We start from the raw sequence: 112,748 nt of genomic DNA on the forward strand, positions 1-112,748 counted from the left end.
GCACGGTGGGTTCACCCACGGTGTTGTGGGTTCCTGACCCGTGTGAAGGGTACGGAACCCACAACACGATGGGTGAACCCACCGTGTTGTGGAAAGCCGGGTAGCGCCGACGACCACGCCACCACCCTCGCGCCGTACCACCACCCTCACTCCGTACCACCACCCTCGCGCCGCTACCCCACGCCGAACCACCACCCCACGCCGAACCAACACCCTCGCGCCACCACCACCCACCGCCACGACGCCGCACCGTCACCGCGTGCCGAACACCGCCGACCACATCACCGCTGACTGCATTACCGCTGACTGCATCACCGCCGGCTGATCCGCGGCACGGCATTCGAGCGGATAACCCCGCGCATTGGGGGTTCTCCATCGGTACACGAGCAGAGAACCCCCAACTGGCGCGGATAACCCTCGTGTGATGGTGGCGGACGCGCGGCTTCCGCGGGCTGTGAGAGCGGGCTGCCGGCGCCTTCGCCGGCCGTCTGCGCGGGTCAGGCGTACGCAGATCTGTTGCACCTGACAATCTGGGCGGTTGTATACGAAAGGATGTCAGGGCGGCGTAAAAAGGTTCGTAGAAACTCGCCAAATCACTTGCGCAACTACCTTGTATACATGAGACAGTCGACAGCACCCCGCCTACGAGGAGCACGTGATGACCCGTCGACTGTTACTGAAGCGTTTCATTTCGAGCGGCGCCCGGCGTCGCCGAGGTGTTCTCGGGGCCGGTGTGGCGCTACTGGCGCTGGGCCTCGTCGGGACCGCCTGCTCGCCGGTCGAACCGGCCGGCGACACCGGGGACGACACCTCGGGGAGCGGTGAGTCGAGTGCGGGCGCCGGCCAGGATGTGTTCGGTGAGCCCGCCGACGCGGCCCAGGTGAAGCAGGGCGGCACGCTCACGGTGGCGCTGTCGGCCGACCCGGACAAGCTCGATCCGTCGCTGTCGCGCAGCCTGTACTCCCGGTACGTCTTCCACACGATGTGCGAGAAGCTGTACGACCTCGGCCCGGACGCGAAGGTGGTGCCGCAGCTGGCGACCGCGCTGCCGACGATCGCGCCGGACGGCCTGAGCCTGACGATCCCGCTGAAGGAGGGCGTGAAGTTCGCCGACGGCGGCACGTTCGACGCGAACGCGGTGAAGACCTCGCTGAACCGGCACCTCACGCTCGCGGGCTCGGCGCGCAAGAGCGAGCTCGGCCCGATCACCGCGATCGACACCCCGGACGCGAAGACGGTCGTGATCAAGCTGTCGAAGCCGTTCGCCCCGTTGACGGCGGCACTCGCGGACCGCGCCGGCATGGTGCTGAGCCCGGCGGCGGTCGCGAAGCTCGGCGCGAACTTCTCCAACGCGCCGGTCTGCGTCGGACCCTTCAAGTTCGCCAGCCGGGTCGCGCAGAACTCGATCAAGGTCGTGAAGGACCCGCAGTACTACGATGCCGCGAAGGTGCACCTGGACGCGATCGAGTACCGGATCATCACCGACTCGAGCATCCGTTCGGCGAACCTGAAGTCCGGTGACGCCCAGGTTGCCGACTCGCTGTCGACGCAGGACGCGCCGACGCTGCAGCAGGACGACACGATCAGCGTGCTGCAGTCGCAGTCGCTCGGGTACCAGGGCCTGACGATCAACATCGGCAACGCCAACGGCATCGGCAACCCGCAGAAGCAGCTCGACACCCCGATCGCGAAGGACCCGAAGGTCCGGCAGGCGCTGGCGCTGTCGATCGACCGCGAGACCTTGGTCAAGACGCTGTTCAACGGACTCAACACGGTCGCGTGCGGACCGGTGTCGCCGAAGAGCGAGTTCACCTCCGACGCGGCCCAGGCGTGCCCGCCGCACGATCCCGCGAAGGCCAAGCAGTTGCTCGCCGACGCCGGCGTGACGACGCCGTACAAGGTCGAGATGATCACCTCGAACAACCCCGACAGCTTGCGGCTCGCGCAGGCGTTGCAGGGCATGGTCAAGGAAGGCGGGTTCGACCTGGTCATCAAGCCGGTCGAGTACGCCGCGCTGCTGGACCAGCAGGACCGCGGTGACTTCGAGCTGCTCCAGCTCGGCTGGTCGGGCCGCGTCGACCCGGACGCGAACATCTTCAACTTCATCGGCAGCACCGGCAGCCAGAACGTCTCCGGCTACAGCAACCCCGACGTGGACAAGCTGCTCACCGACGCGCGGCAGGCGACCGACCAGGCGCAGCGCGTCAAGCTGTACGGCGATGTCGTGACGAAGCTGCAGGAAGACGACCCGATCATCTACATGTACCGGCAGCGCAACCTGACCGGCGTCTCGAAGAAGCTGCTCGGGATCCAGGTGTTCCCGGACGGCGTGATCCGGGCGGCGTTCGCAGGGTTCGCCAAGTGAGGCGGTACCTCCTCAATCGGCTCTGGCAGTCGGCGGTGACGCTCGTACTCGCGACGATCGTGGTGTTCGTCGGAGTACGGGCGCTGCCCGGCGATCCCGCGCTGGCGCTGGCCGGTGAGGACCGCGATCCCGAGTCGCTGCGGGCGATCCGGGAGCAGTACGGGCTGGACCAGTCGTTGCTCGTGCAGTTCTGGCAGTTCGTCAGCCACGCGGCGCGTGGTGATCTCGGTGAGTCGATCCGCACCGGCGCGTCGGTGCGGACGATGATCGTCAGCGCGTTGCCGGTGACGATCGAGTTGTCGGTGCTGGCGATCCTGATCGCGAGTGTGATCGGGGTCGGCGCCGGCGTGGTGGCCGCCGTACGGCGTGGGCGCCCGGCGGAATGGGCCGCGAACGCGCTGGCCCTGCTCGGGCTGTCGGTGCCGCACTTCTGGCTCGGCCTGATGGCGATCCTGTACCTGTCGGTGGCGCTGGGCCTGTTCCCGGCGTCCGGGTTCGTGCCGTTCTTCGACGACCCGATCGGGAACCTGCACCACCTGATCCTGCCGGCGGTGATTCTCGGTACCGGGCTCGCGGCGGTGATCATGCGCCAGACCAGGTCCTCGATGCTCGACGCGCTGTCCGCCGATTACATCCGGACGGCCGAGGCGAAAGGCCTGTCGACCAAGGCGGTCGTCGGGAAGCATGCCCTGCGCAACAGTCTGATCGTGGTCGTCACGATCGTCGGTTTGCAACTGGGCGCGCTGATCTCCGGTGCGGTCGTCACCGAGCGGATCTTCGCGCTGCCCGGGTTCGGCAAGCTCACAGTCGACGCGGTCTTCCAGCGCGACTACCCCGTCATTCAAGCGGTCGTGCTGGTCACCGCGACGGCGTACATCGTCATCAACCTGCTGGTCGACCTCTTGTACTCCGTGATCGATCCACGCATCCGCGTGCGAGGTGAGGCGTGATGGCAGTAGCCGAGGCAGTGACAGCGGCAGCACCGGTCCGCAGCAACCGCAGCCGGGTGGTACGGCGCATCCTCCGCAACCCGCTCGCACTGACCGGGCTGACCGTTCTGGCGCTCGCGGTGTTCCTCGCGGTGTTCGCCAACTGGCTCGCCCCACACGAGCCGACCCAGAACCATCTCAACCGCGCGTTCGCCGCGCCGGGCACCGCCGGATACCTGCTCGGTACCGACGACCTCGGACGGGACGTGCTGTCCCGGATCATGTTCGGGCTGCGCGCGTCGCTGCACGTCGGTGTGCTCGCGGTGGCGTTCTCGCTCGCGGTCGGCGTACCGCTCGGGCTGATCGCCGGGTACTTCCGGACCATCGACGCACTGATCTCCCGGCTGACCGACTTGGTCCTGGCGTTCCCGTTCCTGATCCTCGCGGTCGGACTGGCCGCGATCCGCGGCGCGAGCCTCGGCAACGCGGCGATCGCGATCGGCATCGCGCAGATCCCCGGCATGATCCGGATCGTCCGCTCGGAGACGTTGCGGCTGAAGTCGCTCGATTTCGTCGCCGCGGCGATCGTCGAGGGCGCCGGCGACGCCTGGGTGCTGGGCCGGCACATCCTGCCGAACGCGGGCTCGGCGATCATCGTCCAGGCCACGGTCGGTATCCCGGCCGCGATCCTCGGCGAGGCTGTGCTGTCGTTCCTGGGGCTGGGGATCCAACCGCCCGCACCGAGCCTCGGCACGATGCTCGCGGACGCACAGCAGTTCGCGTCCCGGGCGCCGTGGGCCGCGGTGATGCCCGGTGTCGCGATCATGCTGCTCACGCTGGCGTTCAACATCGTCGGTGACAGCCTGCGCGACGCCCTCGACCCGAAGGCGAGCCGCCGATGAAACCGGTGCTGGCAGTCAAGGACCTGACCGTCACGTTCCGGACCGAGGACGGCCCGCTGTCGGCGGTCGATCGGGTCGGGTTCGAGGTCGACGACGGCGAAGTGCTCGCGGTGGTCGGCGAATCGGGCTGCGGGAAGAGTGTCACCGCGATGAGCATCGCGGGTCTGCTCCCCCGCACGGCGACGGTGGCGGGCTCGGTCGAGCTCGCCGGTACCGAGCTGATCGGTGCCGACAAGCGGACGCTGCGCTCGATTCGCGGCCGCGAGGTCGCGTACATCTTCCAGGAGCCGATGACCTCGCTGAACCCGGTGTTCACCGTCGGGCACCAGATCAGCGAGGTACTGCGGACGCACATCGGACTCAACCGCCAGGCGGCGCGCGCCCGCGCGGTCGAACTGCTCAAACTCGTCGGCATCCCGTCCGCCGAGCGACGCGTGGACGACTACCCGCACCAACTGTCCGGCGGGATGCGGCAGCGGGTGATGATCGCCATGGCGGTCGCCTGCGACCCGAAGGTGCTGATCGCGGACGAGCCGACGACGGCGCTCGACGTCACGATCCAGGCGGGCATCCTCGACGTACTGCGGGAGCTGCGCGAACGGCTCGGCACCAGCATCGTGCTGATCACGCACGACCTGGGCGTGGTCGCCGATCTCGCCGACCGGGTCGCGGTGATGTACGCCGGACGCGTGGTCGAGACCGCCGAGGTCCACGACCTGTTCGAGCGCCCGCAGCACCCGTACACGGTCGGTCTGCTCGGTGCCTCCCCGGCCGCCGGCAGACACGCGGAATCCCAACGCCTGAACGAGATTCCCGGTTTGGTCCCGGTGCTCACCGAGCAGCCGGACGCCTGTACGTTCGCCGACCGCTGCCCGCGCGCGATCGACACCTGTACGTCGTCCCAGCCGCAACTGACCGACGCCGCCCACCGAGTCGCGTGCTGGAATCCCGTCCCGGCGAAACACAGCGTGGAGGCCCGATGACCGACGCTCAGGAAACAGCGCTGGAGGTCGAGGACCTCGTCATGCACTTCGGTCCGGTCCGGGCCGTCGACGGCGTCACGCTGACGATCCGGCAGGGCTCGGTGGTGGCGCTCGTCGGCGAGAGCGGCTCGGGCAAGTCGACCGTCGGCCGGTGCATCGTCCGGCTGCTCGAGCCGACCGGCGGTTCGGTCCGGCTGGCCGGCGCCGACATCACACACCTCAGCCGCCGCCAACTGCGACCGCATCGGCGCGACGTCTCGATCGTGTTCCAGGACCCGGCCGGTTCGCTCGATCCGCGGCTGTCCGTCGGCGACATCGTCGGCGAGCCGCTGCGGCTGATGCGGCGCAAGGACATCGCCACCAAGGTGGCCGAGTCGCTGCGCCGGGTCGGGTTGCGGCCCGAGGTGGCGCAGCGCGCGCCGCACGAACTGTCCGGCGGTCAGCGGCAGCGGGTCAGCATCGCCCGCGCGCTGATCTCCGAACCACGGCTGCTGGTCGCGGACGAGCCGACCAGTGCGCTCGACGTCTCGGTGCAGGCCGCCGTACTGAACCTGCTCGCCGATCTGCAGCGGGATCTCGGGTTCGCGTGTCTGTTCATCACCCACGACCTGTCCGCGGTCGAGTACCTCGCGGACGAGGTCGCGGTGATGTACCTCGGCCAGCTGGTGGAGCAGGGACCGCGGTCCCGGATCTTCGGCATGCCGGCCCACCCGTACACGCAGGCGCTGCTGTCCGCGGCGCCGGTTCCCGACCCGGCCGAGCAGCGTGCCCGTCGTCCGGTGCTGCTCGGCGACGACCTGCCGTCGGCGATCGACCCGCCGCCGGGCTGCCGGTTCCACACCCGCTGCCCAGTCGCGGTGGAGCGCTGCCGGACAGTCGTCCCCGAGCCTCGGACGATCGGCGCGGGCGGGCATCAGGTCGCCTGCCATCTCGTCAACGACGACGGCACCGGTCCCGACGTACGACCCACAGAAGGAGTCACCCGATGACACCGCATAGTCCGTTCCGCGGCGCACGGCAGGAGGGCCGATGACCTTCACCACCCGGCCGACGCTGCGCGGCACGTTCGGGATGGTCTCGTCCACGCACTGGCTGGCGTCGCAGTCCGCGATGCGCATTCTCGAGCTGGGCGGCAACGCGTTCGACGCGGGCGCCACGGCCGGGTTCGTCCTGCACGTGGTCGAGCCGCACCTCAACGGTCCGGGCGGTGAGGTGCCGGCCGTTATCGCCACCGCCGCCGACCCGACGCCGCGGGTGTTGTCCGGCCAAGGCGTCGCCCCGGCCGGTGCGACCATCGAGCACTACCGTTCGCTCGGGCTCACGCTCGTCCCCGGCTCCGGTCCGCTCGCGGCGACCGTCCCCGGCGCGGTCGACGCGTGGCTTCTGCTGCTGCGCGACCACGGCACGCTGCCGTTGAGCGTCGTACTCGAGCCCGCGATCGAGTACGCGCGCAACGGGCATCCACTCGTACCGCGGATCGCCGACACGATCGCCACCGTCCAGCAACTGTTCGAGGAGCACTGGCCGACGTCGGCCGCGCTCTGGCTCAAGGACGGAAAGCCCGCGTCCGGCCGGTTCCGCAACGAGGCGTACGCCGCGACGCTCGAGCGGCTCGTCACCGAAGGCGAGGCCGCCGGCGCGGACCGCGTGGCGCAGATCGAGCGGGCGCGCACGACCTGGCGGGAAGGATTCGTCGCCGAGGCGATCGACAAGTTCTCGCGGATCCCGCACCGCGACTCCAGCGGGGCGGACCACCCCGGTCTGATCACCGGCGACGACCTGGCCGCGTTCGAGGCGAGCTGGGAGGACCCGGCGACGTACGACTGGAACGGGTTCACGGTCGCCAAGACCGGCCCGTGGGGCCAGGGCCCCGGACTGCTGCAGTCCCTCGCCGTGCTCGCGGAGCTCGGCGACCTCGACCTCGACAGCGCCGAGGGCGTGCACGCGACGATCGAGGTCATGAAGCTGTCGTACGCCGACCGCGAGGCCTGGTACGGCGACGGCGCCGACGTACCGCTCGACACGCTGCTCTCCCCCGGGTACGCCGCCGAACGCGCGAAACTGATCGGGTCGGACGCCTCGCTGGAGCTCCGCCCGGGCAGCCCCGACGGCCGCACGCCGAAGCTGCCGTCGATCGCCATCGACAACCAGACCGGCAACGAAGCCGGCGATGCGACCACCGGCGAGCCCACGGTGTCGCCAGTGGGTGAGACCCGGGGCGACACCTGCCACGTGGACGTCGTCGACCGGTGGGGCAATATGATCTCGGCGACCCCGAGCGGCGGCTGGCTGCAATCGTCGCCGACGATCCCCGAGCTCGGATTCTGCCTCGGCAGCCGTGCGCAGATGTTCTGGCTCGAGGAAGGACTACCGTCGTCGCTCGCTCCGGGCAAGCGCCCCCGGACCACGCTGACGCCGACTCTGGTTCTCCGTGACGGTGAGCCGGTGCTGGCCTGTGGCTCGCCTGGCGGCGACCAGCAGGACCAGTGGCAACTGCTGTTCCTGCTCCGCCACCTCGGCGCCGGAGCCGACCTGCAGGAAGCGATCGACGCGCCGGCCTGGCACACGACCGGCTTCCCGTCGTCGTTCTACCCGCGAGCCACCGAGCCCGGTGGTCTGGTGATCGAGAGCCGGGTCAGCCAGTCCGTGCGGGACGACCTGGTACGACGTGGGCACGTCGTCACAGTGTCCGACGCGTGGAGCCTCGGCCGGCTGTGCGCCGTACGGAAGGAAGCCGACGGCGTGCTGGCGGCCGCGGCCAACCCACGCGGCATGCAGGGCTACGCGGTCGGGCGCTGACCGCACGCAGCTCTAGCCAGACAGGGCGGCGGCTGCCGCGGCCTCGACATGCAGGCGGGCGGCCGTCGTCGCGGCGGCCGCATCGCCGGCCTCGATCGCCTCGAGCAACCGGACGTGCTCCTCGGACGAGTGCGGCGCCCGCCCGGCGGCGCCGGCGCGGAACACCCAGTGCACGTGGTGGTACATCGCGGCCGAGATCGAGTGCAGCCAGCGGTTCCCGCTGAGCTCGATCACGGCGCGGTGGAAGTCGCTGTTGAGCTCGGCGAGCTGGTCGAAGTCCTCGGCCCTGGCGGCCGTGTTCGCCTGCTCGATCAGGTCGCGCAGACGGGCGATGCCCTCCGGGGTGGCCCGTTCGGCCGCGAGGCCGGCGGCCAGCGTCTCCAGTTGCTGCCGGACCGAGAACAGGTCCCGGACCGCGGTCTCGTCCAGGGTCGCGACGACCGCGCCGCGGCGCGGCAGGATCTCCACGAATCCCTCGGCCTCGACCACGCGCAGCGCCTCGCGCACCGGGTTGCGGGACACACCGAAATCCTCGGCCAGCCGCGTCTCGGTGAGCCGCTCCCCCTCCTGGTACTCGCCGTCCACGATCCGCCGCCGGAGCTCCGCGAGAACTTGCTCGCGCAGTGCTACATGATCGGCACCGATCGTACGGATTGGCAGGTCGTCCTGATCCGGCTGCGCCACCCCTTGGCTCCTCTCCCCGCTTCGGCCTGCGCGCCACGGTAGCCGATCATTCCGCGGCGCGGCACGTGATCCCGCGAGAGGTTTATGTTGATGGCTTGAGCATCGGACTGATTCCCCTCACCGACCCCGACCATCGCCCGTACAGCCACCGAATCGCCTGGCTGGCCGTGGAGGCCGACGGTACGCCGGTGGGATCGGCGTTCCTGCGCCTCAACACCCGCGCCGGCCACACGCACCTGGGCGAGACCGAGATCAACGTCCACCCGGCCGAGCGCGGGCGCGGCATCGGCACGCTGCTGCTCGGCGCCGCGATCTCCGGCGCGCGCCGCAACCACGTACGGACGCTGCTCGCGGACGTCGACGTCGACTCCGCGGGCGACCACTTCCTCCAGCGGCATGGATTCGGCATCGGCCTCACGCTGGTCTACGCACGGCTCGATCTCGCCACGCCGACGCCTGACGTACCGGACGTGCCCGGGTACCGGCTGGTGGCCTGGGACGGCCTGCCGCCCGACGACCTGCTACAGACCTTCACCGACTCCCGGGCCGGCATGTACGACGCACCGTCCGGCACGATCCGGACCGGCCCGGACCTCTGGGACACCGACCGCGTCCGGTACGCGGCGAACCTGATCGCCCAACGCGGCGACCACCTCTGCGTGGTCGCGGCACTGGACGCCACCGGCCGGATCGCCGGCTTCTCCGAACTCGTCGTACCGGCCGACGGAAAGGGCGACGGCCAGCACTACGGCACCGCCGTCCTCCCCGCGCACCGCGGCCGCGGCCTCGCGCTGTGGATGAAGGCGGCGCAGATCCGCCGGACCCGGCTGCGCTTCCCCGATCTCGACGGCCTCCGGACCGACACGGTCGACACCAATGTCGCCATGCGCCGCACGAACGACCGCCTCGGCTACCGCCCGCAGTACAGCCAGCACCGCCGCACGCTGGACTTGTAGCAGACCCGCTAACCGGAGCCAGCCCCGCAGCGTTCAGGCCGGCTACTGGCCGAGGATCTTCTGGACGGCGGCGGTGGTGATCGGGTGGTAGCCGGGGCGGGCCTTGGCGAAGACCTCGGAGGCGAAGGCCCGGTCCGTGCCGGCCAGCGCCTGGTAGACCGGAAGGATGAGCTTCATCCGGCCGACCTCGGTCAGGAATCCGGCCAGCTCGGCGTACGCCGCCTCGTAGCTGCTCGCGGCAACGATCTGGTACCAGCGGCGCGCGATCTCGCCGTTCGCCGTACCGGTCAGACCGAACGCGCGGTCGAGCTGCTGCAGCAGCAGCGGACTCAGGACGTCCGGAGCCGCGTCGAGGAAGCGCAGCCACTCCTGCGTCGTCCACTGTGCCGCACCCCGCGGCAGCTCGCCCGTCGTCAGCCACAGGTCGCGGGCCTCGTCCACGACCTGGAACCGCGCCGACACCGCGCGCCGCGCGAAGGACGGGATCCCGGGCTCGTACAACCAGGCCGCGAGCTCGTCGTCGGTGACCACGCCCGGGTGCGGCGCGACCAGGTGCTCGTGCAGGTGCTCGACGAAGTTGTCGGTGTTGATGCTGCGGAACGCGAACCGGTCGAAGTACCCACGCAGGAACGGATCGAACACCTCACGACAGAACCGCTCCTCCAGCCACGACAGGAACCACGAACCCTTCAGCGGTCCCAGCGAGGTCTTGCCGTGGTACTCGGAGCGATGGTGCAGACCGGGCAGCTCGACCGCCAGCTCGGCCGGCGTCAGCGGATCGAGCTTCACCACGGTCGCGTGCTGCTTGATCGCGGTCTCCATCAGCGCGAACTCGGTCCCGTAGACCGCCTCGACGATCCGGTTCTCGACGTACGACGTGAAGCCTTCGTTGAGCCAGATGTCGTCCCAGCTGTCCTGCGTGACCAGGTTGCCGGACCAGCTGTGCGCGAGCTCGTGCGCGATCACGCTGACCAGCGACTTGTCGCCGATCACCACAGTCGGCGTCGCGAACGTCATCCGCGGGTTCTCCATGCCGCCGTACGGGAACGACGGCGGCAGCACCAGCAGGTCGTAGCGCCCCCAGCGGTACGGCCCGAAGAGCTCCTCGGTGACCCGCATCATCTCCTCAGTGTCGGAGAACTCCGCGGCGGCGCGACGCACGGTCGCGGGCTCGGCCCACACCCCGGAGCGCTCCCCCAGCGGCTCGAACACCAGGTCGCCGGCCGCGATCGCCAGCAGGTACGACGGGATCGGCTCGGGCATCACCACGTCGTACGACCCGGTACGGCGTGACGTCGTACCGTTGTCGGCGCTCATCAGCACCATCAAGTCGGGCGGCGCGGTGACATGTGCCGCGTAGCTGAACCGGACGCCGGGCGTGTCCTGCACCGGCACCCAGCTCCGGGCGTGGATCGCCTGCGACTGGCTGAACATGAACGGCATCACCCCGCCCGCCGTCATCGCCGGCTCGAGCCACTGCAGACCGGTCGCGGTCGGCGCGGTCCGATAGCTCACCTTGACCCGCGGATGCGCCGCGGTCCGGATCGTCAGCGCGGAGCCGAGCTCGGGATCGGCCACCGCGAGGCTGTACTCGAGCGGTTCCCAGCCCTCGCTCGTCTGCCCTTCGACCGCCAGGACGGTCAGGTCGCGGGTGTCCAGCACCAGCCGGTCGCCCGCGCCGGACCAGGCGAGGGTGTGCGTGGCACTGCCGGACAGCACCTTCGCGTCGAAGTCGAGCGCGAGGTCGAGCTCGAGATGGGTGGTCCGAACCAGGTCGGGCTCGGCATAGGAGTGGCGATCGTGCGTCAAGGGAAACTCCGCAGGTGAGGCGTCCGGGGAACCCTACCCAGGTCGGAGCCGGTTCGGACGGCCAATCTGGGCCAGCCGCACCACCGTGCCAAACCCGCCCCTCGCACCGCTTCGGGCAGACTGTGGTCATGGTGTCCGAGCGGAGTCCCGAGCAGGCGCTGCAGCGACGGCCGTTCGGATCCTGGCTGCTCGGACCGGTCGACCAGAGCCCGCGCCGGTTGCGGCTGCGGATGCAGATCCTGATGACCACGTTCTCGATCGCGACCAATCTGATCGGCGCACTCGTGGTCTTCGTCCTGGCCGTGTTCGTGCTGCCCGGTCCGCCCCTGGTCGATCAGCTCGAGCTCGTCGACGCGATCGTCATCCCGGCGTACCTGGTGCTGGCGATCCTGATCGGCTGTGTCCTGTGCTTGCGCCAGACCCGCCGCGTCACCGGCTGGATCGACCTGGAGCGCCCGGCCACCCCACGCGAACAGATCGCCACCTTGCAGCTACCGCTGCGGATCACGATGATCCAGGTGCTGCTGTGGTTCGGGGCGGCTGTGCTCTTCACGATCATGACGCTGGTCCTGCAGCCGGAAAACGCGTTGCGGATCGCGCTGACCGTTGTCGACGGCATGATCATTACCTGCTCGGTCTCGTATTTGCTCACCGAGTTCGCCCTGCGACCGGTCGCGGCCCGGGCACTCGCCGACTCCTCGCCGCCCCCACGGCTGCTCGCCGCCGGGCTGAAGGCCCGCACGGTGTTCTTCTGGGCGGTCGGTTCGGGCGTCCCGGTGGCGGGTCTCATGGTGGCCGCGGTCCTGGCGCTGGTCGAGCGCGATGTCACAGCGACGCGGCTCTCGGTGGTCATCCTTGCCCTCGGCATCGTGGCGCTCGGCAACGGTTGCCTGCTCACCTGGTTGTCGGCGAGGTCGGTGGTGGCGCCGGTGCGCTCGGTCCGCGACGCGCTGCGCCTGATCGGCGAGGGACACCTCGACGTGACGATTCCGGTGTTCGACGGCACCGAGCTGGGATCGTTGCAGGCCGGGTTCAACCAGATGACCGAAGGGTTGCGCGAGCGCGAACGCATCCGCGACGTCTTCGGCCGGTACGTCGGACCGGACGTCGTCCAGGAGGCGCTGGCCGGCGACCGCCTCGGCGGCGAGGAGCGGTACGTCGCGGTGCTGTTCGTCGACCTGGTCGGGTCGACCGAGCTCGCCGCGCAGCGCCCGCCGACCGAGGTCGTCGAGCTGCTCAACCGCTTCTTCGCGATCGTGGTCTCCGAGGTCGACCGTCAGGGCGGGTTCGTGAACAAGTTCGCCGGCGACGCGGTGCTGGCCGTCTTCGGTGCGCCGTCCGAGCTGGCCGACCCGGCCGGCAGTGCGCTCGCCGCGGGCCGTGAAGTCGCCCGGCGCCTGGCCGACGAATTGCCGGAGGCAACGGCCGGTCTCGGCGTCACCGCGGGGATCGTGGTCGCGGGGACGGTAGGCGATGTCCGGCGGCACGAGTACACGGTGATCGGCGACCCGGTGAACGAGGCCGCGCGGCTGAGCGAACTGGCCAAGACCGCGCCCGGTCGGCTGATCGCGTCGATGAGTGCTGTCGAGAAGGCGGCGCCGGCCGAAGCTGACCACTGGCGGCAGAGCGACCTGGTCACTGTGCGAGGACGGTCGGTGCCGACTCGTCTCGCGGTGCCCGATCGCTGATCAGTTGGTGCAGCAGCGCGCCGCCGTACAGCATCGCCTTGGTCTGGCGGTCGTGGGCAGCGCGGCGCTCCTCGATCGCGGCCCGGAGCGCCTCCGTGCTGCCGGTACGACGCAGGCCGTCCAGGACCGGTTTGATCTGCTCGAAGTAGTAGCGGCCCTGGCGGAGCATGTGGATGATCCTGGCGTCCCTGATCTGCTCGGGACCGTACCTGCGGTACTTCGTACCTGGTTCCCGGGTCGGTGACAGCAGTCCGGCCGCCTCCCAGACCCTGAGCGCCGACGTCCGGATGCCGAGGCGGTGCGCGAGTTCACCGACCAGCAAGGAGGGGCCGGTCGACGGTTCGACGTACTCCGCAGCCAGGGCACCGAGCGCTTGGCTCGCGGCGTCGGTCGCGAGCCGTTGCTCGTGCAGCGCGGCGTGGGCCTGGTCCACGAGCCGGTACGCGCGTGCCTCGTCGCCGGCGTTGACCGCTCGCATGATCTCCGTCGCGGTCTCGCCGCCGAAGCCCGGCGCCAGCGCGCGGTACGTCAACAGCGCCTGCAGATGCTCCGGACCGTACTGCCGGTACCCGGTGTCCGTCCGCGGTGCGGGCGGCAGGATGCCTGCCGCCTCGTAGTTGCGCACCAGTTGCGTGGACACCCCCGCGCGGCGCGCGAGGTCGACCGGCCGCAATCCCATCGCGCTACCGGCCGCCGGAGACGTCGACGCTCGTTCCGGTCATGTACGACGCACGGTCCGAGGCGAGGAACGCGATCACCTCGGCAACCTCCTGCGCCGTCCCGGGGCGACCCAGCGGTGGCGTCGTACCCAGGCGGTCCAGGCGGCCCGGCGCATGGATGTCGGTCTCGATCAGGCCCGGACGGACCCCGACGACCCGGACACCTTCCGTCGCCACCTCGTTGGCCAGGCCGACGGTCAGCGCGTCGACGGCGGCCTTGCTCGCCGCGTAGTCGACGTACTCACCGGCCGATCCGAGCACCGCGGCGCGGGAAGAGATGTTCACCAGAACGCCACCGTTCCCGCCGTACGCCGTCGACATCCGGCGTACCGCTGCGCCTGCGACCAGGAACGCGCTGACCGCGTTGATGCGGAACACCCGCTCGAGGCGTTCCGCGTCGTACTCCGCGACCCGCCCGGCCGGCGAGACGACCCCGGCATTGTTGATCACGGCACCGATCGGTCCGAGCTCCGCGGTCACGGTGTCGAACAGCCGCTCGAGCTGATCGGCCTGCGTGACATCGGCCTGGACGGCGACCGTCCGGCGCCCCTGCTCCGCGCACGCCTTCACCACTCGCGCGGCCTCGTCGGCCTGAGTCCGGTAGTTGACGCCGACGTCCCAGCCGTCCGCCGCAAGTGCGATCGATGCCGCCGCGCCAATGCCACGACTCCCACCGGTGACCAGCACAACCCCACGCTGTCCATCAGTCATGGGGATACTTTGGCACGCACATCCGCGGCGTCGGTCAGGCGGGCCGCAGGGTGAGCTGGAGCTGCGTCTCGGTGTCGCTGAAGCCGACGTTCCGGTAGATGCGGATCGCGAGATAGTCCGGGTCGGCGACCATCACCAGCGTCTTCGCCCTGGTCAGTCCGTACATCGACGCGTGGTGGACGAGTGTGCCGGCCAGGCCCTGCCCGCGATCGTCCGGAAAGGTCTGCACGCTTTGGAACCGGGCCAGCCCGTTGCCGTCGAACATCAGCCCGAGCGAACTCTGCAACCGATCACCGTCGAAGGCCCCGAACCAGCTCCCGTGGCCGACCTCGACCAGTGCGCGCTGACGGAGCAGATTCCGCCGGGTGAAGTCCTCGTACGCGGCGTCGACCTCCAGCTCAGCGCAGGCCAGGCTCAGGCGATACACCTGCTCCCAGTCCTCGTCGCTGCTGAGGAAGCGGTACGTCGCCTGCTCGTTCGGGTGCGGCGGCGGTACGACGTGATCGGCCGTCATCACCACGTCGCGCCCGATGTCGAAACCGGCCGCCGCGACCTCCTCGACCGCGCCGATCTCGCCGTCGGTGCTGTCGATCCCGAGCGCGACGTGTTGCGCGTCCGGGAACTCGCGGCGGAAGTCCTCGATCCGGCGCTGCGCGTCGCCGGGGCCGAAGTTGGTGCGGTAGAGCAGGAAGTTGCCCCACCAGAAGCCCGGGTTGGCCGGAGTGCGCACGACGACGTACTCGCCGGTGTCCTGCACGGAGCTGCCGCTGAGCTCGAGCAGGAGCAGATCGGTCTGGAAGCCAAGGCTCTTCATGCCGACATCTTCACGTGCGCGTCAATCCCGTTTCGGCCGTTCTTGACATGCAGCCATTTGGCTGCCTAACGTGGGCCGCAGAAAGGCAGCCGAACGGCTGCACGAGGTGATCGGGAGCGGGATGGACGACCAGGTGTTCCGGGCGCTGGCGGACCCGAGCCGACGCCGGCTGCTCGACCTGCTGAACGCCCGCAACGGCCAGACACTGCGCGAGCTCTGCGCGGAGCTGGACATCGCGCGGCAGTCGGTGAGCAAGCACCTGGCCGTGCTCGAGAACGCCAATCTCGTCACCACCGTGTGGCGCGGCCGCGAGAAACTGCACTACCTCAACGCGGAGCCGATCAACGCCATCGCCGATCGCTGGATCCATCAGTACGACCGTCGGCGGGTACAGCTGTTCGCCGACCTCAAGACGGCACTGGAGCACGACATGACCGACATGAACGACATGCACGACTTTGTCTACACGACGTACATCAGGTCGACCCCCGAGCGGGTGTGGCAGGCGCTGACCGACCCGGCGTTCACCGAGCAGTACTGGGGGCTTCGCCACGAGACCGACTGGCAGCCCGGCTCACCGATGGTGTGGCACGACAGCGGCGTCGCGATCGACGGCCCGGGGCAGGTCGTGCTCGAGCACACGCCGTACACGCGGCTGTCCTACAGCTGGCACCACATCACACCCGAATTCGCCAAAGCACACGACATCGACGCCGAGACCTGCGAGAAGCTGCGTCAGGAACCGTTGAGCACGGCAACCTTCGAGCTAGAGCCGGTCGACGGCCAGGTGAAGCTCACCGTCATCCACAGCGGCTTCGGTCCCGGCAGCACGCTGCGCACGATGATCCAGGAGGGCTGGCCGGCGCTGCTGGCCGACCTGAAGTCTCTGCTGGAAACCTCGGTCACCGCTGATCGGTGAGGTTCACGGCCGTTTGTGCAGCACCAGCGGCAGGACTGCCGCGGCGCCGGCTTCGCGGAGCCTGGCGGCGGCCACGGTGACCGGCCACTGGGAGGACGTGGAGTCGACGAGCAGCAGCACCGTGCGGCCGGCGACGGCTTGTGCGGTGGCGTCATCGATCTGGAGACCGTCGCGCCACACCTTCGCTTCCTCGGCGGACGACAGGTCGTCGGTGTAGCCGGTGCGGTCCACCGTCAGCTCGGCGCGGTCCAACCGGCCCACACCGGCGACGTGCTCGGCGACCGCATTGGTGAGGTCCCGGTAGCCGCCGGCCGCGAGCGGTACGACGACCTCGGGGCGCGCCGACCACGAACCACGCCAGCGTGACAACGCCGCCACTGCTCCAGCCTGCAACGCCTCGACCGCATCAGGCGCGGGCGTGCCGCTGTACGCACCCTGCAGCACCTCGCGCCACTCGGGCGCGTCGGCGTACACGACGATGCGGCCCGGCTCGGCGGACAGGCCGGCCGGGATCTTCCCGCGGGCGCCGAACGCACCGCCCGGCCACATCTTCCGCGGCTCCAGGACGTGCACCTCGCCGCGCAGCGATCGGGTGATCGTCGCGACCGTCTCCGGGTCCGGGGTCGCGAGCAGCGGGTCGGGCAACTGGCCCAGGCAGACCGAGCAGCGTCCGCACGGCTCGGCCGACGGGTCGTCGAGCGATTCCTGCAGCAGCTGCATCAGGCAACGTTCACCGCGGGTGTAGGCACGCATGATGTCGGCCTCGCGCCGCCGGACCGACACGATGCCGTCGTAGTGCTCGGCGTCGAACGTCCACTCCGCGGCGGTCCGGATCCAGCCGCGCTCGACCCGCTCGACCGCTCCGTCGACCGCCAACTGCTTGAGCATCAGTTCGACACGGGTACGCCGTAATCCGGTCTCGGCCTCCAGTGCGGGCACCGTCGCGGGCTGGTCCGGGCCGTACGTCTCCAGGGCGCGGAGCAGTCGCTGGACGTTCTCCGGTACGGGAATGGTTGCGGTCGCGAAGTAGTCCCACACCCCCGAGTCGGCATCGGACGGCAGCAGGGCCACCACGGCGTGGTCGATACCGCGCCCGGCACGACCGACCTGCTGGTAGTACGACACCGGGGACGGCGGCGAACCCACGTGCACCACGAACCCGAGGTCGGGCTTGTCGTAGCCCATGCCGAGCGCGGACGTCGCGATCAGCGCCTTCAGCTGGTTGTCGCGGAGCGCGTCCTCGAGGCTCTCGCGCTCGCCTGCTTGGAGCTGGCCCGTGTACGCAGCGACCGGTACGTCGCGTCCGTGGACCTCCTGGATCACCGCGGCCAGCCGCTGCGCATCGGCCACTGTCAGCGCGTACACGATGCCTGAGCCGGGGAGCTTCGGCAGTACGTCGACGACCCACGCGAACCGCTCGAGCGGGGACAGCTTGTCCACGACCGCGAGCTGCAGACTCGATCGGGCCAGCGGACCACGCAGTACCAGCGTCGACTCGCCCAGCTGATGCGCCACGTCCTCGGTGACGCGGGCGTTCGCGGTGGCGGTCGTCGCCAGGACGGGCGTGTTCGGGTTCAGCTGCTGCAGTACGTCGGACACGCGCCGGTAATCCGGCCGGAAGTCGTGACCCCAGTCGGACACCGCATGCGCCTCGTCGATCACCAGCAGGCCGATCTCGCCGGCCAGACTGTCCAGCACGCGACGGCCGAAGCCCGGGTTCGCCAGGCGCTCCGGAGACACCAGCAGCACGTCGATCGCTCCCGAGCGCAGCTGGTGCTCGATCGTCGACCAGTCGTCGACGTTGTTCGAGTTCAGCGTCGCGGCCCGCAACCCGGCGCGACTCGCCGCCGCCACCTGGTCACGCATCAACGACAGCAACGGCGAAACCACCAGCGTCGGGCCGAACCCCTCCGCCCGCCGGATCGCGGTGGCGGCCCAGTACACCGCGGACTTCCCCCACCCGGTCGCCTGCACCACCAGCACCCGCGCCGCCGGCTCACACAGCGCCGCGACCGCTGTCTCCTGATCAGCCCGCAACCGCGCGGCCTCCCCCGCGATCGCCCGGATCAACTCCCCCGCAACCTTCGCGCGGTCGTCGGTCAACGTCATCGCAGCGCCCATCTCACCCATGCCCCCGACCCTAGACGCCCCCACCCCCAACCCGCCCACGCCAACCCCCGCCCCTGTGGAAAACCGGCCCACCCCCCGGCGGCAACGGCGACTTTGTGCACCAGATCCGTACTTTTCGAGGCGCGACGTACGGATCTGGTGCACAAAGTGAGGCAGCGCGAGGCGGTGCGGCGGGAAGGCGGCTCGGCCTGGCCGCGGGGTCAGGCGCAGCGGTTGGGGTGGCAGGGGGCGTCGTCGGCGGGGGTGAGCAGGCGGCGGGGGCCGGGGCCGGCGGCGGCCAGGGTGTCCTGGGGGTTGGCGAGGGCGCAGCGGTCGAGGGACAGGCACCCGCAGCCGACGCAGTCCTTGAAGTCGTCGCGGAGCTGCTCCAGGTGGAGGATGCGGCGGTCGAGTTCGGCCTGCCAGCATTCGGAGATGCGCTCCCAATCCGCGCGCGTCGGGGTGCGGTTCTCGGGCAGGAGATTGAGGATCGCGGCGACCTCGGCGAGCGGTACGCCGACGCGCTGGGCGATCCGGATCAGCGCCACCCGGCGCAACGTGTCGCGCTTGTAGCGGCGCTGGTTGCCCGCGGTCCGGCGGCTGATGATCAGCCCCTGCCGTTCGTAGAAGTGCAGAGCCGAGATCGCGACGCCGCTGCGCCGCGACAGTTGCCCGACCGTCAGCTCACCCGGCTCGATGTCCATGCTCGTGTCCCTCCGGCGCCCGTCCCCGCGGCACCCGTCCCGCCGACCTCAACCTAGATCGAGATTAGCGGACCGGGTCAGGCGGCGACGACACGGCGCCGGATGCTCGCGGACATCAGGGCAGCACCCGCGCACAGCCCGCCGGCGAGGTACCACGCGAGGTTGTAGCTGCCCTGCGCGTCCCGGATCGCACCGGCGCCGACCGCGGCCAGCGCGGCCCCGACCTGGTGCGACGCGAACACCCAACCGAACACGATCGGCCCGTCCACACCGAACCACTCGCGGCACAGCGCCACGGTCGGCGGCACGGTCGCGACCCAGTCCAGCCCGTAGAAGATGATGAACACCCAGGTGCTCGGCGCGGCGGTCGGCCCGAGCAGCGACGGCAGGACGAGCAGCGACAGGCCACGCAGCGAGTAGTAGGTGATCAGCAGGTACCGCGGGTCCCAGCGATCGGTCAGGTAACCGGAGAAGATCGTCCCGCCGACGTCGAAGATCCCTACTACCGCCAGCAACGACGCAGCGGTCGTCACCGGCATGCCGTGGTCGTGCGCCGCGGTCACGAAGTGCGTACCGACCAGACCGTTCGTCGAAGCACCGCAGATCGCGAACCCACCGGCCAGCATCCAGAATGCCGGGCGCCGAGCGGCCATCGACAGCGCGTTAAGAGCCCGCAGCGCACTACTACCGGACGTTTCCACTCGTTGCCCCGCAGTGCTACCCTCCGGCGCACCGTACGCACGCAGCCCCACGTCACTCGGGTAGTCACGCAGGAACAGCAGCACCAGCGGTACGACGGCCAGCGCAGCGCCGGCTGCTACGAGGGCAGGAACCCGCCAGCCGTACCTCGACGCCAGCGACGCGATCAGCGGCAGAAAGACGAGCTGACCGGTCGCACCGGCGGCTGTGAGGATCCCAGTGACCAGGCCGCGACGCCGTACGAACCAGCGTCCGGTGATCGTCGCCACGAACGTCATCGACATCGAACCGGTGCCGACGCCGACGAGGAGGCCCCAGCAGAGCAGCAACTGCCACGACGCCGTCATGAAGACCGTCAGCCCGCTGCCGAGTGCGATCAGGACCAGCGCACCGCTGACCACCTTCCGCAGCCCGAGCCGGTCCATCAGCGCGGCCGCGAACGGCGAGATGCCGCCGAACAGCAGCAGGTTGATCGACACCGCCGCCGAGATCGTCGCGTGCGACCACCCGAACTCCTCGTGCAGCGGATCCAGCAGGACCCCCGGCACCGAGCGGAACCCGGCCGCCCCGATCAGCGTCACGAACCCGACCACCGCGACGGCCCAGGCCAGATGCACCCGAGCCGTCTTCTTGACCTCCAGCGTCTGTGTCACCGGACCAGGATGGCCGTTCGACCGGTGTCGAACTAGTGGCCAGATAGACAACATGTGTGAAGATACGGCCATGACGAATGCCGCAGGCAGGCCGCATGTCGTCGCCGTGCTCGCGCTGGAACCGGTGGTCGGGTTCGACCTGACCATTCCGCCGACCGTGCTCGGCGCAGCCACCACCGCCGACGGCGCCCAGCTGTACGACGTTCGCATCTGCGGCCTGGGCGGCCCCGTCCGGGCGAGCGCCGGGTTCATGCTGATCCCGGACCACGGACCCGAGGCGCTGGCCGAGGCGGACACCGTCATCATCCCGGGCACCTACATCCCGCAGCCGCGGTACGACGGCACGCTGCCCGACGACCTCGCCGCTGCGCTCGCCACGATCCGGCTCGGAACGCGGATCGCCTCCATCTGCACCGGCGCGTTCGTCCTCGGCGCGGCCGGCTACCTCGACGGACGGCCCGCGACGACCCACTGGCGCCGGGCGGAGCTGTTCCGCAAGGTGTACCCGCAGGTGCTGCTCGACGAGGACCGGCTGTTCATCGACGACGGCGACGTGCTCAGCTCGGCCGGCCTGGCCGCGGGCGTGGATCTGTGCCTGCACCTGATCCGCCGCGACTTCGGCAGCGAGGTCGCCAACCGGGCGGCGCGGCACTGCGTCGTACCGCCGTGGCGTGACGGCGGCCAGTCGCAGTACATCGAACGTGCCATCCCCGAGGAAGGCACCGACGGCACCTCACCGACCCGGGCGTGGGTGCTCGAGCACCTGAGTGAAGCGGTCAGCCTGGCGACGATGGCCGAGCACGCGCGGATGAGCGTGCGAACGTTCAGCCGGCGTTTCAAGGCCGAGACAGGCCAGTCCCCCGGCACCTGGTTGCTGCAGCAGCGGACACGGCACGCCTGCCACCTGCTCGAGACCACAGACCTCCCCGTCGACCGCGTCGCCGAGGAGGCCGGGCTGGGCTCGGCAGCATCACTGCGCCACCACCTGCGCTCCGAACTCGGCGTGTCCCCGCTCGCCTACCGCAAGACCTTCCGGGCGGGCTAGAGGCCGGCTAAACCTGCACCAGCTCGTGCGGCTGCTTGTTCATCGGCTCGGCGCCTTCTGCGGTGACGACGACGATGTCCTCGATTCGCGCACCCCAGCGGCCCGGCTGGTAGATGCCTGGCTCGACGCTGAACGCCATACCGGGCTCCAGCGGCAGGTCGTTGCCGGCCACGATGTACGGCTCCTCGTGCACGTCGAGGCCGATCCCGTGCCCGGTGCGGTGGATGAAATAGTCACCGAACCCGGCTGCCGCGATGACGTCGCGCGCGGCAGCATCGATCGATTCCGCGGTCGCACCGGGACGGACCGCGTCAACCGCGGCCTGCTGCGCTTCCTGCAGTACCGCGTAGGTCGCTGCGACGTCGGCGTCCCGCGGCGTACCCACGGAGTACGTGCGGGTGGAGTCCGAGTTGTAGCCCTCGGCAACCGGTCCGCCGATGTCGACCACCACCACGTCACCCGCCTCGATCACCCGGTCGGACAGGGCGTGGTGCGGGCTCGCGCCGTTCGGGCCGCTGGCCACGATCACGAAGTCGGCCTCAGTGTGGCCTTCCGCGACGATGGCCGCCGCGATGTCCGCGCCGACCTCCGCCTCGGTCCGGCCGGCCCGCAGCCACTCGCCGACCCGTGCGTGCACCCGGTCGATCGCCGCGCCGGCCTTCCGCAGCGCGTCGATCTCGGCCGCGTCCTTCCGCATCCGCAGCTCACGGACGATCGGCCCGGCCAGCACCTGCTCGGCCTTCGGCAACGCGTCCCGGATTCCGAGCACGTGCAGCGCGGGCGTGAAGTCGCTGACCGCGACCCGCTCCACGCCACCCAGCCGCTCCGCAGCCAACCGGTACGGGTCGACGCCGTCCACCCACGTGACGATGTCGACGCCCAGCTCGGCGACCCCGTCGAACCCGGGCGCCTCGAGCTTCGGCACGACGAGCGCGGGCGCACCGTCCGCCGGCACGATCAGCGCGGTCAGCCGCTCGAACGAGCCACCCGGGCGCCCGATCAGATAGCGCAGGTCCGAGCCCGGCGCGATCACCAGCCCGGTCCCCGCCGCGGCCGCACGAGCACGGTCCAGACGAGCACGGAGTACGTCGGATTCAGGGACGGAGAGCAAGGGTGCGCGTCGGGCCATGGTGTGACTCTAGAACGGCCCGCCGGGAGCTGTCCGAAGGGCCTGTTAGAAAGGCCCCATGACCCTGCACCACGTGTCCTTCGGCGACGGCGTCCCTGTGCTGGCGTTGCACGGCTGGACCCCCGACCACCGCCTGATGACCGGCTGCCTGGAGCCGGTGTTCGGGCAACTCCCCGGCTACCGCCGCCTGTACCCCGATCTGCCCGGCATGGGCAAGAGCCCGGCCGGCGACATCGACAGCTCGGACGGCATCATGGCGGCCCTGCGCGCGTTCGTCGACGAGCGGATCGGCGACGAGCCGTTCCTGCTGATCGGCGAGTCGTACGGCGGTTACCTCGTGCGCGGCCTGGTCGCCGAGCGGCCCGGCCAGATCCTGGGCATGGCGCTGATCTGCCCGGTCGGCACGCTGCGCCACGCGGACCGCAAGGTGCCCGAGCATGTCGTCCTCCGGACCGAGCCCGGCGTCCTCGAATCGCTCACCGAAGGCGAGGACTTCACCGACCTGGCTGTGGTGCAGTCAGCTGCCGCACTGGCGGCGTACCGCTCGGACGTCGCGCCGGGGCTCGCTCTCGCCGACACCGCGACGCTCGAGCGCATCCAGCAGAACTGGGCGCTCAGCATCGCCCCGGAGAGCGGTCCGCCGTACGACGGACCGTCCCTCATCCTGTGCGGCCGGCAGGACTCCGTGACCGGGTACGAGGATCAGTACACACTGCTCCCGCACTACCCGCGCGCCACGTACGCCGTGCTCGACGTGGCCGGCCACAACCTTCAAATCGAACAACCTGCCCTGTTCGCCGCACTGATCACCGACTGGCTCCAGCGTGTCTCGGCTGCCGGGGCCGGCTAGGAGTCGGCCAGGAGTCAGCTGGTCTGACCCGTCGGCATGATCGTCACCTGCTGGAAGTTGACCCGGGCCGGCTGCGTGGCGACGAAGCCGATCGTCTCCGCGATGTCGTCCGGGGTCAGCCACTCCATCTGCTGACGCGCACCGTCGAGCCACTGCTGGGCACCCTCGTCGGTGACGTGGTTCTGCAGTTCGGTATCGGTGATCCCCGGCTCGATCGTGGTCACCCGGACCTTCTTCGGGCCGAACTCGGCGCGCAACTGACGGGACAGGTGGGTGACGTACGCCTTCGTACCGGCGTACACCGCGAAGCCCGGGTAGATGTTCTGCGCGGCGATCGACGAGGTGTTGATCAGGTCGGCGACACCCTTCTCGGCCGCGGCCGCAACCAGCTGAGAGGTGAATGCGCCGATCACGTTCATCAGGCCGGTGATGTTGAGGTCGATCTGGTGCTGCCACTGCTCGGTGGCGCGCTCCTCGATCGGCGCCGGCAGCATGACGCCGGCGTTGTTGAAGAGCAGGTCGGCGCCGCCGAACTCCGACGCGACCCGATCGGCCGCCGCCTGGACCGCCGCGGCATCGGTGACGTCGACGGCCAGGGCCAGCGCCCGGCCGCCATCCTTCTCGATCCGGGTGACCAGCTCGGCCAGCCGCTCGGCGCGGCGGGCGAGGACGACGACGGTCGCGCCCAGGGCGGCCACCTGCTCGGCGGTGCTCTCGCCGATACCGCTCGACGCGCCGGTGATGACAGCCACGCGACCCGCCAGCGGCTTGGCAACGGCTTGCGTTGCGGTCTGCACAGTCATGGTGAGAAACCTTTCTGAGTGTTGGGCCGGGGACTCCGGCCGCACATCCAGAACACCAGCTGGGGAAGGCGTTTTGAGCGCCTGCGCTGACCCTCTTGAGGCTGGCCTCGGCAAGGCTGGTACTGGCAGGGCCACCTAACGACGCGCATCCGGGGGGCGCCTTCGATCACACTGGTTCGATGGAACGCAGTGCCGAGATCGCCGACTTCCTCCGCTCACGCCGCGCGGCCCTCGAGCCGGGGCAGGCGGGGCTCCCCGAGGGCGGCCGTAAGCGCCGGGTGCCGGGGCTGCGTCGCGACGAGGTGGCGCGCCTGGCAGGTGTCAGCACCGAGTACTACACCCGGCTCGAGCAGGGCCGAGCGGGCAACCCGTCCTCCGAGGTGCTCGAAGCGCTCGCCACGGCACTGCAGCTGGACGCGGCCGAGCGCGAACACCTGGCCGATCTCCTGACCCGGCGGGCACCGATCCGGCGGACGCCGCCGAGCGCACAGCGCGTGCGGTCGGGTCTGTACCTGATGTTGCAGACGCTCGACCACGTGCCGGCGTTCATTGTCGGCCGCCGTCTCGACATCCTCGCGACGAACCGCCTGGCCCGTCAGGTGCTGACGGACTTCGAGGCGATGCCCGCGACCCGCCGCAATCTGGCGCGGTATTACCTGCTCGATCCCGAGGCGCGGGAGCGCCTCGGGAACTGGGAGCAGATCGCGGCCGAGACTGTCGCGATGCTCCGGCTCGAAGCGGGCCGCTACCCCAACGACCGGCAACTGGCCGACCTCGTCGGAGAGCTGACGCTGCAGTGTCCCCAGTTCACCGAGTGGTGGAACGACCATCGGGTCCTGCGGCGGACGCACGGCCAGAAGGTGTACCACCACCCGGTCGCCGGCGAGTTGGACTTCGCCTACGAGTCGTTCCAGGTGCCCGGCGACGCCGAGCAGACGCTGTGCGTGTACCAGGTCGAGCCGGGCTCGGCGACCGCCGAGAGGCTCCGGCTGCTCGCGAGCTGGAGCGCCCCGCAATCTGCGACCGAGTGAGTCACCCCCTGCCACTGCTGGCTACCTGCGGGTAATGTCGGCCGCATGGTGACTGGGAAGCGTCCGATCGGGTGGCCGATGCTCGTCGCGCTGACGAACGGGCGGACCAGGATCTCCGACGACCGGCTGACCGCGGCCGTCCGCGGCAAGATCGTCCTGGTGACCGGATCGTCGTACGGCATCGGCGAGGCGACCGCGCGCCGCCTGGCGAAGGCGGGCGCGACCGTGCTGCTCGTCGCGCGGACGGCCGATCAGCTGCAACTCGTCGCCGACGACATCCGTGCCGGCGGCGGGTCGGCGTCGGTGTACCCGGCGAACCTCGCCGACCCGGCCGCCGTCGAGGATCTGGTCCGGACCGTACTGGCCGACCACGGGCACGTCGACGTCCTGGTCAGCAACGCCGGCAAGTCGATCCGCCGGTCGATCGCGGACACGTACCAGCGGTTCCACGACATCGAGCGGACCAACGCGGTGAACTACCTCGGCCCGGCCAAGCTCGTCCTCGAACTACTGCCGTCCATGCGCGAGCGCCGCTGCGGTCATATCGTCAACGTCTCGACCGCGGGGGTGCGGACGCCGCCGATGGCGCGCTGGTCGGCGTACCTGGCGTCGAAGAGCGCGTTCGACGTCTGGCTGCGGTGCGTGGCGCAGGAGGTCCGCGGTGACGGCGTGACGACGTCGACGGTCTACATGGGACTGGTGCACACGCGGATGAGCGAGCCGACTCCCCTGCTCAACAAGCTGCCGGGGCTCACCCCCGAGCAGGCGGCCGACCAGGTGTGTACGGCGGTGGCCGAGCGGCCGCACAACATCACGCCACCGTTCGTCCGGCCGGCCGATGCTCTCGGCAACCTGTTGCGGGTGCCGACGGACCGGCTGCTCGAACAGTACTTCCGGCGGACCGGAGGCGGGAAGAAGCGATGAGGACGCTACGCCCGATCGGGCCGATGCGGCCGCCCGAATGGCTTGTCCGCAGCGCTGCCGAGGCCGGTGGGCTGGCCGTCGGACTGATCAAGTCCGGGGTCTGGCGATCGGCCGGCCCGACGCAGCTCGTCCAGATCGAGCGCGCGCTGCGCACCTGGGGCCAGTCGATGGCGGCGCTCGGGGTGATCGCGGCCATTCGGTACCCGGACCGCCTGGCGGTGATCTGCGGCGACGACCGGATTACGTACGCCGGACTCGACCAGCGCTGTCAGCGGATCGCGGCCGGGATGCATGTCCAGCACGGGATCGTTGCCGGTGGCAAGGTCGCGGTGCTGTGCCGCAACCACCGTGGCTTCGTGGAAGCAACTCTCGCGGCGTCCCGGCTCGGGGCGGACGTGCTGTTCGTCAACACCGAGTTCGCTCCGCCACAACTCAAAGCTGTGCTCGAGCGTCACCAGCCGGACCTTCTGATCCACGACGCCGAATTCACACCGCCCGCCGACGTACCGGCGGTTGTGTCCGATCACCTGGACGACCTCGCCGCGAGCCCGGCACCGGCAGCCCCCGCTCCGGCTGCGCCCGGGCACATCACGATCCTCACCTCCGGTACGACGGGCACGCCGAAGGCCGCGCCCAGGACACCGACCGCGCTCGGTCTCGCGGGGTTGACCGGCAGCGCGCTGAGCCGGTTCGGACTGCGATCGGGTGAGCCGATGATCGTCTGCCCGCCGCTGTTCCACGGACTCGGCCTGCTCACCTCGATGCTGGCGCTGTTCCTCGGATCGCCGCTCGTCCTCCGGCCGCGGTTCGACCCGGCCACGCTGCTCGCCGACGTCGAAGCCACCAGGGCCGGGTCCGTCGTCGCCGTACCGGTGATGCTGCGCCGACTGCTCGAGCTCGGGCCGCAAGCCACCGCGGACTACGACCTGCGCTCGCTGCGCGCAGTCATCTCGGGGGCGTCGCAGCTCGGGGCGCCGCTGGCCGAGCGGTTCATCGAGCGGTTCGGGCCGATCCTGTGCGACGCGTACGGGTCGAGCGAGGTCGGCATCGCCACGATCGCGACCTCGGCCGACCTGCTCGCCGCGCCCGGAACCGTCGGGCGGCCGTGCCTCGGCAGCTCGATCCGGATCCTCGACAAGCACGACCAGCCGGTCCCGGTCGGCACCACCGGGCGGATCTTCGCCGGCGGCGGACTCGTGTTCGGCGGGTACTCCGACGGATCGTCCAAGATCGTGGTCGACGGCCGGATGAGCACCGGTGATCTCGGCCACCTGGACCGGTCCGGGCGGCTGTTCGTCGACGGCCGCGAGGACGACATGATCGTGTCCGGCGGCGAGAACGTGTACCCGGTCGAGGTCGAGCAGTGCCTGGCGGCCCACCCCGCCGTCGCGGAAGCCGTCGTCACCGGGGTGCCCGACGAGGAGTTCGGGCAACGGCTGATCGGGTACGTCGTCCTGCGCGCACCCGCCACCGAGGACGAGCTGCTGACCCACGTGAAGGCGAACCTGGCGCGCTACAAGGTGCCGCGGCAGATCGTGATCCTCGACGAGTTCCCGCGGAACGCAACCGGAAAGGTCCTGCGCAACAACCTCGCCCCGCCGTGAACAGCTGGGCGTGATTCAGGCCGTCGTGAACAGCTCCCGGAATCTGGTCATCCGCGCCAGGGCCTCGCTCTCGTCGCCGAACGAGACGGCGAGCGTTTCCGCACCGGCGTCGGCAAGCTCTCGCGCCCGAGCGAGCACCGGTCCGGGGTCACCGCTCGACCAGTCGAGCCGCGTCCCGACCTTGACCTTTCGGTCGCCGAAGGACCTGAGGCGCGTGACAGCCGCTGCGAATCCCGCGCCGTCCAGCCCGAGCCCCTGCCACTCGTCGCCGTACCGCGCCGCCCGGCGCAGCGCCGGCCCCGTCGTCCCGCCGATCATGATCGGCAGCGGCGCCCGCAGCCGCGGCTCGAACACACCGCCGCGATCCCGGCCCTCGAAGAGATCACGGATGATCCCGAGCGACTCGTCCGTCCGGCGACCACGCTGCTCGAAGTCGGCATCCACCGCCGCGAACTCTTCTTTCGCCCAGCCCGCGCCGACACCCAGCACGATGCGCTCGCCGGACAGCCGGTGCAGCGTCGCGGCTTGTTTCGCGACGGCGTACGGGTTGCGCAGCGGCAGCACGAGCACCGACGTACCGAACCGGATCCGGTGCGTGCGGGCGGCGAGGTACCCGATCGTGACGAGTGGTTCGTACACGCCGCCGTACGTCGAGCCGAACTCGCCCGGTGGCAGCAGATGGTCGGGCAACCACGCCGTACCGTAGCCCAGCTCTTCGGCCGCGGACGCCAGTTCGACCAGTCGCTCGGGCGCCATCGACGCCGACTCGTCCGGAAGCACCACCTGCAGCTCGACCATGCGGTCGACCTTAACGAATCAGAGTGTGCGGGGCGGGTGGCCGGTGTAGGTGGGCAGGATGCCCTTGGGCAGCGGCCCTTTGATCCGGGTGCTCTCGAGCTGTTCCTCGCGGGCGTGGGCGAGCAGGCCGACCGAGCGCGACAGCACGAACAGGCCGCGGGCGAGCTCCGGCGCGAAACCGAGCTCGGCGTAGATGGTGGCCGTGGCGCCGTCGACGTTCATCGGGACCGGAGCCAGGGCGGCCTCCAGCGCGAGCACGACCTCGAGGTGCAGTCCGCTGATGGTGCCGTCGGCAACTGCTTGCTGGGCCGCTGTGATCAACGGGTCGCGGCGCGGATCACGCGGGTGGAAGCGGTGCCCGAACCCGGGGACGTAGGCCTTGCGTTCCTGGTACGACGCCACGAGCTCGCGGGCCGCCGTCGTTGGATCCGCACCGGAGTCGACCGTACGGCGCAACTCGTACAGTACCTCGAGGCACTGCTGCCCGGCGCCGCCATGGACGTCGCCGAGGAGGTTCACGCCGGTGGCGATCGCGTTGTTGAGGGGCAGGCCGCAGGACGCGGCCATCCGCGCGGCGGCGATCGAGGGGGCCTGAGGGCCGTGGTCGACGGCAGCAACCAGGGTCTGCTCAAGGAGTCGTGCCTCCCCCGCGGTGGGCAACTCGCCGCGAACCATCAGCCAGATCAGCTGCGGAAAACTGACCGCGTCGATCAGCTGCTCGACCGGGTAGCCGTGGAAGCGGATCACCCCCGGTGCGATGTCCGAGATCGCCGTCGCCCACCAGTCGGCAGGCTCGGTCCGCGCGCCGCTCATGTGACTCCTTCCGCTCGGAGGGTCGCGATCTCCTCCGGGGAGTACCCGAGCTCGGCGAGGATCTCCTCGGTGTGCTCCCCCAGCCGCGGCGGCCGCGTCGACGGTCCGACAGCCGCGCCGTCCACGTGCACACTGCTGCCGAGCACGCGAAGCTCGCGGTTGCGCCCATCAGGCATGTCCACGGTGTGCAGCAGGTCTCGCTCGGCAAGCTGCGGCAGCGCGAGCGTCTGCTCGACGGTCAGCACGGGCGCCACGGGTACGCCGGAGTCGGCCAGTAGCTCGTCCCAGTAGGAGGCGGGCCGCTGCATCAGCGTCTTCTCGAGTTCGTCTCGCAGCTCGTTGCGATGCGCCTTGCGAGCCTCGCGGGACCCGAACCGCTCGTCGTCGATCAGTTCCGGGCGGCCGATCAGCGCGCAGAGCTCGACGTACTGTTCCTGCTTGTTGGCCGCGATGTTCAGCGCGCCGTCCGCGGTCCGGAACGTGCCGGACGGGGCGGACGTCGCGTTCTCGTTGCCCATCGCAACAGGCTTGCGGCCGGCCACCAGATGATCGGACACAACCCAGCCCATTGCGGCCACGGCCGTCTCCAGCATCGAGACATCCAGGTAGCTGCCGAGCCCGGTCCGTTCCTTCTTCACCAGCGCCGCCGAGATCGCGAACGCGGCCGCGTATCCGCCGAGCGTGTCCGCGATCGGGAAGCCGGTCCGCAGCGGCGCGGTCTCCGGGGTGCCCGTGACGCTCATGATCCCGGACAGTCCCTGGATGATCTGGTCGTACGCCGGCCGCCCGCGCATCGGACCGGTCTGGCCGAATCCCGAGACCGCGCAGTAGACCAGTTCGGGGTTGAGTGACCGCAGTACGTCGGCGCCGAAACCCAGCCGCTCCAGGACACCTGGGCGAAAGTTCTCCAGCAGTACGTCGGCGAGGCGGACCAGCCGCTCGAACACCTCACGGCCGCGCGGGCTCTTCAGGTTGAGGGTGACCGAGCGTTTGCCCGCGTTCTGGGCGAGGAACGAGATGCCGAGCCCGTCCGCGGACAGTTCCGGATCGCCGCCGAGGTGCCGGGCCAGGTCGCCGCTGCCGGGGACCTCGACCTTGATCACCTCAGCACCCATCAACGCCAGCTGGTACCCGGCGAACGGTCCCGCGAGCACGTTCGTCAGGTCGAGCACCCGCACACCGGCGAGCAGGTCCGCCACAGGCTCAGGACGCACTGAACCCGCTCCACCCGGTGCGCGCGATCGTCTCCGCGCATCGCCGTACGGCGGCCACGTACGACGGCAGCCGCTCGTCGCTGAACCGCGTGGTCGGCCCGCCGATCGCGATCGCGGCCACGATCCGCCCGTCGGGACGCCGTACCGGGGCCGCGACACCCGACGCGCCCAGCTCGCGCTCACCGTGGCTGATCGCGAACCCGCGCGCGGCCGCATCCGTCACGGCCGCGCGCAGCCGCTTCGCGAAGCCGGGCTGCTGCGGCGCTTCCAGCGCGAGCTCCTCGATCAGCGACGGGTCGGCCTCGAGCACCGGCGGGTCCGTGAGCAGTACCTTCGACGCCGCGCCGGCCCACAGCGGCATCGACGAACCGACGACCACCATGTGCCGGACGTTCAGCGTGCCCGGCGACTGAGCGAGGCAGACGCGGGTGCGGCCGACCCGGATGTACAGGTTCGCGGTCTCGCCGGTGTCGGCGGACAGCTTGCCCATCGCCGCGCGGACGGCCGGCGGGATCTCCATCGTCTCGCTGCTCAGCCGCGACCAGCGCAGGAAACCGGGGCCGATCGCGTACTTCCCCGGGCCGATCGCCGCGACCAGACCGCGCTGCTCGAGGGTGGTCACGAGGCGGAGCACGGTCGTCTTGGGCAGCCCGCTTGCCGCGGTCAGCGCAGCCAGTGTCCAGGTTGGGTGCTCGTCGTCGAACCGCTCCAGCAGGTCCAGCGCCCGGTGCACACTCCGTACTCCGTCACCATCGCTCATAGGCCCGACGATATCCCGTACGTGCCGCACCACGGAATCTCTGTACCTCCTGGTGGAATGCTGCTACGGTCGCCGACTGTGACCCCTCGCCCCCAGGAGGTAACTGCCCATGGCGCGACCCCGACGCGGACTACTCGCCGCGGGTCTGGCGGCCGGCTTGCTCGTCAGTGGTTGTTCGACGCTGGACAGGACGCTCGACGGCGGCAGTGTCGCCGGTGACTTCCCCAGCCGGAACGTCGAGATCATGGTGCCCGCCGCGCCTGGTGGCGGCTGGGACCTGACCGCGCGACAGTTCCAGCACGTGATCCAGGACAAGGACCTGCTCGGCGACCGGGCGGTCTCGGTGGTGAACGTGACCGGCGCCGGCGGCGCGGTCGGCATCTCGAAGCTGGTGACGAAGAGCCGCAAGGACCCGCACACGCTGATGATCACCGGCCTGGTGATGGTCGGCGCGCTGACGCTGAACCAGTCCCAGATCACTGTCTCCGACACCACCCCGATCGCGACCCTCACCGCCGAGCAGGAAGTTCTGGTGGTGAAGGCCGATTCGCCGCTGAAATCGCTCAAGGATCTGGTGGAGCTGTATCGCGCGGACCCGTCGAAGGTGAGCTGGGGCGGCGGCACGATCGGCGGTACCGACCACATCACCGCGGGCACCCTGGTCAAGGCGGCCGGCGCGGATCCCTCGAAGGTGAAGTACATCAGTTACTCCGGTGGCGGTGAGGCGACCGCGGCGATCCTGTCCGGTGACGTCACCGTCGGGATCTCCGGGCTGAGCGAGTTCGAGGAGCAGATCACCGCCGGCAAGATGCGCGTGCTGGCCACGTCGGGCACCGAGCCGGTCGCACTCGACGGCCGGCAACTCCCGACGATGAAGTCCGAGGGGTACGACGCCGAGGTCCAGAACTGGCGCGCGATCGTCGCACCGCCCGGCATCCCGGACGCCGACCGGCAGCGGCTGATCGACTTCGTCACGAAGGTCAACGAGTCGCCGGAGTGGGATGCGATCCGGAAGAAGAACGGCTGGACCGACTTCTTCAAGACCGGCGACGACGCGACGAAGTTCATCGCCGAGGAGACCACCCGCGTGCAGGCGCTGGAGAAGGAGCTGGGGATCATATGAGCGCCGCCGAGAACACCGTCGACGATGCCCTGCAGACCTCCGAGGCCGAGGTCGAGGCGTCCCGCCTGGTGCGGATCACTGCCGCCCTGGTGCTGATCGTGCTGAGTGCGACGTTCCTCGTCGGCGTCTTCGACATCCGCAGCCCGAAAGGCCTCGACCCGGCCGGCCCGCGCTTCTTCCCCCTGCTCGTGACTACTGCCTGGCTGATCCTGTCGATCGCGTACCTGATCGAAGGTCTGCGCGCACCCAGGACCGCCGCCGAGACTGCACGGGCCGACGGCCGGACCTGGTTCGAGCCGGTGGCCGTGAGCGCGTTGCTCGTGCTCTACGCGTTGCTCGTCGTACCGCTCGGCTACCTGATCGCCACGGCGCTGCTGTTCTTCGCGGCCGCCCGTGTGCTCGGCAGCCGTCAGGTGGTCCGGGACATCGTGGTCGCGGCAGTCCTGACCGTGGTCGTGTACGTCGCGTTCACGCAGTTCCTGGACATCTCGCTGCCGGGAGGGGTGCTCGGGCTGTGATCGCTCAATTGGTCGGGCTGAGTGTGTTTGGCGACCTGCTGCACGGCTTCGGCACCGTGCTCGATCCGATGAACCTGCTGTGGGCCGTGCTCGGCGTCACCCTCGGCATGCTCGTCGGCATCCTGCCCGGGATCGGGCCGGCACTGACGATCGCGTTGCTGCTGCCGATCACGTTCAACTTCTCGGACCCGATCGGCGCGTTCATCATGTTCGCCGGGATCTATTACGGCGCGATGTACGGCGGCTCGACGACGTCGATCCTGATCAACACGCCCGGTGAGTCCGCCTCGGTCGCGACCGCGCTCGAGGGTCACAAGATGGCGCTCCGGGGACGCGCCCGGGCGGCGCTGGCCACCGCCGCGATCGGTTCGTTCGTCGCCGGGACGATCTCCACGGTGCTGCTGACGTTCGTCGCGAAGCCGATCGGCAGCCTGGCGAGTCACTTCCAGGCGACCGACTACTTCGCGATCACGTTGCTCGCGATGGTCGCCGTGACCGCCCTCGTCGGCCGGTCCCTGGTCCGCGGGCTGCTGTCGCTCGTGATCGGGCTGTTCATCGGGCTGATCGGTCTGGACAGTCTGTCGGGTGCGCCGCGGTACACGTTCGGCACGCTGTGGTTGCTCGACGGCGTCGATGTCGTGATCGTGATCGTCGGGTTGTTCGCGATCGGCGAGACGTTGCACGTGGCATCGAAGTTGCGCTCCACCCCGGAGCGTCCCGCCGTACTCGAGAAGGGCAGGCTGCGGACCGGGTACCTCGGCAAGGCGGACTGGGCGCGGTCCTGGGCGCCGTGGTTGCGTGGGACGGCGCTCGGATTCCCGTTCGGCGCGATTCCGTCCGGCGGTGCCGAGGTGCCGACGTTCCTGTCCTACTCGATCGAGCGGCGGCGGGCGCGCAAGCAGGGCCGCGACGAGTTCGGCGAGGGCGCGATCGAGGGGGTCGCGGGGCCGGAGGCGGCGAACAACGCGTCGTTCTCGGGCGTCCTGGTGCCGCTGCTGACACTCGGCCTGCCGACGTCCGCGACCGCCGCGGTGATGCTTGCGGCGTTCCAGATCTTCAACGTGCAGCCGGGGCCGCAGCTGTTCGAGGACCAGGGCACGCTGGTGTGGACACTGATCGCGTCGCTGTACATCGGCAATCTGATCCTGCTGATCATGAACCTGCCGCTGATCCAGATCTGGGTCCAGGTGCTCAAGGTGCCGCGGCCGCTGCTGTACGCCGGGATCCTGGTGTTCGCGTGCCTCGGCGTGTATTCACTGTCCGGCTCCGGCTACGAGGTGCTGATGGCGCTGCTGATCGGCGTCGTCGGGTTCTTCATGCGAACCCTCGACTTCCCGATCGCGCCGGTCGTACTCGGGGTGATTCTCGGGCCGACGATGGAGGAGCAGTTCCGGCGCGCGCTGGTGATCTCCAACGGCGACGCGGGCGTGTTCTTCACCCGTCCGCTGAGCCTGGTGATCATCCTGCTGACGGTGGCCGCGCTGTTCGTCCCGTACCTGCCGCGGATGGTCGCGCGGATCCGGGGTACCGAACCGGCGCGGGACCGACTCACCTTCGGTGCGGACGACTGATTGCTGATCCACGCCGTGGGAGAGTATGGCCCGTGAAGATTCTCGTCGGATACGTACCAACGCCCGAGGGCGAAGCCGCCCTCGCCGCGGCGGCCACCGAGGCGAAGCTGCGCGATGCCTCGATCCTGCTGCTGAACACCAGTCGCGGCGACGCCTACATCGACGCCCGCTACGCCAACGCCGACGAGTTGGCGGCCGCGGAAGCCGGACTCCGCGAGCAGGGTGTCGAGGTGACCATCCAGCAGGCGGTCTCCCAGGGCGACGTGGCCGGCGAACTGCTGAAGGCGGCCGGGGCCGACGACGTCGGGCTGATCGTCCTCGGCCTGCGCCGCCGCAGCCCGGTCGGCAAACTCATCCTCGGCAGCACCGCCCAGCGGGTACTGCTCGAGTCCCCGGTCCCGGTGCTCGCGGTCAAGGTCGCCTCCCCGCACGACTGACCGGACGTCCAGGTATGCAGAAGTCCCGATGTTGCCGCCGGAAACCGCTTGCGAGCGGGGTTCTGCATTGCTGGACGTTCGGTAATCCGGGTGAACCGCTGGGGTGGGGCACCTAAACTGGTCTGGTTATGCCTGATGCCCGGACCGAGTCCCCGAGTCCTTCCCCATCCCCGGCTTCCTCCGCGGCCTCGTCTTCGGCCTCGGCGCAGGACCCGGCTTCGCGTCCGCGACGGCGTCGCGGCGGAAAAGGCCGCCGGCCGACCGACGCAGGGCGCCCCGCCTCCCTCGGTCACCGCGGCCCGCAGCCCGACGACCAGGCGGTCGGCGGGCTCTCGCTGACGGAGGTCGCGGCGCGGCTGGACGAGCTGATGGCGTCCGATCGCGAGCACCTCGGGCGTCGGCTGGAGCGGGTCCGGCGGACGTCGGACCCGCGCAAACGGGACGCTGAGCTCCAGAGTCTGCTCGGCACGATCGAGCAGGCCGAGCGTCGCGTCGAACAGCGCCGGCTCGCGATGCCCGAGATCACGTACCCGCCGGAGCTCCCGGTCAGTCAGCTCAAGGACGACATCGCGGCCGCGATCCGGGACCACCAGGTCGTGGTCGTCGCAGGCGAGACCGGCTCCGGCAAGACCACCCAGCTGCCGAAGATCTGCCTCGAGCTCGGTCGCGGCGTGCACGGCATGATCGGGCACACCCAGCCCCGCCGGCTCGCGGCGCGCACGGTCGCCGAGCGGATCGCGGAGGAGCTCGGCACCGAACTCGGCGACACGATCGGCTTCGCGGTCCGGTTCACCGACAAGGTCAGCGAGCGCTCGCTGGTGAAGCTGATGACCGACGGCATCCTGCTCAACGAGCTGCAGCGCGACCGCGACCTGACCCGGTACGACACGCTCATCATCGACGAGGCGCACGAGCGCAGTCTCAACATCGACTTCATCCTCGGGTACCTGAAGCGCCTGCTCCCCCGCCGCCCGGACCTGAAGGTGATCATCACCTCGGCGACCATCGACCCGGAGCGATTCGCCGAGCACTTCCAGGCCGCGGACGGGACGCCGGCGCCGATCGTCGAGGTGTCCGGCCGGACCTACCCGGTCGAGGTGCGGTACCGGCCGATCAACGACCCCGACGACCCGCGCACGATCGACCGCGACCAGACGCAGGCGATTCTGGACGCCGTCGAGGAGCTCGAGTACGAGGCCGACGGCGACGTCCTGGTCTTCCTGTCCGGCGAGCGCGAGATCCGCGACACCGCCGACGCGCTGAACGACAAGTACGCCGCGCAACGCGGCCGGCCCGGCGCCGTCGAGATCCTCCCGCTGTATGCCCGGCTGTCGAACGCCGAGCAGCATCGCGTCTTCCAACCGCACTCGACGCGCCGCATCGTGCTCGCCACGAACGTCGCCGAGACCTCGCTCACGGTCCCCGGCATCAAGTACGTGATCGACCCCGGTACGGCGCGGATCTCGCGGTACAGCCACCGCACCAAGGTCCAGCACCTGCCGATCGAGCCGGTCTCGCAGGCCAGCGCCAACCAGCGCAAAGGCCGCAGCGGCCGGACCAGCGACGGGATCTGCATCCGGCTGTACTCCGAGGAGGACTTCCGCAACCGGCCGGAGTTCACCGACCCGGAGATCCTCCGTACCAACCTCGCGTCGGTCATTCTGCAGATGACCGCGATCGGGCTCGGCGACATCGCCGCGTTCCCGTTCATCGACGAGCCGGACCGGCGCAGCATCACCGACGGCCTGCAACTGCTCACCGAACTCGGCGCGATCGAGACGCCGAAGGGCGGCCGGCTGACCCCGATCGGCCGCCAGCTCGCGCAGATCCCGCTCGACCCACGACTCGCCCGGATGATCGTCGAGGCCGACAAGCACGCCTGCGTCCGCGAGGTGATGGTGATCGCGGCGGCGCTGTCGATCCAGGACCCGCGCGAGCGGCCCGCCGACGCCGAGGCACAGGCCCAGCAGGCGCACGCCCGGTTCCGCGACCCGAACAGCGACTTCCTCGGGTACCTCAACCTCTGGAACTACCTGAAGAAGCAGCAGAAGGAGCTGTCCGGCAACCAGTTCCGCCGGATGTGCCGCAACGAATACCTGAACTATCTGCGTGTCCGCGAGTGGCAGGACATCTTCGCGCAGCTGCGCCAGGTCGCGTCCCAGATCGGCGTCAAGCTGAACAGCGGCGAGCCGGCCGACCCGCAGAGCGTCCACATCGCGCTGATGTCCGGTCTGCTCAGCCACCTCGGCATGAAGGACCCGGCGAACCCGCATCAGTACCTCGGCGCGCGCGGCACGAAGTTCGCGATCTTCCCGGGCTCCGGGTTGTTCAAGAAGCCGCCGCAGTTCGTGATGGCCGCCGAGCTCGTCGAGACGTCGAAGCTGTGGGCCCGCGTCAACGCGAAGATCGAGCCCGAGTGGGCCGAGGATCTCGCGCCGCACCTGATCAAGCGGTCGTACTCCGAGCCGCACTGGGAACGCAAGGCCGGCGCCGTGATGGCCTACGAGAAGGTCACGCTGTACGGCGTGCCGATCGTCGCACGGCGCAAGGTGAACTACGGCAAGGTCGACCCCGAGGTGTCGCGCGAGCTGTTCATCCGGCACGCCCTGGTCGAGGGCGACTGGGACACCCACCACAAGTTCTTCCACGAGAACCGCAAGCTGATCGAAGAGGTCGAGGAGCTCGAGGAACGCACCCGGCGCCGCGACCTGCTGGTCGACGACGAGACGCTGTTCACGTTCTACGACGAGCGCATCGGCGCGGAGGTGGTCACCGGCCGGCACTTCGACACCTGGTGGAAGAAGGCGCGGCAGCGCGACCCCGACCTGCTCGACTTCGAGCGCTCGCTGATCGTTCGCGAGGGCGCGGAGGTCAAGGAGGAGGAGTTCCCGCTGCAGTGGACGCAGAACGGGATGACCTTCGACCTCAGCTACGCGTTCGAGCCAGGGACGGACGCGGACGGCGTGACCGTGCACATCCCGCTCCTGGTACTCAACCAGGTCACCGCTGACGGGTTCGAGTGGAGCGTGCCAGGGTTTCGCGAAGAGCTGGTGACGACGCTGATCAAGTCACTGCCGAAGGCGATCCGGCGCAACATCGTGCCGGCTCCGGACCACGCGCGGCAGATCCTCCCCCAACTCGACCCGGCGTCCGGTCCGCTGACCGACGCGATGGCCCGCGCCTTGCGGGAGCTGCGCGGTGTCGAGATCGCACCCGAGGACTGGGACTGGAGCCGGGTGCCCGAGCACCTGCGGATGACCTTCCGGGTCGTCGACGACAAGCGCAAGACGGTGGCCGAGGGCAAGGATCTCGCGCTGCTGAAGGAGAAGCTGAAGCCGAAAACCAAGGCCGCGATCTCACAGGTCGCGTCCAAGGCGGTCAACGGATTGGAGAAGTCCGGGCTCACCGACTGGACCTTCGGCGATCTCCCCCGCTCCTTCTCCGAGCACCGCAACGGATTGACGGTGGCGGGCTATCCGGCGCTTGTCGACGAGGGAAAGAGTGTCGCGATCCGGCTGCAGGAGACCGAGCGCGATCAGGCCGCCGCGATGTGGGCGGGCACTCGGCGTCTGCTGCTGCTGACCATGCCGTCGGTGATCGACGTCGTACAGCGCCAGCTGACCAACCAGCAGAAGATGACGTTGCTGGCGGGTCCGCATCGCAACGTCGGCGAACTGCTCGACGACGCGATCTCGGCGGCGGTCGACCAGTTGATGGCTGCCGCGGGCGGCCCGGCGTGGAACCTGACCGCGTTCTCGATCCTGCGCGACGCCGTACGGTCGGAGCTCGCGGACACCGTGCTGACGATCCTGCAGCAGGTGGAGCAGGTGCTCGCGCATGCGCGGACCGTGGACAAGCAGATCTCCCGGGCGTCGTCGCCGGCGCTGCTCGCGTCGCTGTCCGACATCCGCGGCCAGCTCGAGGGGCTCGTCCATCCCGGTTTCATCACCGAGACCGGAGCCAAGCGGCTGCCGGACCTGGTCCGGTACCTGCGTGGGATGGAGCAGCGCCTCGACAAGCTCACCACGAACGCGGCCCGGGACCGTTCGGGGATGGCGATCGTCGAGGTGCTCACCGAGGAGTTCCGCAAGAAACTCCGCGCGGTCCCGACCGGCAAGTATCCGAGCGAGGCTCTGCTGGAGGTGCGCTGGATGCTGGAGGAGCTGCGCATCAGCCTCTTCGCGCAGACGCTCGGCACGCCGTACCCGGTGTCGGAGAAACGCATCCGCAAGGCGCTCGCCGACAGTTAGGAGTTCAGCAAGCGGCGGGCGTGTTCGTGGACGGCCGTGCGGAGTTCTGGCGGCTCCAGGATCTCGAAAGGCCAGTAGATACGGCAGACCTGCGCGACCAGCGGTCCGAGTTCGTTCGCGGCGAACCGGACCTCGCAGGTCGTGTCGTCGATCGCCTCGACCACACCCTGGCTCGGTGGGATTTGCCCGGCGACCTCGTCGGCCGGTGCCTGGACCCGGAGCCGGGCGACCAGGTCCCACGGCGCGACTCCGGTGCCCTCGGCAACGAGTGTGACGGGGTCGGGCGGGTCGACGAAGCGGTAGCGGTTGCCGGTGAGGACCGGCTGGGTGATGCGGTCGACACGGAACGTGCGCCAGGCCTGACGTTCCCGGTCCCGGGCGACCAAGTACCACCGGCGGCCGGTGTGGACGATCTGTAGCGGTTCGACGCTTCGCTCCGATTCGGCGCCGTCGTGGGTGCGATAGCGGAACCGGATCCCTTCGGAGTGCCGGCAGCCCGCGGCCAAAGTCACCAGGACGCCGCTGTCGACCGGCGGTAGCTCGCCCTGGGGTAGCTGCGTGGTGTGGGCGGCGATCGCGTCGACCTGTTCGCGCAACCGCACCGGCAGCACCTGATGCAGTTTGGCGAGCGCCGAGATCGCAGCCTCCTCGACGCCGGAGACCGTCGTGGTCGTCGCGACCCGGAGGCCGACCGCGATCGCCACGGCCTCCGCATCCTCGAGCAGCAGCGGCGGTAGGCGGCCGCCCAGTCCGAGGCGGTAGCCGCCACCGATCCCGGCCTCGGCGTCGATCGGGTACCCGAGGTCGCGCAGCCGCGTGACGTCCCGCCGTACCGTCCGCGGCGTGACCTCGAGCCTCGCGGCCAGCTCGGCGCCGTACCACTGGGCGCGCGAGTGGAGCAAGGACAACAGCCGCAGCATCCTTGATGCAGTGTCCATCGGGATCTATTGTCCAGGATTCTGCGGACCGATCCTGTCCGCAGGTCGTCCTACCGTGCGGTGTATGACCACGACACAGCATCTCCTCGACCTGTCCGACTTCGCCTGGGCGCGGCTGCGCGACCGCCTCGCCGGTCTGACGGACGACGAGTACTTCTGGGAACCGTTCGACGGCTGCTGGTCGGTCCGCCCGAACGGCAACGGCTTCGTGAGCGATCGGTCCGCGCTCCCGCCGGAGCCGGCGCCCTTCACCACGGTGGCGTGGCGGGTCACGCATCTGATCGACATCCTGCAGGCGGAGCGCACAGCCACCTGGTTCGGCCAGGAGCCGGCGCCCGACGACGGTGAGCCGACGGAACCGGGCTCGGTGCAGGCCGCCCTGGCGGCGCTCGATCACGCGTACGCCGTCCGGCGCCGCCGGCTCGCTGCATTGAGTCAGGAGGACCTGGACCGACCGATGGGTGAGATCGCGGGGCCGTATGCCGAGCACGACGGCACGTCGTTCGCCCTGCACATCCTCGACGAACTGATCCACCACGGCGCCGAGGTCGGCACCGTCCGCGACTTCTACCGCGGTGTGCACGCCGAAGACCCATTCGCGGCTGCCCTTGCAGGTGAGCTCACGTCGGCCGACCGCCCCGCACTGCTCGCCGAGGCGGCCGCCGCGCAGCGCTGGGAGGTCATCCCGCAACTCGCGGACCTCGGCTTCGCCGTCGACGAACCTACGGCGGACAACGTCACCGCAGCCCACCTCGCGGCCGGAGCAGGCTCGCTCCCCACTCTCCGGTTCCTGGTGGAGAACGGCGCGGACCTGTCGCTGACCGACTCCCGGTTCAACGCCGACGTACTCGGATGGGCGCAATGGTTCAAGCAGACAGATGTGGCGGAATACCTCACGACGATTGTGCCGGAGTACCTCGCGACGATCCGATCAGCACCCGAGTCCCGTTAGGAGCGGTGACCAAGCTCAAGGAGCGAGAGCTGGCGCCGTCTTGATCGATGTGCCGGCGACGGCGTTGCCGTGATGGCTCCGGAGATGGCATGCCTCCTGTCTTCAGAACGGTGGCGGGTCGTGAGCCGCCTGCCGGGGACCGGCGGTGGGATTTGCGTCGGGCTGCTGGGTGATGGGGCCGCGGGCGGGTGGGACGGTGGTGTAGCGGTGCCCGGTGGGCGTGGTCAGTGTGATCGACCCGTCGGGGTGGCTGACGGTTTTCCATCTCCAGGCTTTGGTGTCCTTGATGACGTGGTGATATTCGCAGTACGGCGCCATTCCGGTCAGGGTTGTGCGGCCTGATTGCGTGAACGGGATGAGGTGGTCGCGGTCGCACTCGCGCGAGGTGCGGTTGCAGCCGGGCCAGGCGCAGACGGGGTGGCGGGCGAGGAGGGTTTCGGTGACCAGCACGCCTGGGTCGTGGCGGGTGGTGGAGGCCTCGAGCACCGATCCGTTGGCGGGGTCGGTGAGGAGCCGGCGCCAGGTGCCGTCGGCGGCGATGCGACGGGCCATGCCGGCGGGGATGGGGCCGTAGCCGGTGAGTTCGGCAGGGTCGTTGTCGAGGCCGAGCAGCGTCGAGGCGGGGACGACGACCTCGATGTGCGGGCGGCGGCGGTGCTGGTCGGGCAGCCGCCGGCCGAGCCAGTCCAGCCCGTTGCGCAGGATGTGCTCGAACAGATCCGCGGCCACATCCGCGCGCCGCTGCTCGGCAGTGCGAACGTCCTTCTCCGACGCAGCACCCACAGCAACACCCGCAGCAGCACCCGCTCCGGCGGCGGCGCCGGTGCTGCCGGCGGAGGCGTCGTCATGGTTGGCGCCCGGATCGCGATCGGTGTCGGGTCTGGCATCCGGGGACCCTGGGCCGGCGTCCGCGAGAGCCGGCACTCCACGATCCACCGGTGCACCGCGCGGCGCGATGGCGTCGTCATCGCTGACGGCGTCGGTGAGAGCGTCGGTGAGAGCGTCATTGAGAGCGTCGGTGGCGGCGTCAGGGGTAGCGGCGTCAGCGGTGGCGGCGTCACGGGTAGCGGCGTCAGCTGTGGCGGCGTCACGGGTAGCGGCGTCACGGGTAGCGGTGGCGGCGTCAGGGGTGGCCGCGTCGATGGCGGTGGATGCGGTCGATGCGGTCGCGGCGTCGGCGTCGGCGTCGGCGTCAGGGCTAGCGGCGTTGGGGGTGGCGGCGTTGGGGGTGGCGGCGTCGGGGTGGCGGCGTCGGGGGTGGCGGTGGCGGCAGTGGCGGTGGCGGCAGTGGCGGTGGCGGCAGTGGCGGTGGCGGCAGTGGCGGTGGCGGCAGTGGCGGTGGCGGCAGTGGCGGCAGTGGTGCCACGTTTGGCGAGGGCGGCCATGGCTTGGATGGTCACCCACATCCGCTGAATCTTGTCGGCGGTGTGCACGATCCACAGTCCGGCCATGCCGTTGGCCAGCGGGACGATCTTGCAGGTCCGCTCGGCCACCGCGGCGCGGTGCTCGTCGGCCGCTTGCGAAGCGGTGTGTTTGGCGACCTGGCGGCGCAGCGACTCCATCAAGTTCCGGTGGGTTTGCTTCGCGGCACGTTTCAGCACATGCGCCTCCACCGCCCGCGCCGCCTCATCGGGCAGAGCGCTGGTCGCCTCGGAGATCGCCAGCGCCTTACCCCACGTCAGCGCCCCACACCGCAACCCCGAATGAGTGGCCGACAGCGACGAGGTCAGACGCAACGCGGTCGCCACCCGCCGCCCCACCGTGTTCGGCGACAACCCCAGCGCCAGCGCGATCTCGCCATACCAGGACCGCTCCGCGTCGACCGGACGGCCCCTGGAATCGAGCTGGGTCGGGCGCGGCGACTCGCGATGCTCGGCGCGGCGCTGCCGGACGAACGACGCCGTCGCGCTGGCCTTGATCGCCTCGCCCCAGCCGATCAGCCGGTCCGCGGCCCGCATCAACTCGATCAGCGCCATCGGCGACATCACCTCTGGGCGGGTCATCTCCAACGCCGACGCCAGCGCGCCGCCGGGCGGTAGCGACACCCAGGCCGGCGCCTCCCGGCGCAACATCTCCCGCTCCGCCGCATCCTGTTCGACACCGTCCCATTCCTGCCACTCGAACTCGTCCACCCGCGAGTAGCGATTCAGGCCCAGCAACGCGTCGAGCTCCGCGTCCAGTTGGTCCTGCTCAGTAATGAAACGCGCATCTTCAGGGAGCTCAGAACCAGTCAGTTGGTACAGGTCGTCCGGGATGTAGTCATCGTCCAGCGGCTCGCAGCTGCAATGGAGGCACGCGCCACCGCCAGGGGCCGCATCGGTGCGTGAGGCGGTATCGGCGGCGACCCGCTGGCCGCTGCCTGTCCCGGTTCCGACGCTCATCTGCATGTGCCAATATTAGAACGTATGTTCGCTTCAATTCAAGTCTCGGAGGGCGCCGGAAGGGTGCCGGTGTCGTCATGTCGCACGACATGAGTGACAGTTCTGCATCCAGACATCGGTGACTGTTCGGGCGATGTTGGTTGACGGCGGACGAATCGACCGTTCCGATGAGGTTCGCGAGTCCCCGCAAGATCCACGCCGATCAGGCCGACATCGACACGCCGCTCGTCCGCGAACTGGTGGCCGTTCAGTTCCCGCAGTGGGCCGCGCTGCCGCTGGAGCCCGTCGACTCCGGTGGATTGGTGAACGCGATCTACCGCCTGGGTTCCGACCTGTCCGTACGGCTGCTGCTCCGGCGTTCGATCACCGACATCGTGCAACGGGAGCAGGCGAAACCGATCGCCTCGACAGAGGGGATGGCCACCTCGCGGCATTCGCGCCGTTCCTGCCTGTACGCACCCCTGCCCCGACGCGCTCGCCGACCCACGCGGGCTGGCGACGGACCTCGCGGCGTTCGTCGACGCGTTCCGGCGGATCGACCTGCCGGACCGGCCGCCGGCGTATCCGGGCGAGCGCCGCACGCGCGCCCCGATGGCCGCGATGGACTCCTCGACGCGCAAGGCGATCGGCCAACTGGATGGCCTGATCGACACTCGCGCAGCGCTGGCGTCGTGGGAGGAGTCGTTCGCGGCGCCCTACGACGGGCGCGAGGTGTTGGTGCACTCGGACCTGACGCCGAGCAACCTGCTCGTGTCGGCGGAGGGCGGGCTGACAGCGGTGCGCGACTTCGAGACATGCGGTGTCGGCGATCCGGCGTACGACCCGTTCCCCGTGTGGTACCTATTGCCCGCGAATGTCCGCGACGAGTTTCGTGCGGCGCTGGACGTGGACGACGCGACGTGGCTTCGCGGGCGCGTGCTGTCACAGGCCCTGATCGTGTTGGCGCATCACAAGGACACCAACCCGACGCTGGCGAACGATGCACGGCACGCGATCGGCGAGGTGCTCGCAACTCCTGGATGAGGTCTCTGAGCTGGCGATCGACCGTCAGCTCCCATGCCTCGCAGCCCTAACGACGTTCCACCAGCTTGGTCAGCCGCGGGAACCTGACCAAGCTCGTCGAGGACATCGGACCGGCGCCCGGCGTGACTTACCGCGGCAACGGCTGAGCTCCCGCTCTTCCTTCGAGCAGCCGGCCTGTTGTCAGGGGACGAAGGCTCGTTGGGAGCGGTGGCGGAAATCGGTGGGGGTCAGGGCGTGCGCGGTGGTGAAGCAGCGGGTGAAGTAGGACTGGCTGGTGAAGCCGCAGCGGGTGGCGATCGCGGCGATCGTCAGGTTGGTTGCTGCCAGCAAGGATGCGGCGTGTTCCAGGCGGAGGTCTGCGACGAAGCCGGTCGGTGTGACGCCGTACGCTGCCCGCATCGAGCGCGACAGGTGGCCGGCGCTGACACCAGCCAGTTCGAGCAGGCGCGGTACGCCGCCGCGGAGGTTGTCCTCGGCGCGCATCGACGTACACGCCTCGGCCAGCCAGTCGGGTACACCGGAGCCGCTGCGGTCGGCAGGAGCGAGCAGGTCCAGCAGGTCGATCCAGAACCGAAGCAGGTCGTACGTCGTCGGATCACTCTGGAAGCGGTCCAACGCGTGCTCGAAGACAGGTACGGCGGCAGGCTGATGGAAGGTGACCGGACCGCGGGACGGCCAGGACGCGGTCCGGGTGAGGTTCAGGAATCCTTGCCACAGCGAGCTCGGGAACGCGACGTTGACGAACTCCAGACCGTCCGGCGCCGAGCCGCGCACCGCGTGCCGGTCGCTCGGCCGGACCAAGACCACGTCGCCGGCGCGCAGTGGCGCGGTGCCCGTGGTCAGCAGGTGCTCGCCGCTCCCGGCCAGCACTCCCATGAACTCGTGGAAGTCCGCGTGCGTGTGCAGCTCGGTGTCGCTGGCCCGGGCGGGGATGCGCACCCGCGCGGCGTGGTACGGCCGACCGAACGCATGCGCCTCGAACCTCAGCACCTGATCCACATCACGACAGTACAAATTCTCGTCGTACCGCTGCTAGGCCTCGGGTACGCCGAACCCGCACGCTGAAGGCATGTTCGAAACAGACGGCTACGTCATCTTCCGCGACGTCATCGACCACGACCTGATCAAGGAAGTGAACGATCATGTCGAATGGCTGCAGGCCCGGCATCCCGAGGTGCGGCCCGAGCAACTCGGGCACATCTACCTGCGCGACGACCCGTTCTGGGTGCGGCTGATCAGCGACGACCGGCTCGTCGACATCGCCGAGCAGTTCATCGGGCCGGACATCGCACTGTTCGCGTCGCACTACATCTCGAAGCCGCCGTACTCCGGGCAGCCGGTGCTCTGGCACCAGGACGCCGCGTTCTGGCCGCTCGACCCGATGGAGGTGGTGACGCTCTGGCTCGCCGTCGACCACTCGACCCCGGAGAACGGCTGCGTGCGGGTAATCCCCGGCAGTCACCGCTCCGACGTGGCCGGGATGCGCGACAACACCGAGGTGCAGAGCGTGCTGGGCAAGGAGATCGCGGTCGAGGTCGACGAGTCGCAGGCCGTCGACATGGTGCTCGCGCCGGGCGATGTCGAGGTCCACCACCCGAACATCGTGCACGGCAGCAACGCGAACACATCGCCGTACCGGCGCTGCGGGCTGACGATTCGCTACATCCCGACATCGACGCGGATCACCGACCCGGAGACGCCGTACCCGAGCGCCTTCCATCTGCGCGGGAAGCCCGGAGTGAACAGCTACCAGCCGCGGCCGCGGTACGTCGAGGGCCGGCACTTCGCATACCGCGGAGCCCGCTGAGCCGGACAGACGAAAGGGCCCGCCCTCGGGGAGAGGACGGGCCCTTGCACGTGATTACTCGAGGCAGATCCGGAACGGGTGTCCCGCCGGGTCGGCGTAGATCCGCCAGCCGCGCTCGTTGTGCGCGGGCGGCGGGTCCAGGGGGTCGAGCGGTTCGGCCCCGAGGGCGACCACGGTGGCGTGACCGCTGGAGAGGTCCTCGACGATCAGGTCGAGGTGGAGATCCTGCGCGTCGGTGCCGGGCCAGGTGGCCGGCACGTACTCCTCCGAGCGCCGGAAGGCCAGCGTCGAGACGCCGAGCGAGGAGCCGGGGCCGGTCAGGCTCCGCCAGTCCTCGTCACCGTTCTCGTCGATGTCCAGCCCCAGCAGCGCCGAGTAGAACTGGGCGAGCTCGAACGGATCCGGGCACTCCAGAACCACCGAGCCGAGCCGCCCGGCAGTACTGCCCGGCTGCTCTGCCACCTGCGTCATCTGTCCTCCACATTCTGTACGTCAACCGGCCCCTGGTCGCGGGGCAGGTGCGGGCAGGGCCCTCTGGTCGGAAGGCCCGGCCGCCTACGATGACAGGTCGCGGGGACACTTCGCACCTTTCGACACGCGTTCTCGCCGACTGAGCCGGTTGCTGACAGTGAAGGATCGAGTTCGCTACCACTATCAGCCGGTGACACTGGTAGCGCGGCGCCGCTCCCCCAGCTTGCGGACCTTGGCTCGCGTCCCGCAGTCAGCCATCGCGCACCAGCGGCGCGAACCGTTCCGGCTGCGGTCCAGGAACAGCCATCCGCAGCCACCGTCCGCGACCGGGCAGGCGCGCAACTGGCGGAGCTCCACAGTCCGGATCAGCTCGACCGCCGCGACCACCAGCCGATCGGGAATCAGTTGGGCCGGCGACGTCCCGACGACCAGATCGGCAATACCGTGCTCGCCGGCCCGCGACGGGACGAGCATCGACCTCGCAGCCGCCGCCGACCAGCGCAACATCAGCCGTTCGAAGGCTCCCCCAGGCTTGTCGTGCGCGTCAGTGGCCGCCGAGTGGGCGGCCCGTGGGGCGAGCACGTCGTACGTCGCCTCGCGAATGTCCAGCGTCGCGTTGAGCGCCTTGGTCGCCAACTCCGGAGCCGTCCGCCAGGCCTCCTCGACCGCCTGTTCCTCGCGCGCGTCCAGAAGCCCGCAACGGCGGCTCCAGGCGAGCAGATCGGCCGGTACGGCGAGGTGGTCGAAGTCCACCGGACCGCCCGGAATCCGCGGGCTGACCGTGTTCACCAGATCGAGGGCGGGGTGTCCGCCCACGATGCGATATTCCGCGCGAGAACTGTCGGTCATGGATGAGATGCTACCACTGTCCGATATTTTACCGGGATCAGGTGACCATGACCCTCTCGTCACGCCGCGCGGCCGCCGCGCTGGTGTTCCTCGGCATCTCGACGTTCTCGTTCGTCACCGTCGAGGTGCTTCCGATCGGTCTGCTGACCGTCATCGCGGACGACCTCGGGCGGTCCCGCTCGCAGGTCGGCCTGCTCGTCACCGGGTACGCCACGGTCGTCGTACTCGCGTCCATCCCGCTCGCCCGGCTCACCCATCGGCTGCCGCGTCGCCTCGTGCTGGGCAGCACCCTCGGCGTCCTCACCGTCGCCACCGCGCTCTCCGCCGCCGCTCCGACGTACGAGCTGCTGTTCGCGGCCCGGCTGGCGATCGCCCTCGCGCAAGCGTTGTTCTGGGCGATCGCGCCGCCGATCGCGACCAGCCTGTTCCCGCCGGAGCTCCGCGGCCGGGTGGTCGCGCGGCTTGCGATCGGCACCGCACTGGCCCCGATCCTCGGTATCCCGGTCGGCACCTGGCTGGGCGAGCGCGCCGGCTGGCGGGTTCCGTTCATCCTGATGACGCTGCTCGGCGCGGCCGCCTGTGCCGGCATCGTCGCGTTGCTGCCACGCACCGAAGTGCAGGACGGCCCGTCGCGCCGCGGCAGCACACCCGACCTGCGGCGGTACGTCGTACTGATCGTGGCTTCGGCGATCGGGGTCACCGGGTTCCTGACGTACAACACGTACGTCACGCCGTTCCTCCTCGACATCACCGGATTTCCGTCCAGCGCGCTCGGACCGATCCTGCTGGCCAGCGGCGCGGGCGGTCTGGTCGGGACGTTGATCGTCGGGCGGGTCCTCGACAGGTATCCGTGGGGCACCGTGGTCCTGCCGCTCGTCCTGATCACGGTCGGCTTGCTCGCCCTGTACGGCCTGGGCAGCGTGCAGGTGCTGGCCGTCGCGCTGATCGCGGTGATCGGGTTGGCCTTCAGTGGACTGGCCGTGGCCGCGCAGAGCCGGACGCTGCAGGTGGCTCCGGGCAGCACCGACATCGCTTCGGCCGGGATGAGTTCGGCGTTCAACGTCGGGATCGCCGCCGGCGCTTTCGTGGGCGGGGCGCTGATCGACATCACGACCGTCCGGAGTGTGGCGCTGGTCGGCGGGCTGCTGACCGCGATCGCCGCGCTGGTGATGCTGAGCGAGCCGTTGCTCGTCCGTCGGCGGCAGGTCGTGCCAGAGTGCCGCCATGAGCTTCGTGAAGAGCCGGTCTGACGCGCCTCCCGGGTTCTTCGAGGTCGAGGCCGCCGGTCTGCGCTGGCTGCGTGTGTCCGGCGGCGCGCCGGTGGCCGAACCGCTCGACGTCTCTCCCACCCAGCTCACGACAAGGCGGTTGGAGTCCGCTCCACCGACTGCGTCCGCCGCGGAGGACTTCGGTCGGCGCCTGGCCGTCACGCACGACGCCGGCGCCCGCTACTTCGGCGTACCTCCGGACGGGTGGGAGGGCGACGGGTACATCGGGACGCTTCCGCTTCCGCATGCTTCGGAGCCTCCGCGGTCCTGGGGTGAGTTCTACGCGAACCTTCGGCTACGGCCGTACCTGCGAGCTGCTCGCGAGCGCGGTCTTCGGCTGAATGAGTTCGAGGGTGTGTGTCGCCGGTTGGAGGCCGGTACGTACGACGATCCGTCCGACGGACCGTCCCGGATCCACGGTGACCTGTGGTCCGGCAACGTGCTGTGGACGCCGCGCGGAGTACACCTGATCGACCCGGCGGCGCACGGCGGGCATCGCGAGACCGACCTGGCGATGCTCGCGCTCTTCGGATTGCCACAGCTCGATCGGGTGCTCCGCGCGTACGACGAGGCGCATCCACTCGCGGACGGCTGGCGGGACCGGATCGGGTTGCATCAGCTTCATCCGCTGCTGGTGCACGTGGTGCTGTTCGGCGGCGGATACGTGGGTCAAGCGGTGGAGCTGGGGCTGCGGTACTGAGGATGGCGCTGCGCGGTGGTACTGAGGATGGTGCTGCGCGGTGGTACCCGACGGCGGTGCTGCGCGGTGGTATTGAAGCCTCTTGACGTAAAGGCGTGGCCCGCGAACACTCTCGAGCATGATTCCGCACCCCGCGACGCAGCAGCCGCTTCCCGACGAGACCTTCACGCTGACCCCAGACGCCTCCATCGGCAGCACCGATTCCGCCGTTCGGACGATCGCCGAGCGGTTGGCCGCGCAACTCCGCCGCTCCACCGGCTTCGGCCTTCCGGTACGGACCGGCGCCGGCACCATCACGCTGTCCACCGACGGTGCCGACTCGCTCGGCACCGAGGGGTACGAACTGCGCGCCGATTCGTCCGGCGTGACGATCACCGGTGCGACCGCAGAGGGTGTGTTCCGGGGCGTCACCACGCTGCGCCAACTGCTTCCCGCTCAGATCGAGGCGGCTGGGGTGCAGGACGGCCCGTGGGAGATCGCGGGCACGACGATTTCGGACGCCCCGCGGTACGGGTACCGCGGCGTCATGCTCGACGTCACCCGGCACTTCTTCACCGTCGACCAAGTGAAGCGCTTCATCGAGCTCGTGTCGCGGTACAAGATCAACCGGCTGCACCTGCACCTGACCGATGACCAGGGCTGGCGGATCCAGGTCGACTCCTGGCCGCGGCTCACCGAGTACGGCGGCAGTCTGCAGGTCGGCGGCGGCGCGGGCGGTGCCTACACGAAGGCCGACTTCGCCGAGATCGTCCGGTACGCCGGGGAGCACTACATCACTGTCGTACCCGAGATCGACACCCCGGGACACACCAACGCGGCGCTGGCGTCGTACCCGGAACTCACCGCGGACGGCGTCGCGCCCGAGCTGTACACCGGCACGAAGGTCGGGTTCAGCTCGCTGGCGAGCGGCAAGGAGCGGACGTACGAGTTCCTGGCCGACGTGTTCCGTGAGGTCGCCGAGCAGACGTCGGGCGACCTCGTCCACCTCGGCGGCGACGAGGCCCATGTGACGCCGCACGAGGACTACCTGACCTTCGTGCCGAAGGCCGCGCAACTCGTCGTCGACCAGGGCAAGCGCGTGATGGGCTGGCACGAGATCGCCGACGCGCCACTGCCGGCCGGGACGATCGTGCAGTACTGGGGCACGGAGGACGAGAAGGCGCAGGCGCTGGCCGTCAAGGCGGTCGAGCAGGGCGCGACGCTCGTACTCTCGCCCGCCAACCGCGCCTACCTGGACATGAAGTACGACGAGGACACGCCGCTCGGGCTGCAGTGGGCGGGACTGGTCAGCGTGGAGCAGTCCTACGACTGGAACCCGGCGACGCTGATCCCCGGCGTCCCCGCGACCGCCATCGACGGCGTCGAGGCGCCGCTGTGGACGGAAACGCTCGACGACCTGGCGAAGGTCGAGTACATGGTCTTCCCCCGCCTGCCCGGCATCGCCGAACTCGGCTGGTCCCCCGAATCCGCCCTCGATTGGAAGCGATACCGCGACCGCCTGGCCGGCCAGGGCCCTCGATGGGAGGCGCTCGGCGTCAACTATCACCGCTCCGCCGAGATCGACTGGGCCTGACCCCGCTTCGTCGGGGGTGATGCTGCGGCGGGTTGGCTTCGCCGCCCGTCGCGGCCGTCAGGAGGGTGGCGTGAGGACGCGGTCAAGCAGCCAGGCGGTGGTCTCGTCCAGATCCTGCTCGGCGATCGTGTGCAGAGCGACGGTGTGCTGCGTGGGGTTCGGTGCACGGACGTCGCGCACCTCGAGCCGGTACACGTACCGGTCGGGCTGTGGTTGCCCGGAGCCCAGATGTTTGGGGCCCAAGGCATGGACCGCCGCCTCCAGCCGGTCCGCGTCCGGTTGCCCGGTGGTGTCCAGTTCACCCTCCTGGACCAGTCCGGCGAACCCGCCGCTCCGCCGCACCTTGACGATCACTCGCGCCTCCTCGACGTTGCACTCCACGCAACCACACGGACCGCACCCAAAGTGTCCACAGCCGCGCGACACGCCGAGAAATTCGATCAGATTCCTGCGCCCATCACCCGGCGTACCGGCCGATTGTCCTTCGTTGCCAACACCGGAGACCGTTCACCACCTGCGAAACAGCAGGTCGGCGCGGGAATCACGGTCGCCCACCCACCCTCCGGAACCCGAATCCAGCCGGGCACGCAGCGTAACGCCCGGCGACAATCAGCGACACGTGTTTGCCGTCACCCCTACCATCCGCCCGCGAAACGGCTACAGTTATGGCGTTGCAAGTTTGGACTCCCTGAGACTTTTGCTGTGCTGCATGGCCGGTCTGTCGTCTGGGGCCTTTCGGCGACGCGCGGCTCATGAGGTGTGGGTCGCGGATTTTAAATAGCCATCGAGGAGATAGACAATGGCTGTCGGTACTGTCAAGTGGTTCAACGCTGACAAGGGCTTCGGCTTCATCACCCCGGATGACGGTGGCGCGGATGTGTTCGCGCACTACTCGGCCATCCAGATGTCGGGCTTCCGCTCGCTGGACGAGAACCAGCGCGTCGAGTTCGAGATCACCCAGGGCCAGAAGGGCCTGCAGGCGGAGAACATCCGCGCGATCTGATCCCTGGATCGCCCTTCTAGAACCAACGAAGGGGCCGGCACACCAAACGGTGTGCCGGCCCCTTCGCCATTCCCGGCCCACCCGGCACGCCCGTTCCCGCGCGCGGCATTCCCCAGCGCGGACGCTCCGTCGGCGCGGGGGTTCCGCCCGGCGCTGGGGTTCCGCCCGGCGCTGGGGTTCCGCCCGGCACTGGGGTTCCGCCCGGCGTGAACGTACGGCGGGACGAGGGCAGCGGACCGCTCGCGGCCGCCAACGCGTCTTTGTGCACGAGATCCGTACGAAACCACCCCTCGCGTACGGATCTGGTGCACAAAGTGCCGGCGCTCGTACTCGTGTACGTACGGCGCGGAGCTCGTACGGCGCGGCGCTCGTACGACGCGGTGGTCGTACGGCGCGATGGTCGTACGGCGCGATGGTCGTACGGCGCGCACGGGCACTCCCGGCCGCCAACCCGTCTTTGTGCACGAGATCCGTACGAAACCACCCCTCGCATACGGATCTGGTGCACAAAGTGCCGGCGCTCGTACTCGCGTACGTACGGCGCGGTGGTCGCACGACGCGATGGTCGTACAGCGCGGCGGTCGTACGACGCGGTGGACGTACGGCGCGCACGGGCACTCCCGGCCGCCAACGCGACTTTGTGCACGAGATCCGTACGAAACCACCCCTCGCATACGGATCTGGTGCACAAAGTGCCGGCGCTCGTACTCGTTTACGTACGGCGCGGTGGTCGCACGACGCGGTGGTCGTACGACGTGGTGGTCGTACGGCGCGATGGTCGTACGGCGCGATGGTCGTACGGCGCGATGGACGTACGGCGCGATGGACGTACGGCGCGCACGGGCACTCCGGCCGCCAGCGCGACTTTGTGCACGAGATCCGTACGAAACCACCCCTCGCGTACGGATCTGGTGCACAAAGTGCCGACTGTCGCACTCGTTACGTACGGCGCGGCGCTCGTACGACGCGATGGTCGTACAGCGCGGTGGTCGTACGGCGCGGTGGTCGTACGGCGCGAACGTCGTAAGACGCGGGGCTGGTACGCGGCGGACGTGCGGGGCTCGGGGGGCGGCTGGAGCGATCGAGGGGATGGTGAGGCGGCATCCGCATCCCCGAGCTGCCAGTTGTCGGGTGGGGGCTCCACCTTGCGGGGGCTGGGACAGGAAATACCAGGTGCATGCCCACCACAACCTGTTCGCACCCCCGACAGCCGGTCCCGACCACCACACCCCACGACAACCAGTCCCGACCACCACACCCCACGACAACCAGTCCCGACGCCCAGGTCGGTTGGGCCTTGCCGCCACCGGTACGCATCCAGCGCCTGACCCGTTCCGATCGCCATGCCCTGTTGACACAACGCGGTTCTTGGCGGGGTCGTACTGCGTGGCCGGCGCTGGAGGCGGACGGCAAGTATCTGGTGAGCTTGCGGGCTGACCGTTGCGTCGCGGGGATTTAGCGGAGGGTCGGGAGGAGGGTGGCCACTTGTTCCAGGACTCTTTCGGTGCCGGCGTAGGGGCCGTCGGGGCGGGGCCAGTGGGTGATGACGTCGGTGAAGCCGAGGGCGGCGGCTCGGGTTACTGCTTCTTCGAAGGCGGCTGGGCTGGAGAGGGCGTAGACGGTGGAGTCGAGCGAGAGGTAACGGTCGAAGGGGCGGTCGTCGGAACGCCGGGCGAGGTGGTCGTCGAGGCGGCGGGTCAGGTCGGCTACCGACTTGAACCAGCTGTCCAGGTCGTCGCCTGCTCCCCCGGTGGTCACCCAGCCATCGCCATGCTCAGCGGCGAAGCGGACGGATCGCGGACCGTTGCCGGCGAGGATCAGCGGTACGCGCGGTTGCTGCACGCAGCCCGGTAGCGTGCGGGCGTTGCGCGTCTCGTAGTACTCCCCCTTGAACGTGACGCCATCCGTGGTGAGCAGCGTGTCCAGCAGTCCGACGAACTCCTCGTACCGGTCCTGGCGCTGCCGCGGGGTGAGTTCCGGTCCGCCCTGGATCGTCGCGTCGAGGCTGCCGCCGGCGCCGATGCCGCAGCGGAAGCGGCCGTCGGAGACGTCGTCGATCGCGAGGATTTCGCGGGTCAGTGCGAGCGGGTGGCGGAAGTTCGGCGAAGTGACGAAGGTGCCGAGTTTGATCGTGGAGGTGGCAAGCGCGGCCGCTGTCAGGGTCGGCGTCGTTCCGTACCACGGTGAGTCTTGCAGGCCGGCCCAGGTGAGGTGGTCGTACGTCCACGCGTGGTCGAAGCCGAACTCCTCCGCGCGGCGCCAACGCGGTGCGGCGTCACGCCAGCGGTACTCCGGCAAGATCGCGATCCCAAAACGCATGTTCGCACCCTAACGATGTACCGCCCCACCGAGGCCCCGCCCCCAGCGGCACTGCGAGCTGTGCGCTGCGCACGAGACAGGAGGGTTGCGCACACCTGATGTGGCGCAGGGTAACGATGTGCCATCGGCGGTGTGTCCGAGACCACGATTGTTGCGTTTTGCCACGATCTTCGACACGGTCGGAGGACACTTTCCCCCATGTGACAGAACGGAGGCGCGCCGAAGCGAGGCGTGACGTACCTGTGGCCATCGATTTCGACAGCCCAACAGACACCAACCACGCAGCACCAGAGCACGCAGCACATCCCGCAATCGCAAGTCCACCCCCGCCCGGCAGCCGAAGTCGCGGCTCCGGGCTCGACCGCATCACCTTCGGGGTCAGTGCGGTCGTCGCCCTGGCCTTCGTCGCCTGGGGCATCGTCGACACCGCCGGTCTCGGCACAGCGTCGACCTCGGCCCTCGGATGGGTCGAACAGAACACCGGCTGGCTGTTCGTCCTGCTGGCCTCCGCCTTCGTCGTCTACGTGATCTGGCTGGCCGCCGGACGCTACGGGCGGATCCCGCTCGGCCGGGACGACGAGGAACCCGAGTTCAAGACCGTGTCGTGGGTCGCGATGATGTTCAGCGCCGGAATGGGCATCGGACTGATGTTCTTCGGCGTGAGCGAGCCGCTCTCGCACTTCACCAGTCCCCCGCCCGGCACTGTCGAGGGCGGGTCGCCGCAGGCCCTCGAGACCGCGATGGCAACCACGCTGTTCCACTGGACGCTGCACCCGTGGGCGATCTACGCCGTCGTCGGCATCGCGATCGCGTACGGGACGTTCCGGCGCGGGCGGTCGCAGCTCATCAGCGCGGCGTTCGCTCCGTTGCTCGGTCGCCGTACCGAGGGACCGATCGGCAAGGTCATCGACAGCTTGGCGATCTTCGCGACGCTGTTCGGGTCGGCCGCGTCGCTCGGACTCGGCGCGCTGCAGATCGGGTCCGGCGTCCAGATCCTCGGCTGGATGGACAACACCGGCAACGGCGTCCTGGTCGGCATCATCGCGGTGCTGACCGCGGCGTTCGTCGCGTCGGCGGTGTCCGGCGTTGCCAAGGGCATCCAATGGCTGTCGAACATCAACATGGTGCTGGCCGTCGTCCTCGCGGTGTTCGTGTTCGTCGTCGGCCCGACGGTGCTGATCCTCAACCTGGTCCCGACCGCGGTCGGCGACTACTTCCGCGATCTGGCCGAGATGGCCGCGCGGACCGAGGCGAGCGGCGGCGACGCGATGGCGAAGTGGCTGTCCGGCTGGACGGTCTTCTACTGGGCCTGGTGGATCTCGTGGACGCCGTTCGTCGGGATGTTCATCGCGCGGATCAGCCGTGGCCGCACGATCCGGCAGTTCGTGACCGGTGTCCTCCTGGTGCCGTCGCTGGTCAGCCTGCTGTGGTTCTGCATCTTCGGCGGTACGGCGATCGACATCCAGCGCGGCGGTACCGACATTGCGGGCGCGTCGACGACCGAGGGTCAGCTGTTCGGCATGCTCGACCAGATCCCGCTCAGCGCGATCACCACGGTGATCGTCGTCGTCCTGGTCGCGATCTTCTTCGTGTCCGGTGCGGACGCCGCGTCGATCGTGATGGGCACGCTGTCCGAACACGGTGCGATCGAACCGAAGAAGCCGCTGGTGATCTTCTGGGGTGTGCTGACCGGTGCGGTCGCGGCGGTGACGCTGGTGGCCGGCAAGGGCGGTGATGCCTTGCAAGGCCTGCAGAACGTCACGATCGTCGCGGCACTGCCGTTCGCGGTCGTCATGATCGGCCTGGCCGTCGCGCTGGCGAAGGATCTGCGGACGGACCCGTTGATGCTGCGTCGCGAGATCGGCTCGGAGGCGGTCGAGGCGGCGGTCATCGAAGGCGTCTCCCAGCACGGCGACGACTTCGCCCTCGTCGTCTGCAACGGCACCGGCAACGGAGACGGCAACGGCAACGGAAGCGGCAACGGCGGCACCGCCGGAACTGCCGTACCCGAGTCACCGCAACCGCAGGACGCCGTACCGCAACCGAAACCGCAACCGAAACCGCGACCCAAGCCGCGGCCGCAGGACTAGGCCCGCTAGCGGGACGGCGTAGGGAACGTGGCCAAGGAACTGGTACCGATGCTCCCCAGCCACACCCTCCCGTCCCGCTCGCGCACACCGGTCGGCATGTGGAAGTCGGGGTGCTTGCCACGCAGGTCGTGGACCAGGCGCCCCGACTCGTCGTACGCCTGGATCTCGATGACGTCGGCCGCCTTCGGCTTCAGCGCCTCCGGCAGCGCCCACACCACCTTGCGCAGCGCCGGATGCCGGGGCAGCAGAACATCGAGTACGGCGTTGCGCGGCGACCCGACCGCCACCCAGATCAGCCCGTCGGACCCGCGGGCGATGTTGTCCGGAAGCCCCGGGATCGTGGCGATCTGCACCGGCTCGGCGCCGTCGACGGTCAGGTCGAGCTTGTACAGCCCGTACGTCCCGGTCTCGGCCCAGAACAACGTACCGCGGTCCGCACTGAGCGCGACGCCGTTCGGGAAGGCGCGCCCGGTCGCCAGTCGCGTCACCGCACCGTCCGGGGTACGGCGGTACACGCTGCCGGTCGTGCTGTGTTCGAGGAGGTCGGCCATCCACTCGTCGATCCCGAACCGGGTCGACGAGTCGGTGAAGTAGATCGTGCCGTCCTCGGTGACGTCCGCGTTGTTGCAGAACCGCATCGGGCGGCCGTCGATCTCGGTCAGCAGCGTCGAGATCCGGTGGTCCCGGTCCAGCGTCAGCAGACCTCGGTTCGCGTCGCAGATCAGCACCTTGCCGTCCGGCAGCCACTCGAGGCCGAGCGGCCGGCCGCCGGTGTCCGCGAGCGTGCTGATCGTCCGGCCGTCGGCGCTCACGCGCAGGATGCGGCCGTCGTACAGCCCGGTGAGGACGCTGCCGTCGGAGTCGATCAACGTGTCCTCAGGGCCCTTGCCCGGCATCATGACGACATCGACCGCGATCGCCGTCGGCGTGCGGGCCGGCGGCGTCGGCGGCGGAGTCCAGCGAACCGGTGCGATCGACGACTTCATGCCGCCGACCCTAGCGCGCCGCAGCCATCCTGCTACACCCGGTGCCGGCACCGGGAAGCGCAACAGCCCGGGCCGACAGAAATCGGTCCGGGCTGTCCGGGCTGTCGCTAGAAGATGACCTCGCCGCGGGCGCGACGGGCGCGCAGGCGCTCGAGGGCCTCGTCGAGGATCTCCTGGGCCTCCTGCTCGGAGCGGCGCTCCTTCACATAGGCCAGGTGCGTCTTGTAGGGCTCGATCTTCGGAGGCGGGGGCGGGTTGTTCACATCGGTGCTGGTCGGGAGACCGCACCGGGGACAGTCCCACTCCTCCGGGATGGACGCGTCGACGGCGAACCAGGTCGCGGTCTCGTGCCCGTTCGCGCAGAAGAACACGATGCGCTGCCGGGGCGCGGTGTCACCGCGCTCCGCCTCGCCCATCGGTCCGGCGCCCACCCGGCTGCCACGAATCGCACTGCCACCACCAGCCACGGGAACCTACTCCCCTCAGCCGAGCTTGTAGAGCAGGCCGAGCGCGACGATGGCGGCGAACCAGATCAGCCCGACACCGATGGTGATCCGGTCCAGGTTGCGCTCGGCGACCGACGAGCCGCCCAGGCTGGACGACACACCGCCACCGAACAGATCCGACAGACCGCCACCGCGGCCCTTGTGCAGCAGCACGAGCAGCGTCAGGAACAGGCTGCAGACGATCACGATGATCGAGAATGCGAGAATCACGAGGAGTAGCCTAACTGAAGGTCCAGGTAACGGCAGATACCGGCGAACTCGTCCACCTGAAGGCTCGCGCCTCCGACCAGGCAGCCGTCGACATCCGGTTGGGCCATGATGCCACCTGCGCTGGCCATCTTCACCGATCCACCGTAAAGAATCCGTACCGAGTCGGCGACCGAGGGTGAAACGGTCTCCTCGATCCGGGCCCGGATCGCCGCGATGACCTCCTGCGCGTCCTCCGGCGTGGCCACCTCGCCGGTGCCGATCGCCCAGACCGGCTCGTACGCGATGACGACCTTGCGGACGTCGTCCTGCTTCAGGCCGGCCAGTCCGGCGTCGACCTGCCCGAGGCAGTGTTCGACATGACCGTTCGCCTTGCGGATCTCCAGCCCCTCGCCGACGCACATGATCGGGGTCAGCCCGGCCTCGAGCGCCTTCGCGGTCTTGGCGTTGACGAGCTCGTCGGTCTCGTGGTGGTACTGCCGGCGCTCGGAGTGCCCGGTCAGCACGTAGGTGCAGCCGAGCTTGGTGAGCATCGACGCCGAGATCTCGCCGGTGTACGCGCCGGCGTCATGCTTGGACACGTCCTGGGCGCCGTACTTGATCTTCATCCGGTCACCGTCGACGAGCGTCTGCACGCTGCGGATGTCGGTGAACGGCGGCAGCACCGCCACCTCGACCCGGTCGAAGTCGTGCTTCTTGTCCTGCAGCGTCCACGACAGCTTCTGCAGCAGGTGCACGGCCTCGACGTGGTTGAGGTTCATTTTCCAGTTGCCCGCCATCAGCGGCGTACGGGCAGCATCTGCCATGAGTGTCAGTCCTCTTCCAGTACCGCGAGACCCGGGAGCTCCTTGCCCTCCAGGTATTCCAGCGACGCGCCGCCACCGGTGGAGATGTGGCCGAACGCGTCGTCGGCGAAGCCTAGCTGCCGGACGGCGGCCGCGGAGTCACCGCCGCCGACGACGCTCAGGCCGTCCACCTCGGTCAACGCCTGCGCGACGGCCTTGGTTCCGCCGGCGAAGGCCGCCATCTCGAAGACACCCATCGGGCCGTTCCAGAAGACTGTCTTCGCGTCGGCGATCGCGGTCGCGAACGCCTTGCCGGACTCCGGGCCGATGTCCAGCCCGAGCTGGTCGGCGGGGATCGCGTCGGCCGCGACCACGGTGGCCGGGGAGTCGGCCTTGAACTCGGGCGCGACCACGATGTCGGTCGGCAGCACGATCTTCTCGCCGGTGTCCTTCAGGTAGCCGCGGACGATGTCCAGCTGGTCCTCCTCGAGGAGGCTCTTGCCGACCTCGTGGCCCTGCGCCTTGAGGAACGTGAAGACCATCCCGCCGCCGATCAGCAACTTGTCGGCCTTGGCGATCAGGTTGTCGATCACCGCGAGCTTGTCCGACACCTTGGCGCCGCCGAGGACGACGACGTACGGGCGGGCCGGGTCCTCGGTGAGCTTCTTGAGTACGTCGACCTCGGCGAGCACCAGACCGCCGGCCGCGTGCGGCAGCTTGCGCGCCACGTCGTACACACTGGCCTGCTTGCGGTGCACGACACCGAAACCGTCGCTGACGAACACGTCCGCGAGTGCAGCCAGCTCGTCGGCCAGCGCAGCACGCTCGGACTCGTCCTTGCTCTCCTCGCGCGGGTCGTACCGCACGTTCTCGAGCAGCAGGACCTCACCCTCGTCCAGATCCTGTACGGCGGACTGCGCCGCGTCACCGGTGACGTCGGTGGCGAAGTGCACGGTGATGCCCTCGGGCCGGAGCAGCTCGCCGAGCCGCTTGGCCACCGGGGCCAGCGTGAACTCCGGCTTCGGCTCGCCCTTCGGACGGCCGAGGTGCGCGGTCACGATCACCTTCGCGCCGGCCTTCGCGAGCTTGATCAGCGTCGGCAGCGAGGCCCGGATGCGGCCGTCGTCGCCGATCACCTCGTCCTTGATCGGCACGTTCAGGTCGGAGCGGACCAGCACCCGCTGACCGGCCAGGTCGCCGAGGTCTTCAATGGTCTTCACAGTTCAGCTTCCTCGGGTGAACGAGCTTGCGCCCGAAAGAACACCAGGGCTCTCCGGGCGCAAGCAGGTGGACTGCAGCGGACCTCGGTCAGAGCGAGGCGCCGATGTGCTTGACCAGGTCGACGAGGCGGTTCGAGTAGCCCCACTCGTTGTCGTACCAGCCGTACACCTTGACCTGGTTGCCGATGACCTTGGTGATCGGCGCGTCGTAGATGCAGGACGCCGGGTCGGTGACGATGTCCGAGGACACGATCGGGTCCTCGCTGTAGCGCAGGATGCCCTTGAACGGCCCCTCGGCGGCGGCGCGGTAGGCCTCGTTCACCTCGTCGACGCTGACCTCACGGGAGACGTCGACGGTCAGGTCGGTGATCGAGCCGGTCGGCACCGGGACGCGCAGCGAGTAACCGTCCAGCTTGCCGTTCAGCTCCGGCAGCACCAGGCCGATCGCCTTCGCGGCACCGGTCGAGGTCGGCACCACGTTCAGCGCGGCGGCGCGGGCGCGGCGCAGGTCCTTGTGCGGGCCGTCCTGCAGGTTCTGGTCCTGGGTGTACGCGTGGATCGTGGTCATCAGACCCTTTTCGATCGTGAACGCGTCGTGCAGCACCTTCGCCAGCGGGGCCAGGCAGTTCGTGGTGCAGGACGCGTTCGAGATCACGGTGTGCTTGTCCGCGTCGTACAGCTCGTGGTTGATGCCCATCACCACGGTCAGGTCCTCGTTCTTCGCCGGGGCGGAGATGATGACCTTCTTGGCGCCGTTGTCGGCGTGCGTCTTGGCCTTGGTGGCGTCGGTGAAGAAGCCCGTGGACTCGATCACGACGTCGGCGCCGACGTCGGACCACTTGAGGTTGGCCGGGTCGCGCTCGGCGAACGCCTTGAAGGTGTGACCGGCGACGGTGATGTCGTCCTCGGTCGCCGAGACCTCACCCGGGTACGGGCCCAGGATCGAGTCGTACTTCAGCAGGTGCGCAAGAGTCTGGTTGTCGGTCAGGTCGTTGACGGCGACGACCTCGATGTCGGCACCGGACGCCTGCACGGCGCGGAAGAAGTTACGGCCGATGCGGCCGAAGCCGTTGATACCTACGCGTACGGTCACGGGACTACGTCTCCTCTGAACTGGCTTTGCGTTGCCGCTACAGGTCGAACACTAACCCAAGAGCCCACTCGACCAACTGGTAGCGTCCAGATGAGACCACCGGTAATTTTTCACGCCTCCAGACCAGACCACTTGCTGGTACGCAGAACGATGCCCTTCCGAAACCTCCCTCCGGAAAACCCCGCCCGCTGATCAGCCGCCAGCCACCAGTAACCAGGCCACCTTCCACACCGCCGGTCGCCCACACACACACACACACACACACCACCCGGTCACCTTCCACACCAGCAGGTCACCTTCCACAGACGCGGTCGACCTCCCCCAGGCAATGCCCTGTGCAAGGTCACCCCCGCCTGCGCTAGATCACCGGCGCGTGTGCGAAGTCACCGTTGTCCGTGCAAGGTCACCTTCCACACCAGCAGGTCACCTTCCACCAGGCACGGTCGACCTCCCACAGGCAATGCCCTGTGCAAGGTCACCGGCGCCTGTGCACGGCCACCGTTGTCCGTGCGAAGTCACCGTTGTCCGTGCGAAGTCACCGTTGTCCGTGCAAGGTCACCCCCGCGCCACCAGGTCACCTTCCACGCCACCTGGTGACGTTCCACAGACGTGGTCGACCTGCACCAAGCCAAGGTGACCTTCCACAAGCAATGCCCTGTGTAAGGTCAGCCCCGCCTCGGCAAGGTCATCACCGCCTCGGCAAGGTCATCACCGCCTGGGCAAGGGCACCGCCGCGGATGCGATCCCGGTCAGGCCGGGTCGAGCATTTCCGGGGTCAGGTTGGCTTCGGTGTTCGGGATGCCGAGGTCGGCGGCGCGCTTGTCGGCCATCGCGAGCAGGCGGCGGATCCGGCCGGCCACGGCGTCCTTGGTGAGGGCCGGTTCGTGCAGCTGGCCGAGCTCCTCGAGGCTGGCCTGCTTGTGCTCCAGCCGCAGCTTGCCGGCCACCTGCAGGTGGTCCGGTACGTCGTCGCCGAGGATCTCGAGCGCCCGCTCGACGCGCGCCCCGGCGGCTACCGCGGCCCGGGCGGAGCGGCGCAGGTTCGCGTCGTCGAAGTTCGCCAGCCGGTTCGCCGTCGCGCGCACCTCGCGGCGCATCCGGCGCTCCTCCCACGCCAGCACCGACTCGTGCGCACCGAGCCGGGTCAGCAGCGCGCCGATCGCGTCGCCGTCGCGGATCACCACGCGGTCGACGTTGCGCACCTCGCGGGCCTTCGAGCCGATGCCGAGCCGCCGGGCCGCACCGACCAGCGCGAGCGCCGCCTCCGGCCCTGGGCAGGTCACCTCGAGCGAGGACGACCGGCCGGGCTCGGTCAGCGAGCCGTGGGCCAGGAACGCACCGCGCCAGGCCGCCACCGCATCGCAGGACGCCCCGGACACGACCGCCGGCGGCAGCCCGCGGACCGGACGGCCGCGGTTGTCCACCAGGCCGGTCTGGCGCGCGAGCGCGTCACCGTCACGGACGACGCGAACGACGTACTTCGTCTGCTTGCGGATCCCGGACGGGGAGATCACCACCACGTCCGACGGGTGCCCGAAGATCTCGGCGATGTCCTTGCGCAGCCGCCGTGCCGCCGCTCCGCTGTCCAGTTCGGCCTCGACGACGATCCGCCCGGACACCAGATGCAGTCCCCCGGCGAACCGCAGGATCGACGAGACCTCGGCCTTGCGGCAACACGGTTTCGTCACCTGAATACTGGTCAGCTCGGACTTCACCTGTGCTGTCATCGCCATAGAAAGCATCCTCCCACCCGTGTCAAAGACCCTTGGATCACCAACGGGTGGGCAATCCCCCGGTTACGGCAGTGACGGGCGCTGCAACCTTCCGCGGTACGGGCTGCGTTACCCCGGCGACATCCTGAGAGGAGGGGCATGAAGGCTCCCGACGAAGCCGAGTTCACCGAGTTCGCGGCGAACTCGATCCGCCGGCTGCGCAGAACGGCGTACCTGATGTGCGGCGACTGGCACCGGGCGGAGGACGCGGCCCAGGACGCGCTGGTGAAGGTGTACCGCCGCTGGCACCGGATCGACCGCACCCAAGGGCTGAACGGGTACGCGCAGAAGTGCCTGGTCACCGCGGTGTTCGATCAGGCCAGGCGGCCGTGACGCCGCGAACGGCTGGTCGACGCCGACGACCCACCCGCGTATCCCGCCGATGCGATCGGCACCGTCGACGACCGGATGCTGGTCGTCGACGGTGCTCGCAGCGCTGCCACCGAGCCAACGGGCCTGCGTGGTCCTGCGGCACTACGCCGACCTCAGCCTCGAACAGACCGCCGACATCCTCGGTATCGGGGTCGGCGGTGTGAAGAGCCAGACCTCGCGCGGCCTGACCCGGTTGCGCGAACTCCTCGACCAGAACGAAAGGAGCGCCTCGTGACCCTCGACCGGGACATCGAACGGCTGCTGGCAACCGCGGCCGACGACACCGATCAGCCACTCACCACCGACGTCGACGAGGTGCTCGTCCGCGCTCGGCGCTCGGCCCGCAGGAGCCGCATCGCGACGCTCTCGACCGCCGTCCTCACCACCGGCGTGATCATCGCGGGTGTCACCACCTGGTCCGCCAACCGCAGCGAGAGCATCGCTCCGGCCGGCGACCCGGGCATCACGGTCGACCCGACCACCGGCCGCGTCGTCGACAACGAGACCGGGCACGTCGCCGCGGCACCCCCCGCGGTCAGCCCGCTGTCGGACGCCGAAGTGCTGCGTCGCTGCCGGCCGTACGACGTCGAGTACGTCGAGGCCATGAAGGAACGCGGGGCCAACGCGTTCGACACCGCGGGCGCGATCGACGGCCGGTGGAAGGTGGTCGTGAAGAGCGGCGACCAGCAACGGCTGCAGGCACTGTTCCTGGCACCCGATCGATCGTCTCCACCTGCACAATGGAAGGTGCGGACAAGCCCAAGACGAACGGCCGCTACAGCACGACGCAGGGCTTCGCCAAGGATCCCAGCGGAGCAGCCGAGAAGCAGCCACAGTCGGTCGCGAGCAACGTCCAGCTCCCGGTGTCCGGCGTCGCTCGAATCCTGGTGGACTTGGCCGGCGAGCAATCGCCGCGACAGGCCCTGGTCGGCACCGGCGGCTTCTTCAGCCTCGGATATCCCAACTGGGCGGAGTACCGGCTGCCGACGCCGGACGCCAAGGGCCGGACCCGTCCGCCCGAGCCGACCGTGCAACGCGTCCGCGGGTACGACGCGGACGGCCGGCGGATCTACGAATGGAAGTACCAGCCACCCGAGCTGCCGAAGCAGAAGAGCGTGCCCGCGGACCGGAAGATCGACGTCCCGGAACCGATCACCCCTGAGGTCGTGCTGACGAAGGACCCGGCGACCGGCCGGGCGTTGCTGCCGAAGCCACCGGTCAGCCCGTTGAGCGACGACGCGATCCGGACGCGGTGCAAGAAGCCCGACGAGGCGTACTTCAAGAACGGCGGACCACAGGTCGGTCAGGACTCCCGGACCTACGACGCCGGCAAGATCTCCGCCGACTGGAAGGTGGTCCTGAAGACCGGAACCGGGATCGACTTGACCGCGCTGCTGGTCTCCCCCGGCGACAACGTCGTGATGTGGTGCCACATGTACACCAAGGCCGACTCGTACGACTACGCCCGGGCCGCGGTGCCGGCGAACGGGAAGTTCGGGATCGGCATGGAGTGGGGCCAGGTGCCGGACGGTGTCGCGCAAGTCATCGTCGACCTGCCGACCGGTCCGGTGCCGGCGCTGGTCTCCAACGGCTACTTCATCTGGGGACTCACCGGCGGCAACTCCGACATCAAGAACGTCCGGATCCGCGGCTTCAACGCCCAGGGCAAGCAGGTGTACGACGCCAAGCACGACGTCGACGCCAGCTGACCCCGGGCGCTACCCGAAGATCTCGCGGTAGACCTTCGCGAGTTTGTCGGGAGCGTGGTGCAGGTCGCGGTCGTCGTCGGCGACGTCGGCGATCACCAGCTCGGCCCCGAGAGCGCGCGCCGTACGGCGAAGCGACTCGGGGTCGGGCACATGACCGACATCCGCGAGCACGACGTCGATGCGCAGGTCCGGCGCGTGACCGGCCAGCACCTCCAGATGCGTCTCGGGTGAGAACCCGTCGGTCTCCCCCTTCTGCTCGCCGAGGTTCAGCGTCAGCAGCCGGCGCGCGCTGGTCTGCTCGAGCGCGCGGCACAGCTCGGGCACGAGCAGGTTCGGGATCACGGAGGTGAACCAGGAGCCCGGCCCGACCACGACCCAGTCCGCTTCCTCGACAGCCACCAGAGCCTCAGGACACGCGGGCGGGTCGGCCGGGTCGAGCGCGACATCGACCACATGCCCTTCGGTGGAAGCCACTTCGGCCTGACCACGGATCTCGGTGATGACCTCCGGGTGCGTCGGGTCCAGCCCGAGCACGCGGGCCTTGATGTCGAGCGGTACGGCGGACATCGGCAGCACGCGGCCCTGCGCACCGAGCAGCCGGGCCACCCAGTCGAGTCCGTCGACGGCCTCACCGAGCAACTCCCACAGCGCGACGATCAGCAGGTTCCCGACGGCGTGGTCGTGCAGCTCACCGTTGCTCCGGAAGCGATGCTGCAGGACGTCGGCCCAGGTACGGCCCCACTCGTCGTCGCGGCACAACGCGGCCAGCGCCATCCGCAGGTCACCCGGCGGCAGCACCCCGAGCTCCTGGCGCAGCCGCCCCGAGGAACCGCCGTTGTCCGCGACCGTGACGACCGCGGTCAGCTGATCGGTGACATGACGCAGCGCGGACAGAGACGCGGCCAGGCCGTGTCCTCCGCCCAACGCGACGACTCTCGAGGATCTCGTCACTCACGCCCCAAGTCACGGTGCACGACCAACGTCGGTGACCCCTTCTCGCGCAGCCTTCGGGCGATCTCCTCGGCCATCGCGACGCTGCGGTGCTTACCCCCGGTGCAGCCGATCGCGACGGTGACGAAGCGCTTGCCCTCGTTCAGGTAGCCGGTCCGCAGGGTGTCCAGCACGTCCACGTAGTTCTGCAGGAACTGCTGGGCCAGCGGATGACCGAGGACGAAGTCTGACACAGGCTGGTCCTGCCCGGTCATCGGACGCAGGTCGGGCTGCCAGTACGGGTTCGGGATGAAGCGCATGTCAGCGACCACGTCGGCGTCCACCGGGATGCCGTACTTGAACCCGAACGACACCACAGTGGCGCGGAGTTCGGCGTTCTCCTCGTCGCCGAACGCGTTCACGATCTTCGCGGCCAACTGGTGGATGTTCAGGTTCGAGGTGTCGATCACCAGGTCGGCGCCGGCCCGGATGTCGCCGAGCAGTTCGCGTTCGCGCTGGATGCCGTCGAGCAGCCGGCCCTCGCCCTGCAGCGGATGCGGCCGGCGGACGCTCTCCTGCCGGCGCACGATCACGTCGTCGGACGCCTCCAGGAACAAGGTCAGCGGCCGGTACCCCTTCAGCCGCAGATCGTGGATCGCGGAGCTGAGTTCCTCGAAGAACAGCCCGGTCCGGACGTCGACCACGACCGCCAGCCGCGGTGCCGCACCGGTGCCGACGACCTGCTCGACGATGGTGGTCAGGAACATCGGCGGCAGGTTGTCCACGACGAACCAGCCGAGGTCCTCCAGGACGTCGGCGACCGAGCTTCGTCCCGCGCCGGACATCCCGGACACGATGATCAGGTTGCCGTCGGTGTCGTCCATCAGTTCTCAGTTCTCCCCTGCATCCCCGTCGGGCGCCCCGGCAAGCTCCGGGACGTCGTCGCCCAGTATCTCGCCTGTCGCCATGTTCACCGACGGCGCCCGGCCGGCGTCGGCCTTCGTGGCGGCGGCGTGCACCGCGAGTACGACGGATTCGGCCAGCCGGGGCCCGAAACCGGGCAGGTCCGCGACCTCGTCGACCGTCGCCGCGCGCAGTTTCTTCAACGATCCGAAGTGCCGCAGCAACGTCTTGCGGCGCACCTCGCCCAGTCCCGGGACCTCGTCGAGGGTGCTCTCGACCATCGACTTCGACCGGCGGTTGCGGTGGTGCGTGATCGCGAACCGGTGTGCCTCGTCGCGCAGCCGCTGCAGCAGGTACAGCCCCTCGGAGGTCCGGGAGAAGATCACCGGATCCTCCTCGTCGGGCAGCCAGACCTCCTCCAGACGCTTGGCCAGACCGCACACCGGGATGTCGCCGAGCCCGAGCTCGTCCATCGCCTGGCGGGCCGCGGCCACCTGCGGCGGACCGCCGTCGACGACGACCAGGCCGGGCGCGTACGAGAACTTCTTCGCCCGCCCGGTCTCGGGGTCGATCAGGGTCCCGTTCGGGTCGGTCTCGGCACTGGCCATCGTGGCGCGCTCGTCCAGCAACCGCTTGAACCGCCGGGTCAGCACCTCGGCGATCGAGGCGACGTCGTTCTGCCCGTCGACGCCCTTGATCACGAACCGCCGGTACTCGCTCTTGCGCGGCAGGCCGTCCTCGAAGACAACCATCGAGGCGACCACCTCGGTGCCCTGCAGGTTCGAGACGTCGTAGCACTCCAGCCGCAGCGGGGCCTCGGGCAGGTCGAGCGCTGCCTGGATCTCCTCCAGTGCCTGGTTGCGCGTGGTCAGGTCGCTGGCGCGCTTGGTCTTGTGCATGGTGAGCGTCTGCAGGGCGTTCCGCTCGACAGTCTCCATCAGCGCCTTCTTGTCACCGCGCTGCGGAACCCGGATCGAGACCCGCGCGCCGCGCAACTCCTCGAGCCACGCGGTCAGTGCCTCGGCGTCTTCGGGCATCGTCGGCACCAGGATCTCGCGCGGGATGGCGTCGCCGGAGTCCCCGGCGTACGTCTGCTGGATGAACTGCGAGACCAGGTCGGCCGTGGTCGCCGTACCGTCGGCCTTGTCGGCGATCCAGCCGCGCTCACCGCGGATCCGGCCGCCGCGGACGTAGAAGATCTGGACCGCGACCTCGAGCGGATCCTCGCTCAGCGCGATCACGTCGGTGTCGGTACCGTCGCCGAGGACGACCGCGTTCTTCGCCAGGGCCTTCTCGAGCGCAGCCAGGTCGTCGCGGATCTTCGCGGCCCGCTCGTACTCCAGCTCGGCGGCCGCGGCCTGCATCTCCTTCTGCAGCCGGCGCACGTACGTCGCGGTCTGGCCGGACAGGAACGCGGTGAAGTCGTCGACGATCTGCCGATGCTCTTCCTGGCTGACCTGTCCCGTGCACGGTGCGGCGCACTTGCCGATGTATCCGAGCAGGCAGGGCCGCCCGATCTGACGGTGCCGGTTGAACACGCCCTTGCTGCAGGAGCGCATCGGGAACACCCGCAGCAGCAGGTCGACGGTCTCGCGGATCGCCCAGGCGTGACTGTACGGACCGAAGTACCGCACGCCCTTCTTCTTCTGACCGCGGCCGACCATCACCCGCGGATACTCCTCGTTGAGGGTGATCGCGAGCCATGGGTACGACTTGTCGTCGCGGTACTTGACGTTGAAGCGCGGGTCGTACTCCTTGATCCAGGAGTACTCCAGCTGCAGCGACTCGACCTCGCTGCCGACCACCGTCCACTCGACCTTCGAGGCCGTCGTCACCATCGCCTGCGTGCGCGGATGCAGGTTCACCAGATCCTGGAAGTACGACGACAACCGGGCGCGCAGGTTCTTCGCCTTGCCGACGTAGATCACCCGCCCGCTGGAGTCACTGAAGCGGTAGACACCGGGCGAGTCGGGGATCGATCCAGGAGCGGGACGGTAGGAGGACGGGTCAGCCACGCAACCACCCTAGTTCGGTCTGCCGACAAATCCGGAATCGCGACAAAGTTTCTACTACAGGTTCAATGACACACTTGAAGGTATGAATTACGACGACTTCGATCGGACCTTGCGCGGCTACGACGGCGTCCGGGTGCTGGAAGGCCAGGGCGACCTCTTCTATCTGTACGACCCGGCCGCCGACCTGCCGCCCGAACGGCAACAGCCGTTTGCCACCATCGTCACCGGTGACCACTACGAGAAGGTGTCCCGGCTCGACGAGACCGGATCCTGGCGACTCAACGTCGCCCTCACCAAGGCGACGTACACCGGCCTGTTCGGCGCGGTGCCGACCGAGCGCGACACCGACTGGGTGCTCGACTCCGGTCACGACTACGCGGCCCGGAACACCTTGATGCCGCATCCGTTCTACGCCAGTCAGCACTGGGTCGCGATCGTCGACCCGACCGGTCTGGACCGGCTGCTGCCGCTGATCGACGAGGCGTACCGGTTCGCGGAGCGCAAGTTCTCCAACCACCAGGCTCGCCAAACCAGCTGAAGATTGCGGTCCTGTTGCGGCTTGCCCCATAAGCCGAAGTTGACCCCAGGCTGGGATGGGCGGACTCCCTACCGTGTGAGCCAGGTGTGACCCAGGGTAGATGAGCAGGTCCTTTGCGTGAGGCAACAAGGCCTTGCGCTGACTCGAGGGAGTACCGCCCATGTCCCCATTCCTTCGCAGGCCACGCGCCGTTCTCGGCGCCGTGGCCGCGTCGGCGCTCGCCGTCACCGGCGTCGCCGTCACCGCGGCCGGCAGTGAGGCGTCGCAGCACGCGCCGGTGAGCATTCGCGGCGCCGGCAGCGCGAACGCGATCCCCGGCAGTTACATCGTCGTCCTGGCCGGCCAGAACTCGCGCGCCCAGACCCGGGCCGCCAACCAGAGCCTGGCCACGACGTACGACGTCAAGGTCGGCAAGCAGTTCGACTCGTCGATCAAAGGCTTCTCGGCCGCAATGACCGAGCAGCAGGCGCAGAAGCTGGCCGGCGACGAGCGCGTCGCGTTCGTCCAGCAGAACCAGAAGATCACCGTCAGCCAGGACGACCCGCCGTGGGGTCTGGACCGCACCGACCAGCGCGAACTGCCGCTGGACAAGAAGTACGAGCCCTCGACGACGGCCGACAACGTCAACGTCTACGTGATCGACACCGGGATCTACGCCGCCCACAGTGACTTCGGCGACCGCGCGTCGGTCGGCACCGACACCGTCGGCGACGGCCAGAACGGCGTCGACTGCGCGGGGCACGGCAGTCACGTGGCCGGCACCATCGCGGGATCGACGTACGGCCTGGCCAAGCGCGCGAAGGTGATCGGCGTCCGGGTGCTCGACTGCCAGGGCTCCGGGACGACCGAGTCCGTTGTGGCCGGCATCGATTGGGTGACGAAGAACGCCCAGAAGCCCGCGGTCGCCAACATGAGCCTCGGCGGCGGCGCCGACGACGCCCTCGACGCGGCGGTCAAGGCCTCGGTCGACTCCGGCGTCACCTATGCCGTTGCCGCTGGCAACGAAAGCGCCGACGCCTGCCAGAGCTCGCCGGCCCGGGAGCCCGCGGCGATCACGGTCGGTGCCACCGACGACGCCGACCGGCGCGCGCAGTTCTCGAACTTCGGCACCTGCGTCGACCTGTTCGCGCCGGGCGTGGACATCACCTCGGTCGGCATCACCGACCCGGACTCCACCGCCACGATGAGCGGTACGTCGATGGCGTCACCGCATGTCGCGGGCGCCGCAGCGCTGTACCTGGCCGACCACCCGGACGCGATGCCGGCCGACGTGGCCGCGGCGCTGGTCGACGGATCGACGGCCGACAAGGTCGGCGACCCGGGCGAGGGCTCGCCGAACAAGCTGCTGTACGTCGGGGCGGCCGACCAGTCCTGACGCGCCAAAGGCCCGGCCACCGGAATCCTCACCCCGGTGGCCGGGTCTTCCCCCGTCGTCGGTCAGGCCTCGACGATGTTGCCGCCTTCGACCTTGACGTTCACCGCCGGCAACGGCGACTGCGCCGGCCCGCTGACCGGGCTGCCGTCGGTGATGCTGAAGTGGCTGTTGTGGAACGGGCAGACGATCTGACCGCCCTCCACCGAGCCGATCGGGTTGCCCTGGTGCGTGCACACCGCCGAGAAACCCTTGTACTGCCCCGCGGTCGGCTGCGTCACGACCACCTTGGCGTCGGTGAACACCTTGCCGCCGCCCACCGGTACGTCGGAGGCCGGCCCGAGAACCGATCCACCCGCGGGCGCGCTGGAGGCCGGCGCGCTGGACGACGGTGCGCTCGAGGACGGCGCAGTTGAGGACGGTGCACTCGACGTACCCGGCGCGGAGCTGCTTCCGGACGTGCCACCGCCGGCCTCGTCGCTGCCGCCACAGGCCGCGAGGAGCGGCGCCCCGGCACCGGCGAGCGCGACCATCGCCGCGCAGCGCAGCACCGCCCGCCGATCGCGCAAGCCGCCGTCGGCGGCGCGCTCCGCAGCTCCCCCGGTAACCCCGTCGGCAGCACTGCCGGCGGCGCCGTAGGCAGCCGCAGCCATCGTGTCATCGCTCATGAATCTGGACCTCCAGAGCCCGCTCGTCGAGTAGTTGAACGCTACACATGGGTTCAAACGACCGGATCACCCGAACGGTTCAACCGAACCGGACCCAAGTTCTGACTTGCGGTGCGACCGGTTCGGCTCGACGTGCGGCTGGAGTGCGGGTTGAAGCGGGTTGAAGCGGCTTGAAGTGCGGCTTGAAGGTCGGGTGCGGAGTGACCAAGGACGCAGGGGGCACCCGGGACGCGCCGACCAGTGGCCCGGCACACTCTAGGGGTGGGAGAGTCCTGGAGATGACCGGTACGACGAACGACTCGACGGTGCTGAAGGCGATCGCGGATCTCGCGCCGTTGTGGCTGCCCGGGTGCGTCGTCGACACCGCGGACCGCACGGTCGAGGTCGGGTGGGGTCGTGGCGCGCTGCAGATGTCGGCGGTCGTCGGACTCGGCGAGATCATCGACCGGTGCCGGCACCTTCCCCAGCACCTGTGGGCGGAGCGGATCGAGGCCTGGCTGCACGCCGTCGTCGCGGAAGGTGAACTCGCGACCGAGGAGCACCGCTTCGGCGACGTCGCCGTACGGCAACGGGCGATGCTCCGGCAGCGCGGCTGGTCGGCGCGGACGGCCGGGCCGGTGTCCGACGCGATGATTCCGTTCGGCGATCACTTCGAGATCGTGGTGGTGATCGGCACCGGTACGGATTACCGGCGGCTGACCACGGTTCGCCGCTCGATGCTCGGGCTCGCGGACCCGGATGCGCCGTCGCCGGTCCGGTTGACGCTGGAGCACATCGCAGATCTGCGGCCGGTCGAGTACGACGGCTTCTCGGTGCTCTCCCGCAAGGACGACCCACTGGTGTCGATGGCGATCGTCGACCGCGAGAACCTGCTGCCTGAAGCTGCGGTCGGGTTGGGCGTACTGATCGGCGTACCGAGGTTGAGCACTGTCGCCTACTGCGCCGCCGACGCGGGTCAGCAGGTCGCGAATCGGCTGGCGCAGTACGTCGCCGACGCCTATCGCGACGCGCCGGATCAGTGCAGTCCCGACCTGTACTGGCTCCAGGGCGACCGCATGGTCCAGGTCCCGGTCACGCTCGCCCAACCCCCGACCGTGATGCTCCCGGCGGCGCTCCTTCCCACCCCGCGCCGAACCTGGCTACGCCACCTCTGGCACCAACTGTTCCGCCGCTGACCTGGCAAGCCGGCCGCCCGCCTGCGGGCGGCCGGTCTGTTGCGGGCGGCCGGTCGGTTTGGTTGGTCAGCCGGCGACGCGCTTGCGGGCCGTTGTCTTCTTGGCCGGTGCCTTCGTGCCTGCCGCCTTCTTCGTGGTCGTGGTCTTCGTGGTCGTGGTCTTCGTGCCTGTCGCCGCGGCGGTCTTCTTCGCCGTGGCCTTCTTCGCGGGCGCTGACTTGACCGTCTTGGCCGCCGCCTTCTTGGCACTCGGCTTGGCGGCGCGGCCTTCGAGGATCTCGGCGAGGAACTGTCCCGTGTACGACGCGGGGTTGGCCGCGACCTGCTCCGGCGTACCCTCCGCGACCAGCGTGCCGCCGCGACGTCCACCGTCCGGACCGAGGTCGATGATCCAGTCGGCGGTCTTGATGACATCGAGGTTGTGCTCGATCACCAGCACCGAGTTGCCCTTGTCCACCAGGCCGCTGAGCACGCCGAGCAGCTTGCGGATGTCCTCGAAGTGCAGACCCGTGGTCGGCTCGTCCAGCACGTACACCGTCCGGCCCGTCGACCGACGCTGCAGCTCGGACGCCAGCTTCACGCGCTGCGCCTCACCACCGGACAGCGTCGGCGCCGGCTGACCGAGTCGCACGTACCCGAGGCCGACCTCGACCAGCGTCTTCAGGTGCCGCGAGATCGCCGGAATCGCCGCGAAGAACTCGGCGGCCTCCTCGATCGGCATGTCCAGCACGTCCGCCACGGTCTTGCCCTTGTAGTGCACCTCGAGCGTCTCGCGGTTGTACCGCGCGCCGTGGCACACCTCGCACGGGACGTAGACGTCCGGGAGGAAGTTCATCTCGATCTTCAGCGTGCCGTCACCGGAGCACGCCTCGCACCGACCACCCTTGACGTTGAACGAGAACCGGCCCTGCTGGTATCCACGAACCTTCGCCTCGGGCGTCTCCGCGAACAGCTTGCGGATGTGGTCCCAGACGCCGGTGTACGTCGCCGGGTTGGACCGCGGCGTCCGGCCGATCGGCGACTGGTCGACGTGGATGACCTTGTCGACCAACTCCATCCCGGAGATCTTCGTGTGCCGCCCCGGCACCGCGCGGGCGCCGTAGATCTGCCGGGCGAGCGACGTGTAGAGAATGTCGTTCACCAACGTCGACTTGCCCGAGCCGGACACCCCGGTGACCGCGACGAACACCCCCAGCGGGATGGTCACGTCGAGGTCCTTCAGGTTGTTCTGCCGGGCGCCGTACACAGTCAGCTCGCGACCCTCGGTGAGTGGCCGCCGCACCTCCGGGATCGGGATCTCCCGCCGGCCCGACACATACGCGCCGGTGATCGAGTCCGGGTGGCTCTTCAGGTCCTCGACGGTGCCGGACACGACCACCTGGCCGCCGTGCTCACCGGCGCCCGGGCCGATGTCGACGACCCAGTCCGCGTGGTCGATGGTGTCCTCGTCGTGCTCGACGACGATCAGCGTGTTGCCGAGCTCCTTGAGCCGGACCAGCGTGTCGATCAGCCGCCGGTTGTCGCGCTGGTGCAGGCCGATGGACGGCTCGTCGAGCACATAGAGCACGCCGACCAGGCCGGAACCGATCTGCGTCGCGAGCCGGATCCGCTGCGCTTCACCACCGGACAGCGAACCGGCCGGACGACTGAGCGCGAGGTAGTCCAGACCGACGTCGAGCAGGAACCGCAGCCGCTCGCCGATCTCCTTGATCACCCGCTCGGCGATCTGCTTCTCCCGCGGCGTCAGCTCCATCCCGAGCAGGAAGTCGTGCACCTCGTCGATCGACATCGCGCTGATCTCGGCGATGTTCTTCCCGCCCAGGGTGACCGCGAGCGAGATCGGCTTCAGCCGTGCGCCGTTACAGGCCAGACACGGCACCTCGCGCATGTACTCCTCGAAGCGCTCCCGCCCGGTGTCGCTGGACGCCTCCGCGTGCCGGCGCTCGACGTACGGGATCACGCCCTCGAAGGTCGTGTAGTACGACCGCTCGCGACCGTACCTGTTCTTGTACGAGACGTGGACCTGCTTGTCGTGCCCGGTGAGCAGCGCCTTCTTCGCCTTCGCCGGAAGCTCGCCGAACGGGGTGCTGGTCTTGAACTTCAGGTCCTTCGCCAGCGCCTCGAGCAGCCGCTCGAAGTACTGCGAGACGTTCTGCCCCGCCCACGGCTGGATCGCGCCCTCGTCGAGCGACTTCGACGGATCCGGGACGAGCAGCTCCGGGTCGACCTCCATCCGGGTGCCCAGACCGGTGCACACCGGGCAGGCGCCGTACGGCGAGTTGAAGGAGAACGACCGCGGCTCGAGCTCGTCGATGGCGAGGGGGTGATCGTTCGGGCAGGCGAGCTTCTCGGAGAACCGGCGCTCGCGGTGCGGGTCGTCCTCCGGGAGGTCGACGAAGTCCAGCACCACCAGACCGCTGGCCAGGCCGAGCGCGGTCTCGATCGAGTCGGTCAGCCGCTGCTTGGCCGACCCCTTGACCGCGAGCCGGTCGACGACCACGTCGATGCTGTGCTTCTTCTGCTTGTCGAGCTTCGGCGGGTCGGTCAGCTGGATCGTCTCGCCGTCGACGCGCGCCCGCGAGAACCCTTGGCCGGTCAGCTGCCGGAAAAGGTCGACGTACTCCCCCTTGCGGCCGCGGACGACCGGCGCGAGCACCTGGAACCGGGTGCCCTCCTCGAGCTCGAGCACCCGGTCGACGATCTGCTGCGGCGTCTGTCGCGCAATCGGCTCACCGCACTCGGGACAGTGCGGCCGACCGGCCCGGGCGAACAGCAACCGGAGGTAGTCGTACACCTCGGTGATCGTGCCGACCGTGGAGCGCGGGTTCCGCGAGGTGGACTTCTGGTCGATCGAGACGGCCGGCGACAGACCCTCGATGAAGTCGACGTCCGGTTTGTCCATCTGGCCGAGGAACTGCCGCGCATACGCCGACAGCGACTCGACGTACCGCCGCTGGCCCTCGGCGAAGATCGTGTCGAAGGCCAGGCTGGACTTCCCCGACCCGGACAGGCCGGTGAAGACGATCATGGCGTCCCGCGGCAGGTCGACCGAGACGTCCTTCAAGTTGTGCTCACGCGCTCCGCGCACGATCAGACGGTCAGACACTAGCTCACTCTCAGCCGTTCTCGAGGGGTCCGGGGTGGTTCTCCGGCATGCTCGGCCATGCTAACGAGGCCCACCGACAAAAACTTCCGCCGCCGGATCGCCGTCGCGGCGCCGGGGTCGTTTCGAAAGTATATTCGATCCCGAGACGCGCGCCGACCAGGTCCTGACCAGGACCTGCCGAAGGTGCGAGGATCTGCGGTGTCACCGAGATCAGGGAGAGGCGAAATGCCGGAGTACCACGGGAACGTGAAGGTCGGCGGGCCGGCGCAGACCCACGAATTGGCCCATCTGATGATCACCAAGGTCGCGGTCGGGCCGATGGACAACAACGCCTATCTGCTGCGCTGCCGGCAGACCGACGAGCAAGTGCTGATCGACGCCGCGAACGAGGCGGACACGCTGCTCCGGCTGATCGGTGACGGCGGTCTCGCGCGGGTCATCACCACCCACCGCCACCAGGACCACTGGGAGGCGCTCGCCGAGGTCGTCGCCCGCACCGGCGCCACCACCGTCGCCGGACGGTACGACGCCGAGGGCATCCCGGTCCCGACCGACCAACTGGTCGACGACGGCGACCACATCGCAGTCGGGCAGTGCAGCCTGCGCGTCATCCACCTCGTCGGCCACACCCCCGGCTCGATCGCCCTGCTGTACGACGACCCCGACGGCGCACCGCACCTCTTCACCGGCGACTCGTTGTTCCCCGGCGGCGTCGGCAACACGCAGGGCGACGCGGAACGGTTCACCTCGCTGCTGAACGACGTCGAGACCAAACTCTTCAGCACCCTCCCCGGCGAAACCTGGGTCTACCCCGGCCACGGCGCCGACACCACCCTCGGCGCCGAACGCCCCCACCTCCCCGAATGGCGCGAACGCGGCTGGTAACACACCAGGTCCGTGGGCCATCCACGGGGGCGTGAACAGGTTCCGGTGGGCCGGCACCTGTTATTTCCTGTCAACGCCCCCCACATGGTGTCGCACCACCCGACAACCCGCGGATCGCGCCGGGGACTCCGGGGTCAGCCGCGACGCTCCGGTGAGCCAGCTGTGGGGGGTGTGAACAGGTTCCGGCGGGCCGGCACCTGTTATTTCCTGTCAACGCCCCCCACATGGTGTCGCACCACCCGACAACCCGCGGATCGCGCCGAGGACTACAGGGTCAGCCGCAACGCTCCGGTGAGCCAGCCGTGGGGGGTGTGAACAGATTCCGGCGGGCCGGCACCTGCTATTTCCTGTCAACGCCCCCCACATCGTGTCGCACCACCCGACAACCCCCGGATCGCGCCGAGGACTACAGGGTCAGCCGCGAGACTCCGGTGAGCCAGCTGCGAGGCTCCGGTGAGCCAGCTCTGGGGGGTGTGAACAGGTCGTGGTGGGTGGGGGCCTGATATTTCCTGTCGACACCCCCTGGAGGGGGTCGCTCCTCCCGAGAGCCGGCGACTCGCGACGCCGCACTCGAGCGCGGAGAGTTCGCGTCGACACGTCGCGTCAATTCGTCCACCCGGGCTCTCCTAGGGTGACGTCATGAGTGGGTTCGCCGAATACCGTCCCGGGACCGTACGGCGGCGCGCGCGGGTCGACGTACGGCCGGCCGAGATCGCGGACCTCGATGCGTGCGCCGAGCTGACCGTGGCGCGGACGGGCGGCTCCGCCGCGGAACGCCGGCAACGGCTGGAAGCAGACCTCGGCGACCCCGAGCGGTACGCCGTGGTCCCTGCGATCCACGGAACCGTCGTCGGATACGGCGGGGTGATCCGGCATGTGGTCTCCGCGACGGATCCGCCGAGCATGGCGCCGGCGGGCTACTACCTGGTCGGACTGATCGTCGCGCACGCCTGGCGCCGGCACGGCATCGGCGAACTTCTCACCCGCGACCGGATGGAGTGGGTCGCCGACCGCGCCGACCGCGCCGACCGCGCCGACGAGGTCTACTACTTCGCCAATCTCGCCAACCGACCTACCCTCGACCTCCACCACAGCCTGAGGTTCGTCGAGGTCACCCGCGACTTCACGTTCCCGGGCGATCCGCTCAAGCCCGGTACCGGCGTACTGCTTCGAGCTGACCTGCAGGGTTAGCATCGCGCTATGGCGACCTGGCGGGACGTCTGTGAGTTGGCCGGGCGGCTGCCCGACGCCCGGCTCGGGGAGGCGCACGAAGGGTCACCCGCGTGGTACGCCGGGCGTCATCAGTTCGCCCGCCTGCGGTGGGACAACGCCGGGCGCGAGCTGCTCCAGGTCTGGACCGGTGACATGACGACGCAGGCCGCGCTGGCCGAGCGCCGCGAGGTCTTCCCGGTGGTGCATACGTTCCAGTACCGCGTGACCTGCTGGGGCTACCTCGACCGGCTCGACCTCCGCGAGACGGCCGAGCTGCTGCTCGACTCGTACAGCATCCGCGGCGGACCGAAGCGCGGCCAGGCGGTCGACCCGGAAGCCTTCCTCCCGCCACTCCCCTAGACCGACCGAGGACAGCTAGCGATCGGTCAGCTCGGCCGGATAGGCGATCACGTCGACGAGCGCGTTGTTCCGGATCGCGGTGATCTCGGTCCGGCGCGCGATCGCATCCTCGAACAGCTGACGCTGCAACGACTGCGCGTCCCGCAGCGGTACGCCGTCGACCGCCAGAACGAGATCGCCCTGCCGCAACCCCGCTGCCGCCGCCGGACTGGCCGGGATCACTTCGACGACCCGCAGGGCGGTTCGCTGGTCGAACCGCTGCGCGAGCGCCGGCTGCAGTGACGCGGGTGTCGTCACGAGACCGAGGTACGCGCGCCGCACGCGGCCGTCGTGCAGCAGTGCGTAGATGATCCGCCGCGTGGTCGGATTCACCGGCACCGCAAGCCCCAGGCCGATGCCCGCGACGGCGGTGTTGATGCCGATCACCCGACCGTTGCCGTCGGCCAACGCACCGCCGGAGTTGCCCGGGTTCAACGCGGCGTCGGTCTGGATGACGTCCTCGATGATCCGCTGCGCCGAACCGCTGCGCACCGGCAACGACCGGCCCAACGCACTCACCACGCCGGCGGTCACACTGCCCGCGAGTCCGAGCGGATTGCCGACCGCAACCACCAGGTTCCCCACCTTGAGATGGTCGGCATCGCCGTACTCCGGCGGATCCGGGATCTCCCGATCGGCCCGCAGTACGGCGAGATCGGACAGCCGATCCACTCCGACCACGCGGGCCTGCGCCGTCGTTCCGTCCGCGAAGTCCGCCGATGCCTCGGATCCGTCACCGACCACGTGGGCGTTCGTGAGCAGGTGCCCGGCACCGGTCAGCACCACCGCCGACCCGGACGAGTCGCCGCGGCGGCTCTGGATCCGCAGGCTCGCGACCCGTGGGATGAGGTGCGCGGCCACCCCTGACACCACCCGCGAGTAGGCGTCCAGGACGTCGTCCCCGGCCATCTCGTCAGCCATCGCCCTCACCTCCTGAATTACAAAATTACACCCGGAAGCAACGGCGTGAACCGGACCACAATCCTGACCGATCGGTTGAAAACTGGCCGACCGGTCAGTCAGGATGCTGACATGGCAGTCTCCACCCCCGCCCGGGAACGGACCAGGCGCGAAATCGTGCGCCAGGCGATGGCCCTGTTCCAGGCCAACGGTTACAACGCGACGTCGCTGCAGGACATCGCGACTGCGGCGGGCTGCTCCAAGGCGACCGTGCTGTACCACTTCAGCGGCAAACCCGCCGTGCTCGCGGCCGTCCTCCAACCGGCTGCCGAAGACTTGGCCGCGCTGGTGGCCGATGCCGCGCAGCTGCCCCGCGCGGAGGCGCAGCAGCTCGCGATCGACCGATTCATCGACCTGTCCGTCGAATACCGCGGTGTTGTCGACGTCCTCCAGGACGTCCTGCCGGAGATCGAGGAGATGCCCGAGGTCGCGCCGCTGGTCGCCAACGGCATGCGCCTGATCGACTACCTGGCCGGGTCCGACGACCCGCTGGAGCAGGACGTGGCACGGTTCGCCGTCAACGGCCTGCTCGGCGAATGCCGGCACTCTGCCGACAGCAGTGACGAGGACCTGCGCAGACTCTGCGAGGTCGCCCTGGGGAGACTCCTCCGCCGCGCCTGACCCCACACCCTGTACCACCTGCCGTACCACCTGCCGTACCACCTGCCGTACCACCTGCCGACCAGCTGCCGACCAGCTGCCGACCAGCTGCCGAGGCGGCGCCGGCGGGGCGATCGAACACGCCCGACTCGACACCGAAAGCGATCCCGATGGCCAATCTCCTGTACCGGCTCGGCCGGTTCTCGTACCAGCGGCGCCGCCTCGTCGCCGCCGTCTGGGCGCTGCTGCTCGTTCTGCTGGGCGTCGGTGCGCTGACGCTCGGCGGCAAGACCGCGAACACGTTCTCGATTCCCGGAACCGAGTCTCAGCGTGCACTCGACGCCCTCGCGCAGGAGCTGCCGGCCGCGAGCGGCGCGTCGTCCACGGTGGTCGTGAAGGCGCCCGACGGCAAGACGCTCGCCGAGCCTGCCGTGAAGGCGGCGGTCGGCGCGGCCGTCGAGAAGGTCACCAAGGTGCCCGAGGTGATCGCAGCGATCGACCCGTTCACCAGCAAGGCGATCAGCCCCGACGGCACGACCGGGCTGATCAGCGTCCAGTTCGACAAGCCTGCCGACGAGCTGACCGACGAGGCCACCACCGCGTACGACGAGCTCAGCCGCATCAGCTCCGCGGACCTGCAGGTGGTGCCGGGTGGCCAGATCAAGGCCGGGATCCCGGAGATCGGCGCGACCGAGGTGATCGGTGTCGCGGTCGCAGCCGTCGTCCTGGTGGTCACGTTCGGCTCGCTGGTCGCGGCCGGCATGACGCTGGTCACCGCGCTGCTCGGCGTCCTCGCCGGCATGGCCGGCTTGTTCATCGTGACCGCGTTCACCGACGTCTCCTCGACGGCGCCGATCCTGGCGCTGATGCTCGGACTCGCGGTGGGTATCGACTACGCGTTGTTCATCAGCTCGCGGCACCGGTCGCAGCTCGCGGAAGGCATGGATCCCGAGGAGTCGGTGGCTCGCGCCACCGCTACGGCAGGATCGGCGGTACTGTTCGCCGGCGCCACCGTGGTGATCGCGCTGGCCGGGCTCTCGGTCGTCGGCGTACCGTTCCTGACCGCCATGGGCCTCGCCGCGGCCGCGACCGTCCTGACGGCGGTGCTGGTGGCGCTGACCTTGCTGCCCGCGATGCTCGGATTCGTGGGCAACCGGGTGCTGCCGCGCAAACTGCGGAAGGCGCCGGCCGCCGCACCGCAGGCCGAGGGCTTCGGCTTCCGTTGGGGCCGGCTGGTGACCCGGCTGCGCATCCCGATCGTTGCCGTCGGCATCATCGGGCTCGGGCTGCTCGCGATCCCGGCGAAGGACATGCAGCTCGCGCTGCCCGACGGCGCGACCGCGCCGGAGAACAGCAACCAGCGAATCGCCTACGACCTGACCGCCGAGGCGTTCGGACCCGGCGCCAACGGACCGCTGGTGGTCGTGGTCTCGAGCAACGACCCGGCGACCTCGAACACGCTTGTCCAGCAGGTGCTCGGCACCACGCAGACCCTCCCCGGCGTGGTGGCCGCACAACCCGCCGCGGCCAGCCAGGACGGTACAACGCGACTCCTGCAGGTGATCCCACAGAGCGGACCGGCAACCGAGCAGACCGCAGACCTGGTCAAGAACCTGCGCACCACGATTCAGCCGCTCGCGACCGGCGATGCGACGATCTCCGTCACCGGCAACACGGCCGTCGGGATCGACGTGTCGAACAAGCTCTCCGACGCGCTGCCGACGTACCTGTTCGTCGTGATCGGGTTGTCGTTCCTGCTGTTGCTGCTCGCGTTCCGCTCGATCCTGGTACCGCTGAAGGCGACCCTCGGCTTCGTGCTGACGATCGGCGCGACGTTCGGCATCACCGTCGCGGTGTTCCAGCAGGGGCACCTCGCGAGCCTGGTCGGCATCGACTCCCCCGGTCCGCTGGTCAGCTTCCTGCCGATCATCATGATGGGCATCCTGTTCGGCCTCGCGATGGACTACGAGGTGTTCATCGTGTCCCGGGTGCGCGAGGAGTTCGTGCACGGACGGCACGCCGACGACGCCACCGTCCAGGGCCTCGGCCACGGCGCCCGTGTCGTCACCGCCGCCGCGCTGATCATGGCGTCGGTCTTCGCCGGCTTCATCCTGGTCGAGGACCCGATCATCAAGGCCATCGGCTTCGGCCTCACCATCGGCGTACTCATCGACGCCTTCGTCGTCCGGATGACCCTGGTCCCCGCCATCCTCAGCCTGCTGGGCGACCGGGCCTGGTGGTTCCCGAAGTGGCTAGACCGCCTCACCCCGCGGGTAGACATCGAAGGCGAAAGCCTGCGGGTCGAAACCCCGGAATCCAAGGAACTCGCGGGCGTACGCTGACACACCTTGCGGGGCGCCGGCACCACCCGGCGCCCCATCCTGCATCAAGCTCGACGCATCGCCCACGCGGTACGGCGCGTAGCTCGCAGCCGAAATGCTGGTCCGACCCGCGAGCACGGCACTCGGTACGACGTAGATGCTGCCGTCACCAAGGACGATGAAGAACAGGTCGATCGAGTCCGGGTCGTACGGCAGCTTTCCCGCGGTCTTGTCGAGCGTGTACGGACGCCGACCGATACCGACATGCCAGTACCCGCGCTTGGACGGGGTTGCACAGGACTTCACTTGCACGCGCTGGATCCCGCCGGACGTCGTCACCAGCAGGTCGTACGCCTGAGGCTCGATGGGTAGCGCAACCGAGCATCCGCGCAAGGTGAACCAAGCCATCGCCAACGCAGTTGCCGAATACCGCAGCATCTCGGGCCGGACCGGCTCGTTGAACACATCGACAGGCGCCTCCTTGGCCTGCGGCGACTTCAGATGCGCGCAATCCAAGCCCAGCCGGACTGCGTGCCCCTTGATCCGGACTCGCTCGGCTCCGTTGTCGACGACACCGAGGTCGGCGATCACGTCCGCCCAGCAGCTCGCGCCGGCGACGGCCTCGCGGAGCTGCTGATCGGTCCAGCGGCGCTGCCCCGTGAAATGGGACGTGTCCAGCCCGAGTCGCGTGGCGTGGCGTCTGATCGCGCCCGTCGAGGAGTTCTTCAAACCCAGTGCACGGGCGACCGCGCGCCACGAGGGGCTGCTCGCGACCGCCTCGGCCAGTTGAGCGTCCGTCCAAGTACGTCGACTCCCGGTGGTGTCCATGGGGAGAAAGGTAAAGAGGGGCACCGACAGAATCGGTGCCCCTCTTCGGCGGTCGGGCTGCCGAGATTTGAACTCGGGATCTCCGGCCCCCCAGGCCGGCGCCCTAACCAAACTAGGCCACAGCCCGCCATTCGCTCCGTGAAGCGAACCGGGGTAAACCATACCCCATCCGGAGAGGTGCTTTCACCCGGGTCCGGTCAGCGTTTCTTGTTCTTCTGGCGGGCTCGGATCTGGACGTGGACGGGGCTGCCGACGAAGCCGAAGTCTTCGCGCAGCCGACGTTCGATGAAGCGCTGGTACGACGGCTCGATCGGGCCGGAGGTGAAGATCGCGAAGGTCGGCGGCATCGTGGTGGCCTGGGTGCCGAAGAGGATCTTCGGCTGCTTGCCGGAGCGGACCGGGTGCGGGTGCGCGGCGACCAGGCGGCCGAGGAACGCGTTCAGCTGACCGGTCGGGACGCGGGTCTGCCAGCCTTCCAGCGCGGCCTCGATGGCCGGGACGAGCTTCTCCATGTGCCGGCCGGTGAACGCGGAGATGTTCACCCGCGGCGCCCAGCGGAACTGCACCAGGTCGCGGTCGATCTCGCGCTCCAGGTAGTAGCGACGCTCCTCGTCGACCAGGTCCCACTTGTTGTACGCGATCACCAGCGCCTTACCGGCTTCCTCGACCGCGTTCATGATCCGCAGGTCCTGCTCGGAGATCGGCTCGGAGGCGTCGATGACGACCACGACGACCTCGGCGCGCTCGATCGCGGCGTTGGTCCGCAGCGACGCGTAGTACTCGTGGCCCTGGGCGTTCTTGACCTTGCGGCGGATACCGGCGGTGTCGATGAACCGCCACTCCTGGCCGCCGAGGGTGATCAGCTCGTCGACCGGGTCCACCGTCGTACCGGCGACGTCGCTGACGACGACCCGGTCCTCTTTGGCGACCTTGTTCAGCAGCGACGACTTGCCCACGTTCGGCTTGCCGACGATCGCCACCCGGCGCGGGCCGCCGACCTCGCCGTCGCGCTCGGCCGGAGCCTCCGGGAGCGCCTCGAGCACGGCGTCCAGCAGGTCGCCGGTCCCCCGCCCGTGCATCGCGGACACCGGGTACGGCTCGCCGATGCCGAGGCTCCACAGGTTCATCGCCTCGGACTCGATCCGCTGGTCGTCGACCTTGTTCGCGGCCAGCACGACCGGCTTGCCGGACTTCCGCAGCACCCGGACGACGGCCTCGTCGGCGTCGGTGATGCCGACCACGGCGTCGACAACGAACAGCACCGCGTCGGCGGCGTTGATCGCAACCTCCGCCTGCGCGGCGACCAGCGCGGCCATCCCGACCGCGTCCGGGTCCCAGCCGCCGGTGTCGACCACGGTGAACTCACGGCCCGCCCAGTTGGCGTCGTACGACACGCGGTCGCGGGTGACGCCCGGGGTGTCCTCGACCACCGCCTCCCGGCGGCCGATGATCCGGTTGACCAGCGTGGACTTGCCCACGTTCGGCCGGCCGACGATCGCGAGCACCGGGAGTGGCCCGGTGTCCGACCGGTCGTGGGTCGGTACTTCGGTGGGCAGGTCAGTCATCAGGGTCCTTCGGTTCTCGCCAGCCCGGAAGCGGGTGGCCGGTTTCGTCGACGGCCGCCTTCACATGGGCACGCAGCACGTCACCGATGTACTCGGTGACCGCCTGGACGTCGGAGTGTCTCCTGGGAAAGGGTACGCGCTCGACCGAAAAAGGTTCGCCGTACACGACGTCGATACGGCTCCCGGCCGGCGGGAATCCCTCCACGTCGCCGCCCGGCAGCCGGGTCCCCATCAGCGCAACCGGCAGGATCGGCGCGCCGGTGACCATCGCCAGGTACGCCACCCCGACCCGGATCCGGCGGAAATCCCCCGGACCGCGGGTGCCCTCGGGGTAGATGTTCAGCACCCGCCCGTCGCGCAGCACCTGGATCGACTTGCGGACCGCGAGCATGTCGTACGACGAGCGGTCGACGGGGATCTGCCCGATCCGCTGCAGGAACTTGCCCTGCAGTCCCCCGAACACCTCGATCTTGCCGAGCTGGTGCAGCATCCGCGGCGCGATCGCCCCGAGCAGTGGGGCGTCCAGCAGGCTCAGATGGTTCGGTGCCATCAGTAGCGGGCCGGTCATCGGGAACCGGTCCTCGTGATGGATGGTCAACTTGTACTTGCGCAGGAAGTACGGCCGCGCCACCTTCCGCAGCGGCAGCGCCAGCCGGTACGGCAGCGGTGGCAAATCGTCGGTACGGGGCAGACCTTGGTGCCCGGTGAGTTCTACAGTCATCGCTCCTGGCCCTGAGGGACGCTTTCCAGCGCGAGTCGGCAGATCACGTCGACGACCTCCTCCAGGGTCAGGTACGTCGAGTCGATGGTCACGGCGCCGTCCGAGGCGACCTGGAACTCCGACACCGTGGAGTCGTCGGCGTCCCGGCGGACGATCTGGTCGCGGAGCTCATCCGCGGTCACGGACCCGGCGGCGAGCTCGGCCCCGCGGCGTGCCATCCGCGCCTCCTGGTCGGCGGTCAGCAGCACCTTCAGCTCGGCGTCGGGCGCGACCACGGTGGCGATGTCCCGCCCCTCGACGACGATCCCTCCGCTCGGGCGTCCGTCGTACTGCGCGGCGCTGTGCACACCGTCCGTGTGGGCGCCGCCCGCACCGGCGACGTCCGGCGGGGAGATGTCGTTCTGCGCGGCGTCGATGATCGCGCGCTGCCGGCGGATCAGCTCCCTGCGGACCTCGAGGTTGGTGGCGATCTTCGACACCACCTCGCTGATCTTCGGATCACGGATCGCGGCGGTGACGTCGGTCCCGTCGGCGATCACGTATTGGTGGCCGGGGTCGGTGCTGATGTCCAGCTCGAGCTCCCGCGCGCGCCGCGCGACCGCCTCGGTGTCGTCCAGGTCCAGGCCGTGGTCGAGCGCCGACCAGGTCACCGCGCGGTACGTCGCGCCGGTGTCCAGGTACCGCAGGCCGAGCCGGGTGGCCACTCCGCGGGCAGTGCTCGACTTACCGGAGCCGCTCGGCCCGTCCACAGCGATGATCATGCCCTGAAGATTACCTTCGGCCGGGTCGTCCTCGCCCGGTGGTTCTGACCCGCACGCTCAGCCGCACCGGCCTACCGGTGCACCACCCAGCCGCGTTCGGTCAGGACGGCGACCAGTTGGTCCACCGAACCCGGCTTGACGGCCAGCTCGACCTCACCGACCGGGCGGCCCGGGCTGTGGTCGATCCGCAGGTCCTCGACGTTGGCGCCGGACTCGGCCGCGTCGGCGAACAGCCGGGCCAGCTGACCCGGCCGGTCGGGGATCGTGACCAGGACGGTGACCAGGTCGATGTGCGGCGTGCCGTGCTTGCCCGGGACGCGCACCGCACCGGACACCCCCTGGCCGAGGATCGCGGTCAGCTCGTCGCCCGCCTCTTCCTTGCCTAGGGCAACCAGCAGCCGGTCGAGTTCGCCGCGGATCTGTTCCAGCAGGCCGGTCAGCGCGGCCGAGTTCGCGGACACGATCTGCGTCCACAGTCGCGGGTCGCCGGCCGCGATCCGGGTGACGTCGCGGACGCCCTGCCCGGAGAGTTCGAGATGCGAGTCGGGCGCGTCCGCGAGCGTGCCGGCGGCCAGCGCCGACATCAGATGCGGAAGGTGTGAAACCCGGGCCACGCCCAGGTCGTGGTCCTCCACCGACAGCTGGACCGTGCGCGCGCCGCACGCCTCGGCGAGCCGCCGGACCAGGTCGACCGCTTCCGGACGACTGGTCGGGTGCGGCGTGATCGCCCAGGTGGCGCCGTCGAAGAGGTCGGCACGGGCGGCCAGCGGACCGTTGCGTTCGGAGCCTGCCATCGGGTGACTGCCGACGTACCGGCTCACGTCCTCGATCAGCCCACGGGCATCCGTCAGCGGCTTCGACTTCACGCTCGCCGCGTCGGTCACGATCGCCTGGGTGTCTCGCAGTTGCTCCGCGACGACAGCGCCGACGTGGTCGGGCGGTACGGCGACCACGACGAGCTGCGGCTCGATGTCGACGTGCCGCGAACCGGCCCCGATCCGCTCGGCCATCAACGCGTTCTCGGCGTTGCCGTCGACGAGCTCCACGACCACGCCGAGCCGCGCCAGCGCGAGCCCGATCGAGGTCCCGATCAGCCCGGTGCCGACGATCCGCACCGGACCACGCAACTCGGTCACCGCGCGGGCCTCACTGGGCGCCGGTCAGATCAGGACGGAGCGCGACCGCGCCGTGCAGGTAGACGTGCTGGATCTTGTCCCGCGCCCGATCCGTCTCGGTGTGCACCATCAGCCGGACGCAGCGCGGCAACGCATGCGGCACCGGGATCTCCTGCATGCAGATCAGCGGTACGTCGGTCAGACCGATCTGGCGGCCCGCGACGGCCGGAAACTCCGAGCGCAGGTCAGGCGTGACGGTGAACAGGATGCTGATCAGGTCGTCGTTCTCGAGATCGTTCGCCTCGAGGACGGCCTTCACCAGCTCCGCGGTGCGCTCGAGCAGATGCTCGCGCTCGTCCACGTCCAGCTGGGTCGCCCCCCGGATCGCCCGTACCGCCACGTTCTCCTCCTTGTTGGCCTCAGCCCAACCCTAGGCCAATGTAGTCAAAGAGTGGACAACCGTCTCAGCAGCGTCCACCGTCTGCTCCAGCAGCAGCGCGATCGTCATCGGCCCGACACCGCCCGGCACCGGCGTGATCAGCCGGGCCACCTCGGCCGCCTCGGCGAAGTGCACGTCGCCGACGTTGCCCTCGTTGTAGCCGGCGTCGACGACCACCGCACCCGGCTTCAGCCAGTCGCCGCGGACGAAGTTCGGTTTGCCGACCGCCGCGATCACGACGTCCGCGGTCCGCACCAGCTCCGACAGGTCCCGGGTCCGCGAGTGCGCGTAGGTGACCGTCGCATTCGATGCCAGCAGCAACATCCCGGCCGGCTTGCCGAGGATCGGGCTACGGCCGATCACCACCGCGTGCGCTCCTTCGAGCGGTACGTCGTACGCCGCCAGCAGCCGCATGATGCCGCCCGGCGTCGCGGACCGGAAGCCGGGATCGCCGAAGGCCATCGCCGCGAACGAGCGCATGGTCACACCGTCGACGTCCTTGGTCGGGTCGATCGCCTCGAACGCGGCCCGCTCGTCGATCTGCGCGGGCACCGGATGCTGCAGCAGGATCCCGTGCACGGCCGGATCCGTGGACAGCTCGGTGAGCTCCGCGACCAGTTCCGCGGTCGTGGTCTCGGCCGGGAGGACCACGCTGCGTGACGCGATCCCGGCCTTCTTCGAGCGGTTCTGCTTCATCCGTACGTACGTCGCCGAGGCCGGGTCGGCACCGACCAGCACGGTCGCCAGACACGGCTGGACGCCGTACTGCTCGTGCAGCAGGCGTGCTCGGTCAGCGGTGGCAGCGACCATCTCGGCAGCGAGATCGGTCCCGATCATCAGTTCAGCGGTCATCCGCGCAGTCCTCCGGGCGTCGACGAGGTGCCCAGGCGCGCGGCGTAGCCGATCGGCAGACCGTTCCCCGGTGGTCGTCCACCTCAGCGCCAGTCGCGGTCCGCAGCCAGGATACCGGGGCCGTCCGGCGCGATCGTCGTCGATGCACCCAGCGGCAGCTCCGCGAGCTGTGTCGCCTCGGCCGCGTCGACCAGACCGCGCTCCCGCAGGCGCGCGATCGCCCGGCGACGCTCGTCGAGCAGCTTCGCCCGCTGCCGGGGCTCCAGCTCCGCCGTCAGTCGGATCACCCGCTGCGGGTCCGGCGGTCCGAGGCGCCGGAAATCGTTGGGCACCGGGACCCGCCGCCCGCGCGAGAACAAGAGCACGGCCGCAAGGACGAACGCGGCGAGCACGGCGGCTGCCCACACCGGAAGCGCGGGTACGTCGAACGCGCCGACCCCTCGCTCACTCACCAACTGCCCGACGGCGAGCGCCCCGAACGCGACCGTCGCCGCCAGATAGCCGAGCTCCAACCCGTCGCGGTGGCGATCCGTCCGGAGCCAGCGGCCGGCGATCATCAGTACGCCGATCAGCACCACGACGAAGCACCACGACGTCAGCGGTACGCCGAGGTCGTTGTCGAGCGGATCCGCCGTACCGATCGGCGTGGTGCGGCCGCCGTGGGTGGTGAAGATCGGGCCGCCGACGGTCGAGACGCCGCCGATCAATGCGAAGACGAACACCATGGACAGCGCCCACCGCAGCCGGCTGGGCCGGCCGGCAACGCGCTCGAATCCGAGGGCGCGCACCAGCTCGTCGTGGTTCTTCACGACGTACAGGTCGAGATCACGCAACCGCAGGCCGTACGCGGGAACGGTCTTCGACCAGGTCCGGACGTTGATCGTCTGGTTGCCTTTGGCCATGATCAGAGCAGGGATTCAGCGCGGGGGTTCAGAGCAGGCCGGCGTGGTCGAGCGCCAGGTACGCCGCGTCGCTGCCGGTCATTGCACCGGGGGTACGCAGCTCGCGACGGAACGCATCCACGGTCAGCTCGACGGCGACGCAGTCCTCGGTGTCGTCGAGGCTCTGCTTGCCGTCAGGGCGGCAGCCGCGGGCGATCGCGACGTACTTGCGGTACGTCGAGGAGGCGCCGGACCACTGCCAGCCGACGAGGTCGAGCGATTCGCAGGTGTAGCCGGTCTCCTCCTCGAGCTCCCGGGCTCCCGCCAGCGCCGGGTCCTCGCCGGGCTCGACGTAGCCGCCGGGCAGGTTGGTGACCACCCGGTCCGGCCCGGCGCGGAACATCCGCACGGTGACGATGCGGCCCTCGGGGGTGAGCGGCAGCACGGTCACCCCGGCCGTGATCCCGGCATCGGACTTCGGGCCCAGCACGTCCCAGTCGACGATCCGGCCGTCCGGCATTCGGTAGCGGCGCAGGTTCACCGTCAGAAACCGGTGAAATCCCTGTTCCTCACCCACCAGCTCCCACGGCTCCGGATCCCCGACCCGCAACTCCCCGGCCGATGGCTGCCCTGTCAGGGACTCGCCCGGAAGCGACTCAGCCGCCGCCCGGTCGGCGGCGGCTGAGTGTTCGGCTCGGTCGGTCACAGCGGACGGTCGTCCTCAGGGTCCTCCGGCGGCGCCACCGGGGCGTCGTCCGCCGGCGGCGCGGTCGGCGCCGCGTCGGTCGCGGCCTCGGCAGCACCCGCGTCGCCCGTGGCCTCCGGCTCGTCCTTCGACTCCGTGGCCGGCTCGGCCGGGCGGGACTCACTCAGGATCCGCTCCAGCGTCTGCTCGGAGATCCGCTTGAACTTGCGCACCTGAGTACGGGTCCGGTCCAGGACGGCGACCTCGAGCTGGTCCGGGGTGAGCTCGCGGACCTCGGAGCCGTCGTGGGCGAGCGCGTCGACCGCGAGCCGGAGCGCACCGGCCAGCGAGATGCCTTCGCGGTAGTGCTCGCCGACGTAGTCCGCGACCTGGTCGGCCGGGCCGCCCATCACGGCGTACCCACGGACGTCGGCGATCGAGCCGTCGTACGTGAGCCGGTAGATCTGGTCGTCCTCGGCGGTGGCGCCGATCTCGGCGACCAGGATCTCGACCTCGAGCGGCTTCTCGCCGCCGGAGGAGAAGATCGCGCCGAGGGTCTGGGCGTACGCGTTGGCCAGCGCCCGGCCGGTGACGTCGCGGCGGTCGTAGGAGTACCCGCGCATGTCGGCGAGCCGGACGCCGGCGATCCGCAGGTTCTCGAACTCGTTGTACCGCCCGACGGCGGCGAACGCCATCCGGTCGTAGATCTCGGCCACCTTGTGCAGGGCCGGCGACCGGTTCTCCGCGACGAACAGGATGCCGTCGGCATATTGCAACGCGATCGCGCTGCGGCCCTTGGCGATGCCTTTCCGGGCGAAGTCCGCCCGGTCCCGCATCAGCTGCTCGGGTGAGACGTAGAAGGGAACGCTCATCGAAGGTGTCGTCCTCGTCAGTCGATCGGGATCAAGGTCAGGTGAGGGACGAGCCCGGCCCGTCCGGGCGCTGGTGCCGCTGGGCCCAGGCCTGGTCGACGAGCGTCGCGACCTCGTCCTCAGGCAGCCGGCGGTAACCGTCCGCGGTCACCACACCGATCACCGGGAAGATCCGCCGCAGCATGTCCGGGCCACCGGTTGCCGAGTCGTCGTCGGCGGCGTCGATCAGGGACTGGATCGCCACCGTCGCGCACTCGGTCTCGGTGAGGTCCTCGCGGTACAGCTTCTTCAGCGCGCCGCGGGCGAACAGCGAGCCCGAGCCGACACTGTGGAAGTGGGTCTCCTCGTACCGCCCGCCGGTCGGGTCGTAGGAGAAGATCCGGCCGCCCTTGATGTCCTCGTCGTAGCCCGCGAACAGCGGTACCACGGCCAGGCCCTGCATCGCCATCGGCAGGTTGCCGCGGATCAGCGCGCTCAGCCGGTTCGCCTTGCCGTCGAGGCTCAGGGTGGCGCCCTCGAGCTTCTCGTAGTGCTCCAGCTCGACCTGGAACAACCGGACCATCTCGATCCCGAAGCCGGCCGAGCCGGCGAAGGCGACCGCCGAGTACTCGTCGGCGGGGAACACCTTCTCGATGTCACGCTGGGCGATGATGTTGCCCATCGTGGCCCGCCGGTCGCCGGCCATCACCACGCCACCGGGGAAGGTGGCGGCGACGATCGTCGTCCCGTGCGGGACTTCACTGGACAGGTCGGCCTGGCCCAGGGAGCGTCGTCCGGGCAGCAGGTCGGGCGCGTGCCCGGCCAGGAAGTCCATGAACGACGAGCCCCCTGGGGTCAGGAAGGCTTCCGGCAACCGGCCGGAGGCATCAGATGTCATCGAGCGGTTCACTCCCCACCCTTTTGCACGAATCCGCGGACGAACTCCTCGGCGTTCTCCTCGAGCACCTCGTCGATCTCGTCCAGGATCGAGTCGACGTCCTCGTCGAGCCGCTCTTTGCGCTCCTGGACGTCCTCTGACGCCTCGACCTGCTCGACCTCTTCCTCGGTCGACGAACGCTTCGGCTGCTTGTGCTGCTGACCGCCGTCCTTCGCCATGGCACACACCTCCTAGAACCGCTGGGAGGGCCGCCCAACCGGCCCTCAAGAGCGACCCTACCCGGCGGCACCCCCAGTAATGGTGCGAACCAGCTCACTTGCGGTGTCGCATTGGTCAAGAAGTGCCCCGACATGCGCTTTCGTGCCCCGGAGCGGGTCCAGGGTCGGGATCCGCTGCAGCGACTCCTTGCCGGGCAGATCGAAGATCACCGAGTCCCAGGAAGCGGCCGCGACCTGCGGTGCGTACTGCTGCATGCACCGGCCACGGAAATATGCCCGGGTGTCGGTCGGCGGGTGCGCAACGGCCATCCGGATCTCCTCGTCGGTGACGAGCCGCTGCATCCGGCCGGATTTGACCAACTTGTAATACAGGCCCTTGTCCGGGCGCAGGTCGGCGTACTGCAGGTCGACCAGGTGCAGCTTCGGGTCGTCCCACTCCAGGCCGTCCCGGTCGCGGTAGGACTGCAGCAGTTTGTACTTCGCGATCCAGTCGAGCTGGTCGGCCAGGCGCATCGGGTCGATGGCGAGCTGGTCGAGCACCTGCTCCCACCGGTGCAGCACGTCCTTGGTCTGCCGGTCCGCGTCGTCGCCGTACTTGTCCTCGACGTACTTGCGGGCCTGCTCCAGGTACTCCGTCTGCAGCTGGACGGCGGTGAGCTTGCGCCCGTCCTTCAGCGTCAGCAGGTGCGTGCACGTCGGGTCGTGACTGACCTCGTGCAGCGCGGTCACCGGCCGGTCCACGCCGAGGTCGTCGGTCAGCCAGCCGTCCTCGATCATCGCCAGCACCAGCGATGTCGTACCGACCTTGAGGTAGGTCGAGATCTCGGACAGGTTCGCGTCGCCGATGATCACGTGCAGCCGGCGGTAGCGGTCCGGGTTCGCGTGCGGCTCGTCGCGGGTGTTGATGATCGGCCGCTTCAGCGTCGTCTCCAGACCGACCTCGACCTCGAAGTAGTCCGCCCGCTGGCTGATCTGGAACCCGTGCGTCGCGCCGTCCTGGCCGATCCCGACCCGGCCCGCACCGGTCACCACCTGACGGCTCACGAAGAACGGCGTCAGATGCCGCACGATCGACGCGAACGGCGTCGAGCGGCGCATCAGGTAGTTCTCGTGCGAGCCGTACGACGCGCCCTTGTTGTCGACGTTGTTCTTGTAGAGGTTCAGCTGCGGGGCCCCGGGGATCAGCCGGGCCTGCCGGGCGCCCTCCATGATCACCAGTTCGCCGGCCTTGTCCCACACCACCGCGTCTCGCGGGTTGGTCGTCTCCGGCGCGGAGTACTCCGGGTGGGCGTGGTCGACGTACAGCCGGGCGCCGTTGGTGAGGATGACGTTCGCCAGGCCGGTCTCCTCGTCGGTGAGCTGGCTGGAATCGGCCACCTCCCGGCTCAGGTCGAAGCCGCGCGCGTCCCGCAGCGGGTGCTCCTCGTCGAAGTCCCACCGGGTCTTGCGCGCCAGCGGCTGCGTCTGCGCATAGCCGTTGACCACCTGGCTCGAGGTCAGCATCGGGTTCGCCCCGGGCTGGCCCGGCACCGAGATCCCGAACTCGGTCTCGGTTCCCATGATCCGCCGAACACTCATGGAGTTGAGCCTACGCGGTACCGGCGACGAAAAGGATTGCCGTGTCCACAGGGTTACATGTGAGACTGCGCCCGTGGACGAACTGCCGGTGGACGAACTGGTCGCGATCCTCGACGACGGCAACCGCGTCGTCGGCGCCGCACCGCGGTCGGTGATGCGCCGCGACAACCTCCGGCACGCCACCACCGGCGTGCTCGTTCGGAATCCGGCCGGCGACATCTACGTGCACCGGCGAACCGCCACCAAGGACCTCTACCCCAGCCGGTACGACTTCGCCGCCGGCGGCGTGGTGGCCGCGGGCGAGGATCCGTTCGAGGCCGTCGTGCGCGAGCTCGACGAGGAGCTGGGCATCACCGGCGTCGCGCTGACCAGGCTGCCCGAGGGCGACTTCGCGGACGAGCACACCCGCTGCCACGCCTACCTGTACGTGTGTGTCTGGGACGGGCCGGTCAAGCACCAGCCCGAGGAGGTCGCCTGGGGCGACTGGCTCTCCCCCGCTGAGCTGGTAGCGAAGCTGGACGGCGACGAGTGGTTGTTCATGCCCGACAGCGCCGCACTGCTCGGCCCGTACGTCCGCGGCCTGATCTGATGCCTGCCGTCACGATCCGCGAGGGCTGGGACAGCCACGCCTGGATCGACGGCCCGTGGATCCACCGCGCACCACGCCGCCCGGAGGTCCGGCCCCGGCTGCTCGCCGAGACGACACTCCTCCCCTGGCTGGCACCCCAGCTGCCGCTGCCGATCCCGGTCCCCGAGCCGACGCGGGACGGTGTCCGGCACCTCGTGCTTCCCGGCGAGCCCCTCGATCACGGTGACAGGGCAACCGGTCGCGCGCTGGGCGCCTTTCTGAAGGCCTTGCACGCCGTTGACCCCGTCGAGGCCGTGGCCCACGGCGCACTCGGCGCAGAGGCCGCCACAGCCGAGAAGACGGCCGTTCTCGACGGGTTCCGCGCCGAGGTGGTGCCGCTGCTGCCACCGGAGGTACGGAGCGCGGCCGGTGAGCTGCTGGACCGCGTTGCCCGGATACGTACGGCGCTGGTCCACTGCGACTTCGGACCGGAGCACATCCTGATGACCGACGGCAGGATCACCGGCGTGATCGACTGGACGGACGCTGTCATCGGCGACCCCGCCCTGGACCTCTGCTGGCCCCTCAACGGCGCTCCGGAAGCCGTCGCAGCCGGTGTCGTCGAGGTGTACGAACCAGGTCCAGACCTGATCGACCGCGCCAAGGATTGGGCCAGGCTCTCCCCCTGGTACGGCGTCCACCACGGACTGCACCACTCCGAGGACGTCACCGACGGCCTCCGCGCCATCATTTCCGCGCTGTGATGCAACCATTCGGCCGGTGACCGGTCACTACCCCATGTGAAGATCCCCATGACTGACACGGAGCCGACCGCGGCGCCCGGGTTCGGAGGTCTCGATCCGGGGCCTGCCCCGGACGCGGAACTCTGGGACCGGTTGCGCGTCGGCGACCATTTCGCGCTCGGCGAGCTGTTCGACCGCTATGCGGACGACGTCCGCGCGTTCGCGTTCCGCCGTACAGCGTCCTGGAGCACCGCCGACGATGTGGTGCAGGCGACGTTCCTGAGCACCTGGCGCCGCTTCCAGCGCAACCCACCGGGACCGTTGACCGCTCCGAGCGCGCGCGGCTGGCTGCTGATGGTGGCCCGGCACGAATGTATCGCGGTGTTCCGGGCCGCGAACCGCGTCCGGAAACTCGTCGAACGTCTGCCCGGTCAGCACCCGGACCATGCCGAGTACGCCGACCATGCCGATCACGCCGACCAGGTCGCGCGGCGGCTCGACGACGAACGCCGGATGTCCGCGATCCGGCGCGCCGTCGCCAAACTCCCCCGGCACGAACGCGAGACGCTCGAGCTCGTGGTCTGGTCCGGACTCACCCTCGCCGAGGCCGCGGACGCGCTCGGCGTACCGGTCGGAACCGTGAAGGCCCGGCTGCACCGCACCCGTCGTCGTTTTCCTGACCTGCTGCCCCGGGTCGACCTCACCGAGGAGCTCTCATGAACACCCGGCTCGAACCTCCCAAGATCCCGCCGCTGACTGCCGGCGAGCGCGCCCGCCTCCGCAACCGCGTGATGGACAAGACCCGCCCCGCAGCCGTGACGTCGCGCTCGCTCGGGCGCCGCCTCGCACCCGTAGCCGGCGTCGTGGCCGTGGGCGCTGTCGTGGCCGGCACTCTCGTCGTCACCAACAAGCCGTCGGGTGACACCGGCACTCCGGTCGCCGGACCGTCGTCGGCAACCCCAACGCTCAAGGCCTCCGTCGACGGCGTGTCGAAGTCCGACCTGCGCAAGGTCGCCGCCGAATGCCAGTTCCCCGACGAGGCCGAGCCTGCCGAACTGCTGTGGAGCCGTCCGGTCAAGGGCATCACCAAGGACAGCCGGGCCGTGGTCGCGCTGGCGCGGAACACCGGCGCCATCATCCCGCACACTCCGAGCAGCAGGGTCACCACGATCCGGCCGCCGAGCAGCACCGGCCGGCCCGCTTCCAGCGCTCCGTCCACCATGGCGCTCGGGTACCGGTTCTGCCAGGTGCGCCTGCCGGAGTCCGCGAAGCTGGGTGCTCTCGCTACGGTCGGCCGGATCGAGGACAAGGTCTGGCTGGCGCAACCGAACCCGCACCGCGGCCTCGTCGCGCTCGGCGGATCCACCGACCTGACCCGGGACCTGACGACTCTGCAGACGTGGACGCTGTACCGCGCGCTGCCGGCCGTGGCGAAGGTCGAGGCGCGCTACGTGCTGAACGGCCAGCCGGGCCCGTGGACAAAGGGCCTCGTCGCCGACGGGTTCGCCTACACCCAGGTCACCGCGGCCGGGCGTTTCAGCAACGGACAGCGGCTCCCGACCGAGGTCCGTGCCTTCGACGCCCAGGGCAAGCAGATCCCTGTTCGCTAGCCGGCAGGCCGATTGCGACGGCCGGAGGATCCGGTGTCAGTTCGGACGGTGGCCGCGAGCGGCGGCGCCGCGGGCCAAGTTGATGGCGACCAGGCCGGCCCAGCAGACGATGACTCCGATCAGGCCGAGCATGTCGGCGGCGATCGCGGTGATCGGAATCGCCGCGATCACCGAGATGATCGCCAGCGCGAGTCCACCCGGGTCGGTCTCGCGGCGCTTCAGGCCGACGGCCTCGAGCATCTGGTCCCGCTGCCGGTGCTCGAGGTCCTGACCGCGGCGCTGCGCTTCGCGGGCATCCAGCTTCTCGAGGAAGCTCTCGAGGATCGCGTCCTCGTACTCCGGCCCCAGTTCCTGCCGCGCCGCCGCTGCTGCCCGCAGGTCCTTGCGCACCTCGTCCGTCGCCATGGCAGCACGGTACGTCGAGGCGCGCCGGCCGGCCATCAGGGGAAACCCTCGCGGCACCCCGGCACGACACCGCCCCCGGACCGAGTGGTCCGGGGGCGGTGCGGCGTACGACGCGGGGCCGATGTGACAGTACTGAGTTACAGGTACTGGCCGGTGTTCGTCGCGGTGTCGATCGACCGGCCGGGCTCGGTGCCCTGCTTGCCGGAGATGAGCGTCCGGATGTAGACGATCCGCTCGCCCTTCTTGCCCGAGATCCGGGCCCAGTCGTCCGGGTTGGTGGTGTTCGGCAGGTCCTCGTTCTCCTTGAACTCGTCCACGCAGGCCTGCAGCAGGTGCTGCACCCGCAGGCCCTTCTGGTTCTCGTCCAGGTAGGCCTTGATCGCCATCTTCTTGGCCCGGTCGACGATGTTCTGGATCATCGCGCCCGAGTTGAAGTCCTTGAAGTACAGGACCTCCTTGTCACCGTTGGCGTAGGTGACCTCGAGGAACCGGTTCTCGTCGGCCTCGGTGTACATCCGCTCGACGGTGCGCTGGATCATCCCGTCCACGCACGCCTGCCGGTCGCCGCCGAACTCGCCCAGGTCGTCGGTGTGCAGCGGCAGCGTGGGCGTCAGGTACTTCGAGAAGATGTCCCGGGCCGCCTCGGCGTCCGGGCGCTCGATCTTGATCTTGACGTCCAGCCGGCCCGGCCGCAGGATCGCCGGGTCGATCATGTCCTCCCGGTTCGAGGCACCGATCACGATCACGTTCTCGAGGCCCTCGACGCCGTCGATCTCGCTCAGCAGCTGCGGAACGATGGTGTTCTCGACGTCGGACGAGACACCGCTGCCGCGGGTCCGGAACAGCGAGTCCATCTCGTCGAAGAACACGATCACCGGCATCCCCTCGGACGCCTTCTCGCGGGCCCGCTGGAAGACCAGGCGGATGTGCCGCTCGGTCTCGCCGACGTACTTGTTCAGCAGCTCCGGGCCCTTGATGTTCAGGAAGAAGGACTTCTGCCCGGCGGCGCCGGTCTTCTCCGCGACCTTCTTGGCCAGCGAGTTCGCGACCGCCTTCGCGATCAGCGTCTTGCCGCAGCCGGGCGGGCCGTACAGCAGCACACCCTTCGGCGGCTTCAGCTCGTGCTCGAGGAACAGTTCCTTGTGCAGGTACGGCAGCTCGACCGCGTCCCGGATCTGGTCGATCTGACCGCTCAGACCACCGATGTGGGTGTAGTCGATGTCCGGGACCTCTTCGAGGATCAGCTCCTCGACCTCGGACTTCGGGATCTTCTCGTACACGTATCCGGAGCGGGGCTCGAGCAGCAGCGAGTCACCGGCCCGCAGGGGGACGTCGAGCAGCGGCGACGCGAGCCGCACCACGCGCTCCTCGTCGGCCTGCGCGATCACCAGCGCGCGCTCGCCGTCGGCGAGCAGCTCCTTCAGCATCACCACGTCGCCGACGACCTCGAAGTCACAGGCCTCGACCACGTTGAGTGCTTCGTTCAGCATCAGTTCCTGGCCGAGCTTCAGCGCGTCCAGGTCCACCGACGGGCTCGCCGCGACCCGGAGCTTCCGGCCGCCGGTGAACACGTCGAGCGTGTCGTCTTCGTTCCGTCCGAGGAAGGTGCCGAATCCGGACGGCGGTTGGGCCAGCCGGTCGACTTCCTCCTTCAGGGCGATGATCTTCTCTCGCGCCTCGCGCAGCGTGTCGGCCAGCCGCTCGTTCTGAGCGGTGACACTCGCCAAGGAGGCCTGGGTTTCGGACAGCCTGCTCTCGAGCGACCGGCTGTCCGCCGGGTGCTCGAGCAGCCTCCGTCGCAACGCCGCGACTTCGGCCTCCAGGTACCGGACCTGGTTACGCAGTTCTGCCGCGGTAGGACTCTCGTCTCCAGCCACGATCATCACCTCACCATGTGGGGCTCGACCCTATGGACCTTACCCAGAAAACCTCACCGGGCAAGCTGAATCCCATCACGTGTCGGTTGCGGATGGGTCGGTTCGTCACGGCATGTCGCCGGGAGTTTCCGGCGACCTTCGCCCGGAGCGCCCGACGGAAGGGTCAGTGTCCTACTCGGCCGGCTGCTCGGGGGTGCTCTCGGCGCGTCGCGGACCCGTGTAGTCGTCGCCGTACGCACCGGGTGCGGGCCGGCGCTTCTTCCGCGGCGCCTGGACGCCGTGCGCCATCCTGCGGGCGGTGACCAGGAAGGCGGTGTGGCCCTGCATCCGGTGCCCGGGCCGGACGGCGAGACCCTCCACGTGCCAGTCGCGGACGAGCGACTCCCAGGCGCGCGGCTCCGTGAACTCGCCGTGCGCGCGCAACGTCTCCACCACGCGGCTCAGCTGCGTCGTGGTGGCGACGTACGCGCAGAACACGCCGCCGGGCGACAACGCCTCCGCGACCACGTCCACGCACTCCCAGGGCGCCAGCATGTCGAGGACGACGCGGTCCACGTCGCGCTCGTCCAGCTTCTCGACCAGGTCACCGACCTCGAGCCGCCAGGCCGGGTGCTCGCCGCCGAAGAAGCCGGTGACGTTCTTCCGCGCGACCTCGGCGAAGTCCTCGCGCCGCTCGAACGAGATCACCTCGCCGTGGATCCCCACCGCCCGCAACAGCGCCGTGGTCAGCGCGCCCGAGCCGGCACCGGCCTCGACCACCTTCGCGCCGGGGAAGATGTCGGCCATCGTGACGATCTGCGCGGTGTCCTTCGGGTAGATCACCGCGGCGCCGCGCGGCATCGAGACCGAGTAGTCGGCCATCAGCGGCCGCAGCGCAAGGTACTCGACGTTGCCCTTGGACCGGATCACGACCGCGTCCGGGCCGTCGATCAGGTCGTCGTGCGCGATCCCGCCCTTGGTGGTGTGGAAGATCTTGCCGCGCTCCAGCTTCACCGAGTGCCGGCGACCCTTGGAGTCCTGCAGGGTGATCCACTCGCCCTCCTGCAGCGGTCCGTGGTGGACGCCGGAGAACGACCGGTCGGGAAAGTCACGCAAGTCAGCCATAAGGCGCTCACCTTAACTTTCCGTCACCCGGATCCCCCAATCCCTTCCGGGCACTCGCGACGGTGTGGTTGAGCTGTCAGCTGTTGCGGAAGGCCCGTTCCACGTCGGCGGTCGCGAGGACGCCGTACACGTTGCCGTCGGCGTCCAGGACCAGGTACTCCGACGCGGGGTGTGCACGCAGGGTGCTGAGGATCTCCTCGCCGGTGTCGTTGACGCCGATGATGTGGCCCGCGCCGATCCGGGTGGAGACCTCGCTGACCGTGGTCCACGGGCGCTGGTTCGGCGCGACGGCGGCCACCGCTTTCTCCGACACCAACGCATGCGGCTTGCCCTCGCCGTCGATCACCACGACCGCTCCGGCCTGCGACTCGCTCGCCAGCCGGATCGCCTCGGACACCGGCGTCCCGGCATGTACGGCGATCGCGCGCCGGGCCATCGTCCGCACCTGGAGGCCGGGCAGCTTGCGCCGCAACCGCGCCTGCATCAGTGACGCGGTCGAGCCCGACCACAGGAAGAAGCCGATCAGCAGCGCGATCACGAAGTCGATCATCGACGGCGTCCGGCCCCAGATCTGCTCCAGCGCCACCGGCAGCACCAGGACCGCCATCGCGAGCAGCCGGCCGGCCCACGCGGCCGCGATCGTCCCGGTGTGCATGTTGCCGGTCAGCTTCCAGACGATCGCGCGCAGTACCCAGCCGCCGTCCAGCGGCAGACCGGGCAGCAGGTTGGTGACGCCGACGATCAGATTCGCGACGCCGAGCTCCCAGAGCGCGACGTACCCGACGCCCTCGTCGAACGCGCGCGAGGCCAGGTACGCGAGGCCACCGACGATCAGCGACGCCACCGGGCCGACGACGGAAACCGCGAACTCCTCCATCGGCGACTTCCGCTCGCCCTCGATATGGGTACCGGCCGCGAAGAAGCCGAGGTTGATCTCGGACACCGGGATGCCGTACCGCATCGCGACCAGCGCGTGCGCCAGCTCGTGGATCAGGATCGACACGGTGAACGCGATCACGAACGCGAACGCCGCGACGTACCGCCAGTTGCCGAGCTCGGGGAACTGCCGGCCGATGATCGTGGCGAACCCGATCGCGAGCAGCATCGCCACCGGCAGCCAGGTGAAGCGCATGGTCAGCCGGATCCCACGGACACGCCCCAGCACCCACGTTCCGGGCGGTGGCGGACCGGCCGGGCGGGCGGGGTTCTGGGAATCGCGCGATTCTGGCATCAACCCAAACCTACTGGTCCACCGGTAACCCTGCGCTACGCACCCGCCCACTCGGTCGGTCAAACACCGACGGTCAGCGTCGCGACGTACCCGCTGGTGACGTCGCCGGTGACGGTGGCGAGCTGATGCACACCGTCGTCCTCGCCGAAAACGTTGTCGTCACCGAGTGGCGTGCGGTCCAGGTTCTGCGCGCTGCCGTCGTACCCGTCGGTGGCGTAGACCGCGGCGCAGACGTCCTTCGGGAGCGCGAGCTGAGAGGTGCGAGTGACCCGGCCGGCGGCGGTGGCCTCGTCGAGGCCCGAGTACACCTCGAAGTGGATGTGCGGCCAGCGGCCCGGGTACGCGGCCGGGAAGATCGTGGTGAACGTGACCTTGCCGGAGTTGTCGGTGGCCTGGACGCCGCGGAGGTAGTTCTCGTTCGTTACACCGTCGGAGTAGAGCGAGTAGCGACCCTGCGCATCGCAGTGCCACACGTAGACCGCGGCCCCGGCAAGCGGCTGGTCCTCGTCGGCGTCGACGATCAGGAGTTCGACCGACAGCGGTACGCCGGTCGCGACGCCGGACGCGCTGCCGAACGACGTGGTGATGTCGCTGCGGACGATGCCGGACTCGGTGAGCACATTCGGGCCGTTCGAGCCGTCGCCCGGGAACGGTCCGCCGGTCTCTGCCGGGATCTCGTCGACGGCAGTCGCCGGACCCCCTGGCGTCGTACCCGACGTCGTCGCCGGCGTGGTTGCCGGTGAGGTTGTCGGTGAGGTTGTCGGTGAGGTCGTCGGTGAGGTCGTCGCGGTGCTGGACGGCGTACCGGTCATCGACGGCGTCTGGCCGGCGGTGCCCGAGTCCGTCGTACACCCTGCGACGGCGAGCCCGGCGGCGGTGAACAGGCCGAGGAAGCGGCGGCGGTGCAGGGTCGCCAGGTCGTACTCGAGACCGCGATCGTGGTTCGGTGGCGGCTGGCTCAGCGGCTGGTTCGGCGGGGTCATGGTTCGAGCATGACAAGCGGTCCCGGCGCTTGTCCGGGAGTTGGCTGGGAGTTCGCTGTGAACGCCACGGCACGGACTCGGCGAGGGCTTTCCGGTGCACACATCGGTCACAGAGGCGGTTTTCCACAGGTGCCGGGGTGGGCGCGGGCGAACTGTCGGTGGTTGAGCCTAGGGTTTGGGTCATGAGCGTTGCCGCCGCTGCCGATCCGCATGAGCACCCGCGGGGTGCCCTGTCGCCCTCGCGTGCTGCCGATTTCATGAGCTGCCCGCTGAAGTACCGCTTCCGGGTGGTCGACAGGCTGCCGGAGAAGCCGTCGTCGGCCGCCGTCCGCGGGACGGTCGTGCACGCGGTCCTGGAGCGGCTGTTCGACCTGCCCCGCGGGCAGCGGACGCTGGAGCAGGCGGCGCAGCTGCTCGAGCCGCAGTGGCAGCGCGTGCTCGAGGAAGAGCCCGAGGTCGCGGAGCTGTTCGCCGAGGACGCCAGCGGCGAGGAGCTGGCGAAGTGGCTCACCGAGGCGCACGAGCTGCTCGGGAAGTACTTCACCCTCGAGGACCCGAACGCCCTCGAGCCCGCCGAGCGCGAGCTGTACGTCGAGACCGCGCTGGAGTCGGGCCTCGTGCTGCGGGGGTACGTCGACCGCCTCGACGTCGCGCCGACCGGCGAGATCCGGGTGGTCGACTACAAGACCGGTCGTTCGCCGTCGGAGTTCTTCGAGGCGAAGGCGCTGTTCCAGATGAAGTTCTACGCGCTCGTGCTGTGGAAGCTGCGCGGCGTCGTACCGGCCATGCTCCAACTGGTGTACCTGGGCAACGGTGAGATCGTCCGCTACGTGCCGGACGAGGCCGACCTGCGCGCGTGTGAGCGCAAGGTCTCCGCGCTCTGGGTGGCGATCACCCGCGCCCTCGACTCCGGCGACTGGCGCCCGAGTCCCGGTCCGCTGTGTGACTGGTGCGATCACAAGCCGTTGTGCCCGGCCTGGGGCGGCACGCCGCCGCCGCTGCCGACCCGCTCCGTCGAGGAGGTGGCCGCGGAGTCCGCGGGCATCGACCTGATCACGGTCGACGGCTAGCGAGGAACCCTCGATCGGTACGGTTCGTCGCATGAGCGTGGTTGAGGTGGCGGTCCGGGCGGCCGACGTCTGGAAGCGGTACGGCGGTGGCCTGACCCAGGTGGATGCCCTGGCCGGGGTCAGCGCGGAGTTCGGGAAGGGCCGGTTCACCGCGATCATGGGGCCGTCCGGCTCCGGCAAGTCGACGCTGCTGCACTGCCTCGCCGGGCTCGACCGGCCCACCGACGGCAAAGTGTTCCTCGGCGACGTCGACCTGACCACGCTGCCCGACAAGCAGCTCACCCATCTGCGCCGCGACCGGATCGGGTTCGTGTTCCAGTCGTTCAACCTGGTGCCGACGCTGACCGCGCTTGAGAACATCACGCTCCCGCTCGACCTCGCCGGCCGGAAACCCGACCAGGACTGGTTGACCACGGTCGTCGACACGGTCGGTCTCATGGACCGCCTGCGGCACAAGCCGTCCGAGCTGTCCGGCGGTCAGCAGCAGCGTGTCGCCTGCGCCCGGGCGCTCGTCTCGCGGCCGGACGTGGTGTTCGCCGACGAGCCCACCGGCAACCTGGACTCGCGCGCGTCCGCCGACGTCCTCGACTTCCTGCACCGCAGCGTGCGCGAGTTCCACCAGACGGTGGTGATGGTCACCCACGACCCGACCGCCGCGTCGTACGCCGACCGGGTGCTGTTCCTCGTCGACGGCCGGCTGCGGTCCGAGCTCGTCGACCCGACGGCCGAGTCGGTGCACGACACCATGAAGGCGCTGGACGCCGAGCAGGCCAACGACAGCGCGGCGCTGGGCGGCGACAGCGCGGGGCAGGGCGGCGACAGCGCGGGGCAGGGCGCGGCGGCGGGCGAGCTGGCCGGCTGATGTTCAAGCTCGGCCTCCGCTCGGTCCTCGCCCACCGGCTCCGCTTCGTGCTGTGCACGCTCGCCGTCACCCTCGGCGTCGCGTTCGTCGGCGGCGCCCTGATCTTCACCGACACGCTCTCCAGTGCACTGAAGCAGAACTTCGCGGTGAGTACGGCGGACATCACCGTGACGCCGGCCGCCCCGATCGAGACCGGCACCGATCGCCCCGCGACGTTCGGTTCGGACGTGGTCGACCGCGTCGTCACCGTGCCCGGAGTCGCCGACGCGACGCCGCAACTGCTGGTCAGCAACGTGCAGATCCTGGACCCGGACGGCAAGCCTTTGGAGACCTACGGCCTGTCGAGCTTCGGTGTCTCGTGGCCGCGGGACGCCGGGAACGCGCTGTTCAAACCGGTCACCGGACAGCGGCCGGTGGGTGACGCGCAACTCGCCCTCGACGAGTCAACGGCCGGCCGCACGGGGTACGCGATCGGCGACCAGGTCCGGATCGTCACGCCCACCCGGGCCGTCACGGCCGAGCTGACCGCGACCACGACCCCCGTCCAGGCCGGGCCGGCGGCCGGTGCGCCACTGGTCGCCTTCGACAGCGTGACCGCGCAACTGCTCTTGCTCGGCAAGCCGGGGTGGACGTCGATCACTGTCTCGGTGCAGCCCGGAGCGGATCCGGTCGCGGTGCGCCAGGCGATCGCCGACACCCTCGGCGACTCCGTCCGCGTTCGTACCGCGCAGCAGGTCACCGCCGAGGGCGAGAACGACCTGGACAACACCTTCGGCAGCTTCGGCACCGTCCTGTTGCTGTTCGCCGCACTCGCGCTGTTCATCGGGACGTTCCTGATCGTCAACACGTTCTCGATGGTCGTCGCACAACGCTCGCGCGAGCTGGCCATGCTGCGCGCGATCGGCGCCTCGCGCGGCCAAGTCACGGGCACGGTCCTCGCGGAAGGCGCCGTCATCGGCTTCATCGGCTCGACGCTCGGTCTGCTGATCGGTATCGGTGTGGCGAGCGGCATCCGCTTCGCGTACGAGCTCCTTGACCTGCGCATCCCGAGCGCGGGGCTCGAGGTCTCCCCCGCCACGATCATCGCCTGCTACGTGATCGGCATCGGTGTGACCGTCGCTGCCTCGGCGCCGGCCGCCCGGCGGGCCGGGAAGCTGGCGCCGGTGGCCGCGATGCGTGACGACGTACAGATCCCGGAGCGCTCGCTGCTGCGCCGGGTGTTGACCGGCGGGTTCATGGTGCTGATGGCCGTCGTCTTCTACGCCATCGGCGTCAGCACGGGCAGCCTGCCGGGCGCCATCCTGATCAGCCTCGGCACCGGCACGGCCGTCCTCGCGATCGTGTTGCTCAGCCCGCTCGTCAGTCGGTACGTCGTTCGCGTGCTGATGTACCCGTTCGGTCGCCAGGCGCCGATCACCCTCGGCCGCCGCAACGCCGAGCGGAACCCACGCCGTACGTCGGCCACCGCCTCGGCGCTGATGATCTCGGTGTCGCTGATCAGCGGGCTGCTGGTGATCGGGGCGTCGGTCAAGGCATCGATCGACCAGGGCATCACCGACGCGCTCGGCACCGCGGAATTGATGATCACGAACGACGGCACGCCCGGCTTCGGCGCCGAGGTCGGTGACCGGACCGCCGACGTTCCGGGTGTCCGTTCGGTGCACCGTGTCCGCGAGCAGGACGGTCAGGTGGGCAAGGCGAGCGTGAAGGTCATCGGGCTGGACGAAGCCACCCTCGCCGGCCCGGTCAGCACGCGCTTCGACGCCGGCTCCGCCGCGGTGCTCGGCTCCGGCCAGGTGCTCCTCCCCCGCAACCTGGCCAAGTTGCTCGAGGTCGGCGTCGGCAAGTCGCTCGACCTGAAGACGGCGAACGGTACGCATCGCCTCACCGTTGGCGGGATCCTCGCCCCGAACCGCCAGGTGAACGGTCTCGTTGTCTCGCTGCCGACGTACGCGACCCTCGGCGGGCCGCCGAGCGACAACCTGCTGTACGTCGAAGTTGCTGACGGCAACCAGGTGGCGCAGGTCCGGACCGCGATCCTGGACCGGCTGCGGACCGGCTACCCGACAATCCAGGTCCGCGACCTGGACGCCTACGCGGCGCAGGCCCGCGAGCCCGTGAACGGCGTTCTGGTCGCGGTCGGTTTCCTGCTCGCGATGGCGATCCTGATCGCGCTGCTCGGCATCGTGAACACGCTCGCTCTCGGCGTCGTCGAGCGGACCCGCGAGATCGGTCTGCTGCGGTCGATCGGGATGGACCGCCCGCAGCTGAGCCGAATGCTGCGGGTCGAGTCGGTCGCGATCACGCTGGTCGGTGCGGTGGTCGGGCTGGTGATCGGGGTGACGTTCGCGGTGTCGATCCAGTCCGCGATGGTGGACGACGGTCTCGCCGTCCGGGACATCCCGGTCCTGCAACTCGTGATCACGGTGGCGGTCGCGGTCGGATTCGGTGTACTCGCCGCCGTCTGGCCGGCCCGCCGCGCGGCGCGCCTCGACGTACTCCGCGCCATCGCATCGGAGTGACCGGCGCCGGTTGCGCCCTGTGGGGCGGCACCGTTCGAGGTGGAGCCAGACCAGTGGTTTCACAGGTAGCCTGCCAATGTGCCGGGGACCGTCCAGTCGATCGAGCGGGCCGCGGCGGTGCTGCGACTGCTCGCCGCCGCGCCTGACGGGCTGGGGGTGGCCGACCTCGGCAACGCGCTCGGCTTGGCCAAACCGACCGTGCACGGGATCCTGCGCACGCTCCAACAGGTCGGATTCGTCGAGCAAGGCGGCGCCGGGGCGCACTACCACCTGAGCGACGCGTTCGGGCGGCTCGGTGAGAGCTACCTCGACCCGAACGAATTGCGCAGCCGGGCGATCAACTGGGCCGACTCGCTCGCAGCGCGCAGCGGCGAGGTGGTCCGGGTCGGCCGGCTCGTCGAGGGCAAGGTCGAAGTCGTGCACCACGTGTTCCGGCCCGATGACAGCGAGCAAGACCTCGACGTCGGTACGACGCTGCCGCCGCACGCCACCGCGCTCGGCAAGGCCGTACTGGCGTACGCGACCAGCCGCGCCGGCAAGCCGAAGAACCTCGAGGCGTTCACCACGCGAACCATCACCGACCCGGTCCGGCTGGAGGAGGAACTCGCCACGGTCCGCGCCCGCGGCTGGGCGACCGAACTCGAGGAGCACACCGTCGATCTCGCCGGCATCGCCGCCCCGATCCGCGGTCTCGGCGGCCTGGTCGTCGGCGCCGTCGGCCTGGCCGGCCGCATCGAACGCATCTGCGACGCCCGCCTCCGCCACCGCCCCGACCTCATCACGCTGGTCCGCAACACCGCCGACTCCATCGCCCGCGACCTCCGGACCACCCCATGACCCTCCCCCGCCCCATCGCCCCCAGGCCCATCTCCCCACCCTCGCACCTCGCGCCGCCAGCACCAGCTGCGACTCGGCTGTCAGCGTGCAGTACGGCGCGGGAGCGTCTGCGCGGGGACTGCACACCCCAGGGCGGGGCGGGTCGGGAGTGCCCCGAGGAGGGTTCGGTGTGGGACAGTGCAAGCGAGGGGCGGTGCGTACGGCGCCGCCGGACCTGGGGGCGGATTCGGGGGTTGACCTGGGGGCGCGCGGGTTGCCCACTGGAAAGTCGGGAGGGCGAGGCTTCATCTTGGGGGGTGACGGCCCGGACGGCGGGTGGGGGCTCGCGGCGTGGGGCGTCGGAAGGTTTGCTTGGGGGGTATGGGGATGGCTGAGCAGTACGTGGCTGCGGTGGACCAGGGGACGAACTCGACCCGGTGCATCCTGTTCGACCGGCGCGGGCGGTTGGTGTCGGTGGCCCAGCGCGAGCATCGGCAATTGTTTCCGCGGCCTGGGTGGGTGGAGCACGACGCCGAGGAGATCTGGCAGAACGTCCGCCGGGTGGTCCCGGCGGCGATCCGGCAGATCGGGGCCGACCCGGCCCAGGTCGTTGCTATCGGCATCGCCAACCAACGGGAGACCAGCCTGCTCTGGGACCGCCGGACCGGCCGGCCGATCGGGCATGCGGTGGTCTGGCAGGACACCCGCACCGACCGGCTGGTCACGGAACTCGCGGGCACCGACGGTCCGGACCGCTTCGCGGACCGGTGCGGCCTGCCGCTGACGACCTACTTCTCGGCGCCGCGGATCAAATGGATGCTTGACCACACGCCGGGCCTCCGCGAGCGCGCCGAACGCGGCGAGATCCTGTTCGGCACGATGGAGACCTGGCTGATCTGGAACTTCACCGGCGGCCCGAACGGCGACGCACAGCACGTCACCGACGTGACCAACGCCAGCCGCACGATGCTGATGAACATCGAGACCCTCCGTTGGGACGACAGGTTGCTGGAGGCGTTCGACGTACCGCGGGCGATCCTGCCCGAGATCCGCCCGTCGTCCGGCGTCCTCGGAACAGCCACCGAAGTACTACCGGGGGTACGCATCGGGGCTGCGCTCGGTGACCAGCAGGCCGCGCTGTTCGGCCAGACGTGTTTCAGCGTCGGTGAGGCGAAGTGCACGTACGGTACCGGGGCGTTTCTGCTGATGAACACCGGCCCGGAGATCGTCCGGTCCAAGCACGGGATGCTGACCACGGTGGGGTACCAGATCGGCGACCATCCGGCGTCGTACGCGCTCGAGGGGTCGATGGCGGTCACCGGATCGCTCGTGCAGTGGTTCCGCGACGGACTCGGCATGATCCATACCGCGGCCGAGATCGAGACACTGGCGCGGACGGTCGAGGACAACGGCGGCGCGTACATCGTGCCGGCGTTCTCGGGGCTGTTCGCGCCGCACTGGCGGAGCGAGGCGCGCGGCGTGATCGCGGGCCTCACCGGATACATCACGAAGGGTCATCTGGCCCGGGCGGTCCTGGAAGCGACCGGGTTCCAGACCCTCGAGGTCGTCGACGCGATGAACGCCGACTCCGGGATCGAGCTCACGACGCTGAAGGTCGACGGCGGTATGACGGCCAACAACCTGCTGATGCAGTTCATCGCGGACCTACTGGACGTCCGCGTCGTCCGGCCGATGGTGACCGAGACGGTGTCGCTCGGCGCCGCGTACGCCGCGGGGCTCGCGGTCGGGTACTGGCCTGATCTGGAGGGCCTGCGCAGCAACTGGCACCGCGCCGGCCAGTGGATGCCGCACATGGACCCGGCCCGCCGCGCCACCGAGTACACGAACTGGCAGGCCGCGGTGAAACGCACCTTCAACTGGATCCGCACCGACGACCACGAAGCCTGAGCCCCTCCCGCATCCGAGGACGGACGCGGGCGGGACGGCAGGCTCTTTCAGGCCGGGGAGACGATGTCCGGGGCCTCGAGGCGGACCTTGTCGGCGGACTCGTCGTCCGGCTGGTCCTGCGAGTCGCGTTCGGACTGGACCCGCTTGAGGTAGACCGACACCTCGCGCTCGATCGTCGCCTCGTCCCAGCCGAGGATCGGCGCGACCAGCCGGGCCGCCGCCTCGGCGGCGCCGACGCCGCGGTCCCAGGCCTCGATCGAGATCCGGGTCCGCCGAGCGAGGATGTCGTCGAGGTGCCGGGCGCCTTCGGCCTTGGCGCCGTACACGATCTCGGCCTTCAGGTAGTCCTGGGTGCCGGGCAGTTGCTCGCCCAGCGACGGGTCCTCGGCGACCAGGTCGAGCACCTCCTCGACGAGCGCGCCGTACCGGTTCAGCAGGTGCTCGATCCGCGCCACGTGCAGACCGGACCGCTGCGCGATCAGGTGCCGCTGGTTCCACAGCGCCTGGTAGCCGTCGGCACCGACCAGCGGGATGTTCTTGGTGACGCTGCGCGGGACCCGCCCGTCGAGCGCGTCCGCGGCCGCGTCGATCGCGTCCTTGGCCATCACCCGGTACGTCGTGTACTTGCCACCGGCAACTACCACGAGCCCCGGCGCCGCGTGCGCGACGACATGTTCCCTGGACAGCTTCGACGTACTCTCCTCCTCGCCCGCGAGCAGCGGCCGCAGACCGGCGTACACGCCCTCGACGTCCTCCCGCGTGAGCGGTGTGGTGAGGACGGCGTTCACGTGGTCGAGCAGGTACTCGATGTCCTTGCTGGTGGCGGCGGGGTGCGCCTTGTCCAGGTGCCAGTCGGTGTCCGTGGTGCCGATCAGCCAGTGCCGGCCCCACGGGATGATGAACAGCACCGACTTCTCGGTCCGCAGAATCATGCCGGTGCTGGACTGGATCCGGTCCTTCGGGACGACCAGGTGGATGCCCTTCGACGCGCGGACGTGATATTGCCCGCGCTCCCCCACCATCGCCTGGGTGTCGTCGGTCCAGACACCGGTCGCGTTCACGACCTGCTTCGCCCGGACCTCGAACTCACGACCGCTCTCCAGATCCTTCGCCTGGACGCCGGTGACCCGCTCGCCCTGCCGCAGGAACCCGGTGACCTTCACCCGGTTCGCGACCAGGGCGCCGTACGACGCCGCGGTCCGGGCGAGCTCCATCGTGTGCCGCGCGTCGTCGACCTGCGCGTCGTAGTACTGCAGCGCGCCGACCAGGGCGGACTTCTTCAGCGACGGGACGAGTCGCATGGCGCCCCGCCGGGTCAGGTGCCGGTGGACGGGCAGTCCGGCGCCGAGGCCGGAACTGAACGCCATCGCGTCGTACAGCGCGACGCCTGCGCCCGCGTAGAACCGCTCCCAGACGCGGTGCTGCAGCGGGTACAGGAACGGCACCGGCTTCACCAGGTGCGGCGCCAGGCGCTGCAGGAGCAGACCGCGCTCCTGCAGCGCCTCGTGCACAAGTCGGAAGTCGAGCATCTCCAGGTAGCGCAGACCACCATGGATGAGCTTGCTGGACCTGCTGGAGGTGCCGCTGGCGAAATCGCGGACCTCCAGCAGCCCGGTGGTGAGCCCCCGGGTGGCGGCGTCGAGCGCCGAGCCGGTGCCGACCACCCCGCCACCGATCACCAGGACGTCCAGTTCCCGTCCGTCGGCCATCGCGTCGATCGCGTCGGCCCTTGCTTGCGGTGACAGAGCCACTACAGCCACTGTGTTGTCCCTTCCGATCCTGTGTTCGTGCTGATCAGTCGACGTCGACCCAGTCGAGGGTGCGCTGGACCGCCTTCTGCCAGCCGGCGTACCCCTTGGCACGCTGTTCGTCCGTCCACTGCGGTTCCCACCGCTTGTCCTCGTTCCAGTTCTGGACGAGTTCTTCCTTGTTCTTCCAGAAGCCGACGGCCAGCCCGGCCGCGTACGCCGCGCCGAGCGCGGTGGTCTCCGCGACGACCGGCTTGCTCACCGGTACGCCGAGGATGTCGGCCTGCATCTGCATACAGAGCTCGTTCGCCGTCACACCGCCGTCGACCTTCAGGACGTCGAGCTTCACGCCCGAGTCCTTCTCCATCGCGTCCGCGACGTCCTTGCTCTGGTAGCAGATCGCTTCCAGTGTTGCGCGCGCCAGGTGAGCGTTGGTGTTGAACCGCGACAGCCCGACGATCGCGCCGCGGGCGTCTGACCGCCAGTACGGCGCGAACAGACCGGAGAACGCGGGCACGAAGTACACGCCGCCGTTGTCCTCGACCTGCCGGGCCAGCGTCTCGGTCTCGCTCGCCCCGGAGATGATGCCGAGCTGGTCGCGCAGCCACTGCACGGCCGACCCGGTCACCGCGATCGATCCCTCCAGCGCGTACACCGGGGCCTCGTCACCGAACTTGTAACACATCGTGCTCAGCAGACCGGCGTTCGAGCGGACCAGCTCGGTGCCGGTGTTCAGCAGCATGAAGTTACCGGTGCCGTAGGTGTTCTTCGCCTCACCAGGGTTGAAGCACACCTGACCGACGGTCGCCGCCTGCTGGTCGCCGAGGTCGCCGGTCAGCGCGACCACGCCGCCGAGCGGCCCGTTCGCGAGCGTCTCGCCGTACATGTTCGGGTCCGACGACGGACGGATCTCCGGCAGCATCTGCCGCGGGATGTTGAAGAAGCTGATCAGCTCGTCGTCCCAGTCGAGCGTCTCCAGGTTCATCAGCATCGTGCGGCTGGCGTTCGTCACGTCGGTGATGTGGACACCGCCCTCGGTGCCACCGGTCAGGTTCCACAGCAGCCAGGTGTCGGTGTTGCCGAACACCGCGTCCCCGGCCTCCGCGGCTTCCCGGACCCCGTCGACGTTCTCCAGGATCCATTGCACCTTGCCGGCCGAGAAGTACGTCGCCGGCGGCAGACCCGCCTTCTGCCGGATCACGTCACCCTTGCCCTCACGCTCGAGGGTCGAGGCGATCCGGTCCGTCCGGGTGTCCTGCCAGACGATCGCGTTGTAGTACGGCCGTCCGGTCTTGCGGTTCCACACGACCGCGGTCTCGCGCTGGTTGGTGATACCGAGCGCCGCGAGATCACTGGCCTGCAGCCCTTGAGCGTTCATCGCCGTCCGGACCACGGCACTCGTCCGCTCCCAGATCTCCACCGGGTTGTGCTCCACCCAGCCCGCCTGCGGCAGGATCTGCTCGTGCTCGAGCTGGTGGATCCCCACCTC

105 protein-coding genes, 1 tRNA gene and 1 riboswitch (1 of these 107 running past the window's edge) are annotated in these 112,748 nt (G+C 69.5%); of the genes, 49 read left to right on the forward strand and 57 right to left on the reverse strand.

Annotated features, from left to right (window positions below; translation table 11 throughout):
• The first annotated feature begins 658 nt into the window (after window positions 1-658).
• Genes AB0B82_RS10390 through AB0B82_RS10415 form a run of 6 tightly spaced genes read left to right on the forward strand, consistent with a single transcriptional unit; the run spans window position 659 to window position 7,978 of the window.
• Window positions 659-2,365 (forward strand): ABC transporter substrate-binding protein, encoded by a 1,707-nt coding sequence (locus AB0B82_RS10390; RefSeq protein ID WP_360164820.1) that lies wholly within the window; start codon window positions 659-661, stop codon window positions 2,363-2,365.
• Window positions 2,362-3,315, forward strand: coding sequence for an ABC transporter permease (locus tag AB0B82_RS10395; RefSeq protein ID WP_360164822.1), 954 nt, complete (start codon window positions 2,362-2,364; stop codon window positions 3,313-3,315). Before AB0B82_RS10390 ends, AB0B82_RS10395 begins: the two co-directional genes overlap by 4 nt.
• Window positions 3,315-4,196 (forward strand): ABC transporter permease, encoded by an 882-nt coding sequence (locus AB0B82_RS10400; protein ID WP_360164824.1) that lies wholly within the window; start codon window positions 3,315-3,317, stop codon window positions 4,194-4,196. Before AB0B82_RS10395 ends, AB0B82_RS10400 begins: the two co-directional genes overlap by 1 nt.
• Window positions 4,193-5,179: an ABC transporter ATP-binding protein gene (locus AB0B82_RS10405; protein WP_360164826.1), complete on the forward strand. Its 987-nt coding sequence runs from the start codon at window positions 4,193-4,195 to the stop codon at window positions 5,177-5,179. Before AB0B82_RS10400 ends, AB0B82_RS10405 begins: the two co-directional genes overlap by 4 nt.
• Window positions 5,176-6,168, forward strand: a complete 993-nt coding sequence (locus tag AB0B82_RS10410; RefSeq protein ID WP_360164828.1) for an oligopeptide/dipeptide ABC transporter ATP-binding protein — start codon at window positions 5,176-5,178, stop codon at window positions 6,166-6,168. Before AB0B82_RS10405 ends, AB0B82_RS10410 begins: the two co-directional genes overlap by 4 nt.
• Window positions 6,169-6,208: 40 nt before the next feature.
• Window positions 6,209-7,978, forward strand: a complete 1,770-nt coding sequence (locus AB0B82_RS10415) for a gamma-glutamyltransferase family protein (protein ID WP_360164830.1) — start codon at window positions 6,209-6,211, stop codon at window positions 7,976-7,978.
• Window positions 7,979-7,990: 12 nt separating this feature from the next.
• Here AB0B82_RS10415 and AB0B82_RS10420 read toward each other — a convergent pair whose 3' ends face one another.
• The gene (locus tag AB0B82_RS10420; RefSeq protein ID WP_360164832.1) at window positions 7,991-8,662 is read right to left on the reverse strand and encodes a GntR family transcriptional regulator; all 672 of its coding nucleotides are present in this window, start codon (window positions 8,660-8,662) and stop codon (window positions 7,991-7,993) included.
• 95 nt (window positions 8,663-8,757) lie between these two features.
• Here AB0B82_RS10420 and AB0B82_RS10425 point away from each other — a divergent pair, with 95 nt between their 5' ends.
• Window positions 8,758-9,618 (forward strand): GNAT family N-acetyltransferase, encoded by an 861-nt coding sequence (locus AB0B82_RS10425; protein WP_360164834.1) that lies wholly within the window; start codon window positions 8,758-8,760, stop codon window positions 9,616-9,618.
• A gap of 42 nt (window positions 9,619-9,660) precedes the next feature.
• On the opposite strand, the gene AB0B82_RS10430 is transcribed toward AB0B82_RS10425, so the two are convergent.
• Window positions 9,661-11,427, reverse strand: a complete 1,767-nt coding sequence (locus AB0B82_RS10430; RefSeq protein ID WP_360164836.1) for a M1 family metallopeptidase — start codon at window positions 11,425-11,427, stop codon at window positions 9,661-9,663.
• Window positions 11,428-11,555: 128 nt separating this feature from the next.
• Between AB0B82_RS10430 and AB0B82_RS10435 the strand changes: the two genes are divergently transcribed.
• Window positions 11,556-13,115: an adenylate/guanylate cyclase domain-containing protein gene (locus tag AB0B82_RS10435; RefSeq protein ID WP_360164838.1), complete on the forward strand. Its 1,560-nt coding sequence runs from the start codon at window positions 11,556-11,558 to the stop codon at window positions 13,113-13,115.
• On the opposite strand, the gene AB0B82_RS10440 is transcribed toward AB0B82_RS10435, so the two are convergent.
• From AB0B82_RS10440 to AB0B82_RS10450, 3 genes are read right to left on the reverse strand one after another with little or no spacing between them, the layout of a single operon-like run.
• A complete protein-coding gene (locus AB0B82_RS10440; protein ID WP_360164840.1) occupies window positions 13,063-13,794 on the reverse strand; it encodes a TioE family transcriptional regulator in 732 nt (243 codons plus the stop codon). The genes AB0B82_RS10435 and AB0B82_RS10440 overlap by 53 nt on opposite strands.
• Before the next feature lie 4 nt (window positions 13,795-13,798).
• The gene (locus AB0B82_RS10445; RefSeq protein ID WP_360164842.1) at window positions 13,799-14,545 is read right to left on the reverse strand and encodes an SDR family oxidoreductase; all 747 of its coding nucleotides are present in this window, start codon (window positions 14,543-14,545) and stop codon (window positions 13,799-13,801) included.
• Window positions 14,546-14,579: 34 nt separating this feature from the next.
• Window positions 14,580-15,359 carry a GNAT family N-acetyltransferase gene (locus AB0B82_RS10450; protein ID WP_360164844.1) on the reverse strand — a complete coding sequence of 260 codons (780 nt, stop codon included), beginning with the start codon at window positions 15,357-15,359 and terminating at the stop codon, window positions 14,580-14,582.
• Between the two features lie 70 nt (window positions 15,360-15,429).
• Between AB0B82_RS10450 and AB0B82_RS10455 the strand changes: the two genes are divergently transcribed.
• A complete protein-coding gene (locus AB0B82_RS10455) occupies window positions 15,430-16,278 on the forward strand; it encodes a metalloregulator ArsR/SmtB family transcription factor (RefSeq protein WP_360164846.1) in 849 nt (282 codons plus the stop codon).
• A gap of 3 nt (window positions 16,279-16,281) precedes the next feature.
• On the opposite strand, the gene AB0B82_RS10460 is transcribed toward AB0B82_RS10455, so the two are convergent.
• The 3 genes from AB0B82_RS10460 to AB0B82_RS10470 all read right to left on the reverse strand — a co-directional run bounded on the left by AB0B82_RS10460 (window position 16,282) and on the right by AB0B82_RS10470 (window position 20,443).
• Complete coding sequence (locus tag AB0B82_RS10460; protein WP_360164848.1) at window positions 16,282-18,408, reverse strand: DEAD/DEAH box helicase; 2,127 nt, start codon at window positions 18,406-18,408, stop codon at window positions 16,282-16,284.
• A gap of 200 nt (window positions 18,409-18,608) precedes the next feature.
• On the reverse strand, window positions 18,609-19,091 hold the full coding sequence (gene soxR / locus AB0B82_RS10465) for a redox-sensitive transcriptional activator SoxR (RefSeq protein WP_360164850.1): 483 nt from the start codon (window positions 19,089-19,091) through the stop codon (window positions 18,609-18,611).
• Window positions 19,092-19,168: 77 nt separating this feature from the next.
• Entirely contained in the window at window positions 19,169-20,443 is a 1,275-nt protein-coding gene (locus AB0B82_RS10470; protein ID WP_360164852.1) for an MFS transporter, read from the reverse strand.
• 70 nt (window positions 20,444-20,513) lie between these two features.
• On the opposite strand from AB0B82_RS10470, the gene AB0B82_RS10475 reads away from it, so the two are divergent.
• Window positions 20,514-21,488, forward strand: a complete 975-nt coding sequence (locus AB0B82_RS10475) for a helix-turn-helix domain-containing protein (RefSeq protein WP_360164854.1) — start codon at window positions 20,514-20,516, stop codon at window positions 21,486-21,488.
• A gap of 7 nt (window positions 21,489-21,495) precedes the next feature.
• On the opposite strand, the gene AB0B82_RS10480 is transcribed toward AB0B82_RS10475, so the two are convergent.
• Complete coding sequence (locus AB0B82_RS10480) at window positions 21,496-22,617, reverse strand: Xaa-Pro peptidase family protein (protein WP_360164856.1); 1,122 nt, start codon at window positions 22,615-22,617, stop codon at window positions 21,496-21,498.
• A gap of 58 nt (window positions 22,618-22,675) precedes the next feature.
• Here AB0B82_RS10480 and AB0B82_RS10485 point away from each other — a divergent pair, with 58 nt between their 5' ends.
• Complete coding sequence (locus tag AB0B82_RS10485) at window positions 22,676-23,467, forward strand: alpha/beta hydrolase (protein WP_360164858.1); 792 nt, start codon at window positions 22,676-22,678, stop codon at window positions 23,465-23,467.
• Window positions 23,468-23,481: 14 nt separating this feature from the next.
• On the opposite strand, the gene AB0B82_RS10490 is transcribed toward AB0B82_RS10485, so the two are convergent.
• Window positions 23,482-24,270: an SDR family oxidoreductase gene (locus tag AB0B82_RS10490; RefSeq protein ID WP_360164860.1), complete on the reverse strand. Its 789-nt coding sequence runs from the start codon at window positions 24,268-24,270 to the stop codon at window positions 23,482-23,484.
• 179 nt (window positions 24,271-24,449) lie between these two features.
• On the opposite strand from AB0B82_RS10490, the gene AB0B82_RS10495 reads away from it, so the two are divergent.
• The 3 genes from AB0B82_RS10495 to AB0B82_RS10505 are packed head-to-tail and all read left to right on the forward strand — an operon-like array spanning window position 24,450 to window position 27,829.
• The gene (locus AB0B82_RS10495; RefSeq protein ID WP_360164862.1) at window positions 24,450-25,301 is read left to right on the forward strand and encodes a helix-turn-helix transcriptional regulator; all 852 of its coding nucleotides are present in this window, start codon (window positions 24,450-24,452) and stop codon (window positions 25,299-25,301) included.
• A gap of 45 nt (window positions 25,302-25,346) precedes the next feature.
• Window positions 25,347-26,225 (forward strand): SDR family NAD(P)-dependent oxidoreductase, encoded by an 879-nt coding sequence (locus AB0B82_RS10500; protein ID WP_360164864.1) that lies wholly within the window; start codon window positions 25,347-25,349, stop codon window positions 26,223-26,225.
• A complete protein-coding gene (locus AB0B82_RS10505; RefSeq protein WP_360164866.1) occupies window positions 26,222-27,829 on the forward strand; it encodes an AMP-binding protein in 1,608 nt (535 codons plus the stop codon). Before AB0B82_RS10500 ends, AB0B82_RS10505 begins: the two co-directional genes overlap by 4 nt.
• Window positions 27,830-27,844: 15 nt before the next feature.
• Here AB0B82_RS10505 and AB0B82_RS10510 read toward each other — a convergent pair whose 3' ends face one another.
• The 4 genes from AB0B82_RS10510 to AB0B82_RS10525 are packed head-to-tail and all read right to left on the reverse strand — an operon-like array spanning window position 27,845 to window position 31,414.
• Complete coding sequence (locus tag AB0B82_RS10510) at window positions 27,845-28,627, reverse strand: TIGR03619 family F420-dependent LLM class oxidoreductase (RefSeq protein WP_360164868.1); 783 nt, start codon at window positions 28,625-28,627, stop codon at window positions 27,845-27,847.
• An 18-nt stretch (window positions 28,628-28,645) separates the two neighbouring features.
• Window positions 28,646-29,440, reverse strand: coding sequence for a citryl-CoA lyase (locus tag AB0B82_RS10515; protein ID WP_360164870.1), 795 nt, complete (start codon window positions 29,438-29,440; stop codon window positions 28,646-28,648).
• Window positions 29,437-30,654, reverse strand: coding sequence for a CaiB/BaiF CoA-transferase family protein (locus AB0B82_RS10520; protein WP_360164872.1), 1,218 nt, complete (start codon window positions 30,652-30,654; stop codon window positions 29,437-29,439). The genes AB0B82_RS10515 and AB0B82_RS10520 overlap by 4 nt, the downstream gene beginning before the upstream one ends.
• Complete coding sequence (locus AB0B82_RS10525; protein ID WP_360164874.1) at window positions 30,644-31,414, reverse strand: IclR family transcriptional regulator; 771 nt, start codon at window positions 31,412-31,414, stop codon at window positions 30,644-30,646. The genes AB0B82_RS10520 and AB0B82_RS10525 overlap by 11 nt, the downstream gene beginning before the upstream one ends.
• Window positions 31,415-31,523: 109 nt before the next feature.
• On the opposite strand from AB0B82_RS10525, the gene AB0B82_RS10530 reads away from it, so the two are divergent.
• From AB0B82_RS10530 to hrpA, 5 genes are all read left to right on the forward strand, one after another.
• Window positions 31,524-32,537: a tripartite tricarboxylate transporter substrate binding protein gene (locus AB0B82_RS10530; protein WP_360164876.1), complete on the forward strand. Its 1,014-nt coding sequence runs from the start codon at window positions 31,524-31,526 to the stop codon at window positions 32,535-32,537.
• Entirely contained in the window at window positions 32,534-33,055 is a 522-nt protein-coding gene (locus tag AB0B82_RS10535) for a tripartite tricarboxylate transporter TctB family protein (RefSeq protein WP_360164878.1), read from the forward strand. The genes AB0B82_RS10530 and AB0B82_RS10535 overlap by 4 nt, the downstream gene beginning before the upstream one ends.
• Complete coding sequence (locus AB0B82_RS10540) at window positions 33,052-34,626, forward strand: tripartite tricarboxylate transporter permease (protein WP_360164879.1); 1,575 nt, start codon at window positions 33,052-33,054, stop codon at window positions 34,624-34,626. The genes AB0B82_RS10535 and AB0B82_RS10540 overlap by 4 nt, the downstream gene beginning before the upstream one ends.
• 32 nt (window positions 34,627-34,658) lie before the next feature.
• A complete protein-coding gene (locus AB0B82_RS10545; protein ID WP_360164881.1) occupies window positions 34,659-35,063 on the forward strand; it encodes a universal stress protein in 405 nt (134 codons plus the stop codon).
• Between the two features lie 335 nt (window positions 35,064-35,398).
• Entirely contained in the window at window positions 35,399-39,313 is a 3,915-nt protein-coding gene (gene hrpA, locus AB0B82_RS10550) for an ATP-dependent RNA helicase HrpA (RefSeq protein WP_360165014.1), read from the forward strand.
• Here the strand turns inward: hrpA and AB0B82_RS10555 are convergent.
• Entirely contained in the window at window positions 39,310-40,251 is a 942-nt protein-coding gene (locus AB0B82_RS10555; protein ID WP_360164883.1) for a transcriptional regulator, read from the reverse strand. The two genes, hrpA and AB0B82_RS10555, sit on opposite strands and share 4 nt — an antisense overlap.
• 64 nt (window positions 40,252-40,315) lie before the next feature.
• Between AB0B82_RS10555 and AB0B82_RS10560 the strand changes: the two genes are divergently transcribed.
• Window positions 40,316-41,203 (forward strand): DinB family protein, encoded by an 888-nt coding sequence (locus AB0B82_RS10560; RefSeq protein ID WP_360164885.1) that lies wholly within the window; start codon window positions 40,316-40,318, stop codon window positions 41,201-41,203.
• A gap of 102 nt (window positions 41,204-41,305) precedes the next feature.
• On the opposite strand, the gene AB0B82_RS10565 is transcribed toward AB0B82_RS10560, so the two are convergent.
• Window positions 41,306-41,986, reverse strand: a complete 681-nt coding sequence (locus AB0B82_RS10565; RefSeq protein ID WP_360164887.1) for a hypothetical protein — start codon at window positions 41,984-41,986, stop codon at window positions 41,306-41,308.
• Window positions 41,987-42,049: 63 nt separating this feature from the next.
• Between AB0B82_RS10565 and AB0B82_RS10570 the strand changes: the two genes are divergently transcribed.
• The 3 genes from AB0B82_RS10570 (at window position 42,050) to AB0B82_RS10580 (ending at window position 44,607) form a co-directional block, all read left to right on the forward strand.
• Window positions 42,050-42,616: a hypothetical protein gene (locus AB0B82_RS10570; protein ID WP_360164889.1), complete on the forward strand. Its 567-nt coding sequence runs from the start codon at window positions 42,050-42,052 to the stop codon at window positions 42,614-42,616.
• A 294-nt stretch (window positions 42,617-42,910) separates the two neighbouring features.
• Window positions 42,911-43,345 carry a hypothetical protein gene (locus AB0B82_RS10575; RefSeq protein WP_360164891.1) on the forward strand — a complete coding sequence of 145 codons (435 nt, stop codon included), beginning with the start codon at window positions 42,911-42,913 and terminating at the stop codon, window positions 43,343-43,345.
• A 731-nt stretch (window positions 43,346-44,076) separates the two neighbouring features.
• Window positions 44,077-44,607, forward strand: a complete 531-nt coding sequence (locus AB0B82_RS10580) for a phosphotransferase (RefSeq protein ID WP_360165016.1) — start codon at window positions 44,077-44,079, stop codon at window positions 44,605-44,607.
• A gap of 180 nt (window positions 44,608-44,787) precedes the next feature.
• On the opposite strand, the gene AB0B82_RS10585 is transcribed toward AB0B82_RS10580, so the two are convergent.
• Window positions 44,788-45,606 (reverse strand): AraC family transcriptional regulator, encoded by an 819-nt coding sequence (locus AB0B82_RS10585; RefSeq protein ID WP_360164893.1) that lies wholly within the window; start codon window positions 45,604-45,606, stop codon window positions 44,788-44,790.
• A 70-nt stretch (window positions 45,607-45,676) separates the two neighbouring features.
• Between AB0B82_RS10585 and AB0B82_RS10590 the strand changes: the two genes are divergently transcribed.
• Entirely contained in the window at window positions 45,677-46,414 is a 738-nt protein-coding gene (locus AB0B82_RS10590) for a phytanoyl-CoA dioxygenase family protein (RefSeq protein WP_360164895.1), read from the forward strand.
• 54 nt (window positions 46,415-46,468) lie between these two features.
• On the opposite strand, the gene AB0B82_RS10595 is transcribed toward AB0B82_RS10590, so the two are convergent.
• Window positions 46,469-46,885 carry a VOC family protein gene (locus AB0B82_RS10595; protein ID WP_360164896.1) on the reverse strand — a complete coding sequence of 139 codons (417 nt, stop codon included), beginning with the start codon at window positions 46,883-46,885 and terminating at the stop codon, window positions 46,469-46,471.
• A gap of 183 nt (window positions 46,886-47,068) precedes the next feature.
• Window positions 47,069-47,734, reverse strand: a complete 666-nt coding sequence (locus AB0B82_RS10600; protein WP_360164898.1) for a CGNR zinc finger domain-containing protein — start codon at window positions 47,732-47,734, stop codon at window positions 47,069-47,071.
• Window positions 47,735-47,781: 47 nt separating this feature from the next.
• On the opposite strand from AB0B82_RS10600, the gene AB0B82_RS10605 reads away from it, so the two are divergent.
• The 3 genes from AB0B82_RS10605 (at window position 47,782) to AB0B82_RS10615 (ending at window position 51,275) form a co-directional block, all read left to right on the forward strand.
• Complete coding sequence (locus tag AB0B82_RS10605) at window positions 47,782-48,984, forward strand: MFS transporter (RefSeq protein ID WP_360165018.1); 1,203 nt, start codon at window positions 47,782-47,784, stop codon at window positions 48,982-48,984.
• On the forward strand, window positions 48,959-49,702 hold the full coding sequence (locus AB0B82_RS10610; protein ID WP_360164900.1) for a fructosamine kinase family protein: 744 nt from the start codon (window positions 48,959-48,961) through the stop codon (window positions 49,700-49,702). The genes AB0B82_RS10605 and AB0B82_RS10610 overlap by 26 nt, the downstream gene beginning before the upstream one ends.
• A 118-nt stretch (window positions 49,703-49,820) precedes the next feature.
• Window positions 49,821-51,275 (forward strand): beta-N-acetylhexosaminidase, encoded by a 1,455-nt coding sequence (locus AB0B82_RS10615; RefSeq protein WP_360164902.1) that lies wholly within the window; start codon window positions 49,821-49,823, stop codon window positions 51,273-51,275.
• A 57-nt stretch (window positions 51,276-51,332) separates the two neighbouring features.
• Here the strand turns inward: AB0B82_RS10615 and AB0B82_RS10620 are convergent, their stop codons facing one another.
• On the reverse strand, window positions 51,333-51,629 hold the full coding sequence (locus AB0B82_RS10620) for a protealysin inhibitor emfourin (protein WP_360164904.1): 297 nt from the start codon (window positions 51,627-51,629) through the stop codon (window positions 51,333-51,335).
• Between the two features lie 445 nt (window positions 51,630-52,074).
• On the opposite strand from AB0B82_RS10620, the gene AB0B82_RS10625 reads away from it, so the two are divergent.
• Window positions 52,075-52,278 carry a cold-shock protein gene (locus AB0B82_RS10625; protein WP_134100749.1) on the forward strand — a complete coding sequence of 68 codons (204 nt, stop codon included), beginning with the start codon at window positions 52,075-52,077 and terminating at the stop codon, window positions 52,276-52,278.
• Window positions 52,279-52,990: 712 nt separating this feature from the next.
• Here the strand turns inward: AB0B82_RS10625 and AB0B82_RS10630 are convergent.
• A complete protein-coding gene (locus AB0B82_RS10630; protein WP_360164906.1) occupies window positions 52,991-53,152 on the reverse strand; it encodes a hypothetical protein in 162 nt (53 codons plus the stop codon).
• A gap of 581 nt (window positions 53,153-53,733) precedes the next feature.
• Window positions 53,734-54,597 carry an LLM class flavin-dependent oxidoreductase gene (locus AB0B82_RS10635; RefSeq protein WP_360164908.1) on the reverse strand — a complete coding sequence of 288 codons (864 nt, stop codon included), beginning with the start codon at window positions 54,595-54,597 and terminating at the stop codon, window positions 53,734-53,736.
• Between the two features lie 242 nt (window positions 54,598-54,839).
• On the opposite strand from AB0B82_RS10635, the gene AB0B82_RS10640 reads away from it, so the two are divergent.
• Window positions 54,840-56,687: a BCCT family transporter gene (locus AB0B82_RS10640; protein WP_360164910.1), complete on the forward strand. Its 1,848-nt coding sequence runs from the start codon at window positions 54,840-54,842 to the stop codon at window positions 56,685-56,687.
• Between the two features lie 5 nt (window positions 56,688-56,692).
• Here AB0B82_RS10640 and AB0B82_RS10645 read toward each other — a convergent pair whose 3' ends face one another.
• From AB0B82_RS10645 to whiA, 7 genes are all read right to left on the reverse strand, one after another.
• Complete coding sequence (locus AB0B82_RS10645) at window positions 56,693-57,673, reverse strand: SMP-30/gluconolactonase/LRE family protein (protein ID WP_360164912.1); 981 nt, start codon at window positions 57,671-57,673, stop codon at window positions 56,693-56,695.
• 107 nt (window positions 57,674-57,780) lie between these two features.
• A complete protein-coding gene (locus AB0B82_RS10650; RefSeq protein ID WP_360164914.1) occupies window positions 57,781-58,140 on the reverse strand; it encodes an RNA polymerase-binding protein RbpA in 360 nt (119 codons plus the stop codon).
• 15 nt (window positions 58,141-58,155) lie between these two features.
• Window positions 58,156-58,389 carry a preprotein translocase subunit SecG gene (gene secG, locus AB0B82_RS10655; RefSeq protein ID WP_167211166.1) on the reverse strand — a complete coding sequence of 78 codons (234 nt, stop codon included), beginning with the start codon at window positions 58,387-58,389 and terminating at the stop codon, window positions 58,156-58,158.
• A complete protein-coding gene (tpiA, locus tag AB0B82_RS10660; RefSeq protein ID WP_360164916.1) occupies window positions 58,386-59,192 on the reverse strand; it encodes a triose-phosphate isomerase in 807 nt (268 codons plus the stop codon). The genes secG and tpiA overlap by 4 nt, the downstream gene beginning before the upstream one ends.
• A gap of 5 nt (window positions 59,193-59,197) precedes the next feature.
• Window positions 59,198-60,391, reverse strand: a complete 1,194-nt coding sequence (locus tag AB0B82_RS10665) for a phosphoglycerate kinase (RefSeq protein WP_360164918.1) — start codon at window positions 60,389-60,391, stop codon at window positions 59,198-59,200.
• Between the two features lie 88 nt (window positions 60,392-60,479).
• On the reverse strand, window positions 60,480-61,484 hold the full coding sequence (gene gap, locus AB0B82_RS10670) for a type I glyceraldehyde-3-phosphate dehydrogenase (RefSeq protein WP_360164920.1): 1,005 nt from the start codon (window positions 61,482-61,484) through the stop codon (window positions 60,480-60,482).
• Window positions 61,485-62,233: 749 nt separating this feature from the next.
• Window positions 62,234-63,217 carry a DNA-binding protein WhiA gene (gene whiA, locus AB0B82_RS10675; RefSeq protein WP_167211148.1) on the reverse strand — a complete coding sequence of 328 codons (984 nt, stop codon included), beginning with the start codon at window positions 63,215-63,217 and terminating at the stop codon, window positions 62,234-62,236.
• Between the two features lie 138 nt (window positions 63,218-63,355).
• Here whiA and AB0B82_RS10680 point away from each other — a divergent pair, with 138 nt between their 5' ends.
• Window positions 63,356-63,589: a sigma factor gene (locus tag AB0B82_RS10680; protein ID WP_360164922.1), complete on the forward strand. Its 234-nt coding sequence runs from the start codon at window positions 63,356-63,358 to the stop codon at window positions 63,587-63,589.
• A gap of 49 nt (window positions 63,590-63,638) precedes the next feature.
• Window positions 63,639-63,863 (forward strand): sigma factor-like helix-turn-helix DNA-binding protein, encoded by a 225-nt coding sequence (locus tag AB0B82_RS10685; protein ID WP_360164924.1) that lies wholly within the window; start codon window positions 63,639-63,641, stop codon window positions 63,861-63,863.
• A 52-nt stretch (window positions 63,864-63,915) separates the two neighbouring features.
• On the opposite strand, the gene AB0B82_RS10690 is transcribed toward AB0B82_RS10685, so the two are convergent.
• Window positions 63,916-64,233, reverse strand: a complete 318-nt coding sequence (locus tag AB0B82_RS10690) for a hypothetical protein (RefSeq protein WP_360164926.1) — start codon at window positions 64,231-64,233, stop codon at window positions 63,916-63,918.
• Between the two features lie 135 nt (window positions 64,234-64,368).
• On the opposite strand from AB0B82_RS10690, the gene AB0B82_RS10695 reads away from it, so the two are divergent.
• Window positions 64,369-65,337 carry a hypothetical protein gene (locus AB0B82_RS10695; protein WP_360164928.1) on the forward strand — a complete coding sequence of 323 codons (969 nt, stop codon included), beginning with the start codon at window positions 64,369-64,371 and terminating at the stop codon, window positions 65,335-65,337.
• 9 nt (window positions 65,338-65,346) lie between these two features.
• Here the strand turns inward: AB0B82_RS10695 and yvcK are convergent, their stop codons facing one another.
• Genes yvcK through uvrC form a run of 3 tightly spaced genes read right to left on the reverse strand, consistent with a single transcriptional unit; the run spans window position 65,347 to window position 69,185 of the window.
• A complete protein-coding gene (gene yvcK / locus AB0B82_RS10700) occupies window positions 65,347-66,288 on the reverse strand; it encodes a uridine diphosphate-N-acetylglucosamine-binding protein YvcK (RefSeq protein ID WP_360164930.1) in 942 nt (313 codons plus the stop codon).
• A complete protein-coding gene (gene rapZ / locus AB0B82_RS10705; protein ID WP_360164932.1) occupies window positions 66,285-67,151 on the reverse strand; it encodes an RNase adapter RapZ in 867 nt (288 codons plus the stop codon). The genes yvcK and rapZ overlap by 4 nt, the downstream gene beginning before the upstream one ends.
• Before the next feature lie 6 nt (window positions 67,152-67,157).
• Window positions 67,158-69,185 (reverse strand): excinuclease ABC subunit UvrC, encoded by a 2,028-nt coding sequence (gene uvrC, locus AB0B82_RS10710; RefSeq protein WP_360164934.1) that lies wholly within the window; start codon window positions 69,183-69,185, stop codon window positions 67,158-67,160.
• Window positions 69,186-69,267: 82 nt separating this feature from the next.
• Between uvrC and AB0B82_RS10715 the strand changes: the two genes are divergently transcribed.
• Entirely contained in the window at window positions 69,268-69,723 is a 456-nt protein-coding gene (locus AB0B82_RS10715; RefSeq protein ID WP_360164936.1) for a DUF6194 family protein, read from the forward strand.
• A gap of 160 nt (window positions 69,724-69,883) precedes the next feature.
• Window positions 69,884-71,098: a S8 family peptidase gene (locus AB0B82_RS10720; RefSeq protein ID WP_360164938.1), complete on the forward strand. Its 1,215-nt coding sequence runs from the start codon at window positions 69,884-69,886 to the stop codon at window positions 71,096-71,098.
• Between the two features lie 62 nt (window positions 71,099-71,160).
• On the opposite strand, the gene AB0B82_RS10725 is transcribed toward AB0B82_RS10720, so the two are convergent.
• Window positions 71,161-71,763 (reverse strand): Rieske (2Fe-2S) protein, encoded by a 603-nt coding sequence (locus AB0B82_RS10725; protein ID WP_360164940.1) that lies wholly within the window; start codon window positions 71,761-71,763, stop codon window positions 71,161-71,163.
• Window positions 71,764-72,041: 278 nt separating this feature from the next.
• On the opposite strand from AB0B82_RS10725, the gene AB0B82_RS10730 reads away from it, so the two are divergent.
• Complete coding sequence (locus AB0B82_RS10730) at window positions 72,042-72,938, forward strand: hypothetical protein (protein WP_360164942.1); 897 nt, start codon at window positions 72,042-72,044, stop codon at window positions 72,936-72,938.
• A 66-nt stretch (window positions 72,939-73,004) separates the two neighbouring features.
• On the opposite strand, the gene uvrA is transcribed toward AB0B82_RS10730, so the two are convergent.
• On the reverse strand, window positions 73,005-76,043 hold the full coding sequence (gene uvrA, locus AB0B82_RS10735) for an excinuclease ABC subunit UvrA (RefSeq protein ID WP_360164944.1): 3,039 nt from the start codon (window positions 76,041-76,043) through the stop codon (window positions 73,005-73,007).
• 291 nt (window positions 76,044-76,334) lie between these two features.
• Between uvrA and AB0B82_RS10740 the strand changes: the two genes are divergently transcribed.
• From AB0B82_RS10740 to AB0B82_RS10750, 3 genes are all read left to right on the forward strand, one after another.
• A complete protein-coding gene (locus AB0B82_RS10740) occupies window positions 76,335-76,928 on the forward strand; it encodes an MBL fold metallo-hydrolase (RefSeq protein ID WP_360165020.1) in 594 nt (197 codons plus the stop codon).
• A gap of 639 nt (window positions 76,929-77,567) precedes the next feature.
• Complete coding sequence (locus AB0B82_RS10745) at window positions 77,568-78,119, forward strand: GNAT family N-acetyltransferase (protein WP_360164946.1); 552 nt, start codon at window positions 77,568-77,570, stop codon at window positions 78,117-78,119.
• Between the two features lie 9 nt (window positions 78,120-78,128).
• Window positions 78,129-78,500 carry a hypothetical protein gene (locus AB0B82_RS10750; RefSeq protein ID WP_360164948.1) on the forward strand — a complete coding sequence of 124 codons (372 nt, stop codon included), beginning with the start codon at window positions 78,129-78,131 and terminating at the stop codon, window positions 78,498-78,500.
• A 15-nt stretch (window positions 78,501-78,515) separates the two neighbouring features.
• Here the strand turns inward: AB0B82_RS10750 and AB0B82_RS10755 are convergent, their stop codons facing one another.
• Window positions 78,516-79,460, reverse strand: a complete 945-nt coding sequence (locus AB0B82_RS10755; RefSeq protein WP_360164950.1) for a trypsin-like peptidase domain-containing protein — start codon at window positions 79,458-79,460, stop codon at window positions 78,516-78,518.
• Window positions 79,461-79,571: 111 nt separating this feature from the next.
• Here AB0B82_RS10755 and AB0B82_RS10760 point away from each other — a divergent pair, with 111 nt between their 5' ends.
• Window positions 79,572-80,120 (forward strand): helix-turn-helix domain-containing protein, encoded by a 549-nt coding sequence (locus tag AB0B82_RS10760; protein WP_360164952.1) that lies wholly within the window; start codon window positions 79,572-79,574, stop codon window positions 80,118-80,120.
• Window positions 80,121-80,269: 149 nt separating this feature from the next.
• Entirely contained in the window at window positions 80,270-82,441 is a 2,172-nt protein-coding gene (locus AB0B82_RS10765; protein ID WP_360164954.1) for an MMPL family transporter, read from the forward strand.
• On the opposite strand, the gene AB0B82_RS10770 is transcribed toward AB0B82_RS10765, so the two are convergent.
• From AB0B82_RS10770 to dop, 14 genes are all read right to left on the reverse strand, one after another.
• Complete coding sequence (locus tag AB0B82_RS10770) at window positions 82,352-83,248, reverse strand: group I intron-associated PD-(D/E)XK endonuclease (RefSeq protein ID WP_360164956.1); 897 nt, start codon at window positions 83,246-83,248, stop codon at window positions 82,352-82,354. The genes AB0B82_RS10765 and AB0B82_RS10770 overlap by 90 nt on opposite strands.
• Before the next feature lie 52 nt (window positions 83,249-83,300).
• Window positions 83,301-83,375, reverse strand: a tRNA-Pro gene (locus tag AB0B82_RS10775).
• Between the two features lie 70 nt (window positions 83,376-83,445).
• Complete coding sequence (gene der / locus AB0B82_RS10780) at window positions 83,446-84,813, reverse strand: ribosome biogenesis GTPase Der (RefSeq protein WP_360164958.1); 1,368 nt, start codon at window positions 84,811-84,813, stop codon at window positions 83,446-83,448.
• Window positions 84,806-85,534 (reverse strand): lysophospholipid acyltransferase family protein, encoded by a 729-nt coding sequence (locus tag AB0B82_RS10785; RefSeq protein ID WP_360164960.1) that lies wholly within the window; start codon window positions 85,532-85,534, stop codon window positions 84,806-84,808. The genes der and AB0B82_RS10785 overlap by 8 nt, the downstream gene beginning before the upstream one ends.
• Window positions 85,531-86,295, reverse strand: coding sequence for a (d)CMP kinase (locus AB0B82_RS10790; RefSeq protein WP_360164962.1), 765 nt, complete (start codon window positions 86,293-86,295; stop codon window positions 85,531-85,533). The genes AB0B82_RS10785 and AB0B82_RS10790 overlap by 4 nt, the downstream gene beginning before the upstream one ends.
• Window positions 86,296-86,366: 71 nt before the next feature.
• Window positions 86,367-87,431: a prephenate dehydrogenase gene (locus tag AB0B82_RS10795; protein ID WP_360164964.1), complete on the reverse strand. Its 1,065-nt coding sequence runs from the start codon at window positions 87,429-87,431 to the stop codon at window positions 86,367-86,369.
• A 10-nt stretch (window positions 87,432-87,441) separates the two neighbouring features.
• Window positions 87,442-87,810: a chorismate mutase gene (gene aroH / locus AB0B82_RS10800; RefSeq protein ID WP_360164966.1), complete on the reverse strand. Its 369-nt coding sequence runs from the start codon at window positions 87,808-87,810 to the stop codon at window positions 87,442-87,444.
• A 30-nt stretch (window positions 87,811-87,840) separates the two neighbouring features.
• Window positions 87,841-88,701 (reverse strand): tetrahydrofolate dehydrogenase/cyclohydrolase catalytic domain-containing protein, encoded by an 861-nt coding sequence (locus tag AB0B82_RS10805; RefSeq protein ID WP_360164968.1) that lies wholly within the window; start codon window positions 88,699-88,701, stop codon window positions 87,841-87,843.
• Between the two features lie 22 nt (window positions 88,702-88,723).
• Window positions 88,724-88,808: riboswitch (ZMP/ZTP riboswitch) on the reverse strand.
• On the reverse strand, window positions 88,785-89,603 hold the full coding sequence (locus tag AB0B82_RS10810; RefSeq protein WP_360164970.1) for a hypothetical protein: 819 nt from the start codon (window positions 89,601-89,603) through the stop codon (window positions 88,785-88,787). (Overlaps the previous riboswitch by 24 nt.)
• 28 nt (window positions 89,604-89,631) lie before the next feature.
• Window positions 89,632-90,288: an NUDIX hydrolase gene (locus AB0B82_RS10815; RefSeq protein WP_360164972.1), complete on the reverse strand. Its 657-nt coding sequence runs from the start codon at window positions 90,286-90,288 to the stop codon at window positions 89,632-89,634.
• Window positions 90,285-91,139, reverse strand: coding sequence for a proteasome subunit alpha (gene prcA / locus AB0B82_RS10820; RefSeq protein ID WP_360164974.1), 855 nt, complete (start codon window positions 91,137-91,139; stop codon window positions 90,285-90,287). Before prcA ends, AB0B82_RS10815 begins: the two co-directional genes overlap by 4 nt.
• Window positions 91,140-91,176: 37 nt before the next feature.
• The gene (prcB, locus tag AB0B82_RS10825; protein ID WP_360164976.1) at window positions 91,177-92,016 is read right to left on the reverse strand and encodes a proteasome subunit beta; all 840 of its coding nucleotides are present in this window, start codon (window positions 92,014-92,016) and stop codon (window positions 91,177-91,179) included.
• An 8-nt stretch (window positions 92,017-92,024) separates the two neighbouring features.
• Complete coding sequence (locus tag AB0B82_RS10830) at window positions 92,025-92,234, reverse strand: ubiquitin-like protein Pup (protein ID WP_130448384.1); 210 nt, start codon at window positions 92,232-92,234, stop codon at window positions 92,025-92,027.
• Window positions 92,235-92,291: 57 nt separating this feature from the next.
• Entirely contained in the window at window positions 92,292-93,812 is a 1,521-nt protein-coding gene (dop, locus tag AB0B82_RS10835) for a depupylase/deamidase Dop (protein ID WP_360164978.1), read from the reverse strand.
• A 73-nt stretch (window positions 93,813-93,885) separates the two neighbouring features.
• Between dop and AB0B82_RS10840 the strand changes: the two genes are divergently transcribed.
• The 4 genes from AB0B82_RS10840 to AB0B82_RS10855 are packed head-to-tail and all read left to right on the forward strand — an operon-like array spanning window position 93,886 to window position 96,733.
• Entirely contained in the window at window positions 93,886-94,401 is a 516-nt protein-coding gene (locus AB0B82_RS10840) for an NUDIX domain-containing protein (protein WP_360164980.1), read from the forward strand.
• A complete protein-coding gene (locus AB0B82_RS10845) occupies window positions 94,401-95,144 on the forward strand; it encodes a phosphotransferase (RefSeq protein WP_360164982.1) in 744 nt (247 codons plus the stop codon). Before AB0B82_RS10840 ends, AB0B82_RS10845 begins: the two co-directional genes overlap by 1 nt.
• 48 nt (window positions 95,145-95,192) lie before the next feature.
• A complete protein-coding gene (locus AB0B82_RS10850) occupies window positions 95,193-95,843 on the forward strand; it encodes an RNA polymerase sigma factor (protein ID WP_360164984.1) in 651 nt (216 codons plus the stop codon).
• A complete protein-coding gene (locus tag AB0B82_RS10855; protein WP_360164986.1) occupies window positions 95,840-96,733 on the forward strand; it encodes a hypothetical protein in 894 nt (297 codons plus the stop codon). Before AB0B82_RS10850 ends, AB0B82_RS10855 begins: the two co-directional genes overlap by 4 nt.
• A 36-nt stretch (window positions 96,734-96,769) precedes the next feature.
• On the opposite strand, the gene AB0B82_RS10860 is transcribed toward AB0B82_RS10855, so the two are convergent.
• The 5 genes from AB0B82_RS10860 to AB0B82_RS10880 form a co-directional block, all read right to left on the reverse strand.
• Window positions 96,770-97,138 carry a hypothetical protein gene (locus tag AB0B82_RS10860; RefSeq protein WP_360164988.1) on the reverse strand — a complete coding sequence of 123 codons (369 nt, stop codon included), beginning with the start codon at window positions 97,136-97,138 and terminating at the stop codon, window positions 96,770-96,772.
• Between the two features lie 137 nt (window positions 97,139-97,275).
• On the reverse strand, window positions 97,276-99,021 hold the full coding sequence (arc, locus tag AB0B82_RS10865; RefSeq protein WP_360164990.1) for a proteasome ATPase: 1,746 nt from the start codon (window positions 99,019-99,021) through the stop codon (window positions 97,276-97,278).
• Between the two features lie 165 nt (window positions 99,022-99,186).
• Window positions 99,187-100,119 carry a tRNA (adenine-N1)-methyltransferase gene (locus tag AB0B82_RS10870; RefSeq protein ID WP_360164992.1) on the reverse strand — a complete coding sequence of 311 codons (933 nt, stop codon included), beginning with the start codon at window positions 100,117-100,119 and terminating at the stop codon, window positions 99,187-99,189.
• Window positions 100,120-100,195: 76 nt separating this feature from the next.
• Complete coding sequence (locus AB0B82_RS10875) at window positions 100,196-101,350, reverse strand: site-2 protease family protein (protein WP_360164994.1); 1,155 nt, start codon at window positions 101,348-101,350, stop codon at window positions 100,196-100,198.
• Window positions 101,351-101,409: 59 nt separating this feature from the next.
• Entirely contained in the window at window positions 101,410-102,333 is a 924-nt protein-coding gene (locus AB0B82_RS10880; RefSeq protein ID WP_360164996.1) for an intradiol ring-cleavage dioxygenase, read from the reverse strand.
• A 182-nt stretch (window positions 102,334-102,515) separates the two neighbouring features.
• Between AB0B82_RS10880 and AB0B82_RS10885 the strand changes: the two genes are divergently transcribed.
• The 5 genes from AB0B82_RS10885 (at window position 102,516) to glpK (AB0B82_RS10905) (ending at window position 109,511) form a co-directional block, all read left to right on the forward strand.
• A complete protein-coding gene (locus AB0B82_RS10885; RefSeq protein WP_360164998.1) occupies window positions 102,516-103,403 on the forward strand; it encodes a PD-(D/E)XK nuclease family protein in 888 nt (295 codons plus the stop codon).
• A 31-nt stretch (window positions 103,404-103,434) separates the two neighbouring features.
• Window positions 103,435-104,265: an ABC transporter ATP-binding protein gene (locus AB0B82_RS10890; RefSeq protein ID WP_360165000.1), complete on the forward strand. Its 831-nt coding sequence runs from the start codon at window positions 103,435-103,437 to the stop codon at window positions 104,263-104,265.
• Window positions 104,265-106,787, forward strand: coding sequence for an FtsX-like permease family protein (locus tag AB0B82_RS10895; protein ID WP_360165002.1), 2,523 nt, complete (start codon window positions 104,265-104,267; stop codon window positions 106,785-106,787). The genes AB0B82_RS10890 and AB0B82_RS10895 overlap by 1 nt, the downstream gene beginning before the upstream one ends.
• A gap of 78 nt (window positions 106,788-106,865) precedes the next feature.
• Window positions 106,866-107,624, forward strand: coding sequence for an IclR family transcriptional regulator (locus AB0B82_RS10900; protein WP_360165004.1), 759 nt, complete (start codon window positions 106,866-106,868; stop codon window positions 107,622-107,624).
• A gap of 366 nt (window positions 107,625-107,990) precedes the next feature.
• Window positions 107,991-109,511, forward strand: coding sequence for a glycerol kinase GlpK (gene glpK, locus AB0B82_RS10905; RefSeq protein WP_360165006.1), 1,521 nt, complete (start codon window positions 107,991-107,993; stop codon window positions 109,509-109,511).
• A gap of 47 nt (window positions 109,512-109,558) precedes the next feature.
• Here glpK (AB0B82_RS10905) and AB0B82_RS10910 read toward each other — a convergent pair whose 3' ends face one another.
• Window positions 109,559-111,271 carry a glycerol-3-phosphate dehydrogenase/oxidase gene (locus AB0B82_RS10910; protein WP_360165008.1) on the reverse strand — a complete coding sequence of 571 codons (1,713 nt, stop codon included), beginning with the start codon at window positions 111,269-111,271 and terminating at the stop codon, window positions 109,559-109,561.
• 34 nt (window positions 111,272-111,305) lie between these two features.
• Window positions 111,306-112,748: the 3' portion of a glycerol kinase GlpK gene (gene glpK, locus AB0B82_RS10915; protein ID WP_360165010.1), read on the reverse strand. Its footprint extends 75 nt past the window's final position; 1,443 of the gene's 1,518 nt are visible here — the last part of the coding sequence; its start codon lies off the right edge, out of view; it ends in the stop codon at window positions 111,306-111,308.

The organism is Kribbella sp. NPDC048915, from assembly GCF_040649595.1.
Taxonomy (GTDB): Bacteria; Actinomycetota; Actinomycetes; order Propionibacteriales; family Kribbellaceae; genus Kribbella.

Excerpts from the sequence above, each read along its gene's own strand:
- AB0B82_RS10390 (WP_360164820.1), top strand. The coding sequence starts at position 659 with ATGACCCGTCGACTGTTACTGAAGCGTTTCATTTCGAGCGGCGCCCGG.
- AB0B82_RS10400 (WP_360164824.1), top strand. The coding sequence starts at position 3,315 with ATGGCAGTAGCCGAGGCAGTGACAGCGGCAGCACCGGTCCGCAGCAAC.
- AB0B82_RS10405 (WP_360164826.1), top strand. The coding sequence starts at position 4,193 with ATGAAACCGGTGCTGGCAGTCAAGGACCTGACCGTCACGTTCCGGACC.
- AB0B82_RS10410 (WP_360164828.1), top strand. The coding sequence starts at position 5,176 with ATGACCGACGCTCAGGAAACAGCGCTGGAGGTCGAGGACCTCGTCATG.
- AB0B82_RS10415 (WP_360164830.1), top strand. The coding sequence starts at position 6,209 with ATGACCTTCACCACCCGGCCGACGCTGCGCGGCACGTTCGGGATGGTC.
- AB0B82_RS10435 (WP_360164838.1), top strand. The coding sequence starts at position 11,556 with ATGGTGTCCGAGCGGAGTCCCGAGCAGGCGCTGCAGCGACGGCCGTTC.
- AB0B82_RS10440 (WP_360164840.1), bottom strand. The coding sequence starts at position 13,794 with ATGGGATTGCGGCCGGTCGACCTCGCGCGCCGCGCGGGGGTGTCCACG.
- AB0B82_RS10445 (WP_360164842.1), bottom strand. The coding sequence starts at position 14,545 with ATGACTGATGGACAGCGTGGGGTTGTGCTGGTCACCGGTGGGAGTCGT.
- AB0B82_RS10450 (WP_360164844.1), bottom strand. The coding sequence starts at position 15,359 with ATGAAGAGCCTTGGCTTCCAGACCGATCTGCTCCTGCTCGAGCTCAGC.
- AB0B82_RS10460 (WP_360164848.1), bottom strand. The coding sequence starts at position 18,408 with ATGGGTGAGATGGGCGCTGCGATGACGTTGACCGACGACCGCGCGAAG.
- soxR (WP_360164850.1), bottom strand. The coding sequence starts at position 19,091 with ATGGACATCGAGCCGGGTGAGCTGACGGTCGGGCAACTGTCGCGGCGC.
- AB0B82_RS10475 (WP_360164854.1), top strand. The coding sequence starts at position 20,514 with ATGACGAATGCCGCAGGCAGGCCGCATGTCGTCGCCGTGCTCGCGCTG.
- AB0B82_RS10480 (WP_360164856.1), bottom strand. The coding sequence starts at position 22,617 with ATGGCCCGACGCGCACCCTTGCTCTCCGTCCCTGAATCCGACGTACTC.
- AB0B82_RS10485 (WP_360164858.1), top strand. The coding sequence starts at position 22,676 with ATGACCCTGCACCACGTGTCCTTCGGCGACGGCGTCCCTGTGCTGGCG.
- AB0B82_RS10490 (WP_360164860.1), bottom strand. The coding sequence starts at position 24,270 with ATGACTGTGCAGACCGCAACGCAAGCCGTTGCCAAGCCGCTGGCGGGT.
- AB0B82_RS10495 (WP_360164862.1), top strand. The coding sequence starts at position 24,450 with ATGGAACGCAGTGCCGAGATCGCCGACTTCCTCCGCTCACGCCGCGCG.
- AB0B82_RS10500 (WP_360164864.1), top strand. The coding sequence starts at position 25,347 with ATGGTGACTGGGAAGCGTCCGATCGGGTGGCCGATGCTCGTCGCGCTG.
- AB0B82_RS10505 (WP_360164866.1), top strand. The coding sequence starts at position 26,222 with ATGAGGACGCTACGCCCGATCGGGCCGATGCGGCCGCCCGAATGGCTT.
- AB0B82_RS10510 (WP_360164868.1), bottom strand. The coding sequence starts at position 28,627 with ATGGTCGAGCTGCAGGTGGTGCTTCCGGACGAGTCGGCGTCGATGGCG.
- AB0B82_RS10515 (WP_360164870.1), bottom strand. The coding sequence starts at position 29,440 with ATGAGCGGCGCGCGGACCGAGCCTGCCGACTGGTGGGCGACGGCGATC.
- AB0B82_RS10525 (WP_360164874.1), bottom strand. The coding sequence starts at position 31,414 with ATGAGCGATGGTGACGGAGTACGGAGTGTGCACCGGGCGCTGGACCTG.
- AB0B82_RS10530 (WP_360164876.1), top strand. The coding sequence starts at position 31,524 with ATGGCGCGACCCCGACGCGGACTACTCGCCGCGGGTCTGGCGGCCGGC.
- AB0B82_RS10535 (WP_360164878.1), top strand. The coding sequence starts at position 32,534 with ATGAGCGCCGCCGAGAACACCGTCGACGATGCCCTGCAGACCTCCGAG.
- AB0B82_RS10555 (WP_360164883.1), bottom strand. The coding sequence starts at position 40,251 with ATGGACACTGCATCAAGGATGCTGCGGCTGTTGTCCTTGCTCCACTCG.
- AB0B82_RS10560 (WP_360164885.1), top strand. The coding sequence starts at position 40,316 with ATGACCACGACACAGCATCTCCTCGACCTGTCCGACTTCGCCTGGGCG.
- AB0B82_RS10570 (WP_360164889.1), top strand. The coding sequence starts at position 42,050 with ATGGTTGGCGCCCGGATCGCGATCGGTGTCGGGTCTGGCATCCGGGGA.
- AB0B82_RS10590 (WP_360164895.1), top strand. The coding sequence starts at position 45,677 with ATGTTCGAAACAGACGGCTACGTCATCTTCCGCGACGTCATCGACCAC.
- AB0B82_RS10595 (WP_360164896.1), bottom strand. The coding sequence starts at position 46,885 with ATGACGCAGGTGGCAGAGCAGCCGGGCAGTACTGCCGGGCGGCTCGGC.
- AB0B82_RS10600 (WP_360164898.1), bottom strand. The coding sequence starts at position 47,734 with ATGACCGACAGTTCTCGCGCGGAATATCGCATCGTGGGCGGACACCCC.
- AB0B82_RS10605 (WP_360165018.1), top strand. The coding sequence starts at position 47,782 with ATGACCCTCTCGTCACGCCGCGCGGCCGCCGCGCTGGTGTTCCTCGGC.
- AB0B82_RS10610 (WP_360164900.1), top strand. The coding sequence starts at position 48,959 with ATGAGCTTCGTGAAGAGCCGGTCTGACGCGCCTCCCGGGTTCTTCGAG.
- AB0B82_RS10615 (WP_360164902.1), top strand. The coding sequence starts at position 49,821 with ATGATTCCGCACCCCGCGACGCAGCAGCCGCTTCCCGACGAGACCTTC.
- AB0B82_RS10625 (WP_134100749.1), top strand. The coding sequence starts at position 52,075 with ATGGCTGTCGGTACTGTCAAGTGGTTCAACGCTGACAAGGGCTTCGGC.
- AB0B82_RS10635 (WP_360164908.1), bottom strand. The coding sequence starts at position 54,597 with ATGCGTTTTGGGATCGCGATCTTGCCGGAGTACCGCTGGCGTGACGCC.
- AB0B82_RS10645 (WP_360164912.1), bottom strand. The coding sequence starts at position 57,673 with ATGAAGTCGTCGATCGCACCGGTTCGCTGGACTCCGCCGCCGACGCCG.
- tpiA (WP_360164916.1), bottom strand. The coding sequence starts at position 59,192 with ATGGCAGATGCTGCCCGTACGCCGCTGATGGCGGGCAACTGGAAAATG.
- whiA (WP_167211148.1), bottom strand. The coding sequence starts at position 63,217 with ATGGCGATGACAGCACAGGTGAAGTCCGAGCTGACCAGTATTCAGGTG.
- AB0B82_RS10680 (WP_360164922.1), top strand. The coding sequence starts at position 63,356 with ATGAAGGCTCCCGACGAAGCCGAGTTCACCGAGTTCGCGGCGAACTCG.
- AB0B82_RS10685 (WP_360164924.1), top strand. The coding sequence starts at position 63,639 with ATGCGATCGGCACCGTCGACGACCGGATGCTGGTCGTCGACGGTGCTC.
- AB0B82_RS10690 (WP_360164926.1), bottom strand. The coding sequence starts at position 64,233 with ATGGCCTCGACGTACTCGACGTCGTACGGCCGGCAGCGACGCAGCACT.
- AB0B82_RS10695 (WP_360164928.1), top strand. The coding sequence starts at position 64,369 with ATGGAAGGTGCGGACAAGCCCAAGACGAACGGCCGCTACAGCACGACG.
- rapZ (WP_360164932.1), bottom strand. The coding sequence starts at position 67,151 with ATGGACGACACCGACGGCAACCTGATCATCGTGTCCGGGATGTCCGGC.
- AB0B82_RS10715 (WP_360164936.1), top strand. The coding sequence starts at position 69,268 with ATGAATTACGACGACTTCGATCGGACCTTGCGCGGCTACGACGGCGTC.
- AB0B82_RS10720 (WP_360164938.1), top strand. The coding sequence starts at position 69,884 with ATGTCCCCATTCCTTCGCAGGCCACGCGCCGTTCTCGGCGCCGTGGCC.
- AB0B82_RS10725 (WP_360164940.1), bottom strand. The coding sequence starts at position 71,763 with ATGAGCGATGACACGATGGCTGCGGCTGCCTACGGCGCCGCCGGCAGT.
- AB0B82_RS10730 (WP_360164942.1), top strand. The coding sequence starts at position 72,042 with ATGACCGGTACGACGAACGACTCGACGGTGCTGAAGGCGATCGCGGAT.
- AB0B82_RS10740 (WP_360165020.1), top strand. The coding sequence starts at position 76,335 with ATGATCACCAAGGTCGCGGTCGGGCCGATGGACAACAACGCCTATCTG.
- AB0B82_RS10745 (WP_360164946.1), top strand. The coding sequence starts at position 77,568 with ATGAGTGGGTTCGCCGAATACCGTCCCGGGACCGTACGGCGGCGCGCG.
- AB0B82_RS10750 (WP_360164948.1), top strand. The coding sequence starts at position 78,129 with ATGGCGACCTGGCGGGACGTCTGTGAGTTGGCCGGGCGGCTGCCCGAC.
- AB0B82_RS10755 (WP_360164950.1), bottom strand. The coding sequence starts at position 79,460 with ATGGCTGACGAGATGGCCGGGGACGACGTCCTGGACGCCTACTCGCGG.
- AB0B82_RS10760 (WP_360164952.1), top strand. The coding sequence starts at position 79,572 with ATGGCAGTCTCCACCCCCGCCCGGGAACGGACCAGGCGCGAAATCGTG.
- AB0B82_RS10765 (WP_360164954.1), top strand. The coding sequence starts at position 80,270 with ATGGCCAATCTCCTGTACCGGCTCGGCCGGTTCTCGTACCAGCGGCGC.
- AB0B82_RS10770 (WP_360164956.1), bottom strand. The coding sequence starts at position 83,248 with ATGGACACCACCGGGAGTCGACGTACTTGGACGGACGCTCAACTGGCC.
- der (WP_360164958.1), bottom strand. The coding sequence starts at position 84,813 with ATGACTGACCTGCCCACCGAAGTACCGACCCACGACCGGTCGGACACC.
- AB0B82_RS10785 (WP_360164960.1), bottom strand. The coding sequence starts at position 85,534 with ATGACTGTAGAACTCACCGGGCACCAAGGTCTGCCCCGTACCGACGAT.
- AB0B82_RS10790 (WP_360164962.1), bottom strand. The coding sequence starts at position 86,295 with ATGATCATCGCTGTGGACGGGCCGAGCGGCTCCGGTAAGTCGAGCACT.
- AB0B82_RS10805 (WP_360164968.1), bottom strand. The coding sequence starts at position 88,701 with ATGACCGCTGAACTGATGATCGGGACCGATCTCGCTGCCGAGATGGTC.
- AB0B82_RS10810 (WP_360164970.1), bottom strand. The coding sequence starts at position 89,603 with ATGGCCAAAGGCAACCAGACGATCAACGTCCGGACCTGGTCGAAGACC.
- prcA (WP_360164974.1), bottom strand. The coding sequence starts at position 91,139 with ATGAGCGTTCCCTTCTACGTCTCACCCGAGCAGCTGATGCGGGACCGG.
- prcB (WP_360164976.1), bottom strand. The coding sequence starts at position 92,016 with ATGACATCTGATGCCTCCGGCCGGTTGCCGGAAGCCTTCCTGACCCCA.
- AB0B82_RS10830 (WP_130448384.1), bottom strand. The coding sequence starts at position 92,234 with ATGGCGAAGGACGGCGGTCAGCAGCACAAGCAGCCGAAGCGTTCGTCG.
- dop (WP_360164978.1), bottom strand. The coding sequence starts at position 93,812 with ATGAGTGTTCGGCGGATCATGGGAACCGAGACCGAGTTCGGGATCTCG.
- AB0B82_RS10845 (WP_360164982.1), top strand. The coding sequence starts at position 94,401 with ATGCCTGCCGTCACGATCCGCGAGGGCTGGGACAGCCACGCCTGGATC.
- AB0B82_RS10850 (WP_360164984.1), top strand. The coding sequence starts at position 95,193 with ATGACTGACACGGAGCCGACCGCGGCGCCCGGGTTCGGAGGTCTCGAT.
- AB0B82_RS10855 (WP_360164986.1), top strand. The coding sequence starts at position 95,840 with ATGAACACCCGGCTCGAACCTCCCAAGATCCCGCCGCTGACTGCCGGC.
- AB0B82_RS10860 (WP_360164988.1), bottom strand. The coding sequence starts at position 97,138 with ATGGCGACGGACGAGGTGCGCAAGGACCTGCGGGCAGCAGCGGCGGCG.
- arc (WP_360164990.1), bottom strand. The coding sequence starts at position 99,021 with ATGATCGTGGCTGGAGACGAGAGTCCTACCGCGGCAGAACTGCGTAAC.
- AB0B82_RS10870 (WP_360164992.1), bottom strand. The coding sequence starts at position 100,119 with ATGGCTGACTTGCGTGACTTTCCCGACCGGTCGTTCTCCGGCGTCCAC.
- AB0B82_RS10875 (WP_360164994.1), bottom strand. The coding sequence starts at position 101,350 with ATGCCAGAATCGCGCGATTCCCAGAACCCCGCCCGCCCGGCCGGTCCG.
- AB0B82_RS10880 (WP_360164996.1), bottom strand. The coding sequence starts at position 102,333 with ATGACCCCGCCGAACCAGCCGCTGAGCCAGCCGCCACCGAACCACGAT.
- AB0B82_RS10885 (WP_360164998.1), top strand. The coding sequence starts at position 102,516 with ATGAGCGTTGCCGCCGCTGCCGATCCGCATGAGCACCCGCGGGGTGCC.
- AB0B82_RS10890 (WP_360165000.1), top strand. The coding sequence starts at position 103,435 with ATGAGCGTGGTTGAGGTGGCGGTCCGGGCGGCCGACGTCTGGAAGCGG.
- AB0B82_RS10895 (WP_360165002.1), top strand. The coding sequence starts at position 104,265 with ATGTTCAAGCTCGGCCTCCGCTCGGTCCTCGCCCACCGGCTCCGCTTC.
- glpK (WP_360165006.1), top strand. The coding sequence starts at position 107,991 with ATGGCTGAGCAGTACGTGGCTGCGGTGGACCAGGGGACGAACTCGACC.